An 86,145-nucleotide genomic window follows, 5' to 3' on the forward strand; every position below is an offset into this window, starting at 1 on the left:
GGCACCCGGGCGACGGTTTCCACACGTACACCACCGAGTGGGAGCCGGACGCGATCCGCTGGTACGTCGACGGCAGGCTGGTCTGGCAGCGCGACCGCGGCACCACGCCCTGGTTCGACGAGGTGTTCCACAAGCCGTACAACCTGCGGTTGAACTTCCAGGTCGGCGGCTGGCTCGGCGACCCGGACGCGACGACCCGCTTCCCGGCCGACTTCCGGGTCGACCACGTACGCGTCTGGCAGCGCTGACCGGCCGGCCGGCGGGCCGGCTGCCGCCCGCCGGCCGGCCGGTTGCCCGCGCGCCCTATCGTGTCCGCCAGCGTGGTCCAGGGGCGGACGGGAGACGGCATGACGGTGCACCGGGCGGACGATCCGCGAGGTCGTGACGACGGCCTCGGCTGGGTGAGCCGGGCCATCTTCGGTGACCCGAGGCTGTGGCTGGGCCTGCCCACCGGCCCGTCCCGGCTGCCGCCCGGCCACCGGGTCGCCGCCCGGTACGCGGTGGTGCCGTCGGTCGAGCGGGCGAAGTTCCTGCTGCCGCTGGCCTCGCGCCGGGTCGGGGCGGCCTCGACCCTGGCGTACAACGCGCTGCGGCCGCCCCGGGTGCGGGCCAACCGGCTCGTGGTGGGGGCGCTGGCCGGTCTCGGGGCCACCGGCCTGGCCCGGATGCCGGTGCTCACCGTCGCCGTGCCGGACGGCGTCGACCCGACGGAGCTGCTGCTGGCCGAGCACCTGGGCCGGCTGGCCGGTCGCCGGCTGCACGCCGCGATCGGCGTCCGGCCGCCCGACCCGCACCACAAGCCGACGATGCAGCTCTTCGACGACCGGGGCGCGCCCCGCGGGTACGCGAAGATCGGGTGGAACGACGCGACCCGGGCGATGGTGGCGGCGGAGGCCGTGGCGCTGCGTGAGCTGCCCCGCGACGGCGGTGACTTCCCCGACGTGCCGCGTCTGGAGCGCGAGCTGCGCTGGGCCGACCTGGCGGTGACCCTGGTCGCGCCGATGCCGCCCCGGGTCCGGCGGCTGCCGCGGCCCGAGCGGCCCCGGGTGGCGGCGATGCTGGCCGTGGCACGTCGGGGCGGCCCGCCGGCCGCGCCGCGACCGCTGGCCGGCTCGCCCTTCCTGGCCGACCTGGCCGCCCGCGCGCAGCGCGCCGGTGGCCCGGTCCGCGACCTGGTTGCCGCGCTGGCCCGCCGTGACGGCGCGGTCGCGCTGGAGTTCGGCCACTGGCACGGCGACTGGGTGCCGTGGAACCTGGGCGTCCACCGTGGCCGGTTGACCGTCTGGGACTGGGAGAACGGCGGGCCGCAGCGGCCGGTCGGGTTCGACCTCGCCCACCAGGGGTTCCAGAGCGCGTTGTCGTTGCGGGACCGACCGGTGCCGGGGGCGACGGCGGAGATGGTCGAGGTGCTCGGGCGGCACGGCGACGCGTTCGGCCTCGACCCGGCCCGACGCCGGTTGGTCGCCGACGCGTACCTGCTCGAGCTGTGGCTGCGTACGGCGGAGTTGGCGGCGGGCGGCGGCGGTTGGAGTGGCAAGCTGCACCCCGCGCTGCTGGACGTGCTCGACGAGCGGCTCCGGCCGACGGCGTGAGCACGCTGCGTCCCGCGCGTGGGACGCGCTGTCCGGTCGGCGACGGGCAATACGGGGAAAGGCCGCAGGGGCGACATCGTCGCTACCGTTCGCCCGGCGCGGTCCACTAGTGTGGCACCACTCGACCAGCATCCGCCGGGGGCGGGCGTGGTCGGTGCTGTCCGGACGGCGTGGGGGCGTCGCCGGGCTCCGGGGCGTGGGGAGGTCCGGCCGTCGCGGCCGGCATGGCAGGGAGACCGATGACATCGGCACACATCGCCGGGCGAGGGGCCGCCCGGCGGACGGACGTCGGCGCGTGCGCCGGCCCGCCCGGCGGCGGTGACCGCCGGTGATCCTCATCTACGCGCTCGGGGCGCTGGCGGTGCTGCTGCCCGTCGTGCTCGTGCCGGCGCTCGCCCGGCGGGTGCCCACCGTCCGCGCCGGGCGGACGGCGCACCGCCTGCGGGTCGCCGTCGCCGGGCTCACCGCCGCGTTCGGCCGGGTCGGCGCGGCGCTGGTCGTGCTGCTCGCCGGCTGCGCCGCGGTGGTGGCGATCTGCTGGCCCCTCGGCGAGGCGCTGGCCCGCCTCGAACCGCACGTCGACCATCCGGTCTTCGACTACGTGCACGCCCGCCGGGTCGACACGTGGGCGGAGCTGAACTCCTTCTACACCGCCCTCGGCGACCGGTACCCGCTCAAGTGGGTCACCGTGGTCGCGGCCGTGGTCTTCGCCGTGCTGTGGCGCCGCCGGCGCTGGTGGGTCCCGCTGGTCGTGCTGCCCCTGCAGTTCGTGGTGGAGCAGTACGTCCAGGCGATCCTGGCCACCATGGTCGACCGGGGACACCCGCCGACCGACCTGGGCACCTACCCGTCCGGCGGGTGCGCCCGGATCATGATGACCTTCGGCACCATCGTCGTGCTGGCCCTGCTGACCTGGCGCGTGCCGCGCGGCGGCCGGGTGGCCCTGATGACGGTGGTGGTGACGCTGGTCAGCCTGGAGGGCTACACCCGCGTCTACGCCGAGAAGCACTGGTTCACCGACGTGATCGGTGGCTGGATCTTCGCCGTCCTGCTGTTCGGGGTGACGGCGCTGACGCTGCTCGTCGCCGAGGGCCGGATCCGGCCACCGGCCGAGCGGGACGCGCCGGCGGAGCGACCCGTCACCGCCGGCACCTGAACACCCCGGGCCCGACGTCGCGACCCCTTCCCGCGCGGCGACCGGCCCACCACCCCTCGACACGGAAGTTGGCACGACGTGACCACCCTTCTCGTCGCCTCCACCGGTGGACACCTCGCGGAGCTGCACGACCTCGCACCGCGGCTCGGCGTGCAGGACGACTGTGTCTGGGCGACGTTCGACTCGCCGCAGAGCCGGTCGCTGCTCGACGGGCAGGAGGTCATCCACGTCCCGCCGGCCACCACCCGGGACCTGGCCGGCGCGTTGCGCGACGCCCTGGCCGCCCGCAAGGTGCTGCGCGGCGGCCGGTTCCGCCAGGTGGTCAGCACCGGCGCCAGCGTCGCGCTCTCCTTCTTCCTGCCGGCCGCCCGGCACGGCCTGGCCTGCCACTACATCGAGAGCGCCACCCGCACCGAGGGGCCGTCGCTGACCGGCCGGCTGGTGGCGCGGCTGCCCCGTACCCGGCTCTACACCCAGTACCCGGGCTGGGCCGGCGGCCGGTGGCGCTACGGTGGCTCCATCTTCGACGGTTACGTCGCCGCCCGGCGTCCCGAGCCACGACCGGTGTCGCGGATCGTGGTGGCGCTCGGCACCCACGAGCGGTTCGGCTTCCCGCGGCTGCTGGCCCGGCTGGTGCAGGTGCTGCCCCCGGAGGCGGAGATCCTCTGGCAGGTCGGGTCGACCGAGATCCCCCGGATGCCGGCCGGCGCCCGCCGTCAGGTGCCGCACGCCCAGATGCAGCAGGCCCTGCGGGAGGCGGACGTGGTCGTGACGCACGCCGGGGTGGGCTCGGCGCTGGCCGCGATGCGCGCCGGACACCGCGCGATCTACGTGCCCCGACGTCGGGCGCACGCCGAACACGTCGACGACCACCAGGTCGAGATGGCCCGGGAACTGGACCGGCGCGGGCTGGTCCTGGCCCGCGAGGCCGACGCGGTCACCGCCGAGGACCTGGCGGAGGCGGCATCGTGGACGGTCGGCACGGCCGGCTCCCTCACCCCGTTCCGGTGGGCGGCGTGAACGACCGGCCCGGCCGGCACGTCCACCGGTCGAGTCGCCGACGTCGTCCGCCGTGGGTCGCCGGACAGCGACCCGTACGGACAGACCGGACCGAGCCGCCGCCCGAGCGGTCCGGTCGGTTGATGGTGCGAAATGTCCGGGCGCAGCAAGCTACGCACGATCTCACTTCATCATTGGGGGCGCCAGTGCTTCTTCCAACGTCGTCTCGATCGGGCCGGGTGTGGGCCCCGCGGCGGTGGCTCGCCGCGCTCGCCGCCCCGGTGCTGGCCGTCGGCCTGCTCGCCGCGCCCGCCCGGGCCGAGGTGCCCACCCCGGTCGCCATGACCCTCACCTCGGCCAACCCGACCGACAACACCCCGCACGCGCAGAACGGCGACGTCAAGGCCTTCGCCGAGATCGGCGCCACGGTCTACGTGGGTGGCGCCTTCACCTCGGTCAAGGCCGCCGGTGACGCGAGCTGGACGAGCCGCAACTACCTCTTCGCGTACGACCGGGCGACCGGGGCGTTGAAGGCGGACTTCACCCCGGCGCTGGACGGGGCGGTGCACGCCCTGGCCGTGAGCCCCGACGGCAAGCTGATCGTCGGCGGCGCCTTCAAGACCGTCAACGGCGTGGACCGCAAGAGCCTGGTGCAGCTCGACCCGGTCACCGGCGCCACCGTCGGCTCCTGGGTCGGTCGTGGTGACGGCGGCCTGGTCCGGCGCACCATCGTGGTCGGCGACAAGCTCTACATCGCCGGCGCCTTCCACTGGGTCAACGGCACCCAGCACTCGCTGCTGGCCCGGCTCAACGCCAGCACCGGCGCGATCGACCCGACGTTCCAGGTCGACGCCAGCGTCGCCCGGTCCAGCTCGGAGCTGGTCTGGGGTCTCGCCGTCGCCCCGAACGGTGAGAGCCTGGTGGCGGTCGGCAACTTCACCCTGGTCAACGGCGAGTCCCGTAACCAGGTGGTGCTGGTCGAGGACCTCAAGGGCACCCCGAAGGTCGCGGACTGGAGCACCCAGCGGTACGTGGCGCAGTGCGGCGCCGGCTTCCCGTTCTACGCCCGCGACGTCGACTTCTCCGACGACGGCAGCTACTTCGTGATCGCGGCCGACGGCGGCCGGACCATCGGGGCGTACTGCGACACGATCGTCCGGTTCGAGACCGCCACCCGGGGCGCGGCCATCGACGCCACCTGGATCAACGACACCGGCCGCGACTCGGTGACCTCGATCGAGGCCGCCGACAACGTGGTCTACGTCGGCGGGCACTTCCGCTGGCTGAACAACGCCAACGCCAACGACGCCGCGGGCGCGGGCGCCATCAACCGGTACGGTCTGGGCGCGCTCGACCCGGTCAACGGCATGCCGCTGGTGTGGAACCCGACGCGCTCCGGCGCCCCGGCGGGCACCACCGACTGGGGGCCGATCCTGTGGGAGCTGTGGCGCGGCAGCACCGGCGTCTACGCCGGCTTCGACAGTGACGGCCTGGGCAACGAGTACCACGGCCGGATGGGTCTGTTCCCGTTCGCCGGCGGCCGGGTGATCCCGGCCGTCAACGCCCCGTCGGCCGCGTCCGGGCACCTCTACGTCGGCACCGGTGACGGGCAGACCGTCAAGGTGCCGTTCGACGGCAGCACGCTCGGCGCCCCCGAGGCCAGCCCGCAGCCGAACCTGACCTCGGCCGGCGCGTCGTTCTCGCTCGGCAACAAGCTCTACTGGTCCAAGACCGACCCGACCGCCCCGAACGGCAGCTACCTCGACGTGTCGATGTTCACCGGCGGCACGGTGGGCGTGCCGTGGATCAGCAGCGGCTACAACAACTGGTTCAAGCCCGCGACCATGAGCGGGGCCTTCTACCTCAACGGTCGGATGTACTACACCAGGTCCGGCACCAACAAGCTCTTCTACCGCTACCTGGAGCCGGACGGCTCCATCGTCGGCTGCACCGAGTTCACGCTGCCGAGCATCGGTCTGGCCTGGGGCAGCGTACGGGGCATGGCCTGGGTCAACGGCAAGATCGTGTACGGCCACACGGACGGCGGGCTGCGGGCCGTGCCGTTCGACGAGGCGGCCGTCGACGGCGCCGCGTCGGTGCTGGTCGCGCCGGCCTCGGCCGGGGTGGACTGGTCCAGCCGGACGCTCTTCTTCGCCGGCTCCTCGTCCCTGTCGGCCGATCGCCCACGTCCGGCGCCAATTCCGAAACACCGGCGGTCCTGACAATGGTGGGGGCCGGTGGACGTGTCGACCATCGGTGAACGGTCGGCGACAATGAGACGACCACCGGCCCCCGCGCCCCTCGGCCGGCCCGGTCGGCCACCCACCCCTCATCGCGCAAGGACTGACTGATGGACGTGACCGACGTCGCTCCCGCCCGGCAACGCCCGGTCGGCCTCGTCGAGCTGGCCCGCATACCGTTGCGGCGGTGGCGGATGGTGCTCGCCACCGCGACGCTGGTGCTGCTGGCCGTGCTCGGCTACCTGTTCGTCCTGCCCGCGACGTACACCGCGACCACCGCCGTGGTGGTCCGGCCGGTGGTCACCGACCCGTTCTCGGTGCAGTCCGTGGCGGCCGACCGGGCGGTGAACATGACCGCCGAGAGCGGTATCGCCACCAGCAACGACGTCATCGACAGGGTCGCCGGCATCACCGGTCGGGATCCGGAGGCGGTGGCCGACGCCCTGGAGGTCGAGACGCCGGTCGGCGGCCAGGTGATGCGCTTCAGCTACTCCGGGCGCGGCGAGCAGGAGGCCGTCGACGGCGCGAACGGCGCGGCGGAGGCGTACCTGGAACTGCGCAAGGGGATGTACGAGAACCAGCGCGCGGCGGTGCTCAAGTCGTACGACGACACGATCGCCGTGGTCACCGCCCAGCGCACCACCACGCAGAAGTCCCTGCCGGCCAACCAGCCGTCGAGCAACCCGTCACCGCGCACCAGCGCCCTGCTGGACCAGCTCCGGGCGCTCAACGACCAGCTCGCCACCCTGGCCGAGCAGCGGTCCAAGGTCGCCTCCGCCGACCTGAGCCCCGGCTCGGTGACCAGCGCCGCGCGTACCCCGGTGCCCTCCAGCCGGGACGCCGCCCCGCTGATCCTGGTGGCCGGTCTGCTCGGCGGCCTGCTCCTGGGCGGCCTGGTGGCGTTCGTCCGGGAGTCGCTGGACCGCCGGGTGCGCACCGCCGGGGAGGCCGCGAGCGCGATCGGCGCGCCGCTGCTCGGCACGGTCCGCCGGGACCGGTCCGGCCAGCCCGACGAGGCCGACCTGCGCTACCTGGCGCTCGCCCTCGGCCGGTGGGTGGACGGGCCGCAGCGCACCCCGCTGGTGGTGCTCTCCTCGTCGGCCGACGAGGGGCGCGAGCAGGTCACCGCCGGCCTGGCCGTGGTGCTGGCAGCCGCCGGCCACGAGGTGCGGCTCGGTGTCACCCCGGAGAGCCTGGACCGGATCCGGCCGCTGATGCTGGACGCCCAGCGCCGCAACCCACCGGTGGAGCCGGCCCGCAGCAAGCTGCCCCGGCCCCGTCCGGCGCCCGCGACCACGTCGGTGCCGGCGGCCACGCCGGCCCCGGCCCCCACGCCCGCCGGAGGCGGCGGCCCCGACGACACCATGGTGATCCCCGCCGTCCGCAAGCCCCGGCCGTTCCCCACCGCGGAGGCGAAGAACGGCGCGGTGTACCGGTCCACCACGACCGACGACAAGACGGAGGTCATCCCGACCACCCCTCGGCCCGCCCCGGCCGCCGGCACCGCGGCCGACGGGCAGGAACTGCGGATCGGCCCCGGACGGGTGCGTCTGGTCGACCTCGACGCCGCGCCCGGCGACGGTCTCACCGTGCTCGACGCCCCGCCCGCGCTGCACGACGAGCGGGGGGTGCGGGCCGCCCGGGAGGGCCGGGCGGTGCTGGTCGCGGCCCGGGACCGCACCCGCACCAACCAGCTCCAGCAGCTGGTGGAGCGGCTGCGGTCGGTCGGGGTGGAGCCGTTCGGGTTCGTGGTGACGGGAGAGGGCCGTGACTGACCGGGACCGGCCGGCGGGCCCGACCTCGACGGTGTACCCGCCGGTGACCGTGGTGGTGGCCACCCGGGACCGTCCGGGGCTGCTGGAGCGGGCCGTACGGGCGGTGCTCGACCAGGACCATCCCGGCCCGGTCGAGTGCGTGGTCGTGTACGACCACACCGACATCCGCCCGCTGGACCTGCCCGTGCCGGACGGCCGCACGCTGCGCTACGTCAACAACACCCACTCCCGGGGCCTGCCCGGCGGCCGGAACACCGGCGTGGACACCGCCTCGCACGACCTGATCGCCTTCTGCGACGACGACGACTTCTGGCTGCCGGCCAAGCTGCGCCGCCAGGTGGAGCTGCTCGCCGACCGCCCCGACGCGGCCGCCGCGAGCTGCGGCATCCGGCTGGAGGGCCCGGGCATCGCCAAGGAACGCCGCCTCGACGTCGCCGAGGTGAGGCTGGCGGACTTCGTCGAGGACCGGATCATGGAGGTGCACTCCAGCACCATCCTGATCCGACGCTCCACCTGGGACGCGATCGGCCCGGTCGACGAGGAGCTGCCCGGCGGCTACGGCGAGGACTACGAGTGGCTGCTGCGCATCGCCGCGCACGGCCCGGTGGTGATCGTGCCGGACGTGCTGGTGGTGGTGGACTGGCACGGCGGCTCCTTCTTCTTCGGCCGCTGGGCGATGATCGTCGAGGCCACCCGCTACCTGATCGACAAGCACCCCGAGCTGGCGGGCAGCCGTACCGGCCTGGCCCGGCTGCACGGGCAGATCGCCTTCGCGCTCGCCTCCGGACGACGCCGTCGGGAGGCGGTGCGGGAGCTGGGCCGGGTGCTCCGGCTGAACCCGCGCGAGAAGCGGGTGCTGGTGACCGTGCCCGTGGTGCTCGGGCTGCTCTCCGGGGAGCGGGTGCTCCGGCTGGCCCAGCGGACGGGGCGGGGTGTCTGACCGACGGCCCGGGACCGCTGCGCCGCCGACACCCGGGAGCACCGCGCCGACCTCCGGCGGCCCCGCGCGGCGCACGGCCGGGCCGCCGCCGCTGCCGGTCTGGCCGCTGACGGTCATGTTCGGGCTGGTGCCGATCTGGTGGGCGCTGGGCGCGTTCTACCTCGGTTGGTCGGTGTTCGGCGTCGTCCTGCTCGCCCTGCTGGTCACCCGGGGCCGGGTGCCCCTGCCGGCCGGCGCCGCCTGCTGGCTGGTCTTCCTCGTCGTGGTGCTGCTCAGCGCCACCCGGCTGGACCGGGTCACCGCGTACTTCACCTTCGGGCTGCGCTACGGCTTCCTGGCGACCGCCCTGGTGGTCTGCGTGTACGTCTACACCCTCATCCGGGAGGGCGCCTCCTGGGAGCGGGTGCTGCGCCCGCTCGGCTGGTACTGGCTGGGCATCGTGGCGCTGGGTTGGCTGGCCGTGCTGGCGCCCACCTTCGCGCTGACCACGCCGGTGGAGCTGGCGCTGCCGGGCGGCATCGCCGGTGAACGCTACATCCAGGCGCTGACCCACGTGCGCGCCAACGAGTTCAACCCGGTGTCCCGCACGCCGATCTACCGCACCGCCGCGCCGTACCCGTACACCAACAACTGGGGCACGGCGTACGCGCTGCTGGTGCCGTGCGTGCTGGCGTACCTGACCTCGGTGCGCACCGGGCGGTTCCGGGTGGCGCTGTGGGTGTCGCTGCCGCTGTCGGTGGTGCCGGCGTTCATGACGCTCAACCGGGGCATGTTCCTCGGTCTCGGCGCCGGCCTGCTCTACCTGGGCCTGCGGGCGTTGGTGCGCGGCAACGCCCGGCTGATCGTCTCGATCGCCGGCCTGGTGGTGCTGGTCTGGATCGTCAGCCTGGTCGTCCCGGTGCAGGAGATGATCGACGCCCGGGTCAGCACCACCGACACCAACGTCGACCGGATGGACCTGTACCTGCGCACCTGGCAGGCGGTGGAGCGTTCGCCGCTGCTCGGGTACGGCGCGCCGAAGAGCGTGGACACCACCCTCGCGGAGGAGCCGCTGGGCACCCAGGGGCTGATCTGGCAGATCCTCTACAGCCACGGCATCCCGGCGCTGGTGCTCTTCCTGTCCTGGCTGGTCCTGGTGGCCCGGCGGCTGGCCGCCGCGGTCTCGCCGGCCGGGCACTGGCTGAGCACCGTCCCGGTGATCGCGCTGGTGGTGATCCCCGTCTACGCCTACATCGACCCGAACCTGTCGGTGATCTTCTTCGCCGTCGGGGCCGGGCTCGCCGCGGTCAGCGGGCCGGTCAACCGGGCCTCGCTCGGCCCGTCCAGCATGTCCCGGCCGGCGCCGCTGACGCCGTGGCGTACCCGGGGCTTCGGTCGGGCCGCCGTGCCGCAGCGCCCGGACGCGCCCGAGGGGGCGACCGGGGTCGCGGCCGTGCCGCTGCGCACCGCCGACCCGGCCGCGCCGGACCGTCCGCCGGCCGGGTCCGCGCCGCAGCGGCCGGTCGGCCAGACGCCACGAGGGGGAGGGGCGACATGACCGACCCGGGTACGCGCGCCACCGCCGTCGCGTCCGCGCCGCAGTCCGGCGAGCGGGAGGTACGGCGCGGCACGCGCAACGGCATGGTCGGGCTGGCCGGCGCGGCCGTCAACGGCCTGCTCGGCTTCGTCCTGACCGTGGTGATCGTCCGGGGTCTCGGCCCGGCGGGCTCCGGCGCGATGTTCACCGCCATCGGCGTGGTGGCCATCATGGGCGTGCTCTGCTGCGCGGGCGCGGACACCGCGCTGGTCTGGGCCCTGCCCCGGCGCACCCCCGGCCGGCACGGGGACGCCGCCCGGCTGCTGCCGGTGGCCCTGGCACCGACGCTGCTGTTCACCGTGGCCGTGGCCGCGGTCGGCGTCGCAGGCGCCGGGGCGCTCGCGCCGGTGCTGTTCGACCCGGGCGCCACCGAAGGGCCGGGCCTGCTCCGGCTGGCCTTCGCCGGCCTGCCGTTCGTGGTGGCGATGACCGTGCTGCTCGCCGCCGTCCGGGCGGTCCGCCCGGTCGCCGCCCTGGTCGCCGTGCAGTACGTCCTGGTGCCGGCGGCCCGCCCGGCGCTCGTGCTGGCCGCGCTCGCCGCCGGCGCGGGAGTGACCGTCGCCTTCGGCGGCTGGCTCGCCCCGGTGGCGCTGGCCGTGCTGGCCTGCGCGGCGCTGCTGGTGCGTCCGCTCGCCCTGACCTCCGGGGCGACGCTGCGGCCGGTCCGCGAGGACTGGCGGACGCTGTGGGGCTTCGCCCTGCCCCGCGCCGCGTCGGCGACCATCGACGCCAGCAGCATGTGGCTGACCGTGCTGCTCACCGCCGCCCTCGCCGACCAGGCCGAGGCCGGCGTCATCGGCGCCGTCGGCCGGTACGCGCTGGCCGGGCTGCTGATCATGCAGGGTCTGCGGGTGGCCGTCGCGCCGCAGTTGTCCCGCCTGCTGGGGCAGGGGCGCACCGCCGAGGCGGCGGCGGTGTACCGGCGGATCACCGGCTGGATCATCGCGTTGTCCTGGCCCGGCTACCTGCTGCTGGCCGTCTTCGCCCCCGGCTTCCTGCGGCTGTTCGGCGCGGAGTTCACCGCCGGCGCCGCCGCGATGGTCGTGCTCGCCGGCGCCATGATGGTCAACTCCGGCACCGGCATCGTGCAGACGCTGCTGCTGATGAGCGGCAGCAGCGGCCGGCACCTGATCGCCGCCGCCACCGGGCTGCTGCTCAACGTCGGGCTCGCCGTGGTGCTGATCCCGCCGCACGGCGCGCTCGGCGCGGCCCTGGCCTGGACCGCCGGGATCGTGGTGGAGAACGTGATCGCCACGGTGGCCGCCCGCCGGGTGGTCGGCGAGCCGCTGATCACCCGGGCGGTGCTGTCGGCCGCGCTGGTCGCCGGCACGGCCACCGCCGTCCTGGCCGGTGCGGGCGCGGCGGTCGCCGGCCGCGGGGTGGCCGGACTGTTCCTCACCCTCGGGGTGGCGGTGCTGCTCGCCGGCGCGCTGCTGCTGCACCCCGGGGTACGCCGACGGGTGCGGGCGACGGCGCCCACCCTGCTGGGGCGGGGGCCGCGATGACGAGGAGGACGCGATGACGACGATGCGGGACCGGGTCAAGCACCTGGTGCCCACCCCGCTGGTGACCGGGGTGCGCAGCTCACTGGTCCGGTACGGGGAACGCACCAGCGACCGGCGTCCGCTGCCGGACTTCCTGATCATCGGCACGAAACGCGGCGGCACCACCTCGCTCTGGCGCTACCTGCTGGAGCACCCGCTGGTGCCGCGCCTCTTCCCGGCCTGGAACACCAAGACCTCGCACTACTTCGAGGACACCTTCTCCCGGGGCGAGGCGTGGTACCGCTCGCACTTCCCGACCCGCCGGCAGCGGCAGGCGCTGGAGCGCCGGCACGGCGGACCGACCCGGGTGGGGGAGGCCGCGCCGCTGTACATGTTCCACCCGCTCGCCGCGCAGCGGGTGGCCGACCTGATCCCGTCGGTGAAGCTGATCGTGCTGCTGCGCGACCCGGTGGAGCGGGCGTACTCGCACTGGAAGGAGCGGCGCACCGAGGGGGTGGAGCCGCTGGACTTCGCCGAGGCGCTGGCCGCCGAGGAGGAGCGTACGGCGGGGGAGCGGGAGAAGTTGATCGCCGATCCGACGTACGTCTCCAACGCCTACGACTGGTACAGCTACCGGGCCCGGGGCCGCTACCTGGAACACCTGGAGCCCTGGCTGGACCGCTTCGACCCCGCGCAGCTGCTGATCCTGCCCAGCGAGACGCTCTACCGGGAGCCGGCGGCCACGTACGCCCGGGTGCTCGACTTCCTCGGCCTGCCGTCGTACCGGCTCGACCGGTTCGAGGTCTTCAACGACCGGCGCAGCAGCGCCATGGGCCCGGCCGTGCGCGCCGAGCTGACCCGGTACTACGCGCCGTACAACGAGGCCCTCGCCAGCCGGCTGGGCATGACCTTCGACTGGGGGAGCTGACCGTGGCGAGCGGGACCCGAACGAACGACGAGAGCCCGGCGACGCCCCGCCGCAGCTCCCTCAACGCGCTGCGTTTCCGGCTGGTCGACTCGCCCGACTCGTACGGGGCGAAGCGCCGGGCGAAGCGGGCGCTCTGGCTGTCGGAGACCTTCCCGGACCTGGCGGAGATGTCCGTGCTGGACCTGGGTGGCCGGGTGGGCAGCTGGTCGACGGTGCCGGTGCGGCCGAAGCACGTGCACGTGGTCAACCTGGAGCCGCTGCCCGCGGAGCTGCCCGAGGGGATGGAGGCCGACCACGCGGACGCCTGCGAGCTGCCGCCGGCCATCCTGGGCCGTCGCTACGACCTGGTGTTCAGCAACAGCGTGCTGGAGCACGTGGGCGGGCACGAGCGCCGCCGCCGGATGGCCGAGGCGATCCGCGAGCTGGCCCCCCGGCACTGGGTGCAGACCCCGTACCGGTACTTCCCGGTCGAGCCGCACTGGGTGGCGCCCGGCATGCAGTTCCTGCCGGTGCCGGCCCGGGTCGCGGTGGCCCGCAAGTGGCCGCTGGCGTACACCCCCGGCAAGTCCTGGGAGCAGGCGATGAAGCAGGTGCTCACCACCGAGCTGATCGGCCGGGCCGAGATGCGCTACCTCTTCCCCGACTCGACGATCCGGGCCGAACGGCTGCTCGGCATGACCAAGTCGATCATCGCGGTCCGGACGGTCTGACCGGCCCCGGTGACCTGCCCTGCGGACGCGCGTGTCCGCAGGGCGGGACGCCCCGGGCAGCGCGTCGGGCGGGTGCTCCGGCGTGACAGACTGAGCGTCGTGTTGCGCTGGCTGACTGCAGGTGAATCCCATGGCCCCGCCCTCGTGGCCCTCCTGGAGGGTGTGCCCGCCGGAGTGGCGGTGACCTCCGGCGACATCGCCGGTGAGCTGGCCCGCCGCCGGCTGGGCTACGGCCGGGGCGCGCGGATGGCGTTCGAGCAGGACGAGGTCGAGATCATCGGCGGGCTGCGGCACGGCGTCACGCTGGGCAGCCCGGTGGCGATCCGGGTCGGCAACTCCGAGTGGCCGAAGTGGCGCACCGTCATGGCCGCCGACCCGGTCGACGCCGACGAACTGGCCAGCCAGGCCCGCAACGCGCCGTTGACCCGGCCCCGGCCGGGCCACGCCGACCTCGCCGGCATGCAGAAGTACGGCCACACCGACGCCCGGCCGATCCTGGAGCGGGCCAGCGCGCGGGAGACCGCCGCCCGGGTGGCCGTGGGCACGGTGGCCAAGGCCCTGGTGCAGCAGGCCCTCGGCATCGAGATCGTCTCGCACGTGGTGGAACTCGGCCCGGTCGCCGTGAAGCCGGGCCTGCGGCCCCGGCCGGAGGACGCCGAGCGGATCGACGCCGACCCGCTGCGCTGCCTCGACCCGGAGGCCAGTGCCCGGATGGTCGCCGAGGTCGACGCCGCGAAGAAGGCCGCCGACACCCTCGGCGGCGTGGTCGAGGTGCTGGCGTACGGCGTGCCGCCGGGTCTCGGCAGCCACGTGCAGTGGGACCGCAAGCTCGACGCCCGGCTCGCCACCGCGCTGATGTCCATCCAGGCGATCAAGGGCGTGGAGATCGGCGACGGTTGGCAGCAGGCCCGCTCGCGTGGCTCCGAGGCGCACGACGAGATCATGCCCACCGCCACCGGCGTGCGGCGGGTCACCGACCGGGCCGGCGGCCTGGAGGGTGGCATCACCACCGGCGAGCCGCTGCGGGTGAAGGCCGCGATGAAGCCGATCTCCTCGCTGAACCGGGCCCTCGCGACGGTGGACGTGACCACCGGTGAGCCGGCCACCGCGATCAACCAGCGTTCCGACGTCTGCGCGGTGCCCGCCGCGGCGGTGGTCGCCGAGGCGATGGTGGCGCTGGTCCTCGCCGAGGCGGCCACCGAGAAGTTCGGCGGCGACTCGGTGGCGGAGATCCGCCGCAACCTCGCCGGTTACCTCGACGCGCTGGTGATCCGGTGAGCGCGGCGCGTCGGGGCGTGACCCGATGACGAAGCCGGTCTGTGTGCTGGTCGGCGCGCCGGGCTCCGGCAAGACCACCGTCGGCGAGGAGTTGGCGGCCCGGCTCGGGGTGGACTTCCGCGACACCGACGCCGACATCGAGGCGCTGGCCGGCAAGCCGATCCCGGAGATCTTCATCGACGAGGGGGAGGCGCACTTCCGTACCCTCGAACGGGCGGCGGTGGCGGCGGCGCTGGCCTCGCACGGCGGCGTGCTGGCCCTCGGCGGCGGCGCGGTCCTCGCCGAGGAGAACCGCGCCGCGCTGGTCGGGCACACCGTGGTGCACCTGTCGGTGGAGCTGCCGGACGCGGTGAAGCGGGTCGGGCTCAGCACCGGCCGTCCGCTGCTCGCGATCAACCCGCGGGCCACCCTCAAGCATCTGATGGACCAGCGCCGCCCGCTGTACGCCGAGGTGGCGACCGCGACCGTGGTCACCGACGGGCGTGCCCCGGAGGAGATCGCCGCCGAGATCGTCGGCCTGCTCAAGCCCTGACGGGCCTCCGGCCGGCCGGCCCCGGCCGCCGTGTCCGCCGGTCCCCGCGCTCCGCTCGTCGGCGGTGCCCGCCGGTCGACCGTCGGCGACCATGCGGTGGCGTCGCCGGACCGGGTGGACCGGCGACGCCCGTGCGGTCCGTCAGCCGCGCGCGATGGTGTCCAGCACGTCGGCGAGCGCCGTCGGCTCGCTGAGCATCGGCCAGTGGCCGGTGGGCAGCCCGTGCAGCGCGGCGTCGGCGAGCCCGGCGAAGAACGGGTGCCCCTGGGCGATCATCGTCCGGACCACCTCCATCGGGAACGTGCAGGCGACCAGCGCGGTCGGCACCGGCCGCCCGCCGGTGCGCCGGACCGGGTCGGTGGCGGCCCGCAGCGGCTGCCCGGTGGCGCGCCGGCGCAGCAGCGCCAGCGCCGCGTCGTCCAGGCCGGCCAGGTTCTCCGGGTCCTCGGCCCGATCCCAGGCCGGTGGTGGCAGCAGGTGGCCGTCGCCGATCAGCGCCCGCAGCCGCTGCTGCTCCTCGGGCGGGTTGGTGTCGAACTGCGACGTCCCGTCGGGCAGCGGGCCGCTGTCGACGTAGACCACGGTGCCGATCCGGTCCGGCATCCGGTCCGCCGCCTGGATGACCGGCATGCCGCCGCCGGAGTGCCCGACCAGCACCACGTCGCGCAGGTCCTCCGTCTCGATCAGCGCGGTGATGTCGGTGGTGTGCGTCTCCAGACCGACCTGCGGCCCGGCGAGGTGGGCCCGCTCGGCCACCCCGGTCAGGGTCAGCGGGTACACCTCGTGGCCGCGCCGGCGCAGCTCACCGGTCACCTCCCGCCAGGCCCAGCCGCCCAGCCAGAACCCCGGCACCAGCACGAACGTCGCCATCTCGATCTCCCTCGTCTCGGCGTACCGGAACACCGTAGGATCAATTGCGGACAACTTCCGCCCGGTATAGAGGGGTGGCCCGTGTCACATCCCGCCGGCCGGGTGCTCGGCATGCTCGAACTGCTCCAGAGCCACCACCGGCTCACCGGGGCCGAACTCGCCGCGCGCCTGGGCGTCGACGCGCGCACCGTGCGCCGCTACGCCACCACCCTCGCCGACCTCGGCATCCCGGTCGCCGCCGAGCGCGGCCGGTACGGCGGCTACCGGCTGCGCCCCGGCTACAAGCTGCCGCCGCTGATGCTCACCGATGACGAGGCGGTCGCGGTGCTGCTCGGCCTGCTCGCCGCGGACCGACTCGGGCTGGGCACCGAGGAACCGGCCACCGCCACCGCGCTCGCCAAGATCCGCCGGGTGCTGCCCGCCCCGCTCGCGGAGCGCCTCGCCGCCGTGCGGGAACACCTCGGCTTCACCCTGCGCGAGTCCGACCCGTCGACCCGGCCGGCCAGCGGCACGCTGCTCGCCCTCGGCGCGGCCACCCGGCGACGCCAGCGGGTCACCCTCGACTACCGGTCCCACTCCGGCGGCGCGTCCCGCCGGCAGCTCGACCCGTACGGGCTGGTGTTCCACGCCGGCCGGTGGTACGTCACCGGCCACGACCACCTCCGCGACGAGGTGCGCGTCTTCCGGCTGGACCGGATCGGCGACGTCACCACCGGCACGCAGACCTTCATCCCGCCGGCGGGCTTCGACCCGGTGGCCCAGGTGACCCGCTCGCTGGCCGCCGTCCCGTACGCCCACACCGTCGAGGTGCTGCTGGAGACCGACCTGGCCACCGCCCGACGGCGGGTGCCGCCCAGCCTGGCGGAGCTGACCGAGGTTCCCGGCGGCGTGCTGCTGCGCGCCCGGGCCGAGCGGCTCGACGGGATGGCGCAGCTGCTCGCCGGTCTGGGCTGGCCGTTCACCGTCCGCCACCCGGCCGCGCTGCGCGACGCCGTCCGCGCCCACGCCGCCCGTCTCGCCACCTGGGCCGCCCGCCCCTCCACCTGACCTCACCCCACCCCACCTCGCGCCCCACCCCCACTCCAAGATCCGCGCAACTTCACGGAATGAGTGGCTACCCGGCCGCCGATAGCCACTCTTTCCGTGAAACTGCGCGCGGGGCGGGCGCGGGCGCGCGGGGCGCGGGCGCGGGCGCGCGGGGCGCGGGGCGCGGGGGAGGGCGCGCGGGGCGCGGGGGTGGGGCGCCAGGTCACCAGCAGGGCCAGGGCGAGCAGGATCTCGGCGAGGTCGCCGACGTAGTACATCAGGGTGGCCGCCGCCCGCACGTGCGCCACCGGCGCGGCGGCGTCGACCAGGCCGGCGTACATCAGCTGGGCCAGGGTGGCGTGCGCGGCCACCGAGAGCCCCAGCACGACGAGGCGGACGGGCACCCCGGGCCGGTGCGGCCCCGGATCCGGGCCCGCGATCGCCCAGGTGAAGAGGTAGCCACTGGCCAGGAAGTGCGCCAGCACCAGCGTGTGCAGCGCCGGGCTGGCCAACGTGGCCCGGTACAGCGGGGTCAGGTGCAGCAGGTACAGCCCACCGGCGGTGAGCAGCAGCCCGGTGACCGGGTGGGCGAGCACCCCCACCACCGGGTGGCGCAGCAGCCGGACCAGCGCCCGCCCTCGCGGCCGGTTCACCGAGCGCAGGGCGAGGGTGCCGGGCGCGCCGAGCACCAGCCCGAGCGGGGCCAGCATGCCGATCAGCAGGTGCCGCCACATGTGCCCGACCAGGTCGTGGCCGGGGACCACCACGGCCACCGCGAGCAGCGCGGCGCCCGCGCCGAAGCTCGCCGTACGCCAGTGGCTCCACCCGCCGCGGTCCCGTTCCCGTAGCGCGGCGGCCAGGTAGACCCAGAACAGCAGCGCCGGTACGAGCAGCAGCGGCCCGACGACGCTCCCGTGGTGCCCGGTCACCGGTCGGCGCAGGTGTCGACCGTGCCGGCCCGGCGCTGCACAGCCCAGCCCACCGCGATCAGCACCACGCCGAGCAGCAGGAAGCCGACGTCCCAGGCGGTCTGGTACGGGCCGGTGCGGACGTGGTGGATGCCGAGCAGGTGGTGGTCGACGATCCCCTCGACCAGGTTGAACAGCCCCCAGCCGACCAGCGCCCAGCCCCACAGGGCTCCGGAGCGCCACAGCCGGCCCCGGGAACGGGTGACCCGGGCGTAGAGCAGGGCCAGCCCGGTGAGCACCGCGACCCAGGTGACCACGTGGAACAGCCCGTCCCACAGGGTGTTCATCTGCAACCCGGCGACGGTGTCCACCGGGTACGCCTTCACCCCGATGTTGTCGCTGTCGGTGCTGCTGAGCAGGTGGTGCCACTGGAGCACCTGGTGCAGGACGATGCCGTCGACGAAGCCGCCGAGGCCGACGCCGAGGATGGTGGCGGGCAGCCGGATGTCGGCGCCGTCGATGGTCGTGGTGCTCATCGGTACCTCCGCCTCGTGGAGCTGTCCCGTTCGCCCCTGCCCGCGCCCCGCAGGGCCAAACGTCCGGATCACCACCGGCGTCACGGGTCCGGGTTCGGTCCGACGCGCCACCAGGTGGACAGCCGGCCGTTTCGGCGTCCGGGCTGGACTAGGCTCCCGGGCGATGGACGAGGTGACCCGGATCCCGGTCGGCGGCGAGCGGCCGTACGACGTGCTGGTGGGACGCGACCTGTTGGACGAGCTGCCCGGGCTGCTGCCCGGCGCGACCCGGGTGGCGGTGCTGCACGCGCCCCCGCTCAAGGAGTTGGCCGACGCGCTCGCCGAGCGGCTCGGCGCGGCCGGCGCGACCCCGCTGACCGTGGAGGTGCCCGACGCCGAGGCGGGCAAGCGGATCGAGGTGGCCGCCGACTGCTGGGACCGGCTCGGCGCGGCGGGCTTCACCCGTACCGACGCGGTGGTCGGCGTCGGCGGCGGCGCGGTCACCGACCTGGCCGGCTACGTGGCGGCCTGCTGGCTGCGCGGGGTGCGCTGGGTGCCGGTGGCGACCTCCCTGCTGGGCATGGTCGACGCCGCGGTGGGCGGCAAGACCGGCGTGAACACCGCCGCCGGCAAGAATCTGGTCGGCGCGTTCCACCCGCCGGTCGGGGTGCTGGCCGACCTGGCCACGCTGGACAGCCTGCCCCCGGCCGACCTGGCCGCCGGGCTGGCCGAGGTGGTCAAGTGCGGCTTCATCGCCGACCCGGTCATCCTCGACCTGGTGGAGGCCGATCCGTCCGCCGCCACCGACCCGCGCGGGCCGGTGGTGCGGGAGCTGATCGAGCGGGCGATCCGGGTCAAGGCCGACGTGGTCTCCGGTGACCTGCGCGAGTCCGGGGTACGCGAGGTGCTCAACTACGGGCACACCCTGGCGCACGCCATCGAGAAGGTGGAGGACTACCGCTGGCGGCACGGGCACGCCGTCGCGGTCGGCACCGTCTACGCCGGCGCCCTGGCCCGGCTGGCGGGGCGGCTCGACGCGGCCACCGCCGAGCGGCATCGCACCGTGCTCGCCGCGCTCGGCCTGCCCACGAGCTATCCGGCCGACGCCTGGCCGCAGCTGTTGGCCGCGATGCGGGTGGACAAGAAGACCCGGGGCAGCCGATTGCGGTTCGTGGTGCTCGACGGCCTGGCCCGGCCGGCGATGCTGGAGGGCCCGGACGACGACCTGCTGCACGCCGCCTACCGGGAGGTCAGCCGGTGAGCGCGCCGAGGGTGTACGTGCTCAACGGGCCCAACCTGGGCCGGCTGGGCACCCGCCAGGTCGACGTGTACGGGGTGACCAGCTACGCCGACCTGGTGACGCTCTGCGTGGACACCGGCCGGGAGTTGGGGCTGGACGTGACGGTGCGGCAGACCGACGCCGAGCACGAGCTGATCGGTTGGCTGCACGAGGCGGCCGACGAGGGCGCGGCGGTGGTGCTCAACCCGGCCGCCTGGTCGCACTACTCGATCGCGGTGCGCGACGCCTGCGCCCTGCTGCGCGGCCCCCTGGTCGAGGTGCACATCTCCAACATCCACGCCCGGGAGGAGTTCCGGCACCACTCGGTGGTCTCCGCCGTGGCGACCGGGGTGATCTGCGGTCTCGGCGTGGACGGTTACCGGCTGGCGCTGCGGCACCTGGCCGGCCGCTCCGGGTGACCCGCACCCGCGACGTACGTCACCGGCTGTGACGCTCGTCGCTCGCGCGGGGGTGACCGCAGCGTGGGACGGTGGTCCGCCTCCGACACGCGGGGGTCGCCGGTGCGACGCAGCGAGTAGACTTCCTGGGTCTGTCCGCCACTTGATGATCAAGGCAGGAAATGGCCTCCACCAACGACCTGAAGAACGGCCTGGTACTCAACCTCGACGGGGAGCTCTGGTCCGTCGTCGAGTTCCAGCACGTCAAGCCCGGTAAGGGTGGCGCCTTCGTGCGTACCACCCTGAAGAACGTGCTGTCCGGCAAGGTGGTCGACAAGACCTTCAACGCGGGCACCAAGGTCGAGACCGCGACCGTCGACAAGCGCACCATGCAGTACCTCTACGCCGACGGCGAGGACTACGTCTTCATGGACCTGGAGACGTTCGACCAGATCACCGTCCCCGGCGGCACCGTCGGCGAGGCGGCCAACTACCTCCTCCCCGAGGCCGAGGCGACCGTCGCCACGCACGAGGGCGTGCCGCTCTACATCGAGCTGCCCACCTCCGTCGTGCTGGAGGTCACCTACACCGAGCCGGGCCTGCAGGGCGACCGCTCGACCGGCGGCAACAAGCCGGCCACCGTGGAGACCGGCGCGACCGTGCCGGTGCCGCTCTTCATCACCACCGGCGAGAAGATCAAGGTCGACACCCGCGACGGCCGTTACCTCGGCCGAGCCTGATGGCCGAGGGTCCCAAGCAGCAGATGCCGTCGCGCCGCAAGGCGCGTAAGCGGGCGCTGGACGTGCTCTTCGAGGCCGACCTGCGGGACCGGCCCCCGGTCGAGGTGCTCGCCGGCTACGTCGAGCGGATCGAGAAGCCCCGGCCTGAGCACCTGGGGTACGCGGTCAGCCTGGTCGAGGGGGTGGCCGCGCACCTCGACCGGATCGACGAGGTGATCGCCAGCTACGCCGAGGGCTGGACGCTGGACCGGATGCCGGTGGTCGACCGCAACCTCGCCCGGATCGCCGTCTACGAGCTGCTCTACGTCGACGAGATCGACGACGCGGTGGCGATCAGCGAGGCGGTCGAGCTGGCCCGGCAGATGTCGACCGACGACTCGCCGCGCTTCCTCAACGGGGTGCTGGGCCGGATCGCCGAGTACACCACCCGCTGATCGACGGCGACGGGCCGACCGGCCGCCGCGACACCGACGACGAGAAGGGCCCGTGCCGACCGGCACGGGCCCTTCTCGGTGCGACAGCTCAGGACGCGAAGAACGCCCGCGGGTCGGCGACCAGCACACCGTGCTCGGTGAGCCGCTCGATCAGACCGGACGGCGAGGCGTCGTAGACGATCGCCAGGGCGCGCAGGTCGTCGGCGCGGATGGAGAGCACCCGGCCGTTGTAGTCACCACGCTGCTGCTGGATGGCGCGGGCGTACCGGGCGACGTAGGCGAGGTCCTCGGACGCCTCGTCGTAGAGCCGTTCCAGGTCCAGCACGATCTTGCTGGTGGGCTCGTGGCGCACCCCGCTACCGTCGGGCAGCAGCTCCGAGACGGGAACGCGGTAGAAGTCGGCCAGCTCCGCCAGGCGGGAAACGGTGACGGCCCGGTCGCCGCGCTCGTACGAGCCGACCACCACGGCCTTCCAGCGGCCGTTCGACTTCTCCTCCACGCCCTGCAGGGACAGGCCCTGCTGCTGGCGGATGGAGCGCAGGCGGGCGCCCAGCGACTTGGCGTATTCAGAGGGCATTCGGACACTCCCAGTGCTGTGCTTTGGGGTTCTCCCAGCGATCGCTACGGAGCGTGACGGTACGGGGATTGCGACACGTGGTCAAGTGCTCGTGACCTGACCGTTGGCGAGCCCGGACGGAGTTGTCCCCATTTGGCCGCCCTGATCCGGGGATCAGTGGGTGCCGGCGGTCGGTCCGGTGACCGCTGGTAACGTGGCGTGAAGCCCCGGCGCGGCTCGCCCGCCGATCCGCACCGGTGGTGCCAGACGTCCTTTAACGACCCGTCCCGTGAGGCGGGGAAGGAGGTCCGCCGTGGCCTGCCCACCGGCTGCCCCGTCGTCGCCGCAGCGACAACCCTCGGTGAAGGTGATCCTCGCCAGCGCCGACGTCCAGCGCGTCGTCGACCGGATCGCCCACCAGATCCTGGAGAAGACCCAGGGCGCCGCCGACACCGTGCTGCTCGGCATACCCACCCGGGGCGCCCCGCTGGCGAAGCGGCTCGCCGCCCGGATCAACACCTTCGAGGACGTCGCCGTCCCGGTCGGGGTGCTCGACATCACCCTCTACCGCGACGACCTGCGCCGGCACGCCACCCGCGCGATCGGCCCCACCCAGCTCCCGCCGGGCGGCATCGACGGCAAGCGGGTCATCCTCGTCGACGACGTGCTCTTCTCCGGCCGTACCGTGCGCGCCGCCCTCGACGCGCTGAACGACGTGGGCCGCCCCGCCTCGGTGCAGCTCGCCGTCCTGGTCGACCGGGGCCACCGCCAGTTGCCGATCCGCGCCGACTACGTCGGCAAGAACATCCCCACCTCGCTGGCCGAGAGCGTGAAGGTCACCCTCGCCGAGACCGACGGCGCCGACGAGGTCAAGTTGTACGGGGGGAGCCCTTCATGATCCGCCACCTGCTCTCCGGGGCCGACCCGGACCTGGCCACCGCCACCCAGATCCTCGACACCGCCGCCGAGATGGCCACCGTCGCCGGCCGGGAGGTCAAGAAGCTCCCGGCGCTGCGCGGCCGGACCGTGGTCAACCTCTTCTACGAGGACTCCACCCGGACCCGGATCTCCTTCGAGGCCGCCGCCAAGCGGCTCAGCGCCGACGTGATCAACTTCTCGGCCAAGGGCTCCAGCGTGACCAAGGGCGAGAGCCTGAAGGACACCGCGCTGACCCTGCAGGCGATGGGGGCCGACGCGGTGGTCGTCCGGCACCCCGCCTCCGGCGCCCCGCACCGGCTGGCCAACTGGGTGGACGGGTCGGTGGTCAACGCCGGCGACGGCACCCACGAACACCCGACCCAGGCGCTGCTCGACGCGTACACCATGCGCTCGCGGCTGGGCCGGCTGGCCGGCCTGCACGTGGCGATCGTCGGCGACGTGCTGCACTCCCGGGTGGCCCGCTCCAACGTGCTGCTGCTGTCCACCCTCGGGGCGAAGGTCACCCTGGTCGGCCCGCCCACCCTCATCCCGATGGACATCTCCGCCGCGCTCGCCCCCGGCACCGACGTCTCCTACGACCTCGACGCCGTTCTCCCCGGCGTGGACGTGGTGATGATGCTGCGGGTGCAGCGGGAGCGGATGAACGACTCGTACTTCCCCTCCGCCCGCGAGTACTCGCGTCGCTTCGGACTGGACGGCCCGCGCATGCGCCGGCTGCCCGAGCACGCGATCGTCATGCACCCCGGTCCGATGAACCGGGGCATGGAGATCACGCCCGAGGTCGCCGACTCACCCCGCTCCACCATCGTCGAACAGGTCGCCAACGGGGTCTCCGTGCGGATGGCCGTCCTCTACCTGCTGCTCGGAGGGAACAACCTGTGACCCCGTACCTGATCAGGAACGTGAGCGTCGTCGGCGCCGCGCCGACCGACCTGCTGATCCGCGACGGCGTCGTCGCCGAGACCGGCGCCGGGCTCACCGCGCCGGACGCCACCGTGCTCGACGGCACCGGGCTGGTCGCCCTGCCCGGCCTGGTCGACCTGCACACCCACCTGCGTGAGCCCGGCCGCGAGGACGCCGAGACCGTCGAGTCCGGCTCCCGGGCGGCGGCGCTCGGCGGCTACACCGCCGTCTGCGCGATGGCGAACACCTCCCCGGTCGCGGACACCGCCGGCGTCGTCGAGCAGGTCTGGCGGCTCGGCCGGGAGGCCGGCCTGGTCGACGTGCAGCCGATCGGCGCGGTCACCGTCGGCCTGGCCGGGGAGCGGCTGGCCGAGCTGGGCGCGATGGCCGACTCGGCGGCCCGGGTCCGGATCTTCTCCGACGACGGGCACTGCGTCGCCGACCCGAAGCTGATGCGCCGGGCGCTGGAGTACGTCAAGGCGTTCGACGGGATCATCGCGCAGCACGCCGAGGAGCCCCGCCTCACCGAGGGCGCGCAGATGCACGAGGGCGAGGTCTCCACCCGGCTCGGGCTGACCGGCTGGCCGGCGGTCGCCGAGGAGGCGATCATCGCCCGGGACGTGCTGCTGGCCGAGCACGTCGGCAGCCGGCTGCACGTCTGCCACGTCTCCACCGCCGGCAGCGTCGAGGTGTTGCGCCAGGCCAAGGCGCGCGGGGTCCGGGTCACCGCCGAGGTCACCCCGCACCACCTGCTGCTCACCGACGTCAAGGCCGAGACGTACGACCCGGTCTACAAGGTCAACCCGCCGCTGCGCACCGACACCGACATCGCCGCGCTGCGCGCCGCGCTGGCCGAGGGCGTCATCGACGTCGTCGCCACCGACCACGCCCCGCACGCGGTGGAGGACAAGGAGTGCGAGTGGGCGTACGCCCGGCCGGGCATGCTCGGCCTGGAGACGGCGCTGTCGATCGCCCTCGACGTGCTCGGCCCCGAGTGGGACCTGATCGCCGAGCGGATGTCGCGCACCCCGGCCCGCATCGCCGGCCTGGACGGCCACGGCGTCGACCCGGCGCCCGGCGTGCCGGCCAACCTCACCCTGGTCGATCCGGCCGCCCGCCGGGTGATCGAGCCCGCGGAACTGGCCAGCCGCAGTCGTAACACCCCGTACGCCCGCATGACGCTGCCGGGTCGCATCGTGGCGACCTTCCTGCGCGGCGAGCCGACGGTCCTGGACGGAAAGGCTGTCAAGTAAATGGCGAAGCGTAGAAGCGCGATCCTCGTGCTGGAGGACGGGCGCACGTTCCACGGCGAGGCGTACGGCAGCGTCGGGGAGACCTTCGGCGAGGCGGTCTTCAACACCGGCATGACCGGCTACCAGGAGACCCTGACCGACCCCTCCTACCACCGGCAGGTGGTGGTGCAGACCGCGCCGCACATCGGCAACACCGGCGTCAACGGCGAGGACGACGAGTCCGGCCGGATCTGGGTCGCCGGGTACGTCGTGCGCGACCCGGCCCGGATCGGCTCCAACTGGCGCGCCACCGGCGGGCTGGAGGACCGGCTCGCCGCCGAGGGCGTGGTCGGCATCAGCGGCGTGGACACCCGCGCGCTGACCCGGCACCTGCGCGAGCGGGGCGCGATGCGGGTCGGCATCTCCAGCGTCGACGACGACCCGCGCGCCCTGCTGGCCCGGGTCCGCCAGTCCCCCCAGATGGTGGGCGCGGACCTCTCCGCCGAGGTGACCACCGACAAGTCGTACGTCGTCGAGGCGCAGGGACCGCACCGGTTCACCGTCGCCGCGCTGGACCTGGGCATCAAGCGCAACGTCCCGCGCCGGCTCGCCGCGCGCGGGGTCACCACCCACGTGCTGCCCGCCGGCTCCACCATCGACGACCTGCTCGCCACCGGAGCGGACGCGGTCTTCTTCTCACCCGGCCCGGGCGACCCGGCCACCGCCGACGGGCCGGTCGCGCTCGCCCGCGACGTGCTCGGCCGCAGGATCCCGCTGTTCGGCATCTGCTTCGGCAGCCAGATCCTCGGCCGGGCGCTCGGCTTCGGCACGTACAAGCTCGGCTACGGCCACCGTGGCATCAACCAGCCGGTGCTCGACCGGGTCACCGGCAAGGTCGAGGTGACCAGCCACAACCACGGCTTCGCGGTCGAGGTGCCGGGTGTCCGGGCGGGGGCGGTCGTCCCCGACCAGGTGATCGAGACCGAGTTCGGCGGCGTCCAGGTGTCGCACGTCTGCCTCAACGACAACGTGGTCGAGGGGCTGCGGGCCAGGGACGTGCCCGCCTTCACCGTCCAGTACCACCCGGAGGCGGCGGCCGGCCCGCACGACGCGGACTACCTCTTCGACCGCTTCGCCGAGCTCATCGAAGGCGGAAAGAATGCCTAAGCGCACCGACCTCAAGCACATCCTGGTCATCGGCTCCGGGCCGATCGTCATCGGGCAGGCCTGCGAGTTCGACTACTCGGGCACCCAGGCCTGCCGGGTGCTGCGGGCCGAGGGGATCCGGGTCAGCCTGGTCAACTCCAACCCGGCGACGATCATGACGGACCCGGAGTTCGCCGACGCCACGTACGTCGAGCCGATCACCCCGGAGTTCGTCGAGCTGGTCATCGCCAAGGAGCGCCCCGACGCGCTGCTGCCGACCCTCGGCGGGCAGACCGCGCTGAACACCGCGGTCGCCCTGCACGAGGCGGGCGTGCTCGACAAGTACGGCGTGGAGCTGATCGGCGCGAACATCGAGGCGATCCACCGCGGCGAGGACCGGCAGCTGTTCAAGGACATCGTCGCCAAGGCCGGCGCGCGGATCGGCGTCGCCGACCCCACCGCGCTGGTGCCGCGCTCGCGGGTCTGCCACTCCATGGCCGAGGTCGAGGCGACCGTGGCCGAGCTGGGCCTGCCGGTGGTCATCCGCCCGTCGTTCACCATGGGCGGCCTGGGCTCCGGGATGGCGCACACCGACGAGGACCTGGCGCGCATCGCCGGCGCCGGCCTGGCCGCCAGCCCGGTGCACGAGGTGCTCATCGAGGAGAGCGTGCTCGGCTGGAAGGAGTACGAGCTCGAACTGATGCGCGACCGCCACGACAACGTGGTGGTGGTCTGCTCGATCGAGAACGTCGACCCGATGGGCGTGCACACCGGCGACAGCGTCACCGTCGCCCCGGCGATGACGCTGACCGACCGGGAGTACCAGCGCCTGCGCGACCTGGGCATCGCGGTGCTGCGCGAGGTCGGGGTCGACACCGGCGGCTGCAACATCCAGTTCGCGGTCAACCCGGCGGACGGCCGGATCGTCGTGATCGAGATGAACCCCCGGGTGTCCCGCTCCTCGGCGCTGGCCTCGAAGGCCACCGGCTTCCCGATCGCGAAGATCGCCGCCAAGCTGGCCATCGGCTACACCCTCGACGAGATCCCCAACGACATCACCCTGAAGACGCCGGCGGCGTTCGAGCCGACCCTGGACTACGTGGTGGTGAAGATCCCCCGGTTCGCGTTCGAGAAGTTCCCCGGCGCCGACCCGGAGCTGACCACCACGATGAAGTCGGTCGGTGAGGCGATGAGCCTCGGGCGCAACTTCACCGAGGCGCTCAACAAGGCGATGCGCTCGATGGAGACCAAGTCGTCGGGTTTCTGGACCACCCCGGACCCGGCGGGTGCCACCAGGGAGAACACCCTGGCCGCGCTGCGGATGCCGCACGACGGCCGGCTGTACACCGTCGAGCGGGCGCTGCGCCTGGGCGCCTCCATCGCCGAGGTGGCCACGGCCTCCGGCGGGATGGACCCGTGGTTCCTGGACCAGATCGCCGCGCTGGTCGAACTGCGCGCCGAGATCGTGGACGCCCCGGTGCTCGACGCCGACCTGCTGCGCCGGGCCAAGCGGGCCGGCCTGTCCGACCGGCAGCTCGCCGCGCTGCGCCCGGAGCTGGCCGCCGAGGACGGCGTGCGCACCCTGCGACACCGGCTCGGCGTCCGGCCGGTCTACAAGACGGTGGACACCTGCGCCGCCGAGTTCGAGGCGACCACGCCGTACCACTACTCCACCTACGACCAGGAGTCCGAGGTCGTGCCGTCGGCCCGGCCGAAGGTGCTCATCCTGGGCTCCGGGCCGAACCGGATCGGCCAGGGCATCGAGTTCGACTACTCCTGCGTGCACGCCGTCCAGGCGCTGCGCAGCGCGCCGCTCGGCGGCACTGCGTCCGGTTCCGCCGGCGCCGGCTACGAGACCGTGATGGTCAACTGCAACCCGGAGACGGTCTCCACCGACTACGACACCGCCGACCGGCTCTACTTCGAGCCGCTGACCTTCGAGGACGTGCTGGAGGTATGGCACGCCGAGGACTCCTCCGGCAAGGCGGCCGGTGGGCCCGGCGTGGTCGGGGTGATCGTGCAGCTCGGCGGGCAGACCCCGCTGGGCCTGGCGCAGCGGCTCAAGGACGCCGGGGTGCCGGTCGTCGGCACCTCCCCGGAGTCGATCCACCTCGCCGAGGAACGCGGCGCGTTCGGCGCGGTGCTGGCCCGGGCCGGGCTGCGGGCCCCGGCGCACGGCATGGCCACCTCGTACGACGAGGCGAAGGCGATCGCCGACGAGATCGGGTACCCGGTGCTGGTCCGGCCGTCGTACGTGCTCGGCGGGCGGGGCATGGAGATCGTCTACGACGACGCCACGCTGCGCGACTACATCGGCCGGGCCACCGACATCTCCCCGGACCACCCGGTGCTGGTCGACCGGTTCCTCGACGACGCCATCGAGATCGACGTGGACGCGCTCTGCGACGCCGACGGCGAGGTCTACCTGGGCGGCGTGATGGAGCACATCGAGGAGGCCGGCATCCACTCCGGCGACTCGTCCTGCGCGCTGCCGCCGATCACCCTGGCCGGCTCGCACCTGGCCCAGGTGCGCCGCTACACCGAGGCGATCGCCAAGGGCGTCGGCGTGCGCGGCCTGCTCAACGTCCAGTACGCCCTCAAGGACGACATGCTCTACGTGCTGGAGGCCAACCCGCGCGCCTCCCGTACCGTCCCGTTCGTCTCCAAGGCCACGGCGGTGCCGCTGGCCAAGGCGGCGGCCCGGATCGCGCTCGGCGCCACCATCGCCGAGCTGCGCGCCGAGGGGATGCTCCCGCCCACCGGGGACGGCGGCAGCATGCCCGCCGACGCCCCGATCGCGGTGAAGGAGGCGGTGCTGCCGTTCAAGCGGTTCCGCACCCCGTCCGGCAAGGGTGTCGACTCGCTGCTCGGTCCGGAGATGAAGTCGACCGGCGAGGTGATGGGCATCGACACCAACTTCGGGCACGCCTTCGCCAAGTCGCAGTCGGCCGCGTACGGTTCGCTGCCCACCGGCGGCAAGATCTTCGTCTCGGTGGCCAACCGGGACAAGCGGGGCATGATCTTCCCGATCAAGCGCCTGGCCGACCTGGGCTTCGAGATCGTCGCCACCACCGGCACGGCGGAGGTGCTGCGCCGGCACGGCATCGCCTGCGAGCAGATCCGCAAGCACTACGAGTCGGGCGAGGGCGAGGACGCGGTGTCGCTGATCCTCGGCGGCGACGTGGCCCTGGTGGTGAACACCCCGCAGGGCTCCGGCGCGAGCGCCCGTTCGGACGGCTACGAGATCCGCAGTGCCGCCGTCACGGCCGACATCCCCTGCATCACCACGGTCCCCGGCGCGGCGGCGGCGGTCATGGGCATCGAGGCCCGCATCCGCGGCGACATGCGCGTCCGCCCCCTGCAGGAACTCCACGCCGCCCTGCGAGCCGCCCAGTGACCGGCGCGCATGCCCGACCGGATGCTCGCTCCGCCGTGTTGATCGAGAAGTTCCGGTCCTCCACGGGCCCGTCTCCGGACGCGAACTTCTTGATCAACGCGGCCGGGGGGCGGGGGAGGGCGTGGTGATCTTCGAGAAGGTGGTGCGGCCTCGGCTGTTCCGGATCGGGGGTGGGGACGCCGAGGCGGCGCACGAGTGGACGCTGCGTCGGCTGGCCGTGCTCTCGCGGCGGCCGGCGGCGCTGGCGGCCCTGCGGGCCCGGTACGCGGTGCGGGCGCCGCGCACGGTGTTCGGGGTGGAGTTCCCGAACCCGGTGGGGCTCGCGGCGGGGATGGACAAGAACGGCGTGGCGCTGCCCGCCTGGCCGGCGCTCGGCTTCGGCTTCGTCGAGGTCGGCACCGTCACCGCGCACGCGCAGCCGGGCAACCCGCGGCCCCGGCTGTTCCGGCTGCGCGACAGCGAGGCCGTGATCAACCGGATGGGCTTCAACAACGCCGGCGCCGAGGCGCTGGCGGCCCGGCTGGCGGCGCTGCCCCGCCCGCTCGGGGTGCCGCTGGGCATCTCGCTGGGCAAGTCCAAGGTGACCCCGCTGGACGAGGCGGTCGAGGACTACCTCGCCTCGTACCGGGCGCTGCGCGGGCACGGCGACTACTTCGCGGTCAACGTCTCCTCGCCGAACACTCCCGGGCTGCGCAGCCTGCAGGACAAGAGCCATCTCGACGCCCTGCTGGCGGCGCTGGTGGGGGAGAAGCCGGTGCTGGTGAAGATCGCCCCGGACCTCACCGAGCCGGCCATCGCCGAGCTGCTGGAGGTCTGCCTGGCCCGGGGCGCGGCCGGCGTGATCGCCACCAACACCACACTGGCCCGCGACGGCCTCGCCCCGGCGGACCGGGCGCGCGGCGGCGAGACCGGCGGCCTCTCCGGCCGGCCGCTGCGCGGGCGGGCCCGGGAGGTGGTCGCCTTCGTGCACGCCGAGACCGGCGGCCGGCTGCCGGTGATCGGGGTCGGCGGCATCCTCGACCCGGACGACGCCGCCCGGATGTTCGACGCCGGGGCCAGCCTGGTGCAGCTCTACACCGGCTTCATCTACCGGGGCCCGGGCCTGGTCCGGGCCGCCGCCCGGGTCGCGGCCGCCGCGCCGGCGCCGGCGGGGTGAGGCGGCCGGTGGCCGTGGCGGCGACCGACGAGGGTACGAAGGAGAGCGCGTGACGCCCGAGGAGATCCTGGCCGCCGACCGGAGCCACGTCTGGCACCCGTACGCGGCGCTGCCGCCGGCCGTCGCGCCGTACGTGGTGCACAGCGCCGAGGGCGTACGGCTGCGGCTGGCCGACGGCCGGGAGCTGGTCGACGGGATGTCGTCCTGGTGGGCGGCGATCCACGGCTACCGGCACCCGGTGCTCGACGCGGCCGTCACCGACCAGCTCGGCCGGATGAGCCACGTGATGTTCGGCGGGCTCACCCACGAGCCCGCCGTCCGGCTGGCGCGGACGCTGGTGGAGCTGACCCCCGACGGCCTGGAGCACGTGTTCCTGGCCGACTCCGGCTCGGTCGCCGTCGAGGTGGCCGTGAAGATGTGCCTGCAGTACCAGCGGGCCACCGGCCGGCCCGAGCGGCGGCGGCTGGGCACCTGGCGGGGCGGCTACCACGGCGACACGTTCCACCCGATGAGCGTCTGCGACCCGGAGGGGGGCATGCACCACCTCTGGGGCGACGTGCTGCCCCGGCAGGTCTTCGCCCCCGTCCCGCCGGGCGGCTTCGACGACGGGCCCGACCCGGCGTACGTGGCGGCGCTGACCGACGCGGTCGAGCGGCACGCCCACGAACTGGCCGCGGTGATCGTGGAACCGGTGGTGCAGGGCGCGGGCGGGATGCGCTTCCACCACCCCGGCTACCTGCGGGTGCTGCGGGAGGTCACCCGGGCCCACGGGGTGCTGTTGATCTTCGACGAGATCGCCACCGGCTTCGGCCGGACCGGCGCCATGTTCGCCGCCGAGCACGCCGGGGTCAGCCCGGACGTGCTCTGTGTCGGCAAGGCGCTCACCGGCGGCTACCTGACCCTGGCCGCCGCGCTCTGCACCCCGCAGGTGGCCCGGGGCATCTCGGCGGGCGGGGTGTTGGCGCACGGGCCGACCTTCATGGGCAACCCGCTCGCCTGCGCGGTCGCCAACGCCTCCCTGGGGCTGCTGCGGGCCGGTGACTGGGCCGGGCAGGTGTCCAGGGTGGGTGCGGGGCTGCGGGCCGGCCTGGAGCCGCTGCGCGGCGCTGCCGGCGTCCTCGACGTACGGGTGCTGGGCGCCATCGGGGTGGTGCAGCTGGACCACGAGGTGGACCTCGCGGCGGCGACCGCCGCGGCGGCGGCGCAGGGGGTCTGGCTGCGCCCGTTCCGCGATCTGGTCTACACCATGCCGCCGTACGTCACCGACGACGCCGACGTGGCCCGGATCGCGGCCGGAGTCGCCGCGGCGGTGAAGGCCGGCTGACCGCGCCGGCGCGAGCTGCGGCGCGAGGACGGGACGACGGGTCGGCGGACGCCGCCCGGCGAGCACGAGCGTGTGAGGGAGAGGGACGGATGGAGACCTTCGGTGTCCGGTTGCACCGGGCGATGACCGAGCGGGGACCGCTCTGCGTGGGCATCGACCCGCATCCCGGGCTGCTGGCCCGCTGGGGGCTGTCCGACGACGTCGACGGGTTGGACCGGTTCGCCCGGACGGTCGTCGAGGCGATCGGTGACCGGGTCGCGGTCGTCAAGCCCCAGTCGGCCTTTTTCGAGCGCTTCGGTGCCCGGGGTGTCGGGATTCTAGAGTCAACTATCCGACAGTTGCGCGAATCCGGCGCGCTCGTTCTGCTCGACGTCAAGCGGGGCGACATCGGCTCCACCGTCGCCGCGTACGCCTCGGCATACCTCGATCCGGCCGCTCCGCTGTATGTCGACGCGGTGACCGCCAGTCCTTACCTGGGCGTCGGATCGCTGGCGCCGATGTTCGAGTTGGCGGCCACGCACGGCGGCGGCGTCTTCGTGCTGGCGCTCACCTCGAATCCCGAGGGAGCCCAGGTGCAGCGGGCTCGTGGCGCTGACGGACGCACCGTCGCGCAGACCGTCATCGACGAGATTTCCCAGCTCAACGCGGGTGCGCAGCCGCTCGGCAGCTTCGGGTTGGTGGTCGGGGCGACGATCGGCGACACCGGCCACGACCTCTCCCGGGTCAACGGTCCGTTGCTCGCCCCGGGCCTCGGGGCGCAGGGCGCGACGGCCGCCGACCTGCGGACCGTGTTCGGGTCGAGCCTGCCGTCGGTGCTCCCGTCGTACTCTCGCGACGTGCTGGGCGCCGGCCCGGATCCGGCCGCCCTGCGGGCCGCCGCGGAGCGCGTCCTGGCCGACTGCCGGGGCGTTCTGGCTGACTGACGGCTCGGTCACTTTACGTTGATCTTCGCGCGCCCACGTTGCCGAAAGCGCCGTCGACCGCTAGTTTTCCCCGCGCTGGTAACCACGGACCCCTTTGGTTGCCAGCGACACCACGTTTCACAGAGCGGCGGCGCGTTCCGCCCGTCGCGATAGGGACCTGAGGAGAACTGGTGCCGCTCCCGTCACTGACCCCCGAGCAGCGCGCTGCCGCGCTGGAGAAGGCTGCGGAGATCCGCAAGGCCCGTGCTGAGCTGAAGGAGCAGCTCAAGCAGGGCAAGACCACCCTCGCCGCCGTCCTTGAGCGGGCCGAGTCCGACGACGTCGTCGGCAAGCTGAAGGTTTCGGCCGTCCTGCAGGCGATGCCGGGCATCGGCAAGATCCGGGCCACCCAGATCATGGAGAAGCTCAAGATCGCTGACAGCCGTCGTCTGCGCGGCCTGGGCGAGCAGCAGCGCAAGGCGCTGCTTGGAGAGTTCGCCGCGAACTGACCGACGCCACCGTGTAGAAACAAGCGGTGAGCACGGATGACGAGACGCGCCCGGCGGCTCGGCTCACCGTCCTGACCGGACCTTCGGGTGCCGGCCGGGACGGTGTCGTCGAGTTGGTCCGGGCGCGTTCTCCGTCCGTGTGGGTGCCGGTGCCGGTCACCACCCGGCCGCCTCGCCCCGGCGAGTCCGACGGCGTCGACCGGCTCTTCGTCGCACCCGCCGAGTTCGACCGGATGGTCGCCGCCGGGGAGCTGCTGGAGTGGTTCCGGATGGGCCCGCACCTGCGCGGCACGCCCCGCGAGCCGCTGCGGGCCCGGTTGGCGCAGGGACGGCCGGTGCTGCTCCCGCTCGACCTGCCCGGCGCGCTCGCCGTCCGGGAGGCCCTGCCGGACGCCCGCCTGGTGCTGCTGACGCCGCCCGGACACCCCCCGGATCCGGCGCTCGTCGCGACCGTCGGACACACTGTCGTCCACGACCTCACCGAGCGGGTCGTCGACGAGCTGGTAGGCTTGCTCGGTTCTTCCTGTCCGGCTCCCGCCCGACCGCGCCTGCGCGGTTGAGCGACCAGCCGCGCTCGCGCGGACACTTCAGACGCAGAGGGTTAATTTTCGTGGGATCCATCGCCAACCCCGAGGGCATCACCAACCCGCCGATCGACGAGCTCCTCGAGAAGACCACCTCGAAGTACGCGCTGGTGATCTTCGCCGCCAAGCGGGCCCGCCAGGTCAACGCCTACTACAGCCAGCTCGGCGAGGGCCTGCTGGAGTACGTCGGCCCGCTCGTGGAGACCACCCCGCAGGAGAAGGCGCTCTCCATCGCCATGCGCGAGATCAACGCGGGCCTGCTCACCGCCGAGCCGACCGACCAGCCGTAACACCCCGCGCGCCGATGTCCGCCGAGATCGTCCTGGGGGTCGGCGGCGGCATCGCCGCCTACAAGGCGTGTGAGCTGCTGCGGCTGTTCACCGAGTCGGGCCACCGGGTCCGGGTCGTGCCGACCGCGTCAGCGCTCCGCTTCGTCGGGGCGCCGACCTGGGCGGCGCTCTCCGGTCGGCCGGTGGCCGACGACGTCTGGTCCGACGTGCACGAGGTGCCGCACGTCCGGCTCGGCCAGCGGGCCGATCTGGTGGTGGTCGCGCCGGCCACGGCGGACCTGCTCGCCAAGGCGGCCCACGGCCTCGCCGACGACCTGCTCACCAACACGCTGCTCACCGCCCGGTGCCCGGTCGTGCTCGCCCCGGCCATGCACACCGAGATGTGGGAGCACCCGGCCACCGTCGCCAACGTCGCCACGCTGCGCTCCCGGGGCGTACGGGTGATCGAGCCCGCCGTCGGCCGGCTCACCGGCGCCGACACCGGCAAGGGGCGGCTGCCCGACCCGGCGGAGATCTTCGCCGTGGCCCGCCGCGCCCTGGCCCGGGGCGTCGACGCCCCGGCGGACCTCGCCGGCCGGCACGTCGTGGTGACCGCCGGCGGCACCCGCGAGCCGCTGGACCCGGTCCGGTTCCTCGGCAACCGCTCCTCCGGCAAGCAGGGGTACGCCTTCGCCCGCGCCGCCGTGGCCCGGGGCGCCCGGGTCACCCTGGTCGCGGCGAACGTCGCCCTGCCCGACCCGGCCGGCGTCGACCTGGTCCGCGTCGGCACCACCGAGGAGCTGCGCAAGGCCACCCTGGAGGCCGCCGCCGACGCCGACGTGGTGGTGATGGCCGCGGCCCCGGCCGACTTCCGGCCGGCGACGTACGCCCCCGGCAAGATCAAGAAGTCGGACGACGGCAGCGCGCCCACCATCGAGCTGGTCACCAACCCCGACATCGCCGCCGAGCTGGGCCGACGCCGCCGGCCCGAGCAGCTGCTGGTGGTCTTCGCCGCCGAGACCGGCGACGCCGAGGCCAACGGCCGGGCCAAGCTCGTCCGCAAACGTGCGGACCTCATCGTGGTCAACGAGGTCGGCGTCGACAAGGTCTTCGGCGCCGAGACCAACGCGGCGACGGTCATCGGCGCGGACGGTTCCCTGCACATGCTGCCCGAGCAGGCGAAGGAGGAACTGGCCGACGGCGTCTGGGACCTCGTGGTCGCGCGACTGGCCGACCGTTCCTGAACACTGGTCACATCCGTGTTCCGGAGTCACCCTGGAACCGGGGTGGCTAAACTGCCGCGAGCGAAGTGTTCCACCGAGATCAAGTGATTAGGAGTACCGTGACACGTCTCTTCACGTCCGAATCGGTCACGGAAGGCCACCCGGACAAGATCGCCGACCAGATCAGCGACGGCATCCTCGACGCCCTGCTCGCCAAGGATCCGCACAGCCGTGTCGCGGTGGAGACCCTGATCACGACGGGTCAGGTGCACGTCGCCGGCGAGGTGACCACCAAGGCGTACGCGGACATCCCGACCATCGTCCGGGACACCATCCTCAAGATCGGATACGACTCGTCGAAGAAGGGCTTCGACGGGGCGTCCTGCGGCGTCAGCGTCTCCATCGGCCAGCAGTCCGCCGACATCGCCCAGGGCGTCGACAACGCCTTCGAGCTGCGTACCGGGGCGTCGGAGAGCGCGCTGGACGCGCAGGGCGCCGGTGACCAGGGCATGATGTTCGGCTTCGCCTGCTCGGAGACCCCCGAGCTGATGCCGCTGCCGATCGCGCTGGCGCACCGGCTGGCCCGCCGGCTCGCCGCGGTCCGCAAGGACGGCACCGTGCCGTACCTGCGCCCGGACGGCAAGACCCAGGTCACCATCGAGTACGACGGCCTGCGCCCGGTCCGTCTCGACACGGTGGTCGTGTCCAGCCAGCACGCCGCGGACATCTCCCTGGAGTCGCTGCTCACCCCGGACGTGCGCGAGCACGTCATCGAGCCGGAGCTGGAGAGCCTCGGCCTGGACACCGAGGGCTACCGGCTGCTGGTCAACCCGACCGGCCGGTTCGAGATCGGTGGCCCGATGGGTGACGCCGGCCTGACCGGCCGGAAGATCATCGTCGACACCTACGGCGGGTACGCCCGGCACGGCGGCGGCGCGTTCTCCGGCAAGGACCCGTCGAAGGTGGACCGGTCGGCCGCGTACGCGATGCGCTGGGTGGCCAAGAACGTGGTGGCCGCCGGACTGGCCGAGCGCTGCGAGGCGCAGGTCGCGTACGCGATCGGCAAGGCCCACCCGGTCAGCCTGTTCATCGAGACGTTCGGCACCGAGAACGTGCCGGTCGCCGCCATCGAGAAGGCCGTCACCGAGGTCTTCGACCTGCGTCCGGCCGCCATCATCCGGGACCTGCACCTGCTGCGCCCGATCTACCAGCAGACCGCCGCGTACGGCCACTTCGGCCGTGAGCTGCCGGACCTGACCTGGGAGAGCACCGACCGGGCCGCCGACCTCAAGTCGGCCGCGGGAGCCTGACCGGCACCAGGCGCAGCGACCGGCGACCCGCTGACGGGTCGCCGGTCGCTCGCGTCTGCGTCGACGTGCCCCTGCCGCACCTGGACCGCCCCTTCGACTACCTGGTCCCCGCCGAACTGGACGCCGAGGCGCGTGCCGGGGTCCGGGTGAAGGTCCGCTTCGCGGGACAACTCGTGGACGGCTGGCTGCTGGACCGGGTCGCGGAGTCCGCCCACCCCCGGCTGGCGTACCTGGAGAAGGTCGTCTCCCCGGAGCCGGTGCTGGCGCCGGAGGTCGCCCGGCTGGCCCGGGCGGTCGCCGACCGGTACGCCGGCAACCTCGCCGACGTGCTCCGCCTGGCCGTCCCGCCCCGGCACGCCCGGGTCGAGAAGGAACCCCGCGACGCCCCGGCCCCCGCCGCCCCGGCCGGCGACGACACCGGCGCGGCCGGCGTCTCCGCGGCCTCCGCCGACCCGGCCTCCGCCGACCCGGCCTCCGGCACCTCTGGAGGGCGCCCGACGGCGGGTGCCGCGCCGATCCCCGCCACCATCCCGTCCGGCATGCCGTCCTCCAGCCGGTCGGTGGCGGATGCCGCGTCCGAGCCCGTCGCCACTCCGGCCGTCGACCCGCGCGGCTGGCGGGACTACCCGGCCGGTCCGGCCTACCTGCGGGCGCTCGCCGAAGGACGCGCCCCGCGCGCGGTCTGGTCGGCCCTCGCCGGCGAGGACTGGGCGGCGCGGTACGCCGACGCGGTCGCCGCCACCGTCGTCGGCGGCCGGGGCGCGGTCGTGGTGGTGGCCGACGCCCGGGACCTCGACCGCCTCGACACCGCGCTCACCGCGACGCTCGGCCCGGGCCGGCACGCCTGCCTCTCCGCCGCCCTCGGCCCGGCCCGCCGGTATCGGGCCTTCCTCGCCGCTCGGCGTGGCGACGTGCCCGTGGTGATCGGCACCCGGGCGGCGATGTTCGCCCCGGTCGACCGGCTCGGCCTGGTGGCGATCTGGGACGACGGCGACGACCTGCACGCCGAGCCCCGGGCCCCGTACCCGCACGCCCGCGACGTGCTGCTGACCCGCGCCCAGCTCGCCGGGGCCGCCGCCCTGGTCGGCGGGTTCACCCGTACCGCCGAGGCGCAGTTGCTGGTGGAGACCGGCTGGGCCCGCGAGGTGGTCGCCGACCGGGCGGCCGTGCGGGCGCGTACCCCGGCCATCGCCCCGACCGGTGACGACCCGCAACTGGCCCGCGACCCCGGCGCGGCCACCGCCCGGCTGCCGAGCCTGGCCTGGACCACCGCCCGCGACGCCCTGCGCGCGGACGCCCCGGTGCTGGTCCAGGTGCCCCGCCGCGGTTACCTCCCCGCGGTCTCCTGCGCGGACTGCCGCACCCCGGCCCGCTGCCCGCACTGCGCCGGCCCGCTGGCGCTGCCCTCGGCCGCCGGCACGCCCGCCTGCCGCTGGTGCGGCCGGGTCGCCGCCGCGTACGCCTGCCCCGAGTGCGGCGGGCGGCGGCTGCGCGCCTCGGTCACCGGGGCCCGGCGCACCGCGGAGGAGCTGGGCCGGGCCTTCCCCGGTGTGCCGGTGCGCACCTCGGGCCGGGAAGAGGTGCTGGGCACGGTGCCCGGCGGCGCGGGCCTGGTGATCGCCACCCCGGGCGCGGAGCCGCTCGCCGAGGGCGGCTACGGGGCGGTGCTGCTGCTCGACTCGTGGGCCCTGCTCACCCGGGCCGACCTGCGCGCCGGTGAGGAGGCGCTGCGCCGCTGGCTGAGCGCCGCCGCGCTGGCCCGGCCCGGCCCGGCCGGCGGCCGGGTGGTCGTGGTCGCCGACGGTGCGCTCGCTCCGGTGCAGGCGCTGCTGCGCTGGGACCCGGCCTGGTTCGCGGCCCGGGAACTGGCCGAGCGGCGGGAGCTGGGCTTCCCGCCGGCGACGAAGATGGCCAGCGTCACCGGCACGGCGGAGGCGGTGGCCGGCCTGCTCGCCGAGGCCCGCCTGCCGGACTCCGCCGAGGTGCTCGGCCCGGTGCCGGCCGACGAGGGCCGCGAGCGGATGCTGGTCCGGGTGCCCCGGGCCCGGGCCGCCGCCCTGGCCGAGGCGCTGCACACGGCGGCCGGGGTGCGCAGCGCGCGCAAGGCCGCGGAGCCGGTCCGGCTCCAGGTCGACCCGTTGAGCCTGTTCTGAGGACTCGCCGACGCCGGCCCGGCGGGTGACCCGGGTACGCCGGTCGTCCGGTCGGCCGCAACGGAGCGTCACCGTCGCACACCGCGTCCGACAATGCGCTGGCAGGCGCGTGATAGCATCGCCCGTCATGCCCGGGCGCAGGGATGGCGCGACGATGGCGGAAGGCGTCGGTCCGGCGCCGAATCGATGATGTCAATCAGCCGGTGATCAGGGGTGGACCAGTCGTGACCGTTCGTAAATCGATCGTCTTCAACGGGGACCTCGGCAGCGGCAAGAGCACCGTCTCCGTCGAGATCGCCAAGCGGCTCGGGATGCGCCGGGTCAGCGTCGGCGACCTCTACCGCCAGATGGCCCAGGAGCGGCAGATGACGGCGCTCCAGCTCAACCTGCACGCCGAGCTGGACCAGGCCGTCGACGGCTACGTCGACCAGCTCCAGCGCGACATCGCCGCCTCCGGCGAGTCGCTGGTGATGGACTCCCGGCTGGCCTGGCACTTCTTCACCGACGCGCTCAAGGTGCACATGATCACCGAGCCGGGCGAGGCGGCCCGCCGGGTGCTGCTGCGCCCCTCCGGCCCGGCCGAGAGCTACACCTCCCTGGAGGAGGCGAAGGCCAAGCTCCGGGAGCGCAGCGAGAGCGAGCGCAGCCGGTTCATCGTCCGCTACGGCGTCGACAAGGCCCGGCTGCGCAACTACGACCTGATCTGCGACAGCACCCGGGCCACCGCGGCCGAGGTGATCGCGCACATCATCGACGCGTACGAGGGTCGGCTCGGCGCCGACGTGCTCGACCAGGCCCCGCCGCTGCTGCTGCTCGACCCGGCCCGCGTCTTCCCCACCGAGGACATCGCCACCCTGCGCGGGCTCTGGGACTCGCAGTTCGTCGGGGAGGTGGCCGAGGCCGGCGACGAGGCCCTGGAGCCGCTGCGGATCGGCTACACCGGCGAGTACTACTTCGTCGTCGACGGCCACCGACGGCTCAGCGCTGCCCTGCAGAACGGCTTCCACCTGGTGCCGGCCCAGCTCGTGGCCGAGGTGGACGAGCCGGTCGTCGGCGGCGTGAGCGCGGTCGACTACTTCGCCGCCCAGGTCCGCCCGTCGACGATCCACGACTGGGAGGCCGCGCACGGCATCACGCTGCCGCTGCCCGAGCACGCCCTGCTCGGCGGCGACGCGGTCCTCGCGGGGGAGCCCGGCGCCGGCGCCTGACCGTCCGGGGTCGCCGCGACGGCCTCCGGCACGCATGATGGAGCCTTCCGACGCATCGACGCGGGAGGCCGGCCATGGACGCACCCGAGGCGCTCGCCCTGCTCATGTCGCCGCCGGGGCGCATCGACCCGTACCCCACGTACGAGCTGTTGCGCGCCCACGGGCCGGTGGCCCAGGCCGGGCCGGTGTTCTTCGCGGTCACCGGCTACGTCGAGGCCGACGCGATCCTGCGCGACCCCCGCTTCGGGGTGATGGACGACGCGCTGCGCGACCAGTTCCTGCCCGGCTGGCGGGACAGCCCCGCCGTCGCCTCCATCTCCCGCTCCATGCTGCGCACCAACCCGCCCGACCACAGCCGGATGCGGCGGCTGGCGGCCGGGGCGTTCACCCCGCGCCGGATCGCCGCCATGCGGGACGTGGTGTCGGCCCAGGCCGACGAGCTGGTCGACGCGATGCTCGCGCGGGCGGCCGACGGGGAACCGGTCGACTTCCTGGCCGACTTCGCGTACCCGCTGCCGGTCGGGGTGATCTGCGCGCTGCTCGGCGTCCCGGCGGCCGACCGGCCGCTGTTCCGTCGCTGGGCGGCGGACCTGACCGGGGTGCTGGAGCCGGAGATCACCCTCGACGAGCTGGCCGTCGCCGACCGGGGCGCGACCGAGCTGACCCGCTACTTCGCCGCGCTGGTCGAGGACCGCCGCCGCACGCCGGCCGACGACCTGACCACCGCGCTGGTGCAGGTGCACGACGCCGACGGCGGCCGGCTCTCCGGCGACGAGCTGCTGGCGAACCTGGTGGTGCTGCTGGTCGCCGGCTTCGAGACCACCACCAACCTGCTCGGCAACGGCCTGGTGGTGCTGCTCGACCATCCGCGCGCCGCGCAGGCACTGCGCGAGCGGCCCGACCTCGCCGCCGACCACGTGGAGGAGCTGCTGCGCTACGACTCGCCGGTGCAGCTCACCACCCGGGTCAACACCGCCCCGGCGACCGTGGGCGGGGTCGACCTGCCGGCCGGCAGTTGGACGCTGCTGCTGCTCGGCGCGGCCAACCGGGACCCGCGGCGTTACCCGCGGCCGGCGCGGTTCGACCCGTGGCGGGCGCAGTCGCACCCGCTGTCGTTCGGGGCCGGGCCGCACTACTGTCTCGGCGCCGGGCTGGCCCGGCTGGAGGCGCAGGTCGCCTTCCCGCTGCTGCTGCGCCGGCTGCCCGACCTCGCCCTCGCCGGGCGGCCCCGGCACCGGACCCGGCTCACCCTGCGCGGCTACGAGACCCTGCCGGTGACCATCGACACGGGGCCGGCGGGCGCGCATCGCGGTACGCCGGCCGGGACCGCCCCCGGCACTCCGTAGACTGGTACGGCATCCGTCCGTCCCGCCGAAGGAGCCACACCGAGTGACCGTCCAGCCCATCCGTCTGTTCGGGGATCCGGTGCTGCGCACGCCGGCCGATCCGGTCGTCGACTTCGACGTCGAGCTGCGTAGGCTCATCGCCGACCTCACCGACACGATGCGCGAGCAGGGCGGGGCCGGCCTGGCCGCACCGCAGCTCGGCGTGGGCCTGCGGGTGTTCACCTTCGACGTCGACGACGTCCTCGGTCACCTGGTCAACCCGGTGCTCGAGTTCCCCGACGCCGAGGAGCAGGACGGCCCCGAGGGCTGCCTCTCCATCCCCGGGCTCTACTTCGACACCAAGCGCCGGCAGAACGTGATCGCCAAGGGCTTCAACGGCTACGGCGACCCGTTGCAGATCGTCGGCACCGGGCTGATGGCGCGCTGCGTGCAGCACGAGACCGACCACCTCGACGGGGTGCTCTTCGTCGACCGGCTGGACCCGGCCGGGCGCAAGCAGGCGATGAAGGCCATCCGCCAGGCCGACTGGTACGACCCGGCCGCCCCGCCCACGGTCAAGCTGAGCCCGCACGTCGCCGGTAACCCCTTCGGCCTGGGGCGGTGACCCGGATGCGCCTGGTCTTCGCCGGTACGCCGGCCGTCGCCGTCCCCGCCCTGGCCGCCGTGCACGCCTCCGGGCACGAGCTGCTGGCCGTGGTCACCCGTCCCGACGCCCCCGCCGGCCGTGGTCGCGGCCTGGTCCGCTCGCCCGTCGGCGCCTGGGCCGACGAGCACGGCGTCGAGGTGCTCACCCCGGCCAGGCCCCGGGAGCCGGAGTTCCTCGACCGGCTGCGCGAGCTGGCCCCGGACTGCGTCCCCGTGGTCGCGTACGGCGCGCTGGTGCCGCCGGTCGCCCTGGAGATCCCCCGGCACGGCTGGATCAACCTGCACTTCTCGCTGCTGCCCGCCTGGCGCGGCGCGGCCCCCGTGCAGCACGCCGTGCTGCACGGCGACGAGCTGACCGGCGCCAGCGTCTTCCAGCTGGAGCAGGGGCTGGACACCGGCCCGGTGTACGGCACCCTCACCGACGAGATCCGTCCCACCGACACCTCCGGCGACCTGCTGGAGCGGCTGGCCCACTCCGGGGCCGGCCTGCTGGTGGCCGTGCTCGACGCGATCGAGGCGGGGACGGCCCGCGCCGAGCCGCAGCCGGCCGACGGGGTGTCCCTGGCGCCGAAGCTGACGGTGGAGGACGCCCGGGTGCGCTGGAACGACCCGGCGTTCGCGGTGGACCGGCGTGTCCGCGCCTGCACCCCCGCCCCCGGCCCGTGGACGACCTTCCGCGACGAGCGGGTCAAGCTCGGCCCGGTCACCCCGGTGGCGAACGGCCCCGAGCTGAAGCCGGGCGAGCTGCTGGCGGAGAAGTCCCGGGTGCTGGTCGGCACCGCGACGGTACCGGTGCAGCTCGGCGAGGTCCGGGCGGCGGGCAAGAAGGCCATGTCGGCGAGCGACTGGGCGCGCGGCGCCCGGGTCACCGCCGGCGAGGTGTTCGCGTGAGCGCCCCCTCGGACCGTCCCGACAGTTTCCGCTCCGACAGCCCCCGGGGGGACCGGTCCGCCGGCCGCGGCGACGCCCCCCGTGGTGACCGGTACGACCGGTCCGCGCCCCGCCGTCCCGACGCCCGGCGCGGCGACCGTCCCGCCGGCGGCGGGTTCCGCGGCGACCGGCCCGGCTTCGACCGGCGCGGCGGCCGTGCCCGCCCGGCCGTCGACCTGCCCCGGTACGCCGCCTACCAGGCGATCGCCGCGGTGCACCGGGACGACGCGTACGCCAACCTGGTGCTCCCGGCGATCCTGCGCGAGGAGGGGCTGAGCGGTCGGGACGCCGCCTTCGCCACCGAGCTGACGTACGGCACGCTGCGCCACACCGGCACCCTGGACGCGATCCTCACCGACGCGGCCGGCCGGGACGTCGAGCGGATCGACCCGCCGGTGCGCGACGCGCTGCGGCTCGGGGCGTACCAGCTCCTGCACACCCGGGTGCCGGCGCACGCGGCGGTGTCGTCCACCGTCGACCTGGTCCGCACGGTGGGACCCGGCGCCACCGGTTTCGCCAACGCCGTGCTGCGCGAGGTGTCCGGTCGCGACGCCGACGCCTGGGTGGCGAAGCTCGCCCCGCCGATGGAGACCGACCCGATCGGGCACCTCGCCCTGGCGTACAGCCATCCGCAGTGGATCGTGCGGGCCTTCAACGACGCGCTCGGCGGCGACCTGGGGGAGACCACCCGGCTGCTGATCGAGGACAACGAGCGGCCCCCGGTGCACCTGTGCGCCCGGCCCGGCCTGGCCGACCCGGTCGAGCTGGCCGACGAGGTGGGTGGCGCGCCCGGCGCGTTCTCGCCGTACGCGGTCTACCTCTCCGGCGGCGCCCCCGGCGACCTGCCGGCGCTGGCGCAGGGGCGGGCGCACGTGCAGGACGAGGGTTCGCAGCTGGTGGCCCACGCCCTGGCCAACGCCCCGCTGGACGGCCCGGACGGGCGGTGGCTCGACCTGTGCGCCGGCCCCGGCGGCAAGTCCGGCCTGCTCGGCGCGATCGCCGCGCAGCGCGACGCGCGGCTGACCGCCGTCGAGGTCTCCGAGCACCGGGCCCGGCTGGTCGAGCAGGCCACCCGGGGACTGCCGGTGAACGTGCTGCACACCGACGGGCGGACGGTCGGCGCCGACCCGAAGCTGCCGGAGGGGCACTTCGACCGGGTGCTGGTGGACGCGCCCTGCACCGGGCTGGGGTCGCTGCGCCGCCGGCCGGAGTCCCGGTGGCGGCGTCAACCGTCCGACCTGCCGCCGCTGACCCGGTTGCAGCGGGAACTGCTCACCGCCGCCCTGCGCGCCGCGCGCCCCGGTGGCCTGGTCGCGTACGTGACCTGTTCGCCGCACACGGTGGAGACGCACGTGACGGTGACCGAGGCGGCCCGCCGCGCCGCAGTGCCGGCCGACTTCGTCGACGCCCGTACGCTGCTGCCGGCCGGCATGCCGGGGCTGGGCGACGGCCCGACGGTGCAGCTCTGGCCGCACCGGCACGGCACCGACGCGATGTTCCTGGCGGTGCTGCGCCGGGGCTGAGCCCGCGGGCCCTCCGTGACCCATTGAGCTGCCCCGATCGGCTGCTATAGTCCAGCACCACTCGACCCGGGCAGGCCGACCCGGTCGATCGGGAGGGGTGATGGAGGTCCGCGGGGGCGAACGGTGGGCGGAGTTCGGTCGGGAGCTACGCTCGTGGCGCCGCCGTGCCGGGCTGACCCAGGGTCAGCTCGGCCTGCGGGTCGGCTACCACCACAGCGTGATCAGCAAGGTGGAGAGCGGGCTGCGGGAGTCACCGATGGGGCTGCCCGCGCGCCTGGACGAGCTGCTGGGCACGGGCGGCGCGCTGACCGCGCTGGCCGGGCCGGGCGCCGGACGGCGTGCGGCCCACCTGGGGGCGAACGACCCGACCCTGTTCGCGGTGGTGCCGGGCCCGGACACCGTCGACCGGGTCACGCCGCCCGGTGTGCCGACGTGGCCACTGCGGCTGCCCGACCGTGGGTTCTCCTGCCCGTTGCACGGCGACGACGGCTGTGCGGTGCCGCCGGTCGGCGACGTCCTGGCGGCTCTGGACCGCCTCGACCGGCGCGACCCGACGACGTTGCCGACCGAGCCGGTGCCGGACCTCGTGCACGGGTTGACCGCGCTGCTGCCGGGTTACACGCAGGCGACCGTCGAGAGCGTCTCCACCGAGGTCGTCGGCGCCATCGAGCACGTCCTGCACCTGCTGGTGCGCTGGGCCGAGGTGGTCGACGCCGCCGGGCGGTCCCCGCACAGCCTGCTGCGGGTCGCCGCCCACTACGCACAGCTGGCCGGCCGGCTGCGGATGCAGCGGGGGCAGAGCGTCGTCGGCATGGCCTGGGTCGGGCACGGCCTGCGCTGGGCCGGCGTCTGCGCCGACCGCGTCGCCCAGGCCATGCTCCTCACCGACTACTGCACGTTGACCCGGCTGGACCGGGACGGCGCGTCGTCGCTGGCGTACGCCCGGGCGCTCGGCGCGGTGGACCCCTCCCGGGGCTGGATGTCGACGCTGTCGCACCTGTACCAGGCCCGGGCGTACGCCCTCGACGGTGGCGCGGCCGAGTGTCGGCGGCAGGTCGACCTGGCCCGTCGGGGGCTGTCCCGGCTCGACGAACGGGACCGCGCGGAGGCGCCCTGGCTGACCGGCGACGAGGGCGAGGTGCGGGTCGAGTCGTCCATCGGTGGGGCGTTGCGTGACGTGGCCGCCCACACCGGCGACCGGGCCACGGCCCGCCGGGCGGTGCACGCCACCCAGCGGTCGTTGGCGCACCTGCCGGTGCGGATGCGCCCGACGTACCTGCTGCTCAGCCTGCGGCTGGCGGACGGCTACACCTGCGCGGGGATGCCGGACGCGGCGGTGGAGGTGGCGGCGCCGGTCGTGCAGGAGGCGCTGCGGACCCGGCGGACCACCATCGTGCACGAGCTGCGCGGCCTGCACGGCCGGTTGTCGGCCGGTTGGGGTGACCTGCCGGAGGTCCGTGACCTGGTGGAGCGGCTGCGCGTCGCGCCCCGGTGAGCCGGCCGCGCCGGGCCGCTCGATGTGCCGGATTGTGGCAGTTACGCCGTCCCGGCCGGAGCCCCGTTGACCGGCCGGGCCGGTGGATGTGAAGGTCTCCTGGTCCGGGCGCGGACGCGACGTTCCGCAACGAGTCCCAGCTCGCCCCAACCGCGGGGTCCGCCGTCCGTGCCCGGGCAACCCCGACCCGGCACGGGCTCAGCGCAGCGGCAGCCCGCGGGTGCCGGCGCCCTTGAGCGAGCGGGTCAGGGCGCGGTCGTCGAGCCACAGGAAGCACTGCACGCCGTGATTGCCGTCGCGCCACTCCCGTTCCCGGGGGTGGTAGAAGATCGAGCCGGCGCGGAAGCGCACGGTGCCGTCGTCGGGCACCCCGGTGTACCTCGCGAGCAGCCGGAGGCATCCGCGGTGGACCCGCTCGTCGCCCCGGCTGAGCTGGGCGTGGCTGAGGCCCTCGGCCTGCCAGACGCCGACGAACTCGGCGTGGTGCCGGGCGGTGCAGGGGACCGGGACCATCGCCTCGACCGCGCCACCGGCCACCGTCGGGTCGAAGCAGCCCAGCCGCAGGTCGCCGTCGCCCTTCAGCGCGCCGCGCAGGCTGCCGGTGCGGGGGACCACGCCCGGCTCGTCGAGACCCCGGATCTCGCTGAGGTCGCACCGGAACCAGCGGGCCCCGCCGGTCCAGGCCGCAGGGGAGGGCAGGACGACGGCGAGACCGAGCCGGCCGGCGCGCCAGTCGCCGCCGACCGCCCGGCGGACCTCCCGGTCGCACTCGGCGCGGGCCGCGCGCAGCGCCGGGGTGCCGCTCGCCGGCGGGGTCGTCGGTTTGGCGTGGGCCCCGGTCAGGGTGCCGACGTGCATGGTCTCGGTGCGGTGCGGCCGTGCGCAGTCGACCGGCTGGTAGCCGCCGAGGTGGCCGACGTCCTGGGTGCCCGCAAGGCAGACCCCGGCGGCGGGGACGACGTGTTGCGGGGCGGCGAGGGCCGGCCAGTCGTCGGCGATGTCCGCGTCCAGCCCGGCCGGGGCGCGACAGCCGGTCAGCGCGAGGACCGCGAGGAGGCCCACGGTGACCGCCGTGCCGTACCGCCGCATCGCATCGATCCTTCGCCGCCGCTCGGGCGACGGTGCCGCCACGGTGCGGCAGCATACCCGGCCTCAGATGGCGGGCAGCCCCTGCGGGCCGACGCCGCGCATCGACCGGGTCAGCTTCCGGTCGTCGCTCCACAGGAAGCAGCGGATGCCCCGGTCGCCCTCCTCCCACTCCCGCTGCGACGGCGGGTAGAAGATCGACCCGGCCCGGTACGGCAGGTCGGCGTTGTTGGGCACCTCGGCGAAGCTGGCGATCAGCGCCATGCAGCGCCGGTGCACCTGCTGGTTGGCCTTGGTGAACGCCTCCCAGCTCAGGTCGCGTTCGAGGTACACGCCGACGAACTCGGCCCGGTGCGGCTCGGAGCAGAGCACCGGCGCCATGTAGTTCAGGTTGTTGCCAATGAGCTTCGGGTCGAAGCAGCGGTGGGAGAGCGGGTTGTCGCCGATCATCGCGCCGCGCAGGCTCCCGGTCCGGTTGACCGGCCGGGTGTTGTCGATGCTGTCGGTCTCGCTCAGGTCGCAGCGGAACCAGCGGGCGCCGCCGTTCCAGGCCGACACGGAGGGCAGCGCGATGTTCAGGGTCAGTCGCGCGGAGTGCCAGTCACCGCCGAGCACCTCGCGGGCGCGCTGGTCGCACTCGGCCCGCGCCGGGCGCAGTGCCGGCGACCCCGGCTCCGGCCGGGGGCCGCGCTCGGCGGCGCCGGTGAACGCGCCCACGTGGATCGCCTCGGCCAGGTGGCTGCGTGCGCAGTCCACCGTGTCGTAGGTGCTGGCCTGCACCACCGCCGTGATCCGCGGCAGGCAGGCGTCCGTGGCGGGCACGAACAACTGGGGCACGGGCAGCGCCGGCCAGTCGTCGATCAGGTCGCCGTCGCCCCGGTGCTGCTGGATGCAGCCGCTCATCGTCACCGTCGCCGCGCCGGCCAGCGCCAGCGCCACGAGCCACCGTCGCATCGTCCGCCCTTTCCGGGAGATGACGGCCGATCATCGCGGCCCGCACGGCATTGCCCCGCCGTCGGCCGTGCAGCATATGTGACCGTCCCCGATGGAGTGTTCCCGCGTTTCCGTCGATCGGCCAGTCACGGATGGCCTTTCGTCCGCTTCCCGGTTGCGCGGGGTCCAATCTTGCACCAGCGGTGACCCCTGGGTCACAGGGTGTTCCCGGTGGAGGCGCGCTGACCGCGGCGGGTGGCCGCGTTCGTACACTGACCCGGTGACCGTACCGCCGCCGATCGTCGCGCCCAGCATCCTCGCCGCCGATTTCGCCCGCCTCGCCGAAGAGGTCCGCGCCGTGGAGGGCGCCGCGGACTGGTTGCACGTCGATGTGATGGACAACCACTTCGTGCCGAACCTGACCATCGGGCTGCCGGTGGTGCAGAGCCTGCGGGCAGCCACCCAGATCCCGTTCGACGTGCACCTCATGATCGACGACCCGCGTCGCTGGGCCCCGGGCTACGCCGACGCCGGCGCCTACAACGTCACCTTCCACGCCGAGGCCTGCGACGACCCGGTGGCGCTGGCCAAGGACCTGCGCTCCGCCGGGGCGAAGGCCGGGTTGGCCATCGACCGGGACACCCCGATCGAGCCGTACCTGGAGCTGCTGCCGAGCTTCGACACTCTGCTGATCATGACGATCAAGGCGGGCTTCGGCGGGCAGCGGTTCATCCCGCAACTGCTGGACAAGGTGCGCGCCGCCCGCCGGCACGTCGACAGCGGCCACCTGGAGCTGCGGATCGAGGTCGACGGCGGGATCGCCGCCGACACCATCGAGCAGGCCGCGGCAGCGGGCGCCGACGCGTTCGTCGCCGGCACCGCGGTGTACGGGGCGGCCGACCCGGCCGAGGCGGTCCGCCGCCTGCGGGGGCTCGCGGAGCGCGCGGTCGCCGGGGCCTGACGTGGAGCCGGCCGGCGACCGACCCGACGTCATCCTCGTCGTCGACGACGACGAGGACATCGCCCGCTTCGTCGAGTTCAACCTGCGGCTGCACGGCTTCGAGGTGCTGCACGCCTCGGACGGGCAGGAGGCACTGGAGGTCATCGAGCGGCAACGCCCCGACCTGGCCGTGGTGGACCTGATGATGCCGCGCATCGACGGCCTGGAGCTGACCCGCCGGCTGCGCGCCGACCCGATGACCTCCGCCCTACCGGTGATCATGCTGACCGCCAAGGGGATGACCCAGGACAAGGTCAACGGTCTCAGCGTCGGCGCGGACGACTACCTGGTCAAGCCCTTCGACACGCTGGAGCTGGTGGCCCGGGTCAACTCGACGTTGCGCCGCAACAAGGAGTTCCGGGAGGTCTCCCCGCTGACCGGGCTGCCCGGCAACAGCCGGATCCGCCGGGAGATCAGCGACCGGGTGCGCAGCGGCGTCGACTACGCGGTCGGCTACGTCGACATCGACCGGTTCAAGAGCGTCAACGACCGGTACGGCTTCGTGCGCGGCGACGAGTTCATCTCCGCGCTGGCCCGCAGCCTGCACCGGGCGGTGGTGTCGATCGGGCTGCCGCCGGCCTTCCTCGGCCACGTCGGCGGGGACGACTTCGTCATCGTCTGCACCCCGGAGCAGGTCCGGCCGCTCACCTCCCGGGCCGTGGTGGACTTCGAACGGGCCGCCGACAAGCTCTACGACCCGACCGACGCCGAGCGCGGCTACGTGGAGCTCAAGGACCGTCGGGGCAACGTGCGCAGGGCGCACCTGGTCACCCTCTCCATCGGCGTCTCGCTGTCGGACTCCCGCAAGCGCTTCACCGATCCGCTCGTCGCGATCGCGGTCGCCTCGGAGATGAAAACGGTCGCCAAGAGCCAACCGGGGTCGTACGTCGCGGTGGACCGCCGCCGCGCGGACGGTGTGTGAGGTAGCACGCCGGGAGTGGCGTACCCCCGGGGCCGACGTGTAAGACTTTCCGTGTACCCACCACGCGCTGGCGGGGCTCGGTGAAATTCCGAACCGGCGGTGATCCACGGTCCGACCGTGGTAAGCCCGCGACCCGGACGGCTCAGGCCGCCCGGTGGACCTGGTGAGAATCCGGGGCCGACGGTTGGCGGCGGGATCGTTCCGCTGCCAGACAGTCCGGATGGGAGACAGCGCGCGGGACGGGGCGGGCCTGCGTGGGCTGTCATCCAGCCGCCGCGTGGGCTCCCCGGGGACGGCTGTGCCGTTCCCGGATCCGCCGCCGCCTGCCCGCGGCACCTCCCGTCGACCGCCCAGCGCGCGGACCGGCGAGTGAGAGGGCAAGGGCCATGGCCGGCGTCTCCGTCGACGAGGCGATGCGTCGCGCCGTCGTGCTCGCCGCCCGTGGCCTCGGCACCACCAGCCCCAACCCCGTCGTCGGCTGCGTCCTGCTCGATCCGGACGGCACGGTCGTCGGGGAGGGATTCCACGCGTACGCGGGCGGACCGCACGCCGAGATCGTCGCGCTCGCCCAGGCCGGCGAGCGGGCCCGCGGCGGCACCGCCGTGGTCACCCTGGAGCCCTGTGACCACACCGGCCGCACCGGCCCCTGCAGCCTCGCGCTGATCCGGGCCGGCGTCGCCCGGGTGGTCATCGCCGTCCCCGACCCCAACCCGGTCGCCTCCGGCGGCGCCGCCACGTTGCGCGCCGCGGGCGTCCAGGTGCAGTTCGGGGTACGCGCCGCCGAGGCCGAGGCCGGCAACGTCGCCTGGCTGACCTCGATGCGGCGCGGCTGGCCGTACGTGATCTGGAAGTACGCGGCCACCCTCGACGGCCGGTCCGCGGCGGCCGACGGCAGCAGCATGTGGATCACCTCCGAGGCGGCCCGGATCGACGTGCACGCGCTGCGCGGCACGGTCGACGCGGTGATCGCCGGGGTGGGCACCGTGCTCGCCGACGACCCTCGACTGACCGCCCGCAACCTGCGCGACGGCACCCTGGCCATCCGACAGCCGCTGCGGGTGGTGGTGGACAGCGCGGGGCGTACCCCCGCCGGGGCCCGGGTGCGCGACGGCGCCGCGCGGACCTGGATCGCCACCGCCGCGGAGGTCGGCGCCGACCCGGACGGCCGGGTCGACCTGCCGGCGCTGCTGGCCGAGCTGCACCACCGTGGCGTGCGGGCCGCGCTGCTGGAGGGCGGCCCGCGACTGGCCGGCGCGTTCCTCGCCGCCGGCCTGGTCGACCGGATCGTCGGGTACGTCGCGCCGAAGCTGCTCGGCGCCGGCCCGACCGCGCTGCTCGACGCCGGCGTGACGACCATCGCCGACGCCATCGATCTGGAGATCACCGACGTTACGCAGGTCGGCCCCGACCTGCGGATCACCGCGCTGCCCCGGAAGAGGGAGGCCTGACATGTTCACCGGCATCGTCGAGGAGCTGGGCGAGGTCGTCCGGATCGCCGACACCGGAGGTGACTCCGCGCTGGTCGCCATCCGGGGCCCGCTGGTCACCTCGGACGCCCGGCACGGCGACTCCATCGCGGTCAACGGCGTCTGTCTCACCGTCGTCGACGTCGACGGCGGGGTCTTCACCGCCGACGTGATGGGGGAGACCCTGCGCCGCTCCGCGTTGGGCGCGCTGCGGCCCGGCGACCCGGTCAACCTGGAGCGGGCCGCGGCGCTGAACAGCCGCCTCGGCGGGCACATCGTGCAGGGCCACGTCGACGGTGTCGGCGAGCTGCTGCACCGGGAGCCGGCCGAGCAGTGGGAGACGCTGCGCTTCCGGCTGCCCGCCGCCCTGGCCCGGTACGTGGTGGAGAAGGGTTCGATCACCGTCGACGGGGTGTCGCTCACCGTCGCCGGGGTCGGCGACGACTGGTTCGCCGTCGGGCTCATCCCGACCACCCTGAAGCTGACCACCCTCGGCGTCCGGCGCGTCGGCGACCCGGTCAACCTGGAGGTCGACGTGCTCGCGAAGTACGTCGAGCGGCTGCTCGGCGACCGCCTGCCGGGGGGTGGGGCGTGATGGGTCCGCTCGGTTGGCTGCTCGACGCCCAGGTCCAGATCGCCGGCTCGCCGGTGCTGGTCCGGGAGATCGTCGGCAACGTCTTCGGTCTCGCCTCGGCCCTGCTCGGCCTGCGCCGGCTGGTCTGGGCGTGGCCGGTCGGCATCGTCGGCAACGCGCTGCTGTTCACCGTCTTCCTCGGCGGCGCCTTCGCCACCCCGCAGGAGCACGACCTCTACGGCCAGGCCGGCCGGCAGGTCTTCTTCTTCGCGGTCAGCCTCTACGGCTGGTGGCGCTGGTCGCGCAACCGGCGCGTCGGGGCCGGTGACGCGCCCGCCGTCACGCCGCGCTGGGCCACCGGCCGGGAACGTCTCGGACTGCTCGCCGCCGCGGCGCTCGGCACCGCCGTGGCGTACCCGGTGCTCGCCGCGCTGGGGTCCTGGGGCCCGCTGCCGGACGCCTGGATCCTCACCGGCAGCCTGCTCGCCACGTACGGCATGGCGCGCGGCTGGGTGGACTTCTGGCTGATCTGGATCGCCGTGGACGCGGTCGGCGTGCCGCTGCTGCTGCGCGGCGGGTTCTATCCGTCCGCCGCCATGTACCTGGTCTACGGCGCCTTCTGCGTCTGGGGCCTCGCCGCCTGGTGGCGCACCTCACGGGCCGCCCGGGCGGCGGCGCGACCGATCCCGTCCACCTACTCGGAGGCCGTCGCATGACCACGCTCTTCGCCAGCATCGAGCAGGCGGTGGCGGACATCGCCGCCGGCCGGCCCGTCGTCGTGGTCGACGACGAGAACCGGGAGAACGAGGGCGACCTGATCTTCGCCGCCGAACTGGCGACGCCGGAGCTGGTCGCGTTCATGGTCCGGTACACCTCCGGCTACATCTGCGTGCCGCTGACCGAGTCGGAGTGCGACCGTCTCGACCTGCCGCCGATGCACCACACCAACCAGGACCGGCGCGGCACCGCGTACACGGTGACCGTGGACGCCCGGGAGGGCGTCGGCACCGGCATCTCCGCCGCCGACCGGGCGCACACCATCCGGCTGCTCGCCGACCCGGCGACCGACCCGACCGACCTGTCCCGCCCGGGGCACGTGGTGCCGCTGCGGGCCCGGGAGGGTGGCGTGCTGCGCCGTGCCGGGCACACCGAGGCGGCCGTCGACCTGACCCGGCTGGCCGGGCTGCGCCCGGCCGGCGTGCTGTGCGAGATGGTCAACGACGACGGCACCATGATGCGCCTGCCGGACCTGGAGAAGTTCTGCGCCGAGCACTCGCTGACCCTGGTCACCATCGCAGACCTGGTGGCGTACCGGCGGCGGCACGAGAAGCAGGTCGAGCAGGTCGCCGACGCGCGGATGCCCACCCCGTACGGGGTGTTCCGGGCGCTGGGCTACCGGGCCGAGCACGACCCGGCCGAGCACGTCGCGATGGTCTACGGCGACCTCGGCGACGGGCAGGACGTGCTGGTCCGGGTGCACTCGGAGTGCCTGACCGGGGACGTGTTCGGCTCGCTGCGCTGCGACTGCGGACCGCAGTTGCAGGCGGCGCTGGCCCGGGTCGCCCGGGAGGGACGCGGCGTCGTGCTCTACGTGCGCGGGCACGAGGGGCGGGGAATCGGCCTGCTGCACAAGCTGCAGGCGTACCAGCTGCAGGACCAGGGCCGCGACACCGTGGACGCCAACCTCGACCTGGGCCTGCCGGCCGACGCCCGGGACTACGGCACCGGCGCGCAGATCCTCTACGACCTGGGCGTGCGCTCGATGCGGCTGCTCACCAACAACCCGGCCAAGCGGGCCGGGCTGGAGGGGTACGGCCTCACCGTCACCGGCCGCGAGGGGCTGCCGATCCGGCCGCACCCGGAGAACGTGCGCTACCTGCGGACCAAGCGGGACCGGATGGGTCACCTGCTGGACGAGCTGGACGAGGTGACCGAGGCCCCGATGGGCCGCCCGGTCCCCGGCGACGAGATCGGAGCGTAGACATGGCGGGATTCGGCGAGCCCGGGGTGAGCACGGTGGACGCCGTCGGGATGACCGTGGGCGTGGTCGCGGCGCGCTGGCACGGCGACCTGACCGATCACATGCTCGACCGGGCGGTCGCGGCGGCCGGGGCGTGCGGCGCGCGCGCCGTGGTCGCCCGGGTCGCCGGCTCGGTGGAGCTGCCGGTGGTGGCGCAGGCCCTGGCCCGCCGCTGCGACGTGGTGGTCGCCCTCGGCGTGGTGGTGCGCGGCGCGACCGCCCACTTCGACTACGTCTGCCGGTCGGTGACCGACGGCCTCACCCGGGTGGCCCTGGACGAGGGGAAGCCGGTGGCGCACGGGGTGCTCACCGTCGACACCATCGAGCAGGCCCGGGACCGGGCCGGGCTGCCCGGCTCGGCGGAGGACAAGGGCTGGGCGGCCACCGTCGCGGCCCTCGACGCCGCCCTGGCCATCCGTGGCGTGGTGGCCAGCAACGGCGCCCGGGTCGGCTTCGGCGGCTGACCCTCGGCCCGCCTTCCCGCCCGACCCCCACGGCTCGGCCGGGGTCGACACGGTTGTCGACTCCGTTGCGCCGACATGGCGGTGTCCGGCGCCCTGGGACACCGCCATGTCGGCGCCATGGAGTGGATCTGTGCGCCGGTGGCAGTCGGGGCGGCGCCGGGGCGTCGGCCCGTGCTTGACTGTCCTTCGTGGAGATCGGGTACGCGCACCTGCCGGGGCTGCGGATGGCGTACCGGTGCTGGGGTCCGCCCGGCGGCCGGCCGCTGCTGGCCCTGCACGCCGGCTCCGTGCCGGGGGAGACCTGGGCCGGCCTGGCCGCCGCGCTCGGCGACTCGACCCGCGGGTACGCCCCCGACCTGCGCGGCTTCGGCGCGACCGACCGCCCCGGCCGGTACGGCCTGGAGGTGATGCGCGACGACGTGCGGGCCCTGCTCGACGCCCTCGGGATACACCGGGTCACCCTGGTCGGCCACTCGCTCGGCGCGGTGGTGGCGTACCTGCTCGCCGAGGAGCACCCCGACCGGGTGGCGGCGCTGGTGCTGGAGGAGCCCCCGCCGCCGGTGCCGCTCGGCCTGCGGCCGTCACCTCGCCCGCAGGGGCCGCTGCCCTACGACTGGGCCGTCCGTGAGGCGGTGCTCGCGCAGCTCAACGACCCCGATCCGGCGTGGTGGGAGCGGCTGGCGGAGATCACCGCTCCGGCCCTGGTCGTCGCCGGTGGCCCGAGCAGCCATCTGCCGCAGGAGCGGCTCGCCGCGATGGCCGACCGGCTGCCCTGCGGTGAACTGGTGACCATCGACGCGGGGCACGCGGTGCACGCGAGCCGGCCCGACGAGTTCCACCGGGTGGTGCGCGCGTTCCTCGCCCGTACCGTCGGCTGAGCCGCTCCGGTCGGGTCCGCCGGCGGCCCGGGCGGGTGGAGCCCGACGGTTCCGGGCCCGGGGTCACAGCCGGCCGGCCTCGATGATCCGCTTGAGGAACTGCCGGGTACGCGGCTGCGTCGGCTCGCCCAGCACCTGCCCCGGCGGCCCGGCCTCGACCACCCGGCCGGAGTCGAGGAAGCAGACCTGGTCGGCGACGTCGCGGGCGAACCCCATCTCGTGGGTGGCCAGCACCATGGTCATCCCGGCGGCCTTGAGGTCGCGGATCATGGCCAGCACCTCCCCGACCAGCTCCGGGTCGAGCGCGGAGGTGACCTCGTCCAGCAGCATCAGCCGGGGCTGGTTGGCCAGCGCCCGGACGATCGCCACCCGCTGCTGCTGCCCGCCGGAGAGCCGGTCCGGGTAGGCGTCCGCCTTGGCGCCCAACCCGACCCGGTCGAGCAGGTCCCGTGCCTGGGCCTCGGCGTCGGCCCGGGCCCGCCGGTGCACCCGGCGCGGGGCCAGGGTGACGTTGTCCAGCACGGTCAGGTGCGGGAAGAGGTTGTACGACTGGAAGACCATCCCGATCCGGCGGCGGACCCGGTCCGGATCGACCCGGGGGTCGGAGATCTCCTCCCCGTCCAGCTCGATGATCCCGTCGTCCAGTTCCTCCAGCAGGTTGACGCAGCGCAGCAGCGTCGACTTGCCCGACCCGGACGCCCCGATCAACGCCACCACCTGGTGCTCGTCGACGGTCAGGTCCAGACCGTCGAGCACCGGTTGGCCGCCGAACTCCTTGCGCAGCCCTCGACAGGTCAGCACCGCCATCTCAGCCTCCGGACTGGCGTCGGGCCGCGCGCAGCGTCACCCAGTCGGTGACGGCGATCAGCGGGATCGCCAGCAGCACGAACAGCACCCCGGCCAGGACGTAGGGGGTGTAGTTGAAGGTCTGCGCGGTGGCGATCTGCGCGGCGCGCACGGCGTCGATCGGCCCGGCGAGGGAGACCAGCCCCACGTCCTTCTGCAACGCCACCACGTCGTTGAGCAGCGGCGGGGCGACCCGCCGGACGGCCTGCGGCAGGACGACGTGGCGCATCGTCTGCCGGTACGTCAGGCCCAGCGACCGGGCCGCGGCGAGCTGGCTGGGGTGGACCGACTCGATGCCGGCCCGGAACACCTCCGCCAGGTAGCCGCCGTAGGTGAGCACCAGCGCGAGCCCGCCGAGCACCAGCACCGGCGGCATGCCCTGCAACCGCAGTCCGGGCACGCCGAGGGTCAGCACGTAGAGCACGATGATCAGCGGCAGTCCGCGGAAGGTGTACGTGTAGCCGGCGGCGAGCGCCCGGACCGGGAAGAAGACCGGGCCGCGCAGCGTGCGCAGCAGCGCGACCAGCAGTCCCAGCAGCAGCGCCCCGGCCGCGCAGCAGACCAGCAGGCGGATGTTCAACCAGAGTCCGGACAGCACCGCCGGCAGGGCGTCGCGGGCGATCGCCGGGTCGAGGAACGACTCGCGCACCCGGTCCCAGCCGGGCGCGCCGGTGACGGCGAGCACCAGCAGCGTGCCGAGCGCCGCCGTGGAGGCGGCGGCGACCAGCACGCTGCGCACCGTCTGCCGGCGCCGGTACGCGGCCCGCCTCCGCTGCGCCGCCGAGGGGGTGTACGCGAGCAGGCTCACGTCAGCTCGGCCGCTCCCGCCACCTGGGCGAGCCACTTCTGTTCCAGTTGCCGGAGCGTGCCGGCCTCGCCGAGCTGGCTGATCGCCGCGTTGACGCACGGGGTGAGCGGAGATCCCCGGTCGAGCAGCAACCCGAACGTCTCGGGCGCGCCCACCTGCGGCACCTGGCCCACGATGGTGGCGTCGGTGATCTCGGCGGAGGTGATGTAGAAGGCGGTCGGCAGGTCCACCACCAGGCCGTCGAGCTGGCCGTTCTGCAGCGCCTTCTTGGCGTCGTCGTTGCTGTTGTAGACCTGCGGCTGCACCGTCGGCTTGATCAGGTCGGTGATCGCCTGGTAGCTGGTGGTCCCGACCTGGGCGCCGAGCTTGGCGTCGCGAAGCTCGGCCAGGCTCCTCTTCCCGGCGATCTTCGAGGACTTGAGCGCGATCACGGTCTGCCGTACCAGGTAGTAGGGCGCGGAGAGGTCGACCGCCCGCTTGCGCTCCTCGGTGACGGAGAACTGGTTGATGTCGAAGTCGAAGTTCTTCGGGCCGGGGGCGATGGCCGCGTCGAACTTCACCCGGGTCCAGGTGACGTCCTCTCGGGCGTACCCGAGTTTCTCGGCCACCGCGTACGCGACCGCGGCCTCGAAGCCCTCGCCGCTCTCCGGCCTGTTCCCCTTGAACCACGGCTCGTACGCCGGCTCGTCGGTGGCGATGGTGAGCTTGCCCGGGGTCCGGGTGCGCAGGCTCTCCTTCGTGCAGGAGGCGGTGGCGGCGCCGGTGGGGGGCGCGGTGGTCCTCTTGTCGTCCTGCGGGGCGCATCCGGTCACCGCGACGACGGCGGCGGTGGCGGCGGTGAGCGCGAGGACACGGAAGCGGGTGCTGGCCATGGCGGACAGCGTAGGGCCGGCCGCGTCGACCTTGAAGGCTGTCCCACCACTTAGATAGGAAATCGATGCCTGATCGTTCCCGACGGTGCCGCGCCGGGCCCGCCGCGGTGGTCGACCGGCCGGGCGTCCCGAGGTACGGGAGGCGTGGGGAAGATGACGTGGTCGGACCCGGAGCGCGCGTCGGCGTCGGGTGACTGGAAGAATCGCCTTCCGTGAAGACGTTCGAGGAGTTGTTCGCCGAGCTGCAGGCCAAGGCCGCCGCCGGCACCCCGGGCTCGGGCACGGTCGCCGCCCTGCAGAAGGGGGTGCACTTCGTCGGCAAGAAGGTCGTCGAGGAGGCGGCCGAGTCGTGGATGGCCGCCGAGCACGAGGGGCCGGAGCGGACCGCCGAGGAGATCTCGCAGCTGCTCTACCAGGTCCAGGTGCTGATGCTCGCCAGCGGTCTCGAGCTCAAGGACGTCTACCGACATCTGTGAGTGCGCCCCGTCGTTGATCTCATCCGATCGAAGGAGCACTCCGCCATGCTGCGTGTCGCCGTACCCAACAAGGGCGCCCTGGCCGAGAAGGCCGCCCAGATGCTGCGCGAGGCGGGCTACCGCCAGCGCACCGACGCCAAGGACCTCGTCTGCCGCGACGAGCCCAACGACATCGAGTTCTTCTACCTGCGCCCGAAGGACATCGCCACCTACGTCGGCTCCGGTGACCTGGACGTCGGGATCACCGGCCGGGACCTGCTGATCGACTCCGGCGCGCCCGCCGAGGAGGTGGTGGACCTCGACTTCGGCCGGGCCACCTTCCGCTTCGCGGCCCGCCCCGAGGACGTCGACGACGTCCGGGAGCTGGGCGGTCACCGGATCGCCACCGCGTACCCGGGGCTGGTCGAGCGGCACCTCGCCGAGCTGGGCGTCAAGGCCGACGTGATCCGCCTCGACGGCGCGGTGGAGAACGCCATCCGGCTCGGGGTGGCCGACGTGGTCGCCGACGTGGTGGAGACCGGCACCACGCTGCGCCAGGCCGGCCTGGTGGTCTTCGGCGAGCCGCTGCTGCGTTCCTCGGCGGTGCTGGTCCGGCGCACCGACGCGCCGGTGCACCCGCAGTCGGCGCAGCTGCTGCGCCGGCTGCACGGGGTGCTGGTGGCCCGCCGCTACGTCATGCTCGCCTACGACGTGCCGGCCGGGCTGCTCGACCGGGCCAGCTCGCTCACCCCGGGGATCGAGTCGCCGACGGTCTCCCCGCTGCACCGGGAGGGCTGGGTCGCGGTGCAGGCGATGGTGCTCAGCGACGACGTGCACCGGATCATGGACGAGCTGTACGACCTGGGCGCCCGCGCCATCCTGGTCACCAACATCCACGCCTGCCGGCTCTGAGGTCACGCGCCGACCGGGACGTCGGTGGGGCCTGCTCGCCACGCGAGCGTCGCCCGGGTGAGCCTGACCGACTCGATGTCGCCGATGTGGCGGTGTCCGGGACCGCCGGATGCCGCCACATCGCCGCAACGGAGTCGATCGAGCCCGGCCGTGGCCCGGGGAGGGCGCGCGGACGTCGTGGCTGCGGGCCGGCGGCGCGGGGCGGATGGCAGACTGGTGGGGTGAGCGATTCCGCGCAGATCCGCCTGAAGCCCCGCCGTGTCCGGGTGGTGTGCTGGGCCTCCGCCATCGCGCTGGTGGTGGTCTTCGGCCTGCTGGCCACCTCGCTGAGCGGCCCCACGGGCAACGGCTACGGCACCTTCCAGCGCGGCGACCAGTTCGCCATGGCCGGGCTGGGCGTCTTCGGCGCGCTGGCCGTCCTGCTCTTCACCCGCCCCCGGGTGGAGGCGGACGCCCGGGGGGTGCGGGTCCGCAACGTGATCGGCTCGTACGAGCTGCCCTGGGAGGTCGTCCGGGGCGTCCGCTTCGACCGGGGCGCGCCGTGGGCCAGCCTGGAGCTGCACGACGACGACCTGCTGCCGATGGTCGCCCTCCAGGCCGCCGACAAGGAGTTCGCGGTCGAGGGCGTCCGGGCGCTGCGCCGGCTGCACCAGGCCCACCTGGCCGCCCTGGCCGGCGGCGGCACCCCGCGCTGACCCGGGAGGCCGCGCCGCCCAGGCGTTGTCGGCGGGCGCCCGCCGAGGGCCCGGTCCACCCGCGCTGACCTGCGGGCCCGGTTTGGGGGTGGCTGGGGTGAGGGTGTAGTGTTGCGGAGTCGACCAGGCTGCCCCCGTTGCGACGTGCGGGCGGTCTTGAAGCGGAGCGCCTGCTCCCACCCGAGTCGCCCCCAGTAGGTGGCCGGGTCCGGTCCCCGGTTCCGGGCACGTCCCGGCTCCGGATGCGCGATCATGTGATCGTGCCGACCGGTCGAGCGGGCCCTGGCATGCGCCGGGGCCTTCTGCTTTCCGGGCGGCCCCCACCCGGGGGCCCGCGGGGTCGCCACACGCAGGAAACTCGACTCGAGGAGGCCCCATCAGCGTCGAACCACGCGTGAACGAGCAGATCCGGGCACGTGAGGTCCGACTGGTCGGCCCTGAGGGTGAGCAGGTGGGCATCGTCCCGCTGGAGCGCGCCCTGCAGCTGGCCGCGGACGTCGACCTGGACCTGGTCGAGGTTGCGCCGATGGCGCGCCCGCCGGTGTGCAAGCTCATGGACTTCGGCAAGTTCAAGTACGAGAGCGCACTGAAGGCGCGCGAAGCGCGGCGTAACCAGCAGCAGACCGTCATCAAGGAGATGAAGCTCCGGCCGAAGATCGACCCGCACGACTACGAGACCAAGAAGGGTCACGTGGTGCGGTTCCTCAAGGCCGGCGACAAGGTCAAGGTCACGATCATGTTCCGCGGTCGCGAGCAGAGCCGCCCGGAGCTGGGTTACCGGCTCCTGCGTCGTCTCGAGTCTGAGATCACGGACCTGGGTTACGTCGAGGCCGCTCCGAAGCAGGACGGTCGAAACATGATCATGGTTCTCGCTCCGCACCGGGCCGTGAAGGCCTCCGCGGTCGCCGCCACGGCGTCGCGCGGCGCACCCCGGGACCGGGCCGCGGAGGAGTCCGCAGCCCCGGCAGGTGGCGAGACCCCGGCGGCCGGCGAGACCGCAGCAGCCGGCGAGACCGGCACGACCGCTGACACCAGCGGCCAGTAACAGGGGAGAGACGTTCCACATGCCGAAGATGAAGAGCCACACGGGTATGGGCAAGCGGGTCAAGGTGACCGGCAAGGGCAAGATCGTTGCCCAGCAGGCCGGGCTGCGCCACAACCTGGAGAAGAAGCCCTCCACCCAGACCCGCCGGCTGACCGGCACGGTCGAGCTGGCCAAGGCCGACGTCAAGCGAATCAAGAAGCTGCTCGGCCGCTGACGCGCGCCACCTGAACCGAAGAAGGAGTTGAGATGGCACGCGTCAAGCGGGCTGTGAACGCCCAGAAGAAGCGTCGTACCCTGCTGGAGACCGCGAGCGGCTACCGCGGTCAGCGCTCCCGGCTGTACCGCAAGGCCAAGGAGCAGGTGCTGCACTCGATGCAGTACGCCTACCGGGACCGTCGCGACCGCAAGGGCGACTTCCGGCAGCTCTGGATCCAGCGGATCAACGCCGGCGCCCGCGCCAACGGCATGACCTACAACCGGCTCATCCAGGGCCTGCGCCTGGCCGGCATCGAGGTCGACCGCAAGATCCTGGCCGACCTGGCCGTCAACGACGCCGCGGCGTTCGCCGCGATCGTCGAGCTGGCCCGCGCCGCCGTGGCGGCCGAGGGCACCGGTGGCGCCGCGGCCCAGGCCGCCTGATCCACCCGCAGCAGATCGAGGCGTCTCCCATGCAGTCACCATCGCGCGGGAGGCGCCTCGACGCTGTCCCGGGTCCGTTCACCCCGCGTACCCCCAGGGTGGTCGCCGCCCGCCGGCTCCAGCGCCGCCGGGACCGCGAGGCCACCGGCCGGTTCCTGGCCGAGGGGCCGCAGGCGGTCCGCGAGGCCCTGGCCCGCACCGGTACGGTCACCGAACTGTTCGGCACGCCGGCCGCCCTCGACCGGCACGCCGACCTCGCGGCCGCCGCCGCCCGCGCCGACGTGGGAGTCTCCGAGGTCACCGAGGAGGCCCTGGCGGCGCTCGCCGAGACCGTCGCCCCGCAGGGCCTGGTCGCCGTCTGCCGCCACCTCGACGTGCCGCTCGACGCGGCCCTCGCGGCCCGGCCGAAGCTGGTCGCGGTGCTCGCCGAGATCCGCGACCCGGGCAACGCCGGCACCGTGCTGCGCACCGCCGACGCCGCCGGCGCGGGTGCGGTGGTCTTCGCCGGCGACGCCGTCGACCCGTACAACGGCAAGTGCGTGCGGGCCTCCGCCGGCAGCCTCTTCCACGTCGACGTGGTCCGCGCCGCCGACCCGCTGGACGTGGTCGCCGCGCTGCGGGCCGCCGGGCTCACCGTCCTGGCCACGACGGGGTACGGCGACAGCGACCTCGACGACCTCGCCGACGCCGGCCGGCTCGCCGCCCCCACCGCCTGGCTCTTCGGCTCCGAGGCGCACGGCCTGCCCGAGGAGCTGGCCGCCGCCGCCGACGCCCGGGTCCGGGTGCCGCTGCACGGGCGCGCCGAGAGCCTCAACCTGGCTGCGGCCGCGGCCGTCTGCCTGTACGCTTCAGCCAGAGCACTGCGCTGACCGTGTCACGCAGTCACACAGCACAGGGGAGTCGTCCACGTGATGAACGCGCCACGGCGTTCGTTTAGCCAGCCCGCCGGTGTCGGCGGGCGGCGGGCCTGACCCTTCCTCCTGCGCGTACCTCCCACCGGCGGGCTGCGGCACAGCCGCGCGTCCGTAGACTCGCCTAGCCGCCCGTGAGGGCCGGCGCCGCCGTGAGGGAGTGCCCGTACGCCATGAGCTACCGCAACGATCCGTACGACCCGAAGCAGGTCGCCCTGCTGGACCCGGCCGCCCTGGCCGAGGCCGTCGCCGCCGCCGAGCAGGCGTTCGCCGGCGCCACCGATCCCGACGCGCTGACCGCGCTGCGTCCCGCCCATCTCGGCGACCGCGCACCGGTCTCGCTGGCGCGCCGGGAGATCGGCGCGCTGCCGCCGGCCGCGAAGTCCGACGCGGGCAAGCGGGTCAACGAGGCCCGCCGGGCGATCGAGTCCGCGTACGCCGCCCGCGCCGAGGTCCTGGAGCGCGAGCAGGCCGCCCGGGTGCTGGTCGAGGAGCGGGTCGACGTGACCCTGCCGTACGACCGGCGCCCCCGGGGCGCCCGCCACCCGCTGAGCACCCTGATGGAGCAGATCAGCGACCTGTTCGTCGGAATGGGTTACGAGGTGGCCGAGGGTCCCGAGGTCGAGCTGGAGTGGACCAACTTCGACGCGCTGAACATCCCCGCCGACCACCCGGCCCGCGGGCTGATGGACACCTTCCACATCGCACCCGCCGAGGGCGCGGAGGGTTCCGGCCTGGTGCTGCGTACCCACACCTCGCCGGTGCAGGCGCGCACCATGCTCAGCCGCCGGCCCCCGATCTACGTGATCTGCCCCGGCCGGGTCTACCGCACCGACGAGCTGGACGCCACCCACGCGCCGGTCTTCCACCAGGTCGAGGGCCTGGTGGTGGACAAGGGCATCACCATGGCGCACCTGCGCGGCACCCTGGACCACTTCGCCCGGGCGATGTTCGGCGAGGGCGCGAAGACCCGCTTCCGCCCGCACTACTTCCCGTTCACCGAGCCGTCGGCCGAGTTCGACGTCTGGTTCCCGGAGCACCGGGACGGCCCGCGCTGGGTCGAGTGGGGCGGTTGCGGCATGGTCAACCCGCGGGTGCTGCGCGCCTGCGGCATCGACCCGGAGGTCTACTCCGGATTCGCGTTCGGCATGGGCATCGACCGGACCGTGATGTTCCGGCACGGGGTCAGCGACATGCGGGACATGGCCGAGGGCGACGTGCGGTTCACCCGCGCGTTCGGGGTCGGTGCGTAGAGCGATGCGGGTACGAGTCACGGGAACGGTGGTCTGAAGTCATGCGAGTTTCTGTCAGTTGGCTGCGGGAGTACGTCGACCTCCCCGCCGACCTGCCCACCGGCGACCTGGAGCAGGCCCTGGTCGACCTCGGCATCGAGGTCGACTCCATCGTGGACCTGCGTACGACGGTCAGCGGCGCGCTGGTGGTCGGTGAGGTGCTCGACATCGAGGAGCTGACCGGCTTCAAGAAGCCGATCCGGTTCTGCCGGGTGGACGTCGGCGCCGCGAACGGCACCGGCGAGCCGCAGGAGATCGTCTGCGGGGCGCGCAACTTCGCCCCGGGCGACAAGGTGGTGGTGATCCTCCCCGGCGGCGTGCTGCCCGGCGGCTTCGCCATCGGCGCGCGCAAGACCTACGGCCGCAACTCCGCCGGCATGATCTGCTCCGCCAAGGAGCTGGGCCTGGGCGACGACCACTCCGGAATCATCGTGCTGCCGGCCGACAGCCCGGCCGAGCCGGGCGACGACGCGCGGCCCGTGGTGGGGCTCGACGACGTCGTGGTCGAGCTGGAGATCACCCCGGACCGTGGGTACGCGCTGAGCGTGCGCGGCCTGGCCCGCGAGCTGGGGCACGCGCTCGGCGTGCCGTTCCGGGACCCCGGACTGGCGCCCGCGCCGGGCGGCACCGCCGAGCCGGCGTACCCGGTCGAGGTGCGCGACCCGGTCGGCTGCGACCGGTTCGCCGCCCGGATGGTGCGCGGCGTCGACCCCACCGCGGCGACGCCCGGCTGGATGCAGCAGCGGCTCACCGTCGCCGGCATCCGCAGCATCTCGCTGCCGGTCGACATCACCAACTACGTGATGCTGGAACTGGGCCAGCCGATGCACGCCTTCGACGCCGAGCGGATCAGCGGCCCGCTGGTGGTCCGCCGCGCCGAGGCGGGGGAGAAGCTGACCACCCTGGACGGTGTCGCCCGGACCCTCGCCGCCGAGGACATGGTCATCTGCGACGACACCGGCCCGATCTCGCTCGCCGCGGTGATGGGCGGGGAGACCAGCGAGGTCGTCGCCGGCACCACCGACGTGCTCTTCGAGGCCGCCCACTGGGACCCGGTGATGGTCGGGCGCACCGCGCGCCGGCACAAGCTGTTCAGCGAGGCGGCGAAGCGCTGGGAGCGGGGCGTCGACCCGGCGCTGCCGCTGGTCGCGTTGGAACGGGCGGTCCAGCTGCTCACCGCGCACGCCGGTGGCGAGGTCGGCGCGGCGATCGGCGACATCGACCACGTCCGGCCGATGTCGCCGGTCACCCTCCCGGCCGACCTGCCGGCCCGGCGGGTCGGGGTGGCGTACCCGCCGCAACGGGTGGTCGCCCTGCTGGAGCAGGTCGGCTGCACGGTGGTGCGGGGCATCGACCGGCTGGCCGAGGACCCGGGCGAGGTGGGTGTCGCGGCGGACGGCGCCGACGTGCTCAGCGTGACCCCGCCGACCTGGCGGCCCGACCTCACCGACCCGGCCGACCTGGTCGAGGAGGTGGTCCGCCTCGACGGGTACGACCGGGTGCCGTCGGTGCTGCCGACCGCGCCGCCCGGGCGGGGCCTGACCTGGCAGCAGCGCCGCCGCCGGGCGGTGGCCCGCTCGCTCGCCGAGCGGGGCCTGGTCGAGGTGGTCGCCCACCCGTTCACCTCGCCGCAGCTCGCCGACCAGCTCGGCCTGCCCGCCGACGACCCGCGCCGCCCGGCGGTCCGCCTGGCCAACCCGCTGTCCGAGGAGGAGCCGCTGCTGCGCACCACGCTGCTCGGCCCGCTGCTCGGCATCCTCCGGCGCAACCTCGGCCGCGGTCACCGCGACCTGGCCCTGTACGAGATCGGCACGGTCTTCCACCCGCGTGCCGGCGCTGGCCGCCCGCCCGCCATGGGCGTCGACCGGCGGCCCACCGAGGCCGAGTTCGCCGCCGCCGACGCGGTGGTGCCGCACCAGCCCCGGCACGTCGCGGTCGTCCTCACCGGCGACCTGGACCCGGCCGGCTGGTGGGGCGCGGGCCGGGCCGCCGGCTGGGCGGACGCGATCGAGGCCGGCCGGGCCGTGCTCGCCGCCGCCGACGTCCCGGCCGACCGGGTGGAGGTGCGGGCCGCCGAGCACGCCCCCTGGCACCCCGGCCGGTGCGCCGCGCTGCTGGTCGACGGCGACGTCGTCGGGTACGCCGGTGAGCTGCATCCGGCGGTCCTGGCGACCCTGGAGCTGCCGAAGCGGACCAGCGCCCTGGAGTTGGACCTCGACGCGCTGCCGCCGGCCCCGCTGGCGCCCGCGCCGACCGTGTCGACCTTCCCGCCCGCGCTGATCGACGTGGCGTTGGTGCTGGACGCCTCGGTGCCCGCCGCCGAGGTGCGCCGGGCCCTCGTCGAGGGGGCCGGCGAGCTGCTGGAGAGCGTCCGTCTCTTCGACGTGTACGCCTCCGAGCAGCTCGGGGCGGGCCGGCGGTCGCTGGCGTACAAGCTCACCTTCCGGGCCCCGGACCGGACGCTGACCGTCGAGGAGGCGGTGGCGGCCCGGGACGCGGCGGTGGCCGTGGCGGCGCAGCGCTTCGGCGCGACCCTGCGCGGCGCCTGAGCGGTGCCGCTCCTCGGCTGGCTGGCGGTGGCCGGCGCGCTCGCGCCGGTCGCCGTCGCGCTGCTCTGGGCGCGTCGGCGTCTGCTGCTGGTCTCGGTGGTGGGCCGCAGCATGGAGCCGACGCTGCGCGCCGGTGACCGGGTGCTGGCCCGCCGGGTGCCGTTGGCCCGGGTCCGCCCCGGCGACGTGGTGGTGGTCCGCGCGCCGGCGGCGATGACGGCCGGCCGCCCCGGCCTGCCCGGCGAGGGGCCGGGGCTGCTCATCAAACGGGCGCACGCGGTGCCGGGCGACCCGGTGCCGGTGCAGCGGGTGCCGTTGCTGCGCCGGCGCGGCGAGGTGGTCGTGCCGGCGGACCAGCTGGTCGTGCTGGGGGACAACCCGCCGTTCAGCTACGACTCCCGCGAGTGCGGCTACATCCCGGGCGCGGACGTGCTCGGCGTGGTGGTCCGGCCGCGCCGGCTCGCGCGTTGACCGAGGGCGTGCCGCACGGACGCAGCCGCGCGGCACGCCGGAGCCCGCCTCAGCAGAGGCTGGTCATCGTGGTCGCGCCCGCGCTGCAGTAGTACCCGCAGGTCCCGCAGCTCGTCTTGCACGTGGGCGTGATGTAGCACCGCTTGAAGTAGCAGGTGCCGCACAACGCGCACCACGGGTCCGGCGGACAGCCGGCCGCCGCCGTCACCTTCGGCACGAACACGCCGAGCATCCGCTCGCCCAGGCTCTCGAGTCGACGAAACATTCGTTCACCTCCTCCCGTCAGTCGATGGCCCGGACGCTACGGCGGGGGCGCACACCGGCCCGTACAGTCGGCCGCCGCGCGATGTACCTCCGATGTATCCGCCGCCCCTAGCGTGGGCCTCCCGATCCGCGAGGAGGCGTACCGGATGCGACACCTGGAGTTGACCGCCCGCCTGCTGCTGGCGCTGGTCTTCCTCGCCGCGGTCGTCGGCAAGCTGCGTACCCGGTCCGACTTCGCCGACTTCGTGGCCACGGTGGGCCGCTTCGGCGTGCCCGCGCGGTGGACCCGCCCGGTCGCCGGGACGGCGGTGGCCGCGGAGGCGGCGGTGGTCGTCCTGCTCGTGACCCCGGGCGCCGCGCAGGCCGGGCCGGCGCTCGCCGTCGTCCTGCTCGCGGTGCTCACCGCCGCGCTGGTGGCCACGTTGCGCCGTGGTGAGCGACCGGCCTGCCGCTGCTTCGGCGCCGCTGACACCCCGATCGGCCGGCGACACGTGCTGCGCAACCTGGCCCTCGGCGCGGTGGCGCTGCTCGGGCTGGCCGTCGGCCTGGGCGGTGACGGCGGGTCGCCGTCGGCGGCCGGGATCCTGCTCGCCGCCGGGGTGGCGCTGCCACTGGCGGCCGTGGTGGTCCGTCTCGACGACCTCGTCGCCCTCTTCGCCTCCGCGCCGTCCCGGCCGACCCGCCCGGCCGGCCGGCCCTGACCCGCACCCCTACCGAAGGAGCCGTCCATGGCGCTGCTGACCGCCGCCGTCGTCCTCGTCGCCGCTCTCGGCCTGCTCAACCTGGTGCTGCTGCTCGGCGTGATCCGCCGGCTGCGGGAGCACACCGAGCTGCTCAGCGAGCGGCAGTCCGCGCCCCCGGAGGTGATGCTGGAGGTCGGCGCGATCCCCGGTGACTTCGTCTCCACCACCGTGGACGGTCGGGTCCGCACCCGGGCCGACATCCCGCCGATGACCCTGGTGGCGTTCCTCTCCCCGGGCTGCGACCACTGCGAGGAGCAGCTGCCGGAGCTGGAGCAGCGCGCCGCGGAGATGCCCGGCGGGCCGGAGCACGTCTGGGTCGTCGTGGTCGGCAAGGGCCCCGAGACCCAGGAGTACGCCGACCGGTTCGCCGCACTGGCCACCGTCTTCGTCGAACCGGGCACCGGACCGCTGCCGAAGGCGTTCGCGATCAAGGGTTTCCCCGCCTTCGGCCTGCTGGACCAGCACGGGGTCGTGGCGTCCACGGCGTTCGGCATCGCCCGCCTCGACCTGCCGGTGGCGCGGTGACCGCACCGCGCCTCACCGCCCGTCGGGCCACCCGGCACGCCCGGGTGGCCCTCGGGCTCACCTGGCGGGCGGCGCCCGTAGGCACGGGCGTCGACCTGCTGCTCGCCGTCCTCGCCGGCGCGACCCCGGTGGCCGTGGCCGGGTTGACCAAGCTCGTCCTGGACCGGCTCACCGGTCGGGGCGGCCCGGCCGTGTCGGTGGCGCTGCTCGGGGTGGGGCTGGCCGTCGCCGCCGCCGTCGCGGCGGTCCTGCCGCACCTGCGCCGGTACGTGGAGGACGAGCGCAGCCGGGCGGTCACCCGCCTGGTGCGCCGACGCCTGCACGACGCGGTGTCCCGCCTGGTGGGGCTGGTCCGGTTGGAGGATCCGGTCTTCCAGGACCGGTTGCAGGCCGCACAACAGACCGGGCATCTCGGGCCGACCCAGCTCACCGGCAACACGCTCGGCGCGGTGCAGAGCGTCATCGCGATCGCCGGCTTCCTCGGCGTGCTGCTGGCCCTGAGCCCGGTCATCGGGCTGCTCGTGCTGGTGGCGGCGCTGCCCACGCTCGGGATGCAGCTGCGCCTCAACCGGGCCCGGATGGCGATGGTGCTGCGGCTGGAGCACTTCCAGCGACGTGACCTGTTCTTCGCCCATCTGCTGACCGGGGTGCCGGCCGCCAAGGAGGTGCGCCTCTTCGGCCTCGGCCGGTTCTTCGGCGACCGGATGCTCGACGAGCTGCACGGCATGCACCGGGTGGAGCGCGGGCTGGACCGCCGGGAGATGCGGGCGCAGGCGCTGCTGGGCCTGCTCGGCGCCGGGGTGGCGGGTGTGGGCGTGGTGTGGACCGTCAACGCGGCCGCCGCCGGGCGGCTCAGCCTGGGCGACGTCGCCGTCTACCTGGCGGCCGTGCCGGGCGTGCAGGGCGCGCTCGGCGCCCTGGTCGGCCAGGTCGGCGCCATCCACCAGGCGCTGCTGCTCTTCGACCACTACGACCAGGTGGTACGCGCCGAACCCGACCTTCCGGTGCCCGCCACGCCCCGCCCGGTGCCGCCCCTGCGGCGCGGGATCGAGCTGCGCGACGTCTGGTTCCGGTACTCGCCCGAGCATCCCTGGGTGCTGCGCGGCGTCGACCTGTGGCTCCCGCACGGTGCGACCACGGCGCTGGTCGGCCTCAACGGCGCCGGGAAGAGCACCCTGGTCAAGCTGTTGTGCCGGTTCTACGACCCGGAGCGCGGCGCGATCCTCTGGGACGGTGTGGACCTGCGCGAGTTCGACCCGCAGGCGTTGCGGGACCGGCTCGGCGCGGTGTTCCAGGACTTCGTGTCGTACGACCTCACCGCCGGCGAGAACATCGCCGTCGGTGACCTGTCGGCGCTCGGGGACGCCGACCGGCTGCGGCACGCCGCCCGGCACGCCGGCGTCGACGACACCCTGACCGCCCTGCCGCGCGGCTACGACACCCTGCTGACCCGGGTCTTCTTCGACGGCCCGGACCGGGACGATCCGCAGGCCGGGGTGGTCCTCTCCGGCGGCCAGTGGCAGCGGGTCGCGCTGGCCCGGGGGTTCCTGCGCGCCGAGGTGGACCTGCTCGTCCTGGACGAACCGAGTTCGGGACTCGACGCCGAGGCCGAGCACGACCTGCACACCCGGCTGCGGGAGCTGCGGCGGGGCCGGACCGGCCTGCTCATCTCGCACCGGCTCAACGCCGTCCGCGAGGCGGACCTCATCGTGGTGCTCGCCGACGGCCGGGTGACCGAGCGCGGTGACCACCACGAGCTGCTCGCCGCTTGCGGTGACTACGCCCGGCTGTTCACCCTCCAGGCGCACGGCTACCGGGAGGACACCCGGTCACCGGTGTGACCGTCGCCGGTCAGATCACGGTCGCCTCGGTGGCGGTCCCGGCGGCGGTCTCGGCGGTGGCCAGCTCGGCGGCGTAGAGCCGGACCAGCTCGCCGAGGCGGAAGCGGCCCCGCCCGACGGGCTCGGCGAGCTGCGCCGCCACCAGCCGGTCCAGCGCCCGGGCCGCCTCCTCCGGCGGCACACCGGTCAGCGCGGCCGCCTGGTCGGCGGTGACCGCTCCCGGGCGGGCCCGGCCGAGCAGCCGGAACACCGTGGCCGCCGACCCGAGCCGGTGGTAGCTGGCGGTGAGCCGGGGCCGCAGCCCCGTCTCGGCGAGCCGGAAGCGCTCGTCGCGCAGCAGCCGGGCCAGCCGGGTCATGGACCAGTGCGACCCCTCCGCCAGCCGGCGCGCGGCGGTCCGCAGGGCCAGCGGCAGCCCTTCGCAGAGGGTGACGACCGCGACGGCGGCCTCCGGCTCCTCGTCCACCTGGCGGTCGCCGACGGTCGCCCGCAGCAGGGCGAGCCCGTCCTCCTGCGGCAGCGGTTCCAGTCGGATGCGACCGGCCACGTCGAGCACCGGCGTCCGGCTGGTCACCACCAACGCGCACCCGCCGCGTACCGGCAGCAGCTCCTCCACCTGGGCGGGATCGGTGGCGTTGTCCAGCACCAGCAGCACCCGTCGGTCGAACAGCAGCGACCGGACCCGGGCGCGCGCCTCGGCGAGGCTGGTGGCGGGCCCGGCCGCCGGGTCGAGGGACCGCAGCACCCGGTTGGCCACCTGCAACGGCGGCAGCCGCGCGCCGGCGATCGAGCCACCGAGGTCCAGGTGGAGCTGTCCGTCGGGAAAGGTGTCGACGGTCTCGGCGGCGGCCCGGAGCGCGAGGGCGGACTTGCCGGCGCCGGCCATGCCGTACACGGACAGCGTCGTCGGCCGCCGCCCGGCGCGGGCCAGCCCGGTGGTGAGCCGGGCCAGCTCCGCCCGCCGGCCGACGAAGGGCGCCGCGGCGCAGGGCAGCTCATGGGGTACGGGCGCGAGGCGGACCGGTTGCGGGCCGCGCGGCGACCGTCCGGGTACCCGTAGCGTGGTCCGGGCCGGCGGGCCGTCCCCCCGGCGGACGGTGCGGTACAGCTCGGTCAGCTCGGGGCCGGGTGGCACGCCCAGCTCACCGGCGAGCGCCCGACAGGCGGCCCGGTAGGTCTGCAGGGCCGCCGACCGGTCGCCGGCACGGTGCTGCACCCGCATCAGCAGGCTCCAGGCCGACTCGCGCAGCGGGTGCTCCGCCACGTGCCGCCGGAGCAGGGCGGTCAGCGCGGGCGAGCCGGGGTCGCCCAGCTCCAGCCGGGCCTGGGCGTACGTCTCGCGCACCTCGGCCCGGCGCTCGCGCAGCCGGTCGAAGGTGGCCGCGGTGATCGGGCCGTACGCGGGCGGCGGCTCGGTGGGCGACCACAGCGCGAGGGCCTGCTCGCACCGGGCGGCGGCGAGGTCTGCCACGCCGTGGGCCCGTGCCGTCTGCCCCTCGTCGGCCAGCCGTTCGAACTCCGCGGCGTCCAGCTCACCCGGCTCCACCCGGAGCAGGTAGCCGCCGCACTCGGCGCGCAGCCGCACCGGCTCACCGGGCGGGGTGAGCAGGTGCCGCAACTGGCTGACGTGACTGCGCAGGTTCGCCACCGCCGACGCGGGTGGGCACGCGCCCCACAACTCCTGGCACAGCCGCTCGACGGGCACCGCCGATCCGGCGTGCAGCAGGAGGGTGACCAGCGCGGCGGTGGGACGGCCGGCGGGCAGTCTCAGCGTCCGGCCGTCCCGGTACGCCCGTACCGGACCGAGGATCTCGTAGGCCAGGCCCATCTGCCCTCCGCGGGTGCCCCCCGTGGTCGTCGTCGACCCCACACCTTCGCCAGGCAGTCATAGTAGTCGATGTAAACGCACTGTGGTGGAACTTGCACGCACGGTGCGACGGGTGGGTCCGCCGCACCTCTGTCGGGGCTCGCGGCAATCGGCGCATGCGCAGTGTGACGAGAGATGTTCACAGCGTGTCCGATCGGCCGAAAGGTCACCTCCGATGGCATGTTCGGTTACCCACGGGTCACTTGGGAGCGGTTAACCTGCATGGACTCCGACTCACCATCGGGGTCACACCCCACCACCCCACCGGGAGCTGCCCATGTTCGAGGATTCGGGGCCCCCACCCCTCTCCGTCGACGTCTGCATCGTCGGAGGGTGCGGCCGGGTCGGTCTGCCGCTGGGCATCGCGTTCGCCTCCCGTGGCCTCTCCGTCGTGCTGTACGACATCAACGCCGACGCGGTCGCCACGGTGAACGCGGGCACCCTGCCCTTCGCCGAGCCGGGCGCGGCCGAGGTGCTGGCCGAGGCGGTCGCCGCCGGTCGCCTGCGGGCCACCACCGACCCGGTCAGCGTGGGCGCCTCCGAGCACCTGGTGGTGGTCGTCGGCACTCCGGTCGACGAGCACCTGAACCCGGACCTGGGCGCGGTGCCCCGCGCGCTGGAGCGCTGCGCCGAGCACCTGCGCGACGGGCAGCTGGTGGTGCTGCGCAGCACCGTCTACCCGGGCGTGACCGCGCTGACCGAGAAGCTGCTCGCCGGCAAGGGCGTCAAGGCCGACGTGGCGTTCTGCCCCGAGCGCATCGCCGAGGGCCGGGCGATGACCGAGCTGTTCACGCTGCCGCAGATCGTCGCCGCCCGTACGCCCGGTGCCCTCGCCCGGGCGGAGAAGCTGTTCCGGCACCTCACCGAGCAGATCGTCCCGCTGGAACCGGAGGAGGCGGAGCTGGCGAAGCTGTTCACCAACACCTGGCGGTACATCAAGTTCGCCACCGCCAACCAGTTCTGGATGATGGCCAACGACTTCGGGCTGGACTTCGCCCGGATCCGGCACGCGGTCGCCCACGACTACCCGCGCGCGGCGGACCTGCCGATGCCCGGCTTCGCCGCCGGTCCGTGCCTGTTCAAGGACACGATGCAACTGGCCGCGTTCAACCGGAACAACTTCGTGCTCGGCCACTCCGCGATGCTGATCAACGAAGGGCTGCCGCTCTACCTGGTCTCCCGCCTGGAGGACCGGTTCGACCTGTCCGAGTTGACCGTGGGCATCCTCGGGATGGCCTTCAAGGGCGGCTCGGACGACCCACGGGAGAGCCTGGCGTACAAGCTGCGCAAGATCCTGGCGCTGAAGACTCGGGAGACGATCTGCACCGACCCGTACGTGGCCGACGAGCGTCTGGTCGACCTCGACGAGGTGCTGCGTCGGGCCGACCTGTTGGTCATCGCCGCCCCGCACGAGCAGTACGCCCGACTGGACACCGACAAGCCGGTGATCGACATGTGGGGGCTGACCGGGACGGGGGTGCGGGTGTGAAGCCCCGCGTGTCGGTGATCGTGCCGGTCTACAACGAGGGCGCGGCCATCCTGCGCTGCCTCGAGCGGATGCTGCGCGAGATGCTGCTCCCCGCCGAGGTGCTGATCGTGCACGACATGCCGGAGGACACCACCGTCCCGTACGTCGAGCAGATCGCGCGCACCGACCCGCGGGTGCGCGCGGTGCTCAACACGTACGGGCGCGGGCCGGCCAACGCCATCCGGTTCGGCATCGACGCCGCGCTCGCCCCGGTGGTCGTGGTCACCATGGCCGACGGCTGTGACGACCCGCGCCAGATCGACGAGCTGGCCCGGCTGGTGGACCGGGGCGTGGTGGTCGCCGCCGCCTCCCGCTACATGCCCGGCGGGCAGCAGGTCGGCGGACCCCGGCTGAAGCGGATGATGTCCCGCTGGGCCGGGCGCAGCCTCTACACCCTGGCCCGGGCCGGCACCCGGGACGCCACGAACAGCTTCAAGGCGTACGACACGGCCTTCGTCCGTGAGGTGGGCATCGAGTCGCGCACCGGCTTCGAGATCGGGCTGGAGCTGACCGCGAAGGCCACCCGGCTGCGGCTGCCGGTCGCCGAGATCCCCACCATCTGGTTGGACCGACCGCTCGGGGAGTCCCACTTCGACCTGGGCCGGTTCCTTCCCGGCTACCTCAAGTGGTACTTCTTCGCCTACGGTCGACGGCTGAGCCGGGAGAGCCTGGCCGCCCGCACGGCCCCGGCCGTGCCCGCCCAGCGGGGCGAGCGGGACAGCACCGAGTACGAGAAGACCGCATAGGAGCGCACGTGGCGAAGGTTCTGGTAACTGGTTCGGCCGGCTTCATCGGCGGTTATCTCGTCGAGGAACTGCTGGACCGGGGCCACGAGGTGGTCGGCATCGACAACTTCTCCAAGTACGGCCCGGTCACGCACAGCTACGACGCGCACCCCCGGTTCCGTTTCGTGGAGGGCGACGCCCGCGACGTCGACCTGCTCAGCGAGCTGCTCGACGGCTGCGACCACCTGGTCGCCGGCGCGGCGATGATCGGCGGCATCTCCTACTTCCACGCCTACGCCTACGACCTGCTCGCCACCAACGAGCGGATCATGGCGGCCACCTGCGACGCCGCCATCCGCGCCCACCGCGACGGCCGGCTGGCGAAGGTCACCTACCTCTCCTCCTCGATGGTCTTCGAGTCCACCGAACACTGGCCCAGCAGGGAGGGCGACGAGCGGCGCATCCCGCCACCGCTCTCCTCGTACGGCTTCCAGAAGCTCGCCGTGGAGTACTACGCCCGGGCCGCCTGGGAGCAGTATCAGCTGCCGTACACGATCGTCCGGCCGTTCAACTGCGTCGGGGTGGGGGAGGGGCGGGCGCTCGGGCAGGCCGAGGTCCTCTCCGGCAACGTGAAGCTGGCGATGTCCCACGTGGTGCCCGACCTGGTGCAGAAGATCGTCAAGGGGCAGGACCCGCTGCACATCCTCGGTGAGGGCAACCAGGTGCGGCACTACACCTACGGCGGTGACCTGGCCCGGGGCATCGCCACCGCGATCGAGCACCCGGCGGCCCGCAACGACGACTTCAACCTCTCCACCGCCGAGTCGACCAGCGTGCTGGAGTTGGCGGAGCTGATCTGGCGCAAGATCAAGGGTCCGGACGTGCCGTTCCGCCACGTCTCCGACGAGCCCTTCCGATACGACGTGCAGAAGCGGGTGCCGGACGTGACGAAGGCCCGCGAGGTGCTCGGCTTCCACGCCACCACCTCGCTGGACGAGATGCTCGACGAGGTGATCCCGTGGGTGACCCGGGCGGTCGAGGAGGGCCGGCTCTGAGACCCGGCGCCGTGTCCCGGTGACGCCCCACCCACCGTGTCCCGGGCGGTGGCAGCCACCCGGGACACGGCGGCGGATCAGCCGGTGAACGGCAGGCTGATCCGGGAGGGGGTGCCGATGCCGAGCGTGGTCGGCGCGCCGCCGATGGCGTTCCAGACCTCGACCGTGACGGTCCCGTTGGACAGGTCGCCGAGGGCGCCGACGGCGGCGAGCAGCCCCTGCTGCGCCCCGTAGGACTCCCAGCCGGGGACCGGGTCGGTGGCGAAGTAGCGGTAGGTCTCCACCCGGTCGACCGTGCCGTCGCCGGTCAGGTCGTACGACACCCGGGCCTGCACGCCGTTGCCCACCGCCGTGCCGGCGTCGACGGCCAGTTGGAACGTGGTGGCTCCGCCCCGGTAGACGCCGTCGAGGCCGCAGGCGGTGAAGACCAGCGGGTTGGTCGGGGTGCCGTCGTGGTTGCCGTTCGCCGCCGGCACCGTGGCGCTGCCCGCCGGGCCCTGGTCGGCGCCCATCGCACCGCCGGCCAGCAGGTACTCGACGGGCTGCACCTGGTGCCGGCCGGTCGGGCAGGTCGGCGTCGGGCCGGCCGTCGTGCTCGGCGAGGGGCTGGTGCTCGGGCTGGCCGTCGCGCTCGGCGAGGGGCTCGTGTCGGGGCTGGTCGTCGCGCTCGGCGTGGGACCGGGCGGCGGGGTGCCGCCCGCGCCGAACGGGCTCAGCTCGATGCCGGCGGCGCGTGGGTCGCCGTCGTGCACCAGGGACTCCTGCGCCTGCACGTCGTCGAAGGCGAAGCCGTACGCCTTGCCGTCGACCATGTTCGCGTGCACGATCCGCGAGTAGTGGTTGGTCAGGTCACCCCGGTAGAAGTCGGCCGGCCCGCCGCCGGGCTGGGTGTGCAGGGTGCCCAGGGTGGAGCGGTGCAACGCCGCGCAGAGGGTACGGGCGATCGGCCCGACCACCAGGTCGTTCGGCGCGGCGAGCGCCCCGTCGCAGTCCCAGACGTCGGAGCTGGACGGCTTGGCGAAGCTGGCGACCTGCCGGCCGGCGGTGTCGGTGAAGGTCATCGTGGTGCCGCTGGTCCGGCCGAGGTACGTCACCTCGGGCTGCGCGGCGAAGGGTGCCACGGTCAGCGTCCGGGTGGTGTACGCGTTCCACGCCTCGGTGATGTACGGGTCCAGGTAGGTGGCGCTGAGCAGGCCGGCGTCGGCGGCCTTGCCGGGGGAGAGCACCCGCAGCACCGTGCCGTCGACGCGGGTCTGCACCGATGCGCCCCAGCCGGGCTGGGCCCGGACGGCGTCGATGACGGCCTGCCGTCCGCCGTCGACCACCTCGCCGGTGCGGCGGGTGGCCCCGTCGGCGCCGGTCACGGTGACGGCGTGCGGGACGGCGAACATGTCGACCTGCGAGCTGTTGAGCCAGAGCCCGGCGTCGTTGTAGGTGAACTCGGACCAGTCGAAGAGGATGTCCCGGTTGGGGTCGCCGGCCGCCCAGGGGGCCGGTTGCACCAGGCCGTCCGGGGTGAGGGCGAAGCGCAGCTTCTCCCCGAAGGAGAAGTAGACCCGGCCGGAGAGGTTGCGGGGGATGCGCAGCGTGGTGCTGCCGCCCGGCGCGGGGCCGGCGATGGCGACGTCCGGGGCGGGGGTGGGGGGCAGTCCACCGGCGGGCCAGGGGGTGAAGGTGCCGGCCGCGTCGACGTACCCGAGCCGCCCGGAGCCGAGGTCGACGCCGAGCACGTAGAGGTGGACGCTCTCCGCCCGGCCGGTGTGGTTGGTGACGGTCATCGGGAGCACGGTGGGGCCGACGGCCCGGGCGAGCGACGCCGCCGTCACGACGGAGGTGGCGCTGGCCAGGACGAGCGCCAGCAGGACGCGCGTCAGCCTGGTGGGGGTACGCAAGGACGACTCCTTCGGCCCGGGGTGGGCCCGGTTCGGCCGGCTGCCGCGGGGTCGGTGGTGGCGGTGGCCGGGGTGGGGGACGGGAGCGGGTCACGGACCCGGGACGGGGCCTGTGAGAGCGCTCTCTCAGAGAGCGCTCTCACAGCATCGGACGCGCATGGGCTCCTGTCAATGCGGCACCGCTCGCGGTGTCGTCGCCCCGGACGTGGTGACCGGCGTCACGTGACATGCTCATGCAGTGGGACGCATGAACTTGCACCGCACTCGTCGTCCCATTAGCCTTCATTGCATAGTCATGCGGAGGTGGGTATGGGCATTCGAGTCGCGGTCGCGGGGGCGAGCGGGTACGCCGGGGGCGAACTGCTGCGCCTGATCGCCGGCCACCCGGAGTTCGACCTGGTCGCCGCCACCGCGCACAGCCAGGCCGGTCAGCCCGTCACCGCCGTACACCCGCAGCTCGCCGGCCTGGACCTGGTGTTCGGGGCGACCGACAGGGCGACCCTGGCCGACGCGGACCTGGTCTTCCTCGCCCTGCCGCACGGCCAGTCGGCGGCCCTCGCCGCGACCCTGCCGGAGACAGTGCGGGTGGTCGACCTCGGCGCCGACCACCGGCTCACCGACGCCGACGCCTGGACCCGCTACTACGGCGGCCCGCACGCCGGGGCGTGGACCTACGGCCTGCCCGAGCTGCCCGGCCAGCGCGCGGCGATCGCCGCCGCCACCCGGGTCGCCAGCACCGGCTGCTACGCCGTCGCCACCACCCTCGCGCTCGCCCCGCTGATCGCCGCCGGCGCGGTCTTCCCCGCCGACGTGGTGGTCGTCGCCGCCTCCGGCGCCTCCGGCGCGGGCCGGGCCGCCAAGGCCCACCTGCTCGGCAGCGAGGTGATGGGCGACCTGTCGCCCTACAAGGTCGGCGCCCACCAGCACGTGCCGGAGATCAAGCAGGCCACCGGCGCGACCAGCCTCTCCTTCACCCCGGTCCTCGCGCCCATGCCGCGCGGCATCCTGGCCACCGTCACCGCCGTGCCCACCGGCGACGCCGACCCGCGCGACGTGCTGGCACAGGCGTACGCGGACGCGCCCTTCGTGCACGTGCTGCCCGAGGGCTCCTGGCCGCACACCGCCGCCACCGCCGGCGCGAACTCCTGCCACCTCCAGGCGGCCGTGGACGTCGACTCCGGCCGGGTGATCGTGGTCAGCGCCATCGACAACCTGGGCAAGGGCGCGGCCGGCCAGGCCGTGCAGAACGCCAACCTCATGCTCGGTCTCCCCGAGACCACCGGACTGCCCGTCTTCGGAGTCGCACCATGACCGTCACCGCTCCCCGGGGCTTCCGGGCCGCCGGTGTCGCCGCCGGACTCAAGGCCAGCGGCGCCGCCGACGTCGCCCTCGTCGTCAACGACGGCCCCGACGCCGGGGTCGCCGGCGTCTTCACCGCCAACCGGGTCAAGGCCGCGCCGGTGCTCTGGACCCAACAGGTCGTCCGGGGCGGCGTGGTTCGCGCCGTGGTGCTCAACTCCGGTGGCGCGAACGCCTGCACCGGCCCGGCCGGCTTCCAGGACACCCACGCCACCGCCGAACACACCGCCGCCGCGCTGACCTCGGTCAGTCCCCGGCTGATGCTCGGCGCAGGCGAGGTCGCGGTCTGCTCCACCGGCCTGATCGGTGAGCGGCTGCCGATGGACAAGCTCCTGCCCGGGGTGCGCGGCGCCATCCGGGGCCTCGCCCGCGACGGCGGCCCGGCCGCCGCCGAGGCGATCATGACCACCGACACCCGGCCCAAGACCACCGTGGCCCGGGGCGCCGGCTGGACCGTCGGCGGCATGGCCAAGGGCGCCGGCATGCTCGCCCCCGCCATGGCCACCATGCTCTGCGTGCTCACCACCGACGCGGTGGCCGGGCCGGAGAGCCTGGACGCCGCGCTGCGGGCCGCCACCCGGGTCACCTTCGACCGGATCGACTCCGACGGCTGCATGTCCACCAACGACACGGTGCTGCTGCTGTCCAGCGGCGCGTCCGGCATCGAACCCACCGAGGCCGAGCTGACCGCCGCGGTCACCGCCGCCTGCCACGACCTGGCCCAGCAGCTCATCGCCGACGCCGAGGGCGCCACCAAGCAGATCGCCATCGACGTCGTCGGCGCGGCCAGCGAGGACGACGCGGTGGACGTGGGCCGCTCGGTGGCCCGCAACAACCTGGTCAAGACCGCCCTGTTCGGCAACGACCCGAACTGGGGCCGGATCCTCGCCGCCGTCGGCACCACCGCCGCCGCGTTCGAGCCCGACGGCGTGGACGTCGCGGTGAACGGGATCTGGGTGTGCCGTGCCGGCGCCGCCGCCGAGGACCGCTCCAAGGTGGACCTGACCGGCCGGGACGTCACCATCCGGATCGACCTGCACGCCGGTGACGCGGCGGCGACGGTCTGGACCAACGACCTGTCGCACGCGTACGTGCACGAGAACTCGGCGTACTCGACGTGAGCGCGCCGAACGGACCGGAGGTGCGGGCATGAGCCTCTCCGCCGACCTCACCCGGGCCCAGGCCAAGGCCGAGACGCTGATCGAGGCGCTGCCCTGGCTGGCCCGCTTCTCCGGCGCCACCGTCGTGATCAAGTACGGCGGCAACGCCATGATCGACCCCGCACTCCAGCGGGCCTTCGCCGCCGACATGGTCTTCCTCCGGTACGCCGGGCTCCGGCCCGTCGTGGTGCACGGCGGCGGTCCGCAGATCTCCGCCATGCTCGGCCGGCTCGGCATCGCCAGCGAGTTCAAGGGCGGCCTGCGGGTCACCACCCCGGAGGCGATGGACGTCGTCCGGATGGTGCTCGTCGGGCAGGTCGGCCGGGAACTGGTCGGGCTGATCAACGCGTACGGCCCGTTCGCCGTCGGCCTCTCCGGCGAGGACGCCGGCCTGTTCACCGCCGTGCGGCGGCCCGCGTACGTCGACGGGGAGCCGGTCGACGTCGGGCAGGTCGGCGACGTGGAGTCGGTCGACGTCTCCGCGGTGGCCGACCTGATCGCGGCCGGCCGGATCCCGGTGATCTCCACCGTCGCGCCGGACGTCGACGGGGTGCTGCACAACCTCAACGCCGACACCGCCGCCGCCGCGCTCGCGGTCGCGCTGCAGGCGCGCAAGCTGGTCGTCCTCACCGACGTCCCCGGCCTGTACGCCGACTGGCCCGACCGGGACAGCCTGATCAGCGAGATCACCGCCGACGAGTTGGCGAAGCTGCTGCCGTCCCTGGAGTCGGGGATGGTGCCGAAGATGGAGGCCTGCCTGCGGGCCGTACGCGGGGCGGTGCCCGCCGCGCACGTCGTCGACGGCCGGGTCGCGCACTCCACGCTGCTGGAGGTCTTCACCTCGGAAGGATTCGGAACCATGGTGACCGACTCATGAGCACGCTTGTCGAACGGTGGGGCCAGGCCCTGATGGACAACTACGGCACCCCGCCGCTGGCGTTGGTCTCCGGCTCCGGCGCGGTGGTGGTCGACGAGGCCGGCCGGGAGTACGTCGACCTGCTCGGCGGCATCGCGGTCAACGCCCTCGGCCACGCCCACCCGGCCGTGGTGGCCGCCGTGTCCAAGCAGGTCGCCACCCTCGGGCACGTCTCGAACCTCTTCGTCGCCGAGCCTCCGGTGGCGCTGGCCGAGCTGCTGCTGGCCCTGGCCGGTCGGCCCGGTCGGGTCTTCTTCGCCAACTCCGGCGCGGAGGCCAACGAGGCGGCCTTCAAGCTGTCCCGGCTCACCGGCCGCTCGCACGTGGTCGCCACGGAGGGTGGCTTCCACGGCCGCACCATGGGGGCGCTGGCGCTCACCGGCCAGCCGGCCAAGGTCGACCCGTTCCGCCCGCTGCCCGGCGACGTCACCCACGTGCCGTACGGCGACGTCGCCGCCCTGGAGTCGGCCGTCACCGACGCCACCGCCATGGTGATCCTGGAGCCGATCCAGGGCGAGAACGGCGTGGTCGTACCCCCGGCCGGCTACCTGGCCGCGGCCCGGCGGATCACCGCCCGGCACGGCGCGTTGCTCGTCCTCGACGAGGTGCAGACCGGCGTCGGCCGCACCGGGCACTGGTTCGCCCATCAGGCCGACGGCGTCGAGCCGGACGTGGTGACCCTGGCCAAGGGGCTCGGCGGCGGGCTGCCGATCGGCGCCTGCCTCGCCTTCGGCCGGGCCGCCGCACTGCTCGCCCCCGGCTCGCACGGCACCACCTTCGGCGGCAACCCGGTCAGCTGCGCCGCCGCGCTCGCGGTCGTCGCCACCATCGCCAGCGAGGGACTGCTCGACCACGTCAAGCGGACCGGGGAGCGGCTGCGCCGGGGCGTCGAGGCGCTCGGGCATCCGCTGGTCGCCCAGGTGCGCGGCGCCGGGCTGCTGCTCGGCATCGTGCTCACCGAGCCGGTCTCCGCCCCGGTGGCCGCCGCCCTGCGCGACGCGGGCTTCCTGGTCAACCCGGTGCAGCCCGGGGTGGTCCGGCTCGCTCCGCCGCTGATCCTCACCGCCGAACAGGTCGACGCCTTCCTGGCCGCCCTGCCCGCCGCCCTGGACGCGGCCGCCCCCGCCCCGACCCCCGCGACCGGCACGGAGGCCAGCGCATGATCCGGCACTTCCTGCGCGACGACGACCTGACCCCCGCCGAGCAGTCGGCCGTGCTCGACATCGCCGCGCGGATGAAGACCGATCGGTTCGCGTACCAGCCGCTCGCCGGGCCGCGCTCGGTGGCCGTCCTGTTCGACAAGCAGAGCCTGCGCACCCGGATCTCCTTCGACGTCGGCATCGCCGAACTGGGCGGGCACCCCCTCGTGGTGGACACCCAGGTCACCCACTTCGGGCGGGGCGAGACCCTGGGCGACGCCGGCCGGGTGCTCTCCCGCTACGTCGCCGCGATCGTGCTGCGCACCCACGGCGACGACCGGATCGCCGAGGTCGCCGCGAACGCCGGCGTGCCGGTGGTCAACGCGCTCACCGACGACTACCACCCCTGCCAGCTCCTGGCCGACCTGCTCACCGTCCGGGAGCGCCTCGGCGCCACGCAGGGACGGACCCTGGCGTACGTCGGGGACGCGGCGAACAACATGGCGCACTCGTACCTGCTGGCCGGGGCGACCGCCGGGATGCACGTACGGATCGCCGGGCCGGCCGGCTTCCAGCCCGACCCGGAGATCGTGGCCCGGGCCGAGAAGATCGCCACCGGCACCGGTGCCTCGGTCCGCGTGCTCGTCGACCCCGTCGAGGCGGTGCGCGGCGCGGACGTGGTCGCCACCGACACCTGGACCTCGATGGGCCAGGAGGACGACGGGCTCGACCGGATCACCCCGTTCCTGCCGTACCAGGTCAACGACGCGCTGCTCGCCCACGCCGGGCCGGAGGTGATCGTGCTGCACTGCCTGCCCGCACACCGGGGCGAGGAGATCACCGACGAGGTGCTCGACGGCCCGCGCAGCGCCGTGTTCGACCAGGCGGAGAATCGCCTGCACGCCCAGAAGGCGCTGCTGACGTTTCTCCTGGAGGCATCGACACCATGACCGCCCCGCTGACCCGTGCCGCCCGGCACGCCCGCATCGTCGAGCTGATCCGCAACACGGCGATCCGCTCCCAGACCGAGCTGGCCGACCTGCTCGCCGGTGACGGCATCCAGGTCACCCAGGCCACCCTGTCGCGGGACCTGAAGGAGTTGGGCGCGGTCACCGCCCGCGGCGGCGACGGGCGAGCCGTCTACGTCATCCCCGAGGACGGTCACCGGCCGCTGCGGGACGCCGAGGCGGCCCCCGCCCGGCTGGTGCGGCTGCTGCGCGAGCTGCTCAACGGGGTCGACGCCAGCGGCAACATCGCCGTGCTGCGCACCCCGCCGGGCGCAGCCCAGTACCTGGCCAGCGCGTTGGACCGGGCGGGCCTGTCCGAGGTCGTCGGCACCATCGCCGGCGACGACACCATCCTCGTCGTGGCCCGCGAGGCCGACGGCGGGGCTGCGCTCGGTGACAAGCTCGCCGGCTGGGCCCGCCGGGAAGAGAACGTCGAAGGGAGCACCACACCATGACCGAGCGGGTCGTCCTGGCGTACTCCGGAGGTCTCGACACCTCCGTCGCCATTCCCTACCTGGCCGAGCAGACCGGCGCCGAGGTGATCGCGGTGGCGGTCGACGTCGGGCAGGGCGGCGAGGACCTCGACGCCATCCGGCAGCGCGCCCTCGACTGCGGAGCCGTCGAGTCCGAGGTGGTCGACGCGCGCGACGAGTTCGCCGCCGACTACTGCCTGCCGGCCATCCGGGCCAACGCCCTCTACATGGACCGCTACCCGCTGGTCTCCGCGCTGTCCCGGCCGCTGATCGTGAAGCACCTGGTCGCCGCGGCGCGCAAGCACGGCGGCACCATCGTGTCGCACGGCTGCACCGGCAAGGGCAACGACCAGGTCCGCTTCGAGGTCGGCCTGGGCGCGCTCGCTCCCGACCTGAAGATCGTCGCCCCGGCCCGGGACTTCGCTTGGACCCGGGACAAGGCGATCGCCTTCGCCGAGGAGAAGGGGTTGCCGATCGACGTGTCGGCGAAGTCGCCGTACTCCATCGACCAGAACCTGTGGGGTCGCGCCGTCGAGACGGGCTTCCTGGAGGACATCTGGAACGGCCCCGTCGAGGACCTGTACTCGTACACCTCCGACCCGGCCGAGCCGCGCGACGCCGACGAGGTCGTCATCACCTTCGACGCCGGCGTCCCGGTCGCCGTCGACGGCGAGACGGTCACCGCGTACCAGGCGATCCTGGAGCTGAACCGGCGTGCCGGCGCGCAGGGCGTCGGCCGGCTCGACATGGTCGAGGACCGCCTCGTCGGCATCAAGAGCCGCGAGGTGTACGAGGCCCCGGGCGCGATCGCGCTGATCACCGCCCACCAGGAGCTGGAGGCGGTCACCGTCGAGCGGGACCTGGCCCGGTTCAAGAAGAGCGTCGACCAACGCTGGGGCGAACTCGTCTACGACGGGCTCTGGTTCTCCCCGCTGAAGGACAGCCTCGACGCGTTCATCGACGACGCGCAGCGGCACGTCTCCGGCGAGGTGCGGCTGACCCTGCACGGCGGCCGGGCCACCGTCACCGGCCGGCGCTCCGAGGCCAGCCTCTACGACTTCGGCATGGCCACCTACGACACCGGCGACACCTTCGACCAGTCCCTCGCCAAGGGTTTCGTGCAGCTGTGGGGCCTGCCCAGCAAGATGGCCGCCGCGCGGGCCGCCCGGCTGGGCGGCGTCTGATCGTGGGAACCACAATGGGCGGCGTGGACGACAAGAGCCTGACCGAGAACAGCGCCGCCACCAACCGGACGAGCCTGTGGGGTGGCCGCTTCGCCGGCGGCCCCGCCGAGGCCCTCGCGCGGCTGTCGGTGAGCGTCCAGTTCGACTGGCGTCTCGCCCCGTACGACATCGCCGGCTCCCGGGCGCACGCCCGGGTGCTGGCGGGCGCGGGCCTGCTGGACCCGGAGGAACTGGGCCGCATCCTGGCCGCGTTGGACGACCTGGAGGCGGCCTGCGCCTCCGGGCAGTTCCGCCCGACCATCGACGACGAGGACGTGCACACCGCCCTGGAGCGGGGCCTGCTCGAGCGGCTGGGCAGCCTCGGCGGCAAGCTGCGCGCCGGCCGGTCCCGCAACGACCAGGTCGCCACCGACCTGCGCCTCTACCTGCGCGACCACGCCCGGGGCGTGGCGGCCCGGCTGGTCGAGCTGGCCGAGGCCCTGGTGGAGCAGGCCGAGCGGCACGTCGAGACGGCCGCACCCGGCATGACCCACCTGCAGCACGCCCAGCCGGTCACCTTCGGGCACTGGCTGCTGGCGCACGTGCAGCCGCTGCTGCGCGACCTGGAGCGGCTGCGTGACTGGGACCACCGCACGGCGGTCAGCCCGCTGGGCGCGGGTGCGCTGGCCGGCTCCGGCCTGCCGCTGGACCCGGTGGCCGTCGCCAAGGAGCTGGGCTTCCGCACGTCCTTCGCCAACTCGATGGACGCGGTCGCCGACCGGGACTTCGTCGCCGAGTTCCTCTTCGTCACCGCGATGGTCGGGGTGCACCTGTCCCGCCTCGGCGAGGAGGTGGTGCTCTGGACGTCGCAGGAGTTCGGCTGGGTCGAGCTGGACGACGCCTTCGCCACCGGCTCGTCGATCATGCCGCAGAAGAAGAACGCGGACATCGCCGAGCTGGCCCGGGGCAAGTCCGGCCGGCTCGTCGGCGGGCTGATGAGCGTGCTCACCATGCTCAAGGGCCTGCCCATGACGTACGACCGGGACATGCAGGAGGACAAGGAGCCGGCCTTCGACGCGGTCGACACCCTGGAGCTGCTGCTGCCCGCGCTCGCCGGGATGATCTCCACGATGACGGTACGGGTCGACCGGCTGGTCGCCGCCGCGCCGGTGGGCTTCTCGCTCGCCACCGAGGTGGCCGACTGGCTGGTCCGCAAGGGCGTCCCGTTCCGCGACGCGCACGAGATCACCGGCAAGCTGGTGGCGCTCTGCGTGGCTCGGGACTGCGCCCTCGACGAGGTCTCCGACGCCGACCTGGTCGCGGTCAGCGAGCACCTCGACCCGAGCGTGCGCGACGTGCTCTCGGTCCGTTCGGCGCTGGCCGCCCGGATCACCCCCGGCTCCACCGGCCCCGGCCCGGTCGCCGACCAGCTCGCCGCCGCGGCGGACAAGCTGGCCGGCTGGCGGGAGTGGGCCGCCGAGCGGGTCGTACCCCGCTGAGGTCGTGACGGCCGGTCGCGG

General features: G+C 74.2%; 82 protein-coding genes and 1 riboswitch (1 of these 83 running past the window's edge). Of the genes, 70 read left to right on the forward strand and 12 right to left on the reverse strand.

Going from position 1 to position 86,145, the window contains the following annotated elements:
- The 13 genes from ACPFP2_RS19705 to ACPFP2_RS19765 all read left to right on the forward strand — a co-directional run.
- Positions 1 to 248, forward strand: the final stretch of a protein-coding gene (locus ACPFP2_RS19705; RefSeq protein ID WP_424090639.1) for a family 16 glycosylhydrolase. The gene continues 1,204 nt to the left of window position 1, outside the view; only the last 248 of its 1,452 coding nucleotides appear in the window; its start codon lies off the left edge, out of view; its stop codon occupies positions 246 to 248.
- Positions 249 to 347: 99 nt separating this feature from the next.
- Positions 348 to 1,592 (forward strand): hypothetical protein, encoded by a 1,245-nt coding sequence (locus ACPFP2_RS19710; RefSeq protein ID WP_424090640.1) that lies wholly within the window; start codon positions 348 to 350, stop codon positions 1,590 to 1,592.
- Positions 1,593 to 1,920: 328 nt separating this feature from the next.
- Entirely contained in the window at positions 1,921 to 2,748 is an 828-nt protein-coding gene (locus tag ACPFP2_RS19715) for a phosphatase PAP2 family protein (protein WP_424090641.1), read from the forward strand.
- A gap of 78 nt (positions 2,749 to 2,826) precedes the next feature.
- Positions 2,827 to 3,768 (forward strand): glycosyltransferase, encoded by a 942-nt coding sequence (locus ACPFP2_RS19720; RefSeq protein WP_424090642.1) that lies wholly within the window; start codon positions 2,827 to 2,829, stop codon positions 3,766 to 3,768.
- A gap of 218 nt (positions 3,769 to 3,986) precedes the next feature.
- Positions 3,987 to 5,969, forward strand: a complete 1,983-nt coding sequence (locus tag ACPFP2_RS19725) for a delta-60 repeat domain-containing protein (RefSeq protein ID WP_424090643.1) — start codon at positions 3,987 to 3,989, stop codon at positions 5,967 to 5,969.
- 128 nt (positions 5,970 to 6,097) lie between these two features.
- A complete protein-coding gene (locus ACPFP2_RS19730; protein ID WP_424090644.1) occupies positions 6,098 to 7,762 on the forward strand; it encodes a Wzz/FepE/Etk N-terminal domain-containing protein in 1,665 nt (554 codons plus the stop codon).
- Positions 7,755 to 8,702 (forward strand): glycosyltransferase family 2 protein, encoded by a 948-nt coding sequence (locus tag ACPFP2_RS19735; RefSeq protein WP_424090645.1) that lies wholly within the window; start codon positions 7,755 to 7,757, stop codon positions 8,700 to 8,702. The genes ACPFP2_RS19730 and ACPFP2_RS19735 overlap by 8 nt, the downstream gene beginning before the upstream one ends.
- A gap of 115 nt (positions 8,703 to 8,817) precedes the next feature.
- Positions 8,818 to 10,239, forward strand: coding sequence for an O-antigen ligase family protein (locus tag ACPFP2_RS19740; RefSeq protein WP_424090646.1), 1,422 nt, complete (start codon positions 8,818 to 8,820; stop codon positions 10,237 to 10,239).
- A complete protein-coding gene (locus tag ACPFP2_RS19745; protein ID WP_424090647.1) occupies positions 10,236 to 11,783 on the forward strand; it encodes a lipopolysaccharide biosynthesis protein in 1,548 nt (515 codons plus the stop codon). Before ACPFP2_RS19740 ends, ACPFP2_RS19745 begins: the two co-directional genes overlap by 4 nt.
- 13 nt (positions 11,784 to 11,796) lie before the next feature.
- Positions 11,797 to 12,690 carry a sulfotransferase domain-containing protein gene (locus tag ACPFP2_RS19750; protein ID WP_424090648.1) on the forward strand — a complete coding sequence of 298 codons (894 nt, stop codon included), beginning with the start codon at positions 11,797 to 11,799 and terminating at the stop codon, positions 12,688 to 12,690.
- Positions 12,691 to 12,758: 68 nt separating this feature from the next.
- Complete coding sequence (locus ACPFP2_RS19755; protein ID WP_424090709.1) at positions 12,759 to 13,400, forward strand: class I SAM-dependent methyltransferase; 642 nt, start codon at positions 12,759 to 12,761, stop codon at positions 13,398 to 13,400.
- A 99-nt stretch (positions 13,401 to 13,499) separates the two neighbouring features.
- Complete coding sequence (aroC, locus tag ACPFP2_RS19760) at positions 13,500 to 14,678, forward strand: chorismate synthase (RefSeq protein ID WP_424090649.1); 1,179 nt, start codon at positions 13,500 to 13,502, stop codon at positions 14,676 to 14,678.
- A gap of 25 nt (positions 14,679 to 14,703) precedes the next feature.
- On the forward strand, positions 14,704 to 15,210 hold the full coding sequence (locus ACPFP2_RS19765) for a shikimate kinase (RefSeq protein WP_091300984.1): 507 nt from the start codon (positions 14,704 to 14,706) through the stop codon (positions 15,208 to 15,210).
- Positions 15,211 to 15,351: 141 nt separating this feature from the next.
- Here the strand turns inward: ACPFP2_RS19765 and ACPFP2_RS19770 are convergent, their stop codons facing one another.
- Complete coding sequence (locus ACPFP2_RS19770) at positions 15,352 to 16,080, reverse strand: alpha/beta fold hydrolase (RefSeq protein WP_424090650.1); 729 nt, start codon at positions 16,078 to 16,080, stop codon at positions 15,352 to 15,354.
- 81 nt (positions 16,081 to 16,161) lie between these two features.
- Here ACPFP2_RS19770 and ACPFP2_RS19775 point away from each other — a divergent pair, with 81 nt between their 5' ends.
- Positions 16,162 to 17,127: a helix-turn-helix transcriptional regulator gene (locus ACPFP2_RS19775; protein ID WP_424090651.1), complete on the forward strand. Its 966-nt coding sequence runs from the start codon at positions 16,162 to 16,164 to the stop codon at positions 17,125 to 17,127.
- A 2-nt stretch (positions 17,128 to 17,129) separates the two neighbouring features.
- On the opposite strand, the gene ACPFP2_RS19780 is transcribed toward ACPFP2_RS19775, so the two are convergent.
- Both ACPFP2_RS19780 and ACPFP2_RS19785 read right to left on the reverse strand, forming a co-directional pair.
- The gene (locus ACPFP2_RS19780) at positions 17,130 to 18,035 is read right to left on the reverse strand and encodes a cytochrome c oxidase assembly protein (RefSeq protein ID WP_424090652.1); all 906 of its coding nucleotides are present in this window, start codon (positions 18,033 to 18,035) and stop codon (positions 17,130 to 17,132) included.
- Complete coding sequence (locus ACPFP2_RS19785) at positions 18,032 to 18,550, reverse strand: DUF2243 domain-containing protein (RefSeq protein ID WP_424090653.1); 519 nt, start codon at positions 18,548 to 18,550, stop codon at positions 18,032 to 18,034. Before ACPFP2_RS19785 ends, ACPFP2_RS19780 begins: the two co-directional genes overlap by 4 nt.
- A gap of 163 nt (positions 18,551 to 18,713) precedes the next feature.
- Here ACPFP2_RS19785 and aroB point away from each other — a divergent pair, with 163 nt between their 5' ends.
- The 4 genes from aroB to nusB all read left to right on the forward strand — a co-directional run bounded on the left by aroB (position 18,714) and on the right by nusB (position 21,380).
- On the forward strand, positions 18,714 to 19,790 hold the full coding sequence (aroB, locus tag ACPFP2_RS19790; RefSeq protein ID WP_424090654.1) for a 3-dehydroquinate synthase: 1,077 nt from the start codon (positions 18,714 to 18,716) through the stop codon (positions 19,788 to 19,790).
- The gene (gene aroQ, locus ACPFP2_RS19795; protein WP_424090655.1) at positions 19,787 to 20,227 is read left to right on the forward strand and encodes a type II 3-dehydroquinate dehydratase; all 441 of its coding nucleotides are present in this window, start codon (positions 19,787 to 19,789) and stop codon (positions 20,225 to 20,227) included. The genes aroB and aroQ overlap by 4 nt, the downstream gene beginning before the upstream one ends.
- A 161-nt stretch (positions 20,228 to 20,388) precedes the next feature.
- Entirely contained in the window at positions 20,389 to 20,946 is a 558-nt protein-coding gene (gene efp / locus ACPFP2_RS19800) for an elongation factor P (RefSeq protein ID WP_053655444.1), read from the forward strand.
- Positions 20,947 to 20,969: 23 nt separating this feature from the next.
- On the forward strand, positions 20,970 to 21,380 hold the full coding sequence (gene nusB, locus ACPFP2_RS19805; RefSeq protein ID WP_170839547.1) for a transcription antitermination factor NusB: 411 nt from the start codon (positions 20,970 to 20,972) through the stop codon (positions 21,378 to 21,380).
- Positions 21,381 to 21,468: 88 nt separating this feature from the next.
- On the opposite strand, the gene ACPFP2_RS19810 is transcribed toward nusB, so the two are convergent.
- Positions 21,469 to 21,957 (reverse strand): transcriptional regulator, encoded by a 489-nt coding sequence (locus ACPFP2_RS19810; RefSeq protein ID WP_013285505.1) that lies wholly within the window; start codon positions 21,955 to 21,957, stop codon positions 21,469 to 21,471.
- Between the two features lie 292 nt (positions 21,958 to 22,249).
- Here ACPFP2_RS19810 and pyrR point away from each other — a divergent pair, with 292 nt between their 5' ends.
- The 20 genes from pyrR (at position 22,250) to ACPFP2_RS19910 (ending at position 46,130) form a co-directional block, all read left to right on the forward strand.
- Entirely contained in the window at positions 22,250 to 22,834 is a 585-nt protein-coding gene (gene pyrR / locus ACPFP2_RS19815; RefSeq protein WP_424090656.1) for a bifunctional pyr operon transcriptional regulator/uracil phosphoribosyltransferase PyrR, read from the forward strand.
- Positions 22,831 to 23,757, forward strand: a complete 927-nt coding sequence (locus ACPFP2_RS19820) for an aspartate carbamoyltransferase catalytic subunit (RefSeq protein WP_424090657.1) — start codon at positions 22,831 to 22,833, stop codon at positions 23,755 to 23,757. The genes pyrR and ACPFP2_RS19820 overlap by 4 nt, the downstream gene beginning before the upstream one ends.
- Positions 23,754 to 25,031, forward strand: coding sequence for a dihydroorotase (locus ACPFP2_RS19825; protein WP_424090658.1), 1,278 nt, complete (start codon positions 23,754 to 23,756; stop codon positions 25,029 to 25,031). The genes ACPFP2_RS19820 and ACPFP2_RS19825 overlap by 4 nt, the downstream gene beginning before the upstream one ends.
- Positions 25,032 to 26,177, forward strand: coding sequence for a glutamine-hydrolyzing carbamoyl-phosphate synthase small subunit (gene carA, locus ACPFP2_RS19830; protein WP_424090659.1), 1,146 nt, complete (start codon positions 25,032 to 25,034; stop codon positions 26,175 to 26,177).
- On the forward strand, positions 26,170 to 29,553 hold the full coding sequence (carB, locus tag ACPFP2_RS19835) for a carbamoyl-phosphate synthase large subunit (protein ID WP_424090660.1): 3,384 nt from the start codon (positions 26,170 to 26,172) through the stop codon (positions 29,551 to 29,553). The genes carA and carB overlap by 8 nt, the downstream gene beginning before the upstream one ends.
- Before the next feature lie 124 nt (positions 29,554 to 29,677).
- Positions 29,678 to 30,709: a quinone-dependent dihydroorotate dehydrogenase gene (locus tag ACPFP2_RS19840; RefSeq protein ID WP_424090661.1), complete on the forward strand. Its 1,032-nt coding sequence runs from the start codon at positions 29,678 to 29,680 to the stop codon at positions 30,707 to 30,709.
- 49 nt (positions 30,710 to 30,758) lie between these two features.
- Entirely contained in the window at positions 30,759 to 32,033 is a 1,275-nt protein-coding gene (locus tag ACPFP2_RS19845; RefSeq protein WP_424090662.1) for an adenosylmethionine--8-amino-7-oxononanoate transaminase, read from the forward strand.
- A gap of 89 nt (positions 32,034 to 32,122) precedes the next feature.
- Entirely contained in the window at positions 32,123 to 32,956 is an 834-nt protein-coding gene (gene pyrF, locus ACPFP2_RS19850; protein ID WP_424090663.1) for an orotidine-5'-phosphate decarboxylase, read from the forward strand.
- 170 nt (positions 32,957 to 33,126) lie between these two features.
- Complete coding sequence (gene mihF / locus ACPFP2_RS19855) at positions 33,127 to 33,444, forward strand: integration host factor, actinobacterial type (RefSeq protein WP_088962722.1); 318 nt, start codon at positions 33,127 to 33,129, stop codon at positions 33,442 to 33,444.
- 26 nt (positions 33,445 to 33,470) lie between these two features.
- A complete protein-coding gene (locus ACPFP2_RS19860) occupies positions 33,471 to 34,004 on the forward strand; it encodes a guanylate kinase (protein WP_424090664.1) in 534 nt (177 codons plus the stop codon).
- A gap of 50 nt (positions 34,005 to 34,054) precedes the next feature.
- Positions 34,055 to 34,318: a DNA-directed RNA polymerase subunit omega gene (gene rpoZ, locus ACPFP2_RS19865; protein ID WP_088978488.1), complete on the forward strand. Its 264-nt coding sequence runs from the start codon at positions 34,055 to 34,057 to the stop codon at positions 34,316 to 34,318.
- 14 nt (positions 34,319 to 34,332) lie between these two features.
- Complete coding sequence (gene coaBC / locus ACPFP2_RS19870; RefSeq protein ID WP_424090665.1) at positions 34,333 to 35,541, forward strand: bifunctional phosphopantothenoylcysteine decarboxylase/phosphopantothenate--cysteine ligase CoaBC; 1,209 nt, start codon at positions 34,333 to 34,335, stop codon at positions 35,539 to 35,541.
- A 98-nt stretch (positions 35,542 to 35,639) separates the two neighbouring features.
- Complete coding sequence (gene metK / locus ACPFP2_RS19875; protein WP_424090666.1) at positions 35,640 to 36,830, forward strand: methionine adenosyltransferase; 1,191 nt, start codon at positions 35,640 to 35,642, stop codon at positions 36,828 to 36,830.
- Positions 36,831 to 36,895: 65 nt separating this feature from the next.
- Positions 36,896 to 38,983 carry a primosomal protein N' gene (locus tag ACPFP2_RS19880; RefSeq protein WP_424090667.1) on the forward strand — a complete coding sequence of 696 codons (2,088 nt, stop codon included), beginning with the start codon at positions 36,896 to 36,898 and terminating at the stop codon, positions 38,981 to 38,983.
- Positions 38,984 to 39,207: 224 nt separating this feature from the next.
- A complete protein-coding gene (locus ACPFP2_RS19885; RefSeq protein ID WP_424090668.1) occupies positions 39,208 to 40,191 on the forward strand; it encodes an AAA family ATPase in 984 nt (327 codons plus the stop codon).
- Between the two features lie 74 nt (positions 40,192 to 40,265).
- On the forward strand, positions 40,266 to 41,537 hold the full coding sequence (locus ACPFP2_RS19890; RefSeq protein ID WP_424090669.1) for a cytochrome P450: 1,272 nt from the start codon (positions 40,266 to 40,268) through the stop codon (positions 41,535 to 41,537).
- 43 nt (positions 41,538 to 41,580) lie between these two features.
- A complete protein-coding gene (gene def / locus ACPFP2_RS19895) occupies positions 41,581 to 42,141 on the forward strand; it encodes a peptide deformylase (protein ID WP_424090670.1) in 561 nt (186 codons plus the stop codon).
- A gap of 5 nt (positions 42,142 to 42,146) precedes the next feature.
- Complete coding sequence (gene fmt, locus ACPFP2_RS19900) at positions 42,147 to 43,073, forward strand: methionyl-tRNA formyltransferase (protein WP_424090710.1); 927 nt, start codon at positions 42,147 to 42,149, stop codon at positions 43,071 to 43,073.
- Positions 43,070 to 44,635, forward strand: coding sequence for an RsmB/NOP family class I SAM-dependent RNA methyltransferase (locus ACPFP2_RS19905; protein ID WP_424090671.1), 1,566 nt, complete (start codon positions 43,070 to 43,072; stop codon positions 44,633 to 44,635). Before fmt ends, ACPFP2_RS19905 begins: the two co-directional genes overlap by 4 nt.
- A 100-nt stretch (positions 44,636 to 44,735) precedes the next feature.
- Positions 44,736 to 46,130: a helix-turn-helix domain-containing protein gene (locus ACPFP2_RS19910; protein WP_424090672.1), complete on the forward strand. Its 1,395-nt coding sequence runs from the start codon at positions 44,736 to 44,738 to the stop codon at positions 46,128 to 46,130.
- 198 nt (positions 46,131 to 46,328) lie between these two features.
- Here ACPFP2_RS19910 and ACPFP2_RS19915 read toward each other — a convergent pair whose 3' ends face one another.
- Together ACPFP2_RS19915 and ACPFP2_RS19920 are read right to left on the reverse strand one after the other, a co-directional pair.
- The gene (locus tag ACPFP2_RS19915) at positions 46,329 to 47,219 is read right to left on the reverse strand and encodes a septum formation family protein (RefSeq protein WP_424090673.1); all 891 of its coding nucleotides are present in this window, start codon (positions 47,217 to 47,219) and stop codon (positions 46,329 to 46,331) included.
- 63 nt (positions 47,220 to 47,282) lie between these two features.
- Positions 47,283 to 48,170 carry a septum formation family protein gene (locus ACPFP2_RS19920; RefSeq protein ID WP_424090674.1) on the reverse strand — a complete coding sequence of 296 codons (888 nt, stop codon included), beginning with the start codon at positions 48,168 to 48,170 and terminating at the stop codon, positions 47,283 to 47,285.
- Positions 48,171 to 48,429: 259 nt separating this feature from the next.
- Between ACPFP2_RS19920 and rpe the strand changes: the two genes are divergently transcribed.
- The 8 genes from rpe to ACPFP2_RS19960 all read left to right on the forward strand — a co-directional run bounded on the left by rpe (position 48,430) and on the right by ACPFP2_RS19960 (position 55,473).
- Positions 48,430 to 49,110 carry a ribulose-phosphate 3-epimerase gene (gene rpe / locus ACPFP2_RS19925; protein ID WP_424090675.1) on the forward strand — a complete coding sequence of 227 codons (681 nt, stop codon included), beginning with the start codon at positions 48,430 to 48,432 and terminating at the stop codon, positions 49,108 to 49,110.
- Between the two features lies 1 nt (position 49,111).
- Positions 49,112 to 50,071: a GGDEF domain-containing response regulator gene (locus tag ACPFP2_RS19930; protein ID WP_424090676.1), complete on the forward strand. Its 960-nt coding sequence runs from the start codon at positions 49,112 to 49,114 to the stop codon at positions 50,069 to 50,071.
- A gap of 62 nt (positions 50,072 to 50,133) precedes the next feature.
- Positions 50,134 to 50,307, forward strand: a riboswitch (FMN riboswitch).
- Positions 50,308 to 50,457: 150 nt separating this feature from the next.
- Complete coding sequence (gene ribD / locus ACPFP2_RS19935) at positions 50,458 to 51,519, forward strand: bifunctional diaminohydroxyphosphoribosylaminopyrimidine deaminase/5-amino-6-(5-phosphoribosylamino)uracil reductase RibD (protein ID WP_424090677.1); 1,062 nt, start codon at positions 50,458 to 50,460, stop codon at positions 51,517 to 51,519.
- 1 nt (position 51,520) lies between these two features.
- Positions 51,521 to 52,132, forward strand: coding sequence for a riboflavin synthase (locus ACPFP2_RS19940; RefSeq protein ID WP_424090678.1), 612 nt, complete (start codon positions 51,521 to 51,523; stop codon positions 52,130 to 52,132).
- Entirely contained in the window at positions 52,132 to 52,827 is a 696-nt protein-coding gene (pnuC, locus tag ACPFP2_RS19945) for a nicotinamide riboside transporter PnuC (RefSeq protein ID WP_424090679.1), read from the forward strand. The genes ACPFP2_RS19940 and pnuC overlap by 1 nt, the downstream gene beginning before the upstream one ends.
- Entirely contained in the window at positions 52,824 to 54,092 is a 1,269-nt protein-coding gene (locus ACPFP2_RS19950) for a bifunctional 3,4-dihydroxy-2-butanone-4-phosphate synthase/GTP cyclohydrolase II (protein WP_424090680.1), read from the forward strand. The genes pnuC and ACPFP2_RS19950 overlap by 4 nt, the downstream gene beginning before the upstream one ends.
- Before the next feature lie 2 nt (positions 54,093 to 54,094).
- Entirely contained in the window at positions 54,095 to 54,595 is a 501-nt protein-coding gene (ribH, locus tag ACPFP2_RS19955; RefSeq protein ID WP_424090681.1) for a 6,7-dimethyl-8-ribityllumazine synthase, read from the forward strand.
- A 188-nt stretch (positions 54,596 to 54,783) separates the two neighbouring features.
- Complete coding sequence (locus ACPFP2_RS19960; protein ID WP_424090682.1) at positions 54,784 to 55,473, forward strand: alpha/beta fold hydrolase; 690 nt, start codon at positions 54,784 to 54,786, stop codon at positions 55,471 to 55,473.
- A 63-nt stretch (positions 55,474 to 55,536) separates the two neighbouring features.
- Here the strand turns inward: ACPFP2_RS19960 and ACPFP2_RS19965 are convergent, their stop codons facing one another.
- The 3 genes from ACPFP2_RS19965 to ACPFP2_RS19975 are packed head-to-tail and all read right to left on the reverse strand — an operon-like array spanning position 55,537 to position 57,999.
- Positions 55,537 to 56,280, reverse strand: coding sequence for an amino acid ABC transporter ATP-binding protein (locus ACPFP2_RS19965; RefSeq protein ID WP_424090683.1), 744 nt, complete (start codon positions 56,278 to 56,280; stop codon positions 55,537 to 55,539).
- Between the two features lies 1 nt (position 56,281).
- Positions 56,282 to 57,127: an amino acid ABC transporter permease gene (locus ACPFP2_RS19970; protein WP_424090684.1), complete on the reverse strand. Its 846-nt coding sequence runs from the start codon at positions 57,125 to 57,127 to the stop codon at positions 56,282 to 56,284.
- On the reverse strand, positions 57,124 to 57,999 hold the full coding sequence (locus ACPFP2_RS19975; protein WP_424090685.1) for an ABC transporter substrate-binding protein: 876 nt from the start codon (positions 57,997 to 57,999) through the stop codon (positions 57,124 to 57,126). The genes ACPFP2_RS19970 and ACPFP2_RS19975 overlap by 4 nt, the downstream gene beginning before the upstream one ends.
- A gap of 194 nt (positions 58,000 to 58,193) precedes the next feature.
- On the opposite strand from ACPFP2_RS19975, the gene ACPFP2_RS19980 reads away from it, so the two are divergent.
- From ACPFP2_RS19980 to ACPFP2_RS20025, 10 genes are all read left to right on the forward strand, one after another.
- Positions 58,194 to 58,475 carry a phosphoribosyl-ATP diphosphatase gene (locus ACPFP2_RS19980; protein ID WP_424090711.1) on the forward strand — a complete coding sequence of 94 codons (282 nt, stop codon included), beginning with the start codon at positions 58,194 to 58,196 and terminating at the stop codon, positions 58,473 to 58,475.
- Between the two features lie 45 nt (positions 58,476 to 58,520).
- Positions 58,521 to 59,366: an ATP phosphoribosyltransferase gene (gene hisG, locus ACPFP2_RS19985; protein WP_091301414.1), complete on the forward strand. Its 846-nt coding sequence runs from the start codon at positions 58,521 to 58,523 to the stop codon at positions 59,364 to 59,366.
- Between the two features lie 221 nt (positions 59,367 to 59,587).
- The gene (locus ACPFP2_RS19990) at positions 59,588 to 60,061 is read left to right on the forward strand and encodes a PH domain-containing protein (RefSeq protein WP_424090686.1); all 474 of its coding nucleotides are present in this window, start codon (positions 59,588 to 59,590) and stop codon (positions 60,059 to 60,061) included.
- A 394-nt stretch (positions 60,062 to 60,455) separates the two neighbouring features.
- Positions 60,456 to 61,106 carry a translation initiation factor IF-3 gene (infC, locus tag ACPFP2_RS19995; protein ID WP_424090687.1) on the forward strand — a complete coding sequence of 217 codons (651 nt, stop codon included), beginning with the start codon at positions 60,456 to 60,458 and terminating at the stop codon, positions 61,104 to 61,106.
- A 19-nt stretch (positions 61,107 to 61,125) separates the two neighbouring features.
- Complete coding sequence (rpmI, locus tag ACPFP2_RS20000) at positions 61,126 to 61,320, forward strand: 50S ribosomal protein L35 (protein WP_026267805.1); 195 nt, start codon at positions 61,126 to 61,128, stop codon at positions 61,318 to 61,320.
- Positions 61,321 to 61,352: 32 nt separating this feature from the next.
- Positions 61,353 to 61,745, forward strand: a complete 393-nt coding sequence (rplT, locus tag ACPFP2_RS20005) for a 50S ribosomal protein L20 (RefSeq protein WP_030335718.1) — start codon at positions 61,353 to 61,355, stop codon at positions 61,743 to 61,745.
- Positions 61,746 to 61,774: 29 nt separating this feature from the next.
- Positions 61,775 to 62,614: a TrmH family RNA methyltransferase gene (locus ACPFP2_RS20010; protein ID WP_424090688.1), complete on the forward strand. Its 840-nt coding sequence runs from the start codon at positions 61,775 to 61,777 to the stop codon at positions 62,612 to 62,614.
- A 215-nt stretch (positions 62,615 to 62,829) separates the two neighbouring features.
- Positions 62,830 to 63,909, forward strand: a complete 1,080-nt coding sequence (pheS, locus tag ACPFP2_RS20015) for a phenylalanine--tRNA ligase subunit alpha (protein WP_424090689.1) — start codon at positions 62,830 to 62,832, stop codon at positions 63,907 to 63,909.
- Positions 63,910 to 63,950: 41 nt separating this feature from the next.
- The gene (pheT, locus tag ACPFP2_RS20020) at positions 63,951 to 66,497 is read left to right on the forward strand and encodes a phenylalanine--tRNA ligase subunit beta (protein WP_424090690.1); all 2,547 of its coding nucleotides are present in this window, start codon (positions 63,951 to 63,953) and stop codon (positions 66,495 to 66,497) included.
- 3 nt (positions 66,498 to 66,500) lie between these two features.
- Positions 66,501 to 66,968, forward strand: a complete 468-nt coding sequence (locus ACPFP2_RS20025) for a S26 family signal peptidase (protein ID WP_424090691.1) — start codon at positions 66,501 to 66,503, stop codon at positions 66,966 to 66,968.
- Positions 66,969 to 67,017: 49 nt separating this feature from the next.
- Here ACPFP2_RS20025 and ACPFP2_RS20030 read toward each other — a convergent pair whose 3' ends face one another.
- The gene (locus ACPFP2_RS20030; RefSeq protein ID WP_363908907.1) at positions 67,018 to 67,233 is read right to left on the reverse strand and encodes a hypothetical protein; all 216 of its coding nucleotides are present in this window, start codon (positions 67,231 to 67,233) and stop codon (positions 67,018 to 67,020) included.
- 112 nt (positions 67,234 to 67,345) lie between these two features.
- On the opposite strand from ACPFP2_RS20030, the gene ACPFP2_RS20035 reads away from it, so the two are divergent.
- From ACPFP2_RS20035 to ACPFP2_RS20045, 3 genes are read left to right on the forward strand one after another with little or no spacing between them, the layout of a single operon-like run.
- Complete coding sequence (locus ACPFP2_RS20035) at positions 67,346 to 67,933, forward strand: MauE/DoxX family redox-associated membrane protein (protein ID WP_424090692.1); 588 nt, start codon at positions 67,346 to 67,348, stop codon at positions 67,931 to 67,933.
- A 27-nt stretch (positions 67,934 to 67,960) separates the two neighbouring features.
- Positions 67,961 to 68,500 carry a TlpA family protein disulfide reductase gene (locus ACPFP2_RS20040; protein ID WP_424090693.1) on the forward strand — a complete coding sequence of 180 codons (540 nt, stop codon included), beginning with the start codon at positions 67,961 to 67,963 and terminating at the stop codon, positions 68,498 to 68,500.
- Positions 68,497 to 70,341, forward strand: coding sequence for an ABC transporter ATP-binding protein (locus ACPFP2_RS20045; RefSeq protein ID WP_424090694.1), 1,845 nt, complete (start codon positions 68,497 to 68,499; stop codon positions 70,339 to 70,341). The genes ACPFP2_RS20040 and ACPFP2_RS20045 overlap by 4 nt, the downstream gene beginning before the upstream one ends.
- Before the next feature lie 10 nt (positions 70,342 to 70,351).
- Here the strand turns inward: ACPFP2_RS20045 and ACPFP2_RS20050 are convergent, their stop codons facing one another.
- On the reverse strand, positions 70,352 to 72,169 hold the full coding sequence (locus ACPFP2_RS20050; protein WP_424090695.1) for a BTAD domain-containing putative transcriptional regulator: 1,818 nt from the start codon (positions 72,167 to 72,169) through the stop codon (positions 70,352 to 70,354).
- A gap of 316 nt (positions 72,170 to 72,485) precedes the next feature.
- Here ACPFP2_RS20050 and ACPFP2_RS20055 point away from each other — a divergent pair, with 316 nt between their 5' ends.
- Genes ACPFP2_RS20055 through ACPFP2_RS20065 form a run of 3 tightly spaced genes read left to right on the forward strand, consistent with a single transcriptional unit; the run spans position 72,486 to position 75,516 of the window.
- Positions 72,486 to 73,697, forward strand: coding sequence for a nucleotide sugar dehydrogenase (locus ACPFP2_RS20055; RefSeq protein ID WP_424090696.1), 1,212 nt, complete (start codon positions 72,486 to 72,488; stop codon positions 73,695 to 73,697).
- Positions 73,694 to 74,482 carry a glycosyltransferase family 2 protein gene (locus tag ACPFP2_RS20060; protein ID WP_424090697.1) on the forward strand — a complete coding sequence of 263 codons (789 nt, stop codon included), beginning with the start codon at positions 73,694 to 73,696 and terminating at the stop codon, positions 74,480 to 74,482. Before ACPFP2_RS20055 ends, ACPFP2_RS20060 begins: the two co-directional genes overlap by 4 nt.
- A gap of 8 nt (positions 74,483 to 74,490) precedes the next feature.
- Entirely contained in the window at positions 74,491 to 75,516 is a 1,026-nt protein-coding gene (locus tag ACPFP2_RS20065; RefSeq protein ID WP_424090698.1) for an NAD-dependent epimerase/dehydratase family protein, read from the forward strand.
- 77 nt (positions 75,517 to 75,593) lie between these two features.
- On the opposite strand, the gene ACPFP2_RS20070 is transcribed toward ACPFP2_RS20065, so the two are convergent.
- Positions 75,594 to 77,408: a beta-1,3-glucanase family protein gene (locus tag ACPFP2_RS20070; RefSeq protein ID WP_424090699.1), complete on the reverse strand. Its 1,815-nt coding sequence runs from the start codon at positions 77,406 to 77,408 to the stop codon at positions 75,594 to 75,596.
- A 309-nt stretch (positions 77,409 to 77,717) separates the two neighbouring features.
- Here ACPFP2_RS20070 and argC point away from each other — a divergent pair, with 309 nt between their 5' ends.
- Genes argC through argH form a run of 8 tightly spaced genes read left to right on the forward strand, consistent with a single transcriptional unit; the run spans position 77,718 to position 86,124 of the window.
- The gene (gene argC / locus ACPFP2_RS20075) at positions 77,718 to 78,719 is read left to right on the forward strand and encodes an N-acetyl-gamma-glutamyl-phosphate reductase (RefSeq protein ID WP_424090700.1); all 1,002 of its coding nucleotides are present in this window, start codon (positions 77,718 to 77,720) and stop codon (positions 78,717 to 78,719) included.
- Positions 78,716 to 79,888 carry a bifunctional glutamate N-acetyltransferase/amino-acid acetyltransferase ArgJ gene (argJ, locus tag ACPFP2_RS20080; RefSeq protein WP_424090701.1) on the forward strand — a complete coding sequence of 391 codons (1,173 nt, stop codon included), beginning with the start codon at positions 78,716 to 78,718 and terminating at the stop codon, positions 79,886 to 79,888. The genes argC and argJ overlap by 4 nt, the downstream gene beginning before the upstream one ends.
- A gap of 28 nt (positions 79,889 to 79,916) precedes the next feature.
- The gene (gene argB / locus ACPFP2_RS20085) at positions 79,917 to 80,804 is read left to right on the forward strand and encodes an acetylglutamate kinase (protein ID WP_424090702.1); all 888 of its coding nucleotides are present in this window, start codon (positions 79,917 to 79,919) and stop codon (positions 80,802 to 80,804) included.
- Complete coding sequence (locus ACPFP2_RS20090; protein ID WP_424090703.1) at positions 80,801 to 82,006, forward strand: acetylornithine transaminase; 1,206 nt, start codon at positions 80,801 to 80,803, stop codon at positions 82,004 to 82,006. The genes argB and ACPFP2_RS20090 overlap by 4 nt, the downstream gene beginning before the upstream one ends.
- Complete coding sequence (gene argF, locus ACPFP2_RS20095; RefSeq protein WP_424090704.1) at positions 82,003 to 82,932, forward strand: ornithine carbamoyltransferase; 930 nt, start codon at positions 82,003 to 82,005, stop codon at positions 82,930 to 82,932. The genes ACPFP2_RS20090 and argF overlap by 4 nt, the downstream gene beginning before the upstream one ends.
- Positions 82,929 to 83,444 carry an arginine repressor gene (locus ACPFP2_RS20100; RefSeq protein ID WP_424090705.1) on the forward strand — a complete coding sequence of 172 codons (516 nt, stop codon included), beginning with the start codon at positions 82,929 to 82,931 and terminating at the stop codon, positions 83,442 to 83,444. Before argF ends, ACPFP2_RS20100 begins: the two co-directional genes overlap by 4 nt.
- The gene (locus ACPFP2_RS20105) at positions 83,441 to 84,646 is read left to right on the forward strand and encodes an argininosuccinate synthase (RefSeq protein WP_424090706.1); all 1,206 of its coding nucleotides are present in this window, start codon (positions 83,441 to 83,443) and stop codon (positions 84,644 to 84,646) included. Before ACPFP2_RS20100 ends, ACPFP2_RS20105 begins: the two co-directional genes overlap by 4 nt.
- Before the next feature lie 14 nt (positions 84,647 to 84,660).
- On the forward strand, positions 84,661 to 86,124 hold the full coding sequence (gene argH, locus ACPFP2_RS20110) for an argininosuccinate lyase (protein ID WP_424090712.1): 1,464 nt from the start codon (positions 84,661 to 84,663) through the stop codon (positions 86,122 to 86,124).
- Positions 86,125 to 86,145: the final 21 nt, after the last annotated feature.

Origin of the sequence: Micromonospora citrea (assembly GCF_049629545.1) — a bacterium.
GTDB classification, from domain to species: Bacteria; Actinomycetota; Actinomycetes; order Mycobacteriales; family Micromonosporaceae; genus Micromonospora; species Micromonospora citrea_A.

Bases quoted from the DNA above. Each gene is read 5' to 3' on its own strand.
- ACPFP2_RS20050 (WP_424090695.1), bottom strand. From the start codon at position 72,169: ATGGGCCTGGCCTACGAGATCCTCGGTCCGGTACGGGCGTACCGGGAC.
- nusB (WP_170839547.1), top strand. From the start codon at position 20,970: ATGCCGTCGCGCCGCAAGGCGCGTAAGCGGGCGCTGGACGTGCTCTTC.
- ACPFP2_RS19915 (WP_424090673.1), bottom strand. From the start codon at position 47,219: ATGCGGCGGTACGGCACGGCGGTCACCGTGGGCCTCCTCGCGGTCCTC.
- ACPFP2_RS19765 (WP_091300984.1), top strand. From the start codon at position 14,704: ATGACGAAGCCGGTCTGTGTGCTGGTCGGCGCGCCGGGCTCCGGCAAG.
- ACPFP2_RS19750 (WP_424090648.1), top strand. From the start codon at position 11,797: ATGACGACGATGCGGGACCGGGTCAAGCACCTGGTGCCCACCCCGCTG.
- pyrF (WP_424090663.1), top strand. From the start codon at position 32,123: ATGGAGACCTTCGGTGTCCGGTTGCACCGGGCGATGACCGAGCGGGGA.
- argJ (WP_424090701.1), top strand. From the start codon at position 78,716: ATGACCGTCACCGCTCCCCGGGGCTTCCGGGCCGCCGGTGTCGCCGCC.
- ACPFP2_RS19940 (WP_424090678.1), top strand. From the start codon at position 51,521: ATGTTCACCGGCATCGTCGAGGAGCTGGGCGAGGTCGTCCGGATCGCC.
- ACPFP2_RS20010 (WP_424090688.1), top strand. From the start codon at position 61,775: ATGCAGTCACCATCGCGCGGGAGGCGCCTCGACGCTGTCCCGGGTCCG.
- rplT (WP_030335718.1), top strand. From the start codon at position 61,353: ATGGCACGCGTCAAGCGGGCTGTGAACGCCCAGAAGAAGCGTCGTACC.
- ribH (WP_424090681.1), top strand. From the start codon at position 54,095: ATGGCGGGATTCGGCGAGCCCGGGGTGAGCACGGTGGACGCCGTCGGG.
- ACPFP2_RS20105 (WP_424090706.1), top strand. From the start codon at position 83,441: ATGACCGAGCGGGTCGTCCTGGCGTACTCCGGAGGTCTCGACACCTCC.
- ACPFP2_RS19920 (WP_424090674.1), bottom strand. From the start codon at position 48,170: ATGCGACGGTGGCTCGTGGCGCTGGCGCTGGCCGGCGCGGCGACGGTG.
- ACPFP2_RS19810 (WP_013285505.1), bottom strand. From the start codon at position 21,957: ATGCCCTCTGAATACGCCAAGTCGCTGGGCGCCCGCCTGCGCTCCATC.
- ACPFP2_RS19730 (WP_424090644.1), top strand. From the start codon at position 6,098: ATGGACGTGACCGACGTCGCTCCCGCCCGGCAACGCCCGGTCGGCCTC.
- pheS (WP_424090689.1), top strand. From the start codon at position 62,830: ATGAGCTACCGCAACGATCCGTACGACCCGAAGCAGGTCGCCCTGCTG.
- argH (WP_424090712.1), top strand. From the start codon at position 84,661: ATGGGCGGCGTGGACGACAAGAGCCTGACCGAGAACAGCGCCGCCACC.
- ACPFP2_RS19975 (WP_424090685.1), bottom strand. From the start codon at position 57,999: ATGGCCAGCACCCGCTTCCGTGTCCTCGCGCTCACCGCCGCCACCGCC.
- ACPFP2_RS19950 (WP_424090680.1), top strand. From the start codon at position 52,824: ATGACCACGCTCTTCGCCAGCATCGAGCAGGCGGTGGCGGACATCGCC.
- pnuC (WP_424090679.1), top strand. From the start codon at position 52,132: ATGGGTCCGCTCGGTTGGCTGCTCGACGCCCAGGTCCAGATCGCCGGC.
- ACPFP2_RS20090 (WP_424090703.1), top strand. From the start codon at position 80,801: ATGAGCACGCTTGTCGAACGGTGGGGCCAGGCCCTGATGGACAACTAC.
- ACPFP2_RS20040 (WP_424090693.1), top strand. From the start codon at position 67,961: ATGGCGCTGCTGACCGCCGCCGTCGTCCTCGTCGCCGCTCTCGGCCTG.
- efp (WP_053655444.1), top strand. From the start codon at position 20,389: ATGGCCTCCACCAACGACCTGAAGAACGGCCTGGTACTCAACCTCGAC.
- ACPFP2_RS20030 (WP_363908907.1), bottom strand. From the start codon at position 67,233: ATGTTTCGTCGACTCGAGAGCCTGGGCGAGCGGATGCTCGGCGTGTTC.
- ACPFP2_RS19890 (WP_424090669.1), top strand. From the start codon at position 40,266: ATGGACGCACCCGAGGCGCTCGCCCTGCTCATGTCGCCGCCGGGGCGC.
- ACPFP2_RS19740 (WP_424090646.1), top strand. From the start codon at position 8,818: ATGTTCGGGCTGGTGCCGATCTGGTGGGCGCTGGGCGCGTTCTACCTC.
- hisG (WP_091301414.1), top strand. From the start codon at position 58,521: ATGCTGCGTGTCGCCGTACCCAACAAGGGCGCCCTGGCCGAGAAGGCC.
- ACPFP2_RS19770 (WP_424090650.1), bottom strand. From the start codon at position 16,080: ATGGCGACGTTCGTGCTGGTGCCGGGGTTCTGGCTGGGCGGCTGGGCC.
- carA (WP_424090659.1), top strand. From the start codon at position 25,032: ATGGCGAAGCGTAGAAGCGCGATCCTCGTGCTGGAGGACGGGCGCACG.
- rpmI (WP_026267805.1), top strand. From the start codon at position 61,126: ATGCCGAAGATGAAGAGCCACACGGGTATGGGCAAGCGGGTCAAGGTG.
- ACPFP2_RS20055 (WP_424090696.1), top strand. From the start codon at position 72,486: ATGTTCGAGGATTCGGGGCCCCCACCCCTCTCCGTCGACGTCTGCATC.
- ACPFP2_RS19785 (WP_424090653.1), bottom strand. From the start codon at position 18,550: ATGAGCACCACGACCATCGACGGCGCCGACATCCGGCTGCCCGCCACC.
- coaBC (WP_424090665.1), top strand. From the start codon at position 34,333: ATGTCCGCCGAGATCGTCCTGGGGGTCGGCGGCGGCATCGCCGCCTAC.
- ACPFP2_RS19910 (WP_424090672.1), top strand. From the start codon at position 44,736: ATGGAGGTCCGCGGGGGCGAACGGTGGGCGGAGTTCGGTCGGGAGCTA.
- argF (WP_424090704.1), top strand. From the start codon at position 82,003: ATGATCCGGCACTTCCTGCGCGACGACGACCTGACCCCCGCCGAGCAG.
- fmt (WP_424090710.1), top strand. From the start codon at position 42,147: ATGCGCCTGGTCTTCGCCGGTACGCCGGCCGTCGCCGTCCCCGCCCTG.
- ACPFP2_RS19820 (WP_424090657.1), top strand. From the start codon at position 22,831: ATGATCCGCCACCTGCTCTCCGGGGCCGACCCGGACCTGGCCACCGCC.
- ribD (WP_424090677.1), top strand. From the start codon at position 50,458: ATGGCCGGCGTCTCCGTCGACGAGGCGATGCGTCGCGCCGTCGTGCTC.
- argB (WP_424090702.1), top strand. From the start codon at position 79,917: ATGAGCCTCTCCGCCGACCTCACCCGGGCCCAGGCCAAGGCCGAGACG.
- ACPFP2_RS19710 (WP_424090640.1), top strand. From the start codon at position 348: ATGACGGTGCACCGGGCGGACGATCCGCGAGGTCGTGACGACGGCCTC.
- aroB (WP_424090654.1), top strand. From the start codon at position 18,714: ATGGACGAGGTGACCCGGATCCCGGTCGGCGGCGAGCGGCCGTACGAC.
- pheT (WP_424090690.1), top strand. From the start codon at position 63,951: ATGCGAGTTTCTGTCAGTTGGCTGCGGGAGTACGTCGACCTCCCCGCC.
- carB (WP_424090660.1), top strand. From the start codon at position 26,170: ATGCCTAAGCGCACCGACCTCAAGCACATCCTGGTCATCGGCTCCGGG.
- ACPFP2_RS20100 (WP_424090705.1), top strand. From the start codon at position 82,929: ATGACCGCCCCGCTGACCCGTGCCGCCCGGCACGCCCGCATCGTCGAG.
- ACPFP2_RS19745 (WP_424090647.1), top strand. From the start codon at position 10,236: ATGACCGACCCGGGTACGCGCGCCACCGCCGTCGCGTCCGCGCCGCAG.
- ACPFP2_RS19965 (WP_424090683.1), bottom strand. From the start codon at position 56,280: ATGGCGGTGCTGACCTGTCGAGGGCTGCGCAAGGAGTTCGGCGGCCAA.
- argC (WP_424090700.1), top strand. From the start codon at position 77,718: ATGGGCATTCGAGTCGCGGTCGCGGGGGCGAGCGGGTACGCCGGGGGC.